Source organism: uncultured Lutibacter sp. (assembly GCF_947495725.1).
Taxonomy (GTDB): domain Bacteria; phylum Bacteroidota; class Bacteroidia; order Flavobacteriales; family Flavobacteriaceae; genus Lutibacter.
The window spans coordinates 1-115,343 of sequence record NZ_CANLZZ010000001.1; the positions used below are offsets into that span (position 1 = coordinate 1).

97 protein-coding genes and 1 riboswitch (1 of these 98 running past the window's edge) are annotated in these 115,343 nt (G+C 30.6%); of the genes, 43 read left to right on the top strand and 54 right to left on the bottom strand.

Translation table 11 applies throughout. The features are described 5' to 3' along the window. On the bottom strand, nucleotides 1-3,239 hold a 3,239-nt coding region (locus Q0776_RS00005; protein WP_298363282.1), incomplete at its 3' end, for a hypothetical protein. Between the two features lie 36 nt (nucleotides 3,240-3,275). Beyond that, on the bottom strand, nucleotides 3,276-3,833 hold the full coding sequence (locus Q0776_RS00010; RefSeq protein ID WP_298363284.1) for a hypothetical protein: 558 nt from the start codon (nucleotides 3,831-3,833) through the stop codon (nucleotides 3,276-3,278). 459 nt (nucleotides 3,834-4,292) lie between these two features. Here Q0776_RS00010 and lpdA point away from each other — a divergent pair, with 459 nt between their 5' ends. The 6 genes from lpdA to Q0776_RS00040 all read left to right on the top strand — a co-directional run bounded on the left by lpdA (nucleotide 4,293) and on the right by Q0776_RS00040 (nucleotide 12,062). Then, on the top strand, nucleotides 4,293-5,693 hold the full coding sequence (gene lpdA, locus Q0776_RS00015) for a dihydrolipoyl dehydrogenase (protein WP_298363285.1): 1,401 nt from the start codon (nucleotides 4,293-4,295) through the stop codon (nucleotides 5,691-5,693). A 63-nt stretch (nucleotides 5,694-5,756) separates the two neighbouring features. Beyond that, on the top strand, nucleotides 5,757-7,058 hold the full coding sequence (locus Q0776_RS00020; protein ID WP_298363286.1) for an anthranilate synthase component I family protein: 1,302 nt from the start codon (nucleotides 5,757-5,759) through the stop codon (nucleotides 7,056-7,058). A 13-nt stretch (nucleotides 7,059-7,071) separates the two neighbouring features. Continuing rightward, entirely contained in the window at nucleotides 7,072-8,430 is a 1,359-nt protein-coding gene (gene tilS, locus Q0776_RS00025; RefSeq protein ID WP_298363287.1) for a tRNA lysidine(34) synthetase TilS, read from the top strand. Nucleotides 8,431-8,486: 56 nt separating this feature from the next. Beyond that, nucleotides 8,487-8,861, top strand: a complete 375-nt coding sequence (locus tag Q0776_RS00030) for a hypothetical protein (RefSeq protein ID WP_298363289.1) — start codon at nucleotides 8,487-8,489, stop codon at nucleotides 8,859-8,861. A 93-nt stretch (nucleotides 8,862-8,954) separates the two neighbouring features. Further along, nucleotides 8,955-11,543 (top strand): phosphoenolpyruvate carboxylase, encoded by a 2,589-nt coding sequence (locus Q0776_RS00035; RefSeq protein ID WP_298363290.1) that lies wholly within the window; start codon nucleotides 8,955-8,957, stop codon nucleotides 11,541-11,543. A gap of 3 nt (nucleotides 11,544-11,546) precedes the next feature. After that, complete coding sequence (locus tag Q0776_RS00040) at nucleotides 11,547-12,062, top strand: DinB family protein (RefSeq protein WP_298363292.1); 516 nt, start codon at nucleotides 11,547-11,549, stop codon at nucleotides 12,060-12,062. On the opposite strand, the gene Q0776_RS00045 is transcribed toward Q0776_RS00040, so the two are convergent. Next, on the bottom strand, nucleotides 12,059-12,259 hold the full coding sequence (locus tag Q0776_RS00045; RefSeq protein ID WP_366138465.1) for a helix-turn-helix transcriptional regulator: 201 nt from the start codon (nucleotides 12,257-12,259) through the stop codon (nucleotides 12,059-12,061). The genes Q0776_RS00040 and Q0776_RS00045 overlap by 4 nt on opposite strands. A gap of 163 nt (nucleotides 12,260-12,422) precedes the next feature. On the opposite strand from Q0776_RS00045, the gene Q0776_RS00050 reads away from it, so the two are divergent. From Q0776_RS00050 to Q0776_RS00060, 3 genes are all read left to right on the top strand, one after another. Next, nucleotides 12,423-14,813 (top strand): penicillin acylase family protein, encoded by a 2,391-nt coding sequence (locus Q0776_RS00050; protein ID WP_298363297.1) that lies wholly within the window; start codon nucleotides 12,423-12,425, stop codon nucleotides 14,811-14,813. Further along, a complete protein-coding gene (locus Q0776_RS00055) occupies nucleotides 14,806-15,840 on the top strand; it encodes a LacI family DNA-binding transcriptional regulator (RefSeq protein ID WP_298363305.1) in 1,035 nt (344 codons plus the stop codon). The genes Q0776_RS00050 and Q0776_RS00055 overlap by 8 nt, the downstream gene beginning before the upstream one ends. Nucleotides 15,841-15,908: 68 nt before the next feature. Continuing rightward, nucleotides 15,909-17,429, top strand: coding sequence for a YifB family Mg chelatase-like AAA ATPase (locus Q0776_RS00060; protein WP_298363312.1), 1,521 nt, complete (start codon nucleotides 15,909-15,911; stop codon nucleotides 17,427-17,429). Between the two features lie 7 nt (nucleotides 17,430-17,436). Here the strand turns inward: Q0776_RS00060 and Q0776_RS00065 are convergent, their stop codons facing one another. From Q0776_RS00065 to ahcY, 3 genes are all read right to left on the bottom strand, one after another. Continuing rightward, nucleotides 17,437-18,276, bottom strand: a complete 840-nt coding sequence (locus Q0776_RS00065; protein WP_366138468.1) for a DMT family transporter — start codon at nucleotides 18,274-18,276, stop codon at nucleotides 17,437-17,439. Nucleotides 18,277-18,467: 191 nt separating this feature from the next. After that, complete coding sequence (locus Q0776_RS00070) at nucleotides 18,468-18,908, bottom strand: Hsp20/alpha crystallin family protein (protein ID WP_298363317.1); 441 nt, start codon at nucleotides 18,906-18,908, stop codon at nucleotides 18,468-18,470. A gap of 391 nt (nucleotides 18,909-19,299) precedes the next feature. Continuing rightward, entirely contained in the window at nucleotides 19,300-20,616 is a 1,317-nt protein-coding gene (ahcY, locus tag Q0776_RS00075; protein WP_298363319.1) for an adenosylhomocysteinase, read from the bottom strand. 85 nt (nucleotides 20,617-20,701) lie between these two features. On the opposite strand from ahcY, the gene Q0776_RS00080 reads away from it, so the two are divergent. The 5 genes from Q0776_RS00080 to arfB are packed head-to-tail and all read left to right on the top strand — an operon-like array spanning nucleotide 20,702 to nucleotide 23,604. Beyond that, the gene (locus Q0776_RS00080) at nucleotides 20,702-21,331 is read left to right on the top strand and encodes a 4'-phosphopantetheinyl transferase family protein (protein ID WP_298363327.1); all 630 of its coding nucleotides are present in this window, start codon (nucleotides 20,702-20,704) and stop codon (nucleotides 21,329-21,331) included. Beyond that, a complete protein-coding gene (locus Q0776_RS00085; RefSeq protein WP_298363331.1) occupies nucleotides 21,324-22,031 on the top strand; it encodes a geranylgeranylglyceryl/heptaprenylglyceryl phosphate synthase in 708 nt (235 codons plus the stop codon). The genes Q0776_RS00080 and Q0776_RS00085 overlap by 8 nt, the downstream gene beginning before the upstream one ends. Continuing rightward, complete coding sequence (gene pnuC, locus Q0776_RS00090) at nucleotides 22,032-22,661, top strand: nicotinamide riboside transporter PnuC (protein ID WP_298363333.1); 630 nt, start codon at nucleotides 22,032-22,034, stop codon at nucleotides 22,659-22,661. Next, nucleotides 22,625-23,200 carry an ATP-binding protein gene (locus Q0776_RS00095; protein WP_298363334.1) on the top strand — a complete coding sequence of 192 codons (576 nt, stop codon included), beginning with the start codon at nucleotides 22,625-22,627 and terminating at the stop codon, nucleotides 23,198-23,200. The genes pnuC and Q0776_RS00095 overlap by 37 nt, the downstream gene beginning before the upstream one ends. Nucleotides 23,201-23,202: 2 nt before the next feature. Next, complete coding sequence (arfB, locus tag Q0776_RS00100) at nucleotides 23,203-23,604, top strand: alternative ribosome rescue aminoacyl-tRNA hydrolase ArfB (RefSeq protein WP_298363335.1); 402 nt, start codon at nucleotides 23,203-23,205, stop codon at nucleotides 23,602-23,604. On the opposite strand, the gene Q0776_RS00105 is transcribed toward arfB, so the two are convergent. Next, nucleotides 23,605-24,204 carry a hypothetical protein gene (locus Q0776_RS00105; protein WP_298363336.1) on the bottom strand — a complete coding sequence of 200 codons (600 nt, stop codon included), beginning with the start codon at nucleotides 24,202-24,204 and terminating at the stop codon, nucleotides 23,605-23,607. 7 nt (nucleotides 24,205-24,211) lie between these two features. After that, a complete protein-coding gene (locus tag Q0776_RS00110; protein WP_298363338.1) occupies nucleotides 24,212-24,697 on the bottom strand; it encodes a sigma-70 family RNA polymerase sigma factor in 486 nt (161 codons plus the stop codon). 107 nt (nucleotides 24,698-24,804) lie between these two features. Continuing rightward, nucleotides 24,805-24,894: riboswitch (TPP riboswitch) on the top strand. A 69-nt stretch (nucleotides 24,895-24,963) separates the two neighbouring features. On the opposite strand from Q0776_RS00110, the gene Q0776_RS00115 reads away from it, so the two are divergent. Then, the gene (locus Q0776_RS00115) at nucleotides 24,964-27,339 is read left to right on the top strand and encodes a TonB-dependent receptor (RefSeq protein ID WP_298363339.1); all 2,376 of its coding nucleotides are present in this window, start codon (nucleotides 24,964-24,966) and stop codon (nucleotides 27,337-27,339) included. 58 nt (nucleotides 27,340-27,397) lie between these two features. Here the strand turns inward: Q0776_RS00115 and Q0776_RS00120 are convergent, their stop codons facing one another. The 18 genes from Q0776_RS00120 to Q0776_RS00205 all read right to left on the bottom strand — a co-directional run bounded on the left by Q0776_RS00120 (nucleotide 27,398) and on the right by Q0776_RS00205 (nucleotide 50,219). After that, nucleotides 27,398-28,708: an FAD/NAD(P)-binding oxidoreductase gene (locus Q0776_RS00120; protein WP_298363340.1), complete on the bottom strand. Its 1,311-nt coding sequence runs from the start codon at nucleotides 28,706-28,708 to the stop codon at nucleotides 27,398-27,400. Between the two features lie 112 nt (nucleotides 28,709-28,820). Continuing rightward, nucleotides 28,821-29,027, bottom strand: coding sequence for a DUF2892 domain-containing protein (locus Q0776_RS00125; protein WP_298363343.1), 207 nt, complete (start codon nucleotides 29,025-29,027; stop codon nucleotides 28,821-28,823). A 54-nt stretch (nucleotides 29,028-29,081) separates the two neighbouring features. Further along, complete coding sequence (locus Q0776_RS00130) at nucleotides 29,082-29,534, bottom strand: pyridoxamine 5'-phosphate oxidase family protein (RefSeq protein WP_298363344.1); 453 nt, start codon at nucleotides 29,532-29,534, stop codon at nucleotides 29,082-29,084. Nucleotides 29,535-29,766: 232 nt separating this feature from the next. Beyond that, a complete protein-coding gene (locus Q0776_RS00135) occupies nucleotides 29,767-31,224 on the bottom strand; it encodes an FAD-dependent oxidoreductase (RefSeq protein WP_298363345.1) in 1,458 nt (485 codons plus the stop codon). Between the two features lie 6 nt (nucleotides 31,225-31,230). Further along, entirely contained in the window at nucleotides 31,231-31,791 is a 561-nt protein-coding gene (locus tag Q0776_RS00140) for a DUF3365 domain-containing protein (protein ID WP_298363347.1), read from the bottom strand. Further along, nucleotides 31,788-32,201: a rhodanese-like domain-containing protein gene (locus tag Q0776_RS00145; protein WP_298363348.1), complete on the bottom strand. Its 414-nt coding sequence runs from the start codon at nucleotides 32,199-32,201 to the stop codon at nucleotides 31,788-31,790. The genes Q0776_RS00140 and Q0776_RS00145 overlap by 4 nt, the downstream gene beginning before the upstream one ends. 112 nt (nucleotides 32,202-32,313) lie before the next feature. Then, complete coding sequence (locus Q0776_RS00150; RefSeq protein WP_298363350.1) at nucleotides 32,314-33,729, bottom strand: MBL fold metallo-hydrolase; 1,416 nt, start codon at nucleotides 33,727-33,729, stop codon at nucleotides 32,314-32,316. Nucleotides 33,730-33,838: 109 nt separating this feature from the next. Continuing rightward, nucleotides 33,839-35,575 carry a solute carrier family 26 protein gene (locus Q0776_RS00155; RefSeq protein ID WP_298363351.1) on the bottom strand — a complete coding sequence of 579 codons (1,737 nt, stop codon included), beginning with the start codon at nucleotides 35,573-35,575 and terminating at the stop codon, nucleotides 33,839-33,841. A 4-nt stretch (nucleotides 35,576-35,579) separates the two neighbouring features. Beyond that, nucleotides 35,580-37,313: a SulP family inorganic anion transporter gene (locus Q0776_RS00160; RefSeq protein ID WP_298363352.1), complete on the bottom strand. Its 1,734-nt coding sequence runs from the start codon at nucleotides 37,311-37,313 to the stop codon at nucleotides 35,580-35,582. 76 nt (nucleotides 37,314-37,389) lie between these two features. Next, nucleotides 37,390-38,412 carry a Holliday junction branch migration DNA helicase RuvB gene (gene ruvB / locus Q0776_RS00165; RefSeq protein ID WP_298363356.1) on the bottom strand — a complete coding sequence of 341 codons (1,023 nt, stop codon included), beginning with the start codon at nucleotides 38,410-38,412 and terminating at the stop codon, nucleotides 37,390-37,392. Nucleotides 38,413-38,488: 76 nt separating this feature from the next. Beyond that, nucleotides 38,489-40,240: a cbb3-type cytochrome c oxidase subunit I gene (locus Q0776_RS00170; RefSeq protein WP_298363358.1), complete on the bottom strand. Its 1,752-nt coding sequence runs from the start codon at nucleotides 40,238-40,240 to the stop codon at nucleotides 38,489-38,491. A 32-nt stretch (nucleotides 40,241-40,272) separates the two neighbouring features. After that, on the bottom strand, nucleotides 40,273-41,280 hold the full coding sequence (locus Q0776_RS00175) for a cytochrome c oxidase subunit II (RefSeq protein WP_298363359.1): 1,008 nt from the start codon (nucleotides 41,278-41,280) through the stop codon (nucleotides 40,273-40,275). A 92-nt stretch (nucleotides 41,281-41,372) separates the two neighbouring features. Continuing rightward, the gene (locus tag Q0776_RS00180) at nucleotides 41,373-42,689 is read right to left on the bottom strand and encodes a quinol:cytochrome C oxidoreductase (RefSeq protein ID WP_298363361.1); all 1,317 of its coding nucleotides are present in this window, start codon (nucleotides 42,687-42,689) and stop codon (nucleotides 41,373-41,375) included. Between the two features lie 28 nt (nucleotides 42,690-42,717). Further along, nucleotides 42,718-43,272, bottom strand: coding sequence for a cytochrome c (locus Q0776_RS00185; protein ID WP_298363363.1), 555 nt, complete (start codon nucleotides 43,270-43,272; stop codon nucleotides 42,718-42,720). 8 nt (nucleotides 43,273-43,280) lie between these two features. Next, entirely contained in the window at nucleotides 43,281-43,802 is a 522-nt protein-coding gene (locus Q0776_RS00190) for a DUF3341 domain-containing protein (RefSeq protein ID WP_298363364.1), read from the bottom strand. Nucleotides 43,803-43,811: 9 nt separating this feature from the next. Beyond that, on the bottom strand, nucleotides 43,812-45,521 hold the full coding sequence (nrfD, locus tag Q0776_RS00195; protein WP_298363367.1) for an NrfD/PsrC family molybdoenzyme membrane anchor subunit: 1,710 nt from the start codon (nucleotides 45,519-45,521) through the stop codon (nucleotides 43,812-43,814). A 43-nt stretch (nucleotides 45,522-45,564) separates the two neighbouring features. Beyond that, on the bottom strand, nucleotides 45,565-48,618 hold the full coding sequence (locus Q0776_RS00200) for a TAT-variant-translocated molybdopterin oxidoreductase (protein WP_298363369.1): 3,054 nt from the start codon (nucleotides 48,616-48,618) through the stop codon (nucleotides 45,565-45,567). A 32-nt stretch (nucleotides 48,619-48,650) separates the two neighbouring features. Further along, on the bottom strand, nucleotides 48,651-50,219 hold the full coding sequence (locus Q0776_RS00205; RefSeq protein WP_298363372.1) for a c-type cytochrome: 1,569 nt from the start codon (nucleotides 50,217-50,219) through the stop codon (nucleotides 48,651-48,653). Between the two features lie 215 nt (nucleotides 50,220-50,434). Between Q0776_RS00205 and Q0776_RS00210 the strand changes: the two genes are divergently transcribed. After that, nucleotides 50,435-50,806, top strand: coding sequence for a hypothetical protein (locus Q0776_RS00210; protein ID WP_298363376.1), 372 nt, complete (start codon nucleotides 50,435-50,437; stop codon nucleotides 50,804-50,806). On the opposite strand, the gene dnaG is transcribed toward Q0776_RS00210, so the two are convergent. The 3 genes from dnaG to clpP all read right to left on the bottom strand — a co-directional run bounded on the left by dnaG (nucleotide 50,807) and on the right by clpP (nucleotide 54,923). Continuing rightward, nucleotides 50,807-52,843, bottom strand: coding sequence for a DNA primase (dnaG, locus tag Q0776_RS00215; protein WP_298363378.1), 2,037 nt, complete (start codon nucleotides 52,841-52,843; stop codon nucleotides 50,807-50,809). A gap of 163 nt (nucleotides 52,844-53,006) precedes the next feature. Beyond that, on the bottom strand, nucleotides 53,007-54,248 hold the full coding sequence (clpX, locus tag Q0776_RS00220) for an ATP-dependent Clp protease ATP-binding subunit ClpX (RefSeq protein WP_298363383.1): 1,242 nt from the start codon (nucleotides 54,246-54,248) through the stop codon (nucleotides 53,007-53,009). Nucleotides 54,249-54,263: 15 nt separating this feature from the next. Next, on the bottom strand, nucleotides 54,264-54,923 hold the full coding sequence (clpP, locus tag Q0776_RS00225) for an ATP-dependent Clp endopeptidase proteolytic subunit ClpP (protein ID WP_298363385.1): 660 nt from the start codon (nucleotides 54,921-54,923) through the stop codon (nucleotides 54,264-54,266). Between the two features lie 200 nt (nucleotides 54,924-55,123). Here clpP and Q0776_RS00230 point away from each other — a divergent pair, with 200 nt between their 5' ends. The 5 genes from Q0776_RS00230 (at nucleotide 55,124) to Q0776_RS00250 (ending at nucleotide 61,225) form a co-directional block, all read left to right on the top strand. Beyond that, nucleotides 55,124-55,630: a hypothetical protein gene (locus Q0776_RS00230; RefSeq protein ID WP_298363389.1), complete on the top strand. Its 507-nt coding sequence runs from the start codon at nucleotides 55,124-55,126 to the stop codon at nucleotides 55,628-55,630. Between the two features lie 109 nt (nucleotides 55,631-55,739). Then, complete coding sequence (locus Q0776_RS00235) at nucleotides 55,740-57,338, top strand: M1 family metallopeptidase (RefSeq protein WP_298363391.1); 1,599 nt, start codon at nucleotides 55,740-55,742, stop codon at nucleotides 57,336-57,338. Between the two features lie 96 nt (nucleotides 57,339-57,434). Beyond that, nucleotides 57,435-57,968, top strand: a complete 534-nt coding sequence (locus Q0776_RS00240; protein ID WP_298363393.1) for a class I SAM-dependent methyltransferase — start codon at nucleotides 57,435-57,437, stop codon at nucleotides 57,966-57,968. A 31-nt stretch (nucleotides 57,969-57,999) separates the two neighbouring features. Continuing rightward, nucleotides 58,000-59,328, top strand: coding sequence for a DEAD/DEAH box helicase (locus tag Q0776_RS00245; protein ID WP_298363395.1), 1,329 nt, complete (start codon nucleotides 58,000-58,002; stop codon nucleotides 59,326-59,328). A gap of 64 nt (nucleotides 59,329-59,392) precedes the next feature. After that, the gene (locus Q0776_RS00250; protein WP_298363397.1) at nucleotides 59,393-61,225 is read left to right on the top strand and encodes a pyruvate kinase; all 1,833 of its coding nucleotides are present in this window, start codon (nucleotides 59,393-59,395) and stop codon (nucleotides 61,223-61,225) included. Nucleotides 61,226-61,334: 109 nt separating this feature from the next. Here the strand turns inward: Q0776_RS00250 and Q0776_RS00255 are convergent, their stop codons facing one another. From Q0776_RS00255 to Q0776_RS00275, 5 genes are all read right to left on the bottom strand, one after another. Beyond that, a complete protein-coding gene (locus tag Q0776_RS00255; protein ID WP_298363399.1) occupies nucleotides 61,335-62,717 on the bottom strand; it encodes an OmpA family protein in 1,383 nt (460 codons plus the stop codon). Between the two features lie 274 nt (nucleotides 62,718-62,991). Next, complete coding sequence (tig, locus tag Q0776_RS00260) at nucleotides 62,992-64,314, bottom strand: trigger factor (RefSeq protein ID WP_298363402.1); 1,323 nt, start codon at nucleotides 64,312-64,314, stop codon at nucleotides 62,992-62,994. A gap of 89 nt (nucleotides 64,315-64,403) precedes the next feature. Beyond that, nucleotides 64,404-64,760 (bottom strand): phage holin family protein, encoded by a 357-nt coding sequence (locus Q0776_RS00265; protein ID WP_298363405.1) that lies wholly within the window; start codon nucleotides 64,758-64,760, stop codon nucleotides 64,404-64,406. A gap of 54 nt (nucleotides 64,761-64,814) precedes the next feature. After that, a complete protein-coding gene (locus Q0776_RS00270; RefSeq protein WP_298363407.1) occupies nucleotides 64,815-65,576 on the bottom strand; it encodes an alpha/beta fold hydrolase in 762 nt (253 codons plus the stop codon). An 8-nt stretch (nucleotides 65,577-65,584) separates the two neighbouring features. Next, a complete protein-coding gene (locus Q0776_RS00275; protein ID WP_298363408.1) occupies nucleotides 65,585-66,310 on the bottom strand; it encodes a pyridoxine 5'-phosphate synthase in 726 nt (241 codons plus the stop codon). A gap of 99 nt (nucleotides 66,311-66,409) precedes the next feature. On the opposite strand from Q0776_RS00275, the gene Q0776_RS00280 reads away from it, so the two are divergent. From Q0776_RS00280 to murI, 8 genes are all read left to right on the top strand, one after another. After that, nucleotides 66,410-67,069: a CBS domain-containing protein gene (locus Q0776_RS00280; RefSeq protein ID WP_298363409.1), complete on the top strand. Its 660-nt coding sequence runs from the start codon at nucleotides 66,410-66,412 to the stop codon at nucleotides 67,067-67,069. 2 nt (nucleotides 67,070-67,071) lie between these two features. Continuing rightward, a complete protein-coding gene (locus Q0776_RS00285; RefSeq protein WP_298363410.1) occupies nucleotides 67,072-67,953 on the top strand; it encodes an NAD kinase in 882 nt (293 codons plus the stop codon). A 130-nt stretch (nucleotides 67,954-68,083) separates the two neighbouring features. Beyond that, complete coding sequence (locus tag Q0776_RS00290) at nucleotides 68,084-68,764, top strand: DUF6089 family protein (RefSeq protein WP_298363413.1); 681 nt, start codon at nucleotides 68,084-68,086, stop codon at nucleotides 68,762-68,764. Beyond that, on the top strand, nucleotides 68,764-69,519 hold the full coding sequence (locus Q0776_RS00295) for an isoprenyl transferase (protein ID WP_298363414.1): 756 nt from the start codon (nucleotides 68,764-68,766) through the stop codon (nucleotides 69,517-69,519). Before Q0776_RS00290 ends, Q0776_RS00295 begins: the two co-directional genes overlap by 1 nt. After that, on the top strand, nucleotides 69,512-72,088 hold the full coding sequence (bamA, locus tag Q0776_RS00300; RefSeq protein WP_298363416.1) for an outer membrane protein assembly factor BamA: 2,577 nt from the start codon (nucleotides 69,512-69,514) through the stop codon (nucleotides 72,086-72,088). The genes Q0776_RS00295 and bamA overlap by 8 nt, the downstream gene beginning before the upstream one ends. 67 nt (nucleotides 72,089-72,155) lie before the next feature. Next, nucleotides 72,156-72,953 (top strand): OmpH family outer membrane protein, encoded by a 798-nt coding sequence (locus Q0776_RS00305; protein ID WP_298363418.1) that lies wholly within the window; start codon nucleotides 72,156-72,158, stop codon nucleotides 72,951-72,953. Nucleotides 72,954-72,972: 19 nt separating this feature from the next. Then, on the top strand, nucleotides 72,973-73,473 hold the full coding sequence (locus Q0776_RS00310; RefSeq protein WP_298363420.1) for an OmpH family outer membrane protein: 501 nt from the start codon (nucleotides 72,973-72,975) through the stop codon (nucleotides 73,471-73,473). A gap of 77 nt (nucleotides 73,474-73,550) precedes the next feature. Continuing rightward, nucleotides 73,551-74,339 carry a glutamate racemase gene (gene murI, locus Q0776_RS00315; RefSeq protein WP_298363422.1) on the top strand — a complete coding sequence of 263 codons (789 nt, stop codon included), beginning with the start codon at nucleotides 73,551-73,553 and terminating at the stop codon, nucleotides 74,337-74,339. A 16-nt stretch (nucleotides 74,340-74,355) separates the two neighbouring features. Here murI and Q0776_RS00320 read toward each other — a convergent pair whose 3' ends face one another. The 3 genes from Q0776_RS00320 to Q0776_RS00330 are packed head-to-tail and all read right to left on the bottom strand — an operon-like array spanning nucleotide 74,356 to nucleotide 77,798. Beyond that, nucleotides 74,356-74,868 (bottom strand): gamma carbonic anhydrase family protein, encoded by a 513-nt coding sequence (locus Q0776_RS00320; RefSeq protein WP_298363429.1) that lies wholly within the window; start codon nucleotides 74,866-74,868, stop codon nucleotides 74,356-74,358. Nucleotides 74,869-74,870: 2 nt separating this feature from the next. Beyond that, a complete protein-coding gene (locus Q0776_RS00325; protein WP_298363430.1) occupies nucleotides 74,871-75,611 on the bottom strand; it encodes a LytTR family DNA-binding domain-containing protein in 741 nt (246 codons plus the stop codon). Continuing rightward, nucleotides 75,612-77,798 (bottom strand): histidine kinase, encoded by a 2,187-nt coding sequence (locus tag Q0776_RS00330; protein WP_298363434.1) that lies wholly within the window; start codon nucleotides 77,796-77,798, stop codon nucleotides 75,612-75,614. It abuts the gene before it with no gap. Nucleotides 77,799-78,013: 215 nt separating this feature from the next. Here Q0776_RS00330 and Q0776_RS17775 point away from each other — a divergent pair, with 215 nt between their 5' ends. After that, nucleotides 78,014-78,604 carry a vWA domain-containing protein gene (locus Q0776_RS17775; RefSeq protein WP_366138488.1) on the top strand — a complete coding sequence of 197 codons (591 nt, stop codon included), beginning with the start codon at nucleotides 78,014-78,016 and terminating at the stop codon, nucleotides 78,602-78,604. 6 nt (nucleotides 78,605-78,610) lie between these two features. Further along, nucleotides 78,611-79,132 carry a hypothetical protein gene (locus Q0776_RS17780; protein WP_366138490.1) on the top strand — a complete coding sequence of 174 codons (522 nt, stop codon included), beginning with the start codon at nucleotides 78,611-78,613 and terminating at the stop codon, nucleotides 79,130-79,132. A gap of 29 nt (nucleotides 79,133-79,161) precedes the next feature. Here the strand turns inward: Q0776_RS17780 and Q0776_RS00340 are convergent, their stop codons facing one another. From Q0776_RS00340 to leuC, 5 genes are all read right to left on the bottom strand, one after another. Continuing rightward, entirely contained in the window at nucleotides 79,162-80,145 is a 984-nt protein-coding gene (locus Q0776_RS00340; protein ID WP_298363436.1) for a type IX secretion system membrane protein PorP/SprF, read from the bottom strand. A gap of 158 nt (nucleotides 80,146-80,303) precedes the next feature. Beyond that, nucleotides 80,304-81,359 (bottom strand): 3-isopropylmalate dehydrogenase, encoded by a 1,056-nt coding sequence (gene leuB, locus Q0776_RS00345; protein ID WP_298363443.1) that lies wholly within the window; start codon nucleotides 81,357-81,359, stop codon nucleotides 80,304-80,306. A gap of 101 nt (nucleotides 81,360-81,460) precedes the next feature. Then, a complete protein-coding gene (locus Q0776_RS00350) occupies nucleotides 81,461-82,981 on the bottom strand; it encodes an alpha-isopropylmalate synthase regulatory domain-containing protein (RefSeq protein ID WP_298363446.1) in 1,521 nt (506 codons plus the stop codon). Nucleotides 82,982-82,984: 3 nt separating this feature from the next. After that, on the bottom strand, nucleotides 82,985-83,581 hold the full coding sequence (leuD, locus tag Q0776_RS00355; RefSeq protein WP_298363448.1) for a 3-isopropylmalate dehydratase small subunit: 597 nt from the start codon (nucleotides 83,579-83,581) through the stop codon (nucleotides 82,985-82,987). A gap of 17 nt (nucleotides 83,582-83,598) precedes the next feature. Further along, nucleotides 83,599-84,993 carry a 3-isopropylmalate dehydratase large subunit gene (leuC, locus tag Q0776_RS00360; protein ID WP_298363450.1) on the bottom strand — a complete coding sequence of 465 codons (1,395 nt, stop codon included), beginning with the start codon at nucleotides 84,991-84,993 and terminating at the stop codon, nucleotides 83,599-83,601. 378 nt (nucleotides 84,994-85,371) lie between these two features. Here leuC and Q0776_RS00365 point away from each other — a divergent pair, with 378 nt between their 5' ends. Together Q0776_RS00365 and Q0776_RS00370 are read left to right on the top strand one after the other, a co-directional pair. Next, nucleotides 85,372-85,581, top strand: coding sequence for a hypothetical protein (locus Q0776_RS00365; protein WP_298363452.1), 210 nt, complete (start codon nucleotides 85,372-85,374; stop codon nucleotides 85,579-85,581). Between the two features lie 518 nt (nucleotides 85,582-86,099). Further along, nucleotides 86,100-86,249: a hypothetical protein gene (locus Q0776_RS00370; RefSeq protein ID WP_298363454.1), complete on the top strand. Its 150-nt coding sequence runs from the start codon at nucleotides 86,100-86,102 to the stop codon at nucleotides 86,247-86,249. A gap of 52 nt (nucleotides 86,250-86,301) precedes the next feature. Here Q0776_RS00370 and Q0776_RS00375 read toward each other — a convergent pair whose 3' ends face one another. Beyond that, on the bottom strand, nucleotides 86,302-88,038 hold the full coding sequence (locus Q0776_RS00375; RefSeq protein ID WP_298363456.1) for an ABC transporter ATP-binding protein: 1,737 nt from the start codon (nucleotides 88,036-88,038) through the stop codon (nucleotides 86,302-86,304). A 93-nt stretch (nucleotides 88,039-88,131) separates the two neighbouring features. Then, entirely contained in the window at nucleotides 88,132-89,211 is a 1,080-nt protein-coding gene (locus Q0776_RS00380) for a LacI family DNA-binding transcriptional regulator (protein ID WP_298363458.1), read from the bottom strand. Nucleotides 89,212-89,363: 152 nt separating this feature from the next. On the opposite strand from Q0776_RS00380, the gene Q0776_RS00385 reads away from it, so the two are divergent. From Q0776_RS00385 to Q0776_RS00430, 10 genes are all read left to right on the top strand, one after another. After that, complete coding sequence (locus tag Q0776_RS00385) at nucleotides 89,364-90,719, top strand: DUF1080 domain-containing protein (RefSeq protein WP_298363459.1); 1,356 nt, start codon at nucleotides 89,364-89,366, stop codon at nucleotides 90,717-90,719. A gap of 10 nt (nucleotides 90,720-90,729) precedes the next feature. Further along, nucleotides 90,730-92,058 (top strand): Gfo/Idh/MocA family oxidoreductase, encoded by a 1,329-nt coding sequence (locus tag Q0776_RS00390; protein ID WP_298363461.1) that lies wholly within the window; start codon nucleotides 90,730-90,732, stop codon nucleotides 92,056-92,058. A gap of 16 nt (nucleotides 92,059-92,074) precedes the next feature. Then, the gene (locus tag Q0776_RS00395) at nucleotides 92,075-93,262 is read left to right on the top strand and encodes a Gfo/Idh/MocA family oxidoreductase (protein ID WP_298363462.1); all 1,188 of its coding nucleotides are present in this window, start codon (nucleotides 92,075-92,077) and stop codon (nucleotides 93,260-93,262) included. A gap of 13 nt (nucleotides 93,263-93,275) precedes the next feature. Then, nucleotides 93,276-94,088, top strand: coding sequence for an SDR family oxidoreductase (locus tag Q0776_RS00400; protein WP_298363467.1), 813 nt, complete (start codon nucleotides 93,276-93,278; stop codon nucleotides 94,086-94,088). Nucleotides 94,089-94,100: 12 nt separating this feature from the next. After that, nucleotides 94,101-95,282 carry a mannonate dehydratase gene (gene uxuA / locus Q0776_RS00405; protein ID WP_298363475.1) on the top strand — a complete coding sequence of 394 codons (1,182 nt, stop codon included), beginning with the start codon at nucleotides 94,101-94,103 and terminating at the stop codon, nucleotides 95,280-95,282. After that, nucleotides 95,279-96,688, top strand: a complete 1,410-nt coding sequence (uxaC, locus tag Q0776_RS00410; protein ID WP_298363481.1) for a glucuronate isomerase — start codon at nucleotides 95,279-95,281, stop codon at nucleotides 96,686-96,688. The genes uxuA and uxaC overlap by 4 nt, the downstream gene beginning before the upstream one ends. Nucleotides 96,689-96,768: 80 nt before the next feature. Next, nucleotides 96,769-97,743, top strand: a complete 975-nt coding sequence (locus Q0776_RS00415; RefSeq protein ID WP_298363486.1) for a TRAP transporter substrate-binding protein — start codon at nucleotides 96,769-96,771, stop codon at nucleotides 97,741-97,743. A 2-nt stretch (nucleotides 97,744-97,745) separates the two neighbouring features. After that, complete coding sequence (locus tag Q0776_RS00420) at nucleotides 97,746-98,237, top strand: TRAP transporter small permease (protein WP_298363494.1); 492 nt, start codon at nucleotides 97,746-97,748, stop codon at nucleotides 98,235-98,237. 2 nt (nucleotides 98,238-98,239) lie between these two features. Further along, nucleotides 98,240-99,544, top strand: a complete 1,305-nt coding sequence (locus Q0776_RS00425; protein ID WP_298363495.1) for a TRAP transporter large permease — start codon at nucleotides 98,240-98,242, stop codon at nucleotides 99,542-99,544. Between the two features lie 148 nt (nucleotides 99,545-99,692). Continuing rightward, complete coding sequence (locus tag Q0776_RS00430; protein ID WP_298363498.1) at nucleotides 99,693-102,437, top strand: outer membrane beta-barrel protein; 2,745 nt, start codon at nucleotides 99,693-99,695, stop codon at nucleotides 102,435-102,437. Between the two features lie 168 nt (nucleotides 102,438-102,605). Here Q0776_RS00430 and Q0776_RS00435 read toward each other — a convergent pair whose 3' ends face one another. The 10 genes from Q0776_RS00435 to Q0776_RS00480 form a co-directional block, all read right to left on the bottom strand. Further along, on the bottom strand, nucleotides 102,606-103,814 hold the full coding sequence (locus tag Q0776_RS00435; RefSeq protein WP_298363500.1) for a family 43 glycosylhydrolase: 1,209 nt from the start codon (nucleotides 103,812-103,814) through the stop codon (nucleotides 102,606-102,608). A 22-nt stretch (nucleotides 103,815-103,836) separates the two neighbouring features. Continuing rightward, a complete protein-coding gene (locus Q0776_RS00440; protein WP_298363502.1) occupies nucleotides 103,837-104,850 on the bottom strand; it encodes an L-rhamnose/proton symporter RhaT in 1,014 nt (337 codons plus the stop codon). Nucleotides 104,851-104,885: 35 nt separating this feature from the next. Then, nucleotides 104,886-105,932 carry an aldose epimerase family protein gene (locus Q0776_RS00445; protein ID WP_298363503.1) on the bottom strand — a complete coding sequence of 349 codons (1,047 nt, stop codon included), beginning with the start codon at nucleotides 105,930-105,932 and terminating at the stop codon, nucleotides 104,886-104,888. A gap of 29 nt (nucleotides 105,933-105,961) precedes the next feature. After that, complete coding sequence (locus Q0776_RS00450) at nucleotides 105,962-107,056, bottom strand: mandelate racemase/muconate lactonizing enzyme family protein (RefSeq protein ID WP_298363508.1); 1,095 nt, start codon at nucleotides 107,054-107,056, stop codon at nucleotides 105,962-105,964. A gap of 77 nt (nucleotides 107,057-107,133) precedes the next feature. Then, nucleotides 107,134-108,588 (bottom strand): aldehyde dehydrogenase, encoded by a 1,455-nt coding sequence (aldA, locus tag Q0776_RS00455; RefSeq protein WP_298363513.1) that lies wholly within the window; start codon nucleotides 108,586-108,588, stop codon nucleotides 107,134-107,136. Between the two features lie 29 nt (nucleotides 108,589-108,617). Then, a complete protein-coding gene (locus Q0776_RS00460) occupies nucleotides 108,618-109,382 on the bottom strand; it encodes an SDR family NAD(P)-dependent oxidoreductase (protein WP_298365105.1) in 765 nt (254 codons plus the stop codon). Between the two features lie 93 nt (nucleotides 109,383-109,475). Next, nucleotides 109,476-110,492, bottom strand: a complete 1,017-nt coding sequence (locus Q0776_RS00465; protein WP_298363516.1) for an alcohol dehydrogenase catalytic domain-containing protein — start codon at nucleotides 110,490-110,492, stop codon at nucleotides 109,476-109,478. Between the two features lie 268 nt (nucleotides 110,493-110,760). Continuing rightward, the gene (locus Q0776_RS00470) at nucleotides 110,761-111,558 is read right to left on the bottom strand and encodes an IclR family transcriptional regulator (protein WP_298363518.1); all 798 of its coding nucleotides are present in this window, start codon (nucleotides 111,556-111,558) and stop codon (nucleotides 110,761-110,763) included. A gap of 72 nt (nucleotides 111,559-111,630) precedes the next feature. After that, a complete protein-coding gene (locus Q0776_RS00475) occupies nucleotides 111,631-114,180 on the bottom strand; it encodes a glycoside hydrolase family 2 TIM barrel-domain containing protein (RefSeq protein WP_298363520.1) in 2,550 nt (849 codons plus the stop codon). A 91-nt stretch (nucleotides 114,181-114,271) separates the two neighbouring features. After that, on the bottom strand, nucleotides 114,272-115,343 hold the 3' portion of the coding sequence (locus Q0776_RS00480; protein WP_298363529.1) for a T9SS type A sorting domain-containing protein. 1,565 nt of this gene lie beyond the right edge of the window; the window shows 1,072 of its 2,637 coding nt (coding positions 1,566-2,637); the start codon falls outside the window, past its right edge; its stop codon occupies nucleotides 114,272-114,274.

The window sequence follows — 115,343 nt, forward strand, 5'->3', positions numbered from 1 at the left end:
CCTCCCGTTGCTGTTAACTGTGCTGTTGTATTGGTACAGTTGATCGTTGCATCCGCACCTGCATTTGCTGTTGGAGCAGCTTCATCAACAGTGATTTTTACATCATCTGTATCTGTACATCCGTTTGCTGCTGTTACAGTAACGGTATATGTCGTTGTACTTGCTGGATCTGCAATAGGATTCGCAATGTTTGTAGCACTTAATCCTGTAGCTGGTGCCCAAGAATAAGAAACTCCTCCCGTTGCTGTTAACTGTGCTGTTGTATTGGTACAGTTGATCGTTGCATCCGCACCTGCATTTGCTGTTGGAGCTTGTAACATCGCTAAATTTGTAAAGCTTTCAGAAGCTCCTGAAACACACGCATCTGAATTAGTTGCTGTTACTGTATAAGCTGTACCTATGGTAGCTCCTGTTACTAATCCTGTTCCGTCAACACTTGGTCCTGTTGGAGTAAATGTATAAGTATATGACCCATCATAATCTGAAATCTTTGTAAATCCATCCTCAGAACAAGTAGGTGGGGTTATATTTAAAGTAGGCACATCAGGCGACGATTTAATAATAACATCTACTTTTGTTGCCTCACTTTCGCAATTACCAATCTTTTGAGTTACATAAACAGTCTCTGTACCTTCCTCAGTAATTGTTGGAGACCAAGTAGCATCAGTATCTATTGCAACTGTTAATTCTTGATCACTATACCAAGTAAATGTTGTTCCTGATGAACCCGTTGCTGTAACTGAAAAAATAGTATCACCCTCACAATACGTATCACCTGAAGCATTAGGTGCGGAGGGTTGTGATACAATATTAACTGTGAATTGGTAAAAACAACTTGTTTCTCCTGGAGGAAAACCATAATATGTAGTATTACCTATAATATTTCCTGGAATAGGATTTAGGGATGTATATTCTACTGTATTTGAATCTAAATTTGAATCACTATAAAATCTTGTTCCTGGAGGGAATTGAGCCTCAATATCTGAAACTGGAATTCCATCTGTATTCAGACAAAAATCAAACTTTCTAATAGGAGGTTCATTACCACAGTTTTCATCTATAAAATTTTGAGCATCTAAACCAATTACTAATGGTGTAGGAATTTCTACCCCTTGGCATTGACCAGATGTTATATGGCCTTGTATTAAAACTTGTGAAAAAGTATTTTGTGAAGTCTCTCCAACTCCAGAAATAACTCCATTTAATGAAATAGAACTTGAACAAGCACTTCGTAAAAGATCACAATCTTCAGATGCTTTGAGTTCAAAAAAAACTTCACCTAATAATGTATCTGTGTCGTCTGGAAGTGGCAAATAACCTATGTCCCAAATAATTGATCCGGTTGCACCTATATTAGGGTAATATTTTGGATCATCATTTGTAGTTTGCAAAGGATAATTGATAAAAGAACTAATACTCATATCCTTATAATTTGAGATGAAAGGTATAGGTATTACTATTTGCGTATCATTAATTGCTTCAGTTCCCTTATTTCTTATTTCTACTTTATATTTTATTAATTGACCCGGCTCTACTACTGCCCCTGTCGGAGGTAAACCATTAACAGAAACGCTTGTTACTATTCCTTCAGGTTCTGGAATATATGCATCAACTGCAAATGTTACATTAAAAATTATGTATGTATCTTGCGTTGAGCCGTATTTAAACTTTGTAGAAGTTTGGTTATTCCCAATAATTGATTTGTCGGCATTATCTAAATTAAAAATACTAATATCGACACCTGAATTATCTAACAAATTTGGGGTACGCAAATTACCACCCGTATTTATCGATGAATTAAAAAAGTTATCGCTTTCTCCTCTGGAATTATTCAAACGCTCAAAATCAGTTGAAAGACCTTTCTGAATTTCAAAATAATCTCCTGAAATTCCTCTATCTCCTTCACCTGCCATAACACCTAACTTAACATTAACATCTCCATATTGTACTGCATTAAAGCCCTCTACATCGAAATTATAGTTAACTGTAGTACTTCCCTGTACATATGCATGACCATCAAAAACCGTAATATCTCGCCATTTCATATGAGAATTTTCATACACAACCACCATTCCCCATCCGCCATAGTATCCAGTACCTCCACCATCTCCTTCAAGAAGAGCCATGTCTGCTACAAAATATTCTCCTAAACCACCTTTTGCTCCTTGAACATATTCTGTAATCTCTGCATATGCCGAATACATTCTACCATCTTGAGTTGTTGGAAAGTAAATATTTTTATTATCTGGATTATTTGGGTTCATTATAGAACTAGCACTTATTGTAGTATATTCATCTGCATTAGGTCCCTTTAACTTTACCTCTCGCTTGTTAAAACTCTTTGTTTTTTGAATTACTTCGGGTACAACTTCTAAATATGTAACATCAACATAAGCTCTATCAGTACCATCTCTTCTAAGCCTTGTTACTTCAAGTGTATAGTTTGAATCTGAAAAAATCTCATAAGAATCATTTAAATATACATTATCACCATTTATACTACTATAAGGAACTGGAGTTTCCGCAGCATCATTGATAGAGCTAGAAAGTGAATAAACCCATGTATTTCCATTTTTAGTCCCTCTATAGAAAAATTCAACTTTATCATCATCATTATTTGAAGACGTAAATGTGTAAATTTTTTCCCAATTATTATTGCTTGAAGAACTGCTTATATCTAACGTATAATTAGTATTATCAATATCATCTTCATCATAAACACTTTCATCTTCATCAGTAACTGTAATAGTTTGAAAATTACCAGTTGGAAAATCTTTTGTAACCTCAAAAACTTCAGATTCACCAGCTCTTCCTGTCCAATACAAACCGGCATAGACAATTGTTGAACATTCTGGTAAAATACCTTTTGACGCATCTTCATGTAAACTTAATGTTGAAGAAGAAGAATTCCAAGTATTGTCATCTTGATCAACATCCACATACTCCATATCCTCACTATTAGTAGGATAATTATCATTATCTGGATCTAAAGGATTATTTCCTTCTATATTGTAACCATCATAATCAACCAAAGTAAGATTTGTATTTCCTAACATGGTGAAATCTCCTTTTACGCTATAGATAGTTTTATTTGGAGAAAATTCTGAAGTTCTCGGCTTAAATGGAACTCTTTCCTGACTAAAACCGCTAAAACTTATATTAATAAATATGACTAATATTAAAACAAGTTTAATTGATTTTATATAACGATAAAAATTTGTAGTGTAAAAATTTTTCATATAATGCTCTTTTAAATTAACCTTTCCTATTATTATTTATGATTGGTCTACCATAGAATAAAAAATAGATATTTTTGGGTTTGCATTTAAAACGAATGTTTTAATTTGATTACTGGTACACTTGAAATAACATTTAACATAAATGTATTTTAATTTATTAACTCCTTTAAAACTTGATAAATCAATTGGGGTATTCAATTCTTTTTCATTTTTTAAATTGACCGTTATCAATTCTACTTTATTAAATAATTTATTGGATCTTTTTAAAACTTCTAAAGATTGAACATTGTTGGCTTTTAATCTATTTGGCTCAAAACTTTCTGATACTTTACTAATAGTATTATTATTTAAATAAACTGCAGGCTCATTTTTTTTAACTATTTTCAAAAATTTTTCAGAATTTGATGTTGATTTTTTCATCAATCCGCTTTTAGCCTTAGTCGTGCTTTTATTTATTTGAGAATCTTGACCTTGATCCAGCTCATAAACTACTATATCCTGTGCATTCAAATTAACAGCACATAAAAATAGAATACAAATAGCTGTAATTTTTACTCCAGATTTTAACACATCAATTAAAGTAATTTTTTTCATAATCTTTTTATTTAGTTAATATCAACGTTTGAAAAAAATCCAAACACTAATTCTAATTGACATCAACCCTCAAGACTAAAATATAGAGTCTAACTATCCTAATAATGTAAAAAAATACATTATATAATTCAATAAGGATATTAAATCCAACCTATAAGGCTTCTATTTAATGAGTTCTGTGGGGGTAGGGACATTTCTCAATTATTTACAAATATATAAACAATGAAACATATGTTATTGATTTTAAGGGAGTTTTTTACTAATTATTAACTAAATGAAGCAAAACAGCAATAAATGGTAAATTATATTAAATAAACTTCACAACCCCTATACAAACTAATTTTTAGTTTCAACCTCTTGTTTCTCAGAATCATATAAACTGTTATCATTATTTATATATTTAATAGTTTAAAACTATAAATTTTCTATTTTTGCTTTTCACTTACTTAAGTAAAATTTATGAATAAATACGATGTTGCCGTAATTGGCTCAGGCCCTGGCGGATATGTTGCAGCTATAAGATGCGCACAATTAGGATTAAAAACTGTTATTATTGAAAAATACAACACACTAGGTGGAACTTGTTTAAACGTAGGATGTATCCCTTCAAAAGCATTATTAGACTCATCACACCATTATTACGATGCAACCAAACATTTTGCTACTCATGGAATAGATGTAAAAGGTTTAGCTATAAACTTTGAGCAAATGATTAATCGTAAAAACGAAGTAGTTTCACAAACATCTGGCGGCATCAATTATTTAATGGATAAAAATAAAATTGACACTTTACAAGGAGTTGGAAGTTTTACCGATGCCACTCATATTAAAATAACTAAAGAAGATGGTTCTTCGGAAGAAATAGAAGCTGCAAAAACTATTATAGCTACTGGTTCAAAACCATCAACTTTACCATTTATTGAAATTGACAAAAAAAGAGTTATTACTTCTACTGAAGCTTTAAGTTTAAGTGAAATTCCAAAGCATTTAATTGTTATTGGAGGGGGAGTTATTGGTTTAGAGTTAGGTTCGGTTTACAGCCGTTTAGGCTCACAAGTTTCAGTAATTGAGTATATGCCAACCATTACTCCTGGAATGGACGCAATGCTTTCTAAAGAATTGCAAAAATCATTAAAAAAACAAGGAATTAAATTCTTTACAAGTCATAAAGTAACTTCGGTCGTAAATAATGGAGATGAAGTTGTTGTTACTGCCGATAATAAAAAAGGCGTTCCAACAGAATTTAAAGGAGATTACACTTTAATTTCAGTAGGAAGAAAACCTTATACAATAGGATTAGGATTAGAAAACGTAGGAATTAAAGTTACGGAACGTGGTCAAATAGAAACTAACGAACATTTACAAACAAATGTTTCTAACATTTATGCCATTGGCGATGTTGTAAAAGGTGCTATGTTAGCTCATAAAGCTGAAGAGGAAGGAACAATGGTTGCTGAAATAATTGCAGGTCAAAAACCACATATAGATTACAATCTAATTCCTGGCGTTGTATATACATGGCCCGAAGTTGCTTGTGTAGGTAAAACAGAAGAGCAATTAAAAGAAGCCGGAATTAAATACAACACTGGTTCTTTTGCGATGAGAGCTTTAGGTAGGGCTAGAGCAAGTATGGATATTGATGGACAAATAAAAGTATTGGCTGATGCTGAAACTGATGAAATTTTAGGTGTTCATATGATTGGAGCAAGAGCTGCAGATATGATAGCAGAAGCAGTAATTGCAATGGAATTTAGAGCTTCTAGTGAAGACATTGCACGATCATCTCACGCACACCCTACATTTACAGAAGCTTTTAAAGAAGCATGCTTAGATGTTAACAATAGAGCTATACATAGTTAAAATCAAAATATATTATACAAAAAAGTCCTTTCAATATGAAAGGACTTTTCTATTTTTGCTACAATGCAACGCACCAATAAAATAATTGAGGTTACAAGTATTTCTGAATTTAAATCTAAACTTTTAGAATGGGCTCAACAGTTTAAAATTGCTGTTTGGCTAGATAGCAACAACTACCAACAAAAACATTCAAATTTTGATGCAGTACTTGCCGTTGATTCATTTTCAAGAATAGAATCAACTTTTTTAAATGCATTTGATAAATTAAAAACATATCAAACTAACACCAACGATTATATATTCGGTTATTTAGGTTACGATTTAAAAAATGATGTTGAAAAGCTTGAATCTAACAATTTTGATGGTTTGCATTTTCCTGATTTGTACTTTTTTCAACCAAAAAAAATATTTTTTATAAAAGAAAACACCGTTGAAATTAAATATTTAAATGACTTTAGTTCTGAAATAAAAACTGATTTAAGTGATATAAATCAACCAGGAACCAACTACCAAAAACCAAGAACCAATCCAATCAAAATTAAACTACGTATTCATAAAGATGAGTATTTTCAGAAATTAAACTCGGTATTAAACCATATTCACCGTGGAGATATTTACGAAGTTAGTTTTTGTCAAGAGTTTTATTGCGAAAATTCAACCATAAACCCTTTAGAAATATATCAAAATTTAAATGAAATTTCTAAACCGCCATTTGCAACTTTTTTAAAGTTAAACGACAAATATTTACTTTCCGCATCACCAGAACGTTATTTAAAAAAGGATGGAGACACGGTAATTTCTCAACCAATTAAAGGAACTGAAAAAAGGGCAAACTCTATAGAAGAAGACATTGAATTAATTTCGGCGTTAGAAAAGAATCCAAAAGAACGAGCCGAAAATATTATGATTGTGGATTTGGTTAGAAACGATTTATCTCATTCTGCAGTAAAAGGCTCCGTAAAAGTAGACGAACTTTGTAAGGTATACACTTTTGAACAGGTGCATCAATTAATTTCAACTATTTCTTGTAAAATAAAACCAAACATTCATCCTGTAGACATTATTAAAGATACATTTCCAATGGGAAGTATGACTGGCGCCCCAAAAATTTCAGCAATGAAAATTATTGAAGAATTGGAAGAAACAAAACGAGGTTTATATTCTGGCGCTGTTGGTTATTTTTCACCAAAAGGCGATTTTGATTTTAACGTAATTATTAGAAGTATTTTATACAACGCTTCAAAAAGATATATTTCATATTCTGTTGGTGGAGCTATTACCGCAAAATCAATTCCCGAAAAAGAATATGAGGAATGTTTGCTTAAAGCAAAAGCCATGAAACAAGTTTTATTAAACTCTAAATAAGTATATTTACCCTATGCGAACAGTTGTTGAACAACATATAAATAAAAATTTATCATTTTTAATTGATAAAAAACTTTTGGTAGCAATTTCTGGCGGAATTGACAGTGTAGTTCTTACCCATATTTTATACAAATTAAATTTCGATATTACTTTAGCGCATTGCAATTTTTCTTTGCGTGGAAAAGAAAGCAACAAAGATGAAAAATTTGTGAAAGATTGGGGGAATGAATTAAAAATCCCTACATATACAATACAATTTGACACTGAAAGTTATGCTTCTGAAATGGGAATTTCAACCCAAATGGCCGCTCGAGAATTACGATATAACTATTTTAAACAACTTTTAGAAAAGCATAATTTAGATTACGTGGTAACAGCACATCAAAAAGATGATGTAATTGAAACTTTTTTAATTAATTTAACTAGAGGAACTGGCTTAGATGGATTAACTGGAATACCAGAAGTTAATGAAAATGTTGTACGCCCTTTGCTTCCATTTATTAGAAATGAAATATTGGTTTACGCCACTAGAAATAAATTACAATGGAGAGAAGATAGCACCAACTCTTCCATAAAATACGTGCGAAATAAAATTAGACATAAGGTTGTTCCTTTTTTAAAAGAATTAAACCCTAGTTTATTAGAAACTTTTACTAAAACCGTTGAAAACCTAAAGGGAAGCCAGCAAATAGTTAATGATTATATTAAAATTATTAAAGAACAATCTACTACTATTGTTAACAATGATATTCATATAAATATAGCTCAATTACAAAAATTAAATAATCCTAAAGTTTATTTTTACGAACTACTAAAAGATTACGGTTTTACACAATGGGACGATATTAATGATTTAATAAATGCCCAAAGTGGAAAACAAGTAGTAAGCAAATCGCATCGATTGTTAAAAGACAGAGAAGTTTTGATTTTATCTGAAATAAAAACAGTAGAAAAATCTGTTTATTTCGAAATACATGAGAATACTTCAAAAATTAAAACACCAATAAAATTAAAATTTAAAGCCGTAGATATTCCTTTTGACACCAAAAACCAAGCGAATAAAGTTTTTGAGGAAGTTATTTTAAATGATGACAATACAATTTCAATTGATTATGATAAACTAAAGTTTCCACTCATTATTAGAAAATGGGAAAAAGGAGACCTCTTCTATCCTATTGGACTTAAAGGAAAAAAGAAATTAAGCAAGTTTTTTAAAGATGAAAAATTTTCTATAATAGAAAAAGAAAATACTTGGATATTATGCTCAAATAACGAAATTGTTTGGGTAATTGGCCATCGTTTAGATGAACGCTTTAAAGTTTCTAAATACACTTCTAAAATTTTAAAAATAAAACACCCTTTAAAACAATAATTTTGTAAATAATTTGGTAATGTTTAACTTAGACGTATAAATAACCTTTTATTTAAATGAAATTCAATTCTTTTAATTTAATAATAATCTATACAATTTTCGCTCAAACAAGTGTGTTTTCGCAAGAAAAAAAAATAGAGCAAGAACATACAACTTTACCAATAAGCATTTACACCACAATAGAAAACTCGTCTAGTTTTAACACTATATCTTCTTTTAATAATTCATCAGACTTAAGCATTTATAGATTTGCTTCTTTTAATTATCATCTTTTAAAAAAAGGATATTTTTCAATTCCATTTAAAAAATTAAAAAAATCTAATGATTACGTTACAGAAACATACAAGAATATTTATAATAAACGAAATTTAGAAAAAAGCTTTTTTGATGTATCTAAACTTTATCTACCTTACATCCCTAAAAAATACTAGCATTCACAAAAAAAACGATTTCGTTAAATTTATTTACCAAAACCCGAATTTTTAAAGAAGCTTTTGTATTTTTCGCCTCAAGAACTAAAAAATATGCACAAACAACCAAAACTAACAAGATTTAACGAGAATGTATTGTCTAAATATCAAATTTACAATAGTATATTTATGACGCTTCCGTTTGATACAATTACTAAAACAGGAGTTTTATTACCTTTATTTCACGATGTTTGTAAAGAAGGATTTTCAAATAAAAAAAATCCAACTGAAATTGTTGAAGCTTTTTTTAAAACCTATCAAAAAAACCCTTCTGAAAAAGAAAAATTAAATTTACTTTTTAAGTTTATACAATACATTGAGCGTCAAGTTGTTTTGTTCGATGCTATTGAAGACGCAGCATTTCCAATTGTAAACAATATGGACGGTGTTGGAACATTAAGAAACAGTAAAGAAAAAGCCGCTCTAGAAAATAAAACAGATGCTTTAAGAAAGCATTTAGAAGATTTTAAAGTGCGCGTTGTTTTAACAGCACACCCAACACAATTTTATCCGGGTAATGTTTTAGGTATTATAAATGACTTAACAGAAGCAATTGAAAATAATGATTTGTTAGTTATAAATCAATTATTAGCGCAATTAGGAAAAACACCTTTTTTTAAGAAAGAAAAACCGTCTCCGTATGATGAAGCCGTAAACTTAATTTGGTATCTAGAAAATGTTTTTTACCATTCAGTTTCATCTGTTTACGACTATATTCAAAGCAATATTTTTAACGGACAACAAGTTGATAACGAAGTGATTGATTTAGGTTTTTGGCCTGGAGGAGATCGTGATGGAAATCCGTTTGTAACAACAGAAATTACATTAAATGTTGCCAAAAGATTAAAACAAACTATTTTAAAAAATTATTATAGAGACATTCGTAGACTAAAAAGAAGATTAACCTTTGATGGTGTTGAGCAAATAATCTCCGAATTAGAAGCTATTTTATTTAATAATAGTGTTAATCCAACAGAAAACACAATGATTCCTCTTAATGAATTTAAAGAAAAGCTTTATACCATTAGAGAAACGTTGATTTCGAAGCATCAATCTCTTTATATTGATGAAATAAATGAATTTATAAATAAAGTACACATTTTTGGTTATCATTTTGCCACCTTAGATATTAGACAAGACAGTAGAGTTCACCACAATGTTTTTTCTGAAATAGTAAAAACACTTCAAGAAAAAGGCAGTACTTTATTTCCTGAAAATTATTTAGACCTTTCTGAAAATGAACAAATTGACATTTTAGCAAAAGTTGAAGATAATGTTGATGTCTCCATTTTTAAAGATGAAATGGCTGTTAAAACTTTAGGTTCTATTAAAGCTGTAAAAACTATTCAACAAAACAATGGCGAAAAAGGTGCAAATAGATATATTATAAGTAATAATCAAACAGCAGTAAATGTTATGGAAACATTTGCAATGTTTAATTTATGTGGCTTTAAACACAATATTTCTGCAGATATTATTCCGCTTTTTGAAACTGTAGACGATTTAACCAATGCAGCTGGTGTAATGGAAAAATTATACAGTAACACAGTTTATATGAACCATCTAAAATCAAGAAAAAGTAAACAAACTATAATGCTTGGTTTTTCTGATGGAACAAAAGATGGTGGTTACTTAATGGCTAACTGGTCTATTTTTAAAGCAAAGGAAAATTTAACCAAAATATCTCGAGAATACGGCATTAAAGTTATTTTCTTTGATGGACGTGGTGGACCACCAGCGCGTGGAGGAGGAAAAACACATCAATTTTATGCTTCCTTAGGTCCAACTATTGAAGATGAAGAAATACAATTAACTGTTCAAGGACAAACTATTAGTTCTAATTTTGGAACTTTAGAGTCTTCTCAATATAATATTGAACAACTATTAGGTGCTGGTATTTCAAATGAGCTATTTAGCAATGCAAATCATATTATGACTAAGAGTGATAATAAAATAATGAATGATTTAGCACAAACTAGTTATAAAGCTTATTCTGATTTTAAAAATCACCCTAAGTTTATGCCATACTTAGAGCATATGAGTACATTAAAATATTATGCAAAAACCAATATTGGTAGTAGACCATCAAAACGTTCAAAATCTAGCTCGCTCGAATTCTCCGATTTAAGAGCAATACCATTTGTTGGTTCTTGGAGTCAATTAAAACAAAATGTACCAGGATTTTTTGGTGTTGGAACAGCATTAAAAAAATATGAAGATACTGGGGAATTTGATAAAATTAAAGCATTTTATAATGGGTCCGATTTCTTTAAAGCACTTATTGGAAACAGTATGATGGCACTTTCAAAATCGTTTTTCGAATTGACAGAATATATGGCTGACGATAAAGAATTTGGAGAATTTTGGAAAATTATTCACAATGAATATTTAACTACTAAAAGATTAATCTTAAAACTTTCTGATTACGATATTTTAATGCAAAGCAACCCAGTTGGGAAAGCTTCAATAGACATTAGAGAAAATATTGTGTTGCCACTATTAACAATTCAACAATTTGCATTACGTAAAATTCAAGAATTACAAAATGAGGAAACTATAAACCAAGAAGAGTTACAAGTATATGAAAAAATGGTAATGAGATCATTATTTGGAAATATAAATGCTAGTAGAAATTCGGCTTAAATAATGAATTCGGCACATTTAAATACAAGCGAATATGCTCCCTTTTACGGTGGATATATTCAGACAATTGGAGAAGTTGATTTGTTTGAAATTTTAAAATCCTCTGCTGAAGATTTGTTATCAACTTTGGAAAATTTACCTGAAAAAAAATTAGTGTTTCGGTATGCTGAAGGAAAATGGACAATAAAAGAATTAGTTCAGCACATTATTGATGCCGAACGGGTTTTAAGTTATAGAGCATTACGGTTTTCAAGAAATGACGCCACACACCTTGAAGGATTTGATGAAGATTGGTACGTAGCTAATTCTAGTGGAAACAATCGCGATTTAAAAGATCTTTTGGATGAGTTTTCCTATGTAAGAAATGGAACTATAGCTATGTTTAAAAGCTTTTCTCCTGAAATGTTTTCATTAACAGGCTCCGCTAATGGAAGTGACTTTTCGGTAAGAGCTTTAGGTTTTATAATTGCCGGTCATCAAACACATCATTTAAATATAATTAAGAAGAAATACATTTAATCTCCTCTATCCAAAAAGAAAATTTCATTAACTGGCTTTTTAAATAATTTTGATATTTTTAAAGCCAGAATAACTGATGGTGCATATTTATTTAACTCCATTGCATTTATCGTTTGTCTCGTAACCCCAATAAGCTCTGCTAATTCGGCTTGTGTAAAATTATGTATGGCACGCTCCACTTTAATATTATTTTTCATAATCGTTGATTTTATAACGCATTTAAATCCACTTAAAACTCCGGGATGCTATATTAATTAATCAAATGTATACTATTTTTTACTTTTAGTAAAATTATTCTTACTATTACCTTTTCGTAAAAATCATTACCTTTGCAGCACCAAAAAAAATCGTTTGTTTTTAATGCGAATTTTAAAAAAAATAGCACTTTTTATTTTTATTCTTGTAACTATAATTATAGTTGGAGGATGGGTTTATTATAACAATCTTAAACCTACCTATGAAGGTTCCATAAAACTATCAAATATTGAAACAGAAACAAATATTTATTTTGATGATTATGGAATTCCTCATGTTTATGCTAAAACTGAAAAAGACGCTATGGTGGCTCTTGGATATGTTCATGCACAAGACAGACTTTGGCAAATGGAATTAATGCGAAGAATAGCTCCTGGGAAATTATCTGAAATTTTTGGAAAAGATATGATAAATAACGACAAATTTTTTGTTAGCCTTGGTATTGAAGAAGCTTCAAAAAGAAGCATTTCTAAGTTAAACAAAAACAGTGAAGTTTATAAACTAGCCACAGCATATTTGTCCGGAGTAAACCAATTTGTAAAAAACGGAGCAACTCCAATTGAATTTACTTTAATTGGAATTAAAAAAGAACCGTACACATTAAATGATGTTTATAATATATTGGGTTATATGTCTTTCAGTTTTGCGATGGCTCATAAAACGGATCCATTATTAACTTTAATTAAAGACAAACTTGGAAATGAATATTTAAAAGAATTAAACATTGATATAAACCCAAATACAGTTTTAATAAAAAACTCCAAAGACGACATTGAGAACTTTGAAAATATTGTTGCAAGTGTTCATGATATTTTAAAAACATCTCCAATCCCTTCTTTTATAGGTAGCAATAGCTGGGTTATTTCTTCCAAAAAAACCTCTTCAGGTAAGGTTTTATTTGCAAATGATCCTCACATTGGGTTTTCACAACCAGCTGTTTGGTTTGAAGCTCATATTGCAACACCTAACTACGAAATGTATGGCTATCATATCGCAGGTGTTCCATTTCCTTTATTAGGCCATAATAGAAATTACGCTTACGGACTTACAATGTTTGAAAACGATGACATTAATTTTTACAAAGAAGAAAATTACCCCGAAAATAGTAAAAAATATAAGTCTCCTGAAGGATATTTAGACTATAAAATTACATCGAAAATAATTAAAGTAAAAGATGCTGATGATGTAACACTAGAAATTAAAAACTCGCGCCACGGACCAATAATGAACAATGTTATCAATCAAATTACCCAAGCAGAACCTATTTCAATGTGGTGGACATTTACGCAATTAGATGGCGAAATACTAAATGCACTTTATACAATATCGAGAGCAAAAAAAATGGCTGATGTAAAAAAAGGTGCAAGTTTAATACATGCTCCTGGTTTAAACATTATGTATGGTGATAAAGAAGGAAATATTGCTTGGTGGGCATCTGGCAAATTGGTTAAATACAATCCACATGTTAACACAAAATTTATTTTAAATGGTGTTTCTGGAAATGACGACCCAATTAAATATTTAGATTTTAGTCAAAATCCGATGGCCGAGAACCCAGAATGGAACTATGTTTATTCAGCTAATAACCAACCCGATACTATTGCTAATATTTTATATCCGGGTTATTATCTTCCAGAAGATAGAGCCAAAAGAATAGTTGAACTTATTAAACCAAAAAATGATTGGAACAAGCAAGATATGGCAACTATGATTAATGATGTTACCTCATCTGTTTCACCCAAAATTGTAAAAAACATTACAGCAACATTTGAAAACATTTCATTTTCAAAAAATGAAGAAATAGCTTTAGGAATTTTAAAAAAATGGGACGGCTCAAATTCTGAAAAAGAAATTGCACCTACAATTTATAACAAATTAGTATACTTATATTTAAAAAATACGTTTGAAGATGAATTAGGTTCTACAACTTTTAATCAGCTTCTGGACACACATTTAATGAAAAGAATTATCGCTGATCATTTAGAAAAAAATTCTTCTATTTGGTGGGATAATATACATACCGAAAAAATAAAAGAAACTAAAAAGGATATTCTTGTAAAATCATTTAAAGAAGCCATTACTTCACTCGAAAGTCAACTAGGGAATAATATAGACTCTTGGATTTGGGGCAAAGTACACACTGTAGAACATCCACATCCATTAGGAACCATAGCATCTTTAAAAAAATATTTTAATGTAGGGCCATTTTCAATGAAAGGCGCACGTGAAGTTATTGATAACCAAGGATATTTGTATGATGATACCGGACTCTATAAAATAACTGCTGGCCCATCTACTAGAAGAGTAATTGATTTTTCGGATATTGAAAATAGTATTAGTATCTTGCCAACTGGTCAATCTGGAAATCCATTTAGCAAACACTATAATAATCAAGCTGAAATGTATAACAAAGGAAATTTCAGAAAAATGAAATTAAATAAACAAGAAATAGTAAACAGTTCAACCAACCTAACTTTTATACCAAGCAATGACTAAAAGAATAACCATAAAGCAGATTGCACAAGCATTACATGTTTCAATTTCTACTGTCTCAAAAGCTTTAAATGACAGTTACGAAATTAGTGATGAAACGAAAAGCAAAATTCAGGAATATGCTAAATTACATAAGTATAAACCGAATACGCTTGCTTTAAGCTTACAAAATAAAAAAACAAAAACAATAGGTATTATAATTCCAAATATTTTAACCTACTATTTTGCACGTGTATTGCGAGGAATAGAAAAAGTCACAACAGAAAAAGGATACAATATAATTACCTGTATTACCAACGAATCGTATAAAAAAGAAGTTGACACAATGGAAATGCTTTCCAATGGAACTATTGATGGTTTTATTGCCTGTATTTCAGTTGAAACTTTAAAAATGGAAAACTTTGATCACTTCCATGATATTTTAGAAGAAGAAACACCAATTGTATTATACGATAGAGTTCACAAAGACATTAATTGTGATAAAGTTGTAACAGACAATGTTAAAAGCGCCTACAAAGCAACTCGATACTTAATGAAATCCGACTGTAGAAATATAGCGCTAATATCTATTTCTGAAGGTTTAAACATTAATAAATTTAGAGTGAAAGGCTACCTTAAAGCTCTGGAAAAATATGGAGTTGAACCAAATGAAGATCTAATAATTAGACAAGAAGGAGAAGAAAATTTAACTGAGCGTATTAATAAAATGCTCGACAATAATAAAGTTGATGGTATTTTTACTGTTGATGAAGTTTCTGGCGCATTAACCACCCAAGTTTTAAATAAAAGGGGTATAAAAATTCCTGAAGAAATTTCTATTGTTGGATTTACAAATGGTATCTTATCAAGATATGGTTCTCCACCATTAACAAGTGTTAACCGTTTTGCGCATACAACTGGTGAAGTTGCTGCAACTAGACTTATTGATAAGCTTGAAGGTAAAATTAAGTTTGACGATATAAAAACTGAAATTATTCGAACCGAACTTGTTGAAAGAGAGTCTACTAAAAATTTATTTATTAAGTTTTAGATAATTTATCATAACTATAGTTTATTAATTATTGCATTTTTTTCTATTTTTATAAAAAAAGAAAAAATATGCTAGTGAAAATTTATGGTAGCGCTGTCTTTGGCGTTGAAGCCACAACTATTACCGTTGAAGTAAACATAGATAAAGGAATTGGTTATCATTTAGTTGGGTTGCCCGATAATGCAATTAAGGAAAGTAGTTATCGAATTTCGGCTGCGTTAAACAATAATGGTTATAAACTTCCGGGTAAAAAAATTACCATAAATATGGCGCCTGCCGATTTAAGAAAAGAAGGATCGGCATATGACTTAACCCTTGCAATAGGTATTTTAGCAGCTTCAAATCAAATAAAGTCTGAAAATGTTGAAGAAGAACTTTCTTTAGATGGAAGCCTACAACCTATTAAAGGCGCACTACCTATTGCCATAAAAGCTAGAGAAGAAAATTTTAAAGGTTTTATACTTCCTAAACAAAATGCTAAAGAAGCAGCTATTGTAAATGACTTACAAGTTTTTGGTGTTGAAAATATTAAAGAAGTTATTGATTTTTTTGATGGAAAATGTGAACTAGAACCTACAATTATAGATACTCGGGCAGAATTCTATAAAAATTTAGATAATCCCGAGTTTGATTTTGCCGATGTAAAAGGGCAGGAATCTGTAAAACGAGCTATGGAAATTGCTGCTGCAGGTGGACATAACATTATTCTTGTAGGACCTCCAGGAAGTGGAAAAACTATGCTAAGTAAAAGGTTATCTTCTATTCTGCCTCCAATGACACTTCAAGAGGCTTTAGAAACCACAAAAATTCATTCTGTAGTTGGAAAAATTAAAGAAAATGGATTAATGTGTCAAAGACCATTTCGTTCACCTCATCATACAATATCAGATGTTGCCCTAGTTGGAGGTGGACAATATCCTCAACCTGGTGAAATTTCACTCTCACATAACGGTGTTTTATTTTTGGATGAATTACCAGAATTTAAAAGAACAGTACTTGAAGTTATGCGTCAACCATTAGAAGATAGAGAAGTTACTATTTCGAGAGCAAGGTTTACAGTAACTTACCCAAGTAGCTTTATGTTGGTAGCCAGTATGAATCCAAGTCCAAGTGGTTATTTTAATGATCCCGATGCTCCTATAACCTCATCACCAGCCGAAATGCAGCGTTATTTAAGTAAAATTTCTGGGCCATTATTAGATAGAATTGATATTCATATTGAAGTTAATCCAGTTCCTTTTGAAAAACTTTCAGAAGAGCAATTAGCTGAGTCTAGCACAACAATACGCGAAAGAGTAACTAAAGCACGAGAAAAACAATCTACTCGATTTAAGAAAATTGAAAATATACATTACAATGCTCAAATGAATGTTAAACAAATTAGGAAATTTTGTGAATTAAGTGAAGAAAGTAAAACACTATTAAAAAACGCTATGGAGCGTTTAAATTTATCTGCTAGAGCTTACGATCGAATTTTAAAGGTTAGTAGAACAATTAGTGATTTGGATAATTCAGAAGATATAAAATCAAATCACATTGCAGAAGCCATTCAGTATAGAAGTTTGGATAGAGAAGGTTGGCTAGGTTAAACTAAAATCAGCTTTTTTTCTTTAAATAAATATTATAAACCAATCCAACTAAAATTAAAAACACACCCAGTAAAGTCCATAAATTATAAACTTCTTGGAACCAAGTTGCACCAATAATAATCATAAAAACAACTTCCAAGTACTTTAAAGGAGCAATTACATTAGTTTCGTGAGATTGAAATGCTTTAGTCATGTATAACTGACCAATATATCCAAAAAAACCTAAACTTAATAATAGCAACCATTCTACTAAATTTGGGCTTCTCCAATTATTAATAGACATTAGTCCGCCAAACATAAAAGCCATAATCATAAAATAATTAATAATTACTAGTGAATTTTCTGTGTTTTTAATTTTCCGGATAATTACAAATATTAAGCCTAAAAAAACCGCAGATAACATAATTAAAAGTAACCCTATTGAATTTACATCTACACCAAACCCCTTAATTATTAAAACACCTGTAAACGCCACCAAAAACAAAAACCACTGAATAGGCTTTATTTTTTCTTTTAAAAAAATAAATGCAAAAATTGCTGCAAAAATTGGTGATGTATATCTTAATGAAACCGCCGTTCCAACGGCTAAATAATTTAATGATTGAAAAAAACATGTTAATGAAATTACACCTGCGGCACCTCTAATAAATAACAGTTTTTTATTATTACCTAAAAACGGAATTTTTTGCTTTATAATTAAAGGAATAGTAAAACATAAAGTACCTATTGACCTAAAAAAGACAATCTGATAGGCACTAAAATCATTTAAATATTTCACTACAGCATTCATAATTGCAAATGCAATCACACTAAAAATCATATAAAAAATTGCTGTAGAGCTTTTCATAAAAATATTTAATAATAGTAAATATTTTGCGAAAATAGCAATTTATAAAATTGATTCTCTTCAATAGTTTTTAAATATTTGAATTATGATCTGTTTTTATAACAAATTTTAAAAGATATAGAAAAAAAATACCAAAGCAAATAAGCTTTGGTATACAAGTATTTTTATAATACAAATTATTATTCTACAGATTAAGCAATCTCAATATGTTTTGGCTTTTTGCTTTTTACCTCTTCTTTTTTAGATAATGTAAATCTTAAAATACCATTATCATATTTAGCTTTTATCTTTTCATCAACAATATTTTCTGGAAGCTGTAAAGATCTTTCAAAAGAACTATAACTAAACTCTTTTCTAGTATACTTATCTTCTTTTTTTACATTTTCTTCTGATTTTTTTGCAGAAATATTTAAACATCCGTCATCAATTGTTACGTCAAAATCTTTTTTATTAAATCCTGGAGCTGATAACTCTATTTCAAACTCATCGGGCTTTTCAATTATATTCAACGCATGCTCATTTACTTTTCTTAACCACATTCTATCATCAAACAAATTATTGGTTTTAAAATCCCAAAAATCTGGAGAGAGTATGTCTTCAAATGGTCTTCTTTTAAATTTTACTAGTGACATAATTCTAAATTTTTAATTAAACATTTTTTTACTATGCAATACTAGTGCAATACCATAATAATCTAAATGACCCTCATCAATTCAAAAAATGAGAGTTCTCATTTTAATTGAAAATCTTGTTTCATTCTAAAGAACTAAAACTAATAGTTGTCAACTACTAAGTATAAAAATTGTCAATTATTTAAGAAAAATTGAATTAATAAAATTAAAAAAGGGGATTTTACCCCTAAAAGATTTAGTGATTACCCCCTCGATCAATCAATTAAATGGAGGTAATTTTACAATATGAAAAAGAAAGAATTAAATTGATTATTAGGGGAAATTGCACAAAAAAAACCACTCAAATAGAGTGGTTTTTTTTATTCCTAAGATTTTTTATACTATCACAATACTAATATCTATAATATTCTGGCTTAAATGGTCCTTCAACCTTAACACCTATATATTCTGCTTGGTCTTCGCGCAACGTTTCTAACTCAACTCCTATTTTATTTAAGTGTAAACGTGCTACTTTTTCATCTAAATGTTTTGGTAACATATATACTTTATTTTCATATGCATCACGATTATTCCAAAGCTCTAATTGCGCTAACGTTTGGTTTGTAAATGAGTTACTCATAACAAAACTTGGATGACCAGTTGCACAACCTAGATTTACTAAACGACCTTCAGCTAGTACAATAATTTCATTTTCCCCAATTGTATATTTATCTACTTGAGGTTTTATCTCCACTTTTGAAGAACCGTATTTACCGTTTAACCAAGCCATATCAATTTCGTTATCAAAATGACCAATGTTACAAACGATAGTTTTGTCTTTCATTGCTTCAAAATGCTTAGGCTGAACAATGTCTTTATTTCCTGTAGTTGTAATAACAATATCAGCTTTTCCAACAACTGTATCTAACCGTTTTACTTCAAAACCATCCATTGCAGCTTGTAAAGCACAAATTGGGTCAATTTCAGTTACAGTTACAATAGAACCAGCACCTCTAAAAGAAGCTGCTGTACCTTTACCTACATCTCCATAACCACAAACAACAACACGTTTACCTGCCAACATTAAATCGGTAGCTCTACGAATTGCATCTACAGCACTTTCTCTACATCCGTATTTATTATCAAACTTAGATTTTGTTACAGAATCGTTTACATTAATTGCAGGCATAGGTAATGTTCCAGCTTTCATACGATCGTATAAACGGTGAACTCCAGTAGTAGTTTCTTCACTTAAACCATTAATTCCGGCAGCTAATTCTGGATATTTATCCAAAACCATATTAGTTAAATCTCCACCATCATCTAAAATTAAGTTTAATGGTTTTTTATCCTCACCAAAAAATAATGTTTGTTCTATACACCAATCAAATTCTTCTTCATTCATACCTTTCCAGGCATATACTGAAACTCCTGCAGCAGCAATTGCGGCAGCAGCTTGATCTTGTGTAGAGAAAATATTACAAGAACTCCAAGTTACCTCAGCTCCTAAATCTACTAATGTTTCAATTAACACTGCTGTTTGAATAGTCATATGTAAACAACCAGCAATTCTTGCTCCGGCTAAAGGTTTTTGCCCTTTATACTCTTCTCTTAAACTCATTAAGCCCGGCATTTCTGCTTCAGCTAACTCAATTTCTTTTCGCCCCCAATCTGCAAGATTGATATCTTTTACCTTATATTTTACGTAAGTTGGTGTTTCTGTACTCATATTTATTAAATTTGTTGTTTATTTAAAACTGTTATAAATTAGTTTTAAAGTTTTGCAAAAGTACAAAATACCTTTGATATTATAAATGCCTTTATATAAAACAATTAATCCCAACAAACACACAGCCGTTTATGTGTGGAAAATTGAAGCTTCGTTTGACAAACTTTCGGAAGGAATTGACTTGACTGAAAGAAGTAAAAACCGGTTGGCCTCAATGAAAAGCGAAATACACAGAAGAGGTTTTATAAGTATTCGCCATTTATTATTAGAAGCGGGTTATACCGATTTTGATTTATTTTATAATGGGAATGGAAAACCGCATTTAAAAGATGGCAAAAACATTTCCATAACACACTCTTTTGAATACTCTGCAATAATTATTAGTAATGTTGAAGTGGGAATTGATATTGAAAAGAACCGTGATAAAATTAAAATTATACAAAACAAATTTGTAAATTTTGAACGTTGGTTTATTAGTAAAGAAGATGATTATATAGAACAACTAACTGTAATTTGGGGAGGAAAAGAAAGTTTGTATAAAATTTATCCCCACGGTGGTTTAACTTTTAAAAACGATATAGATATTGAATCTTTTAAAATGGCTGAAGGAAAAACCAGAGGACATATTAGGACTTACGATTGGGATAAATTTTACGACATTCATTTTGAGCTACTAAATGGTTTTACACTTGTTTATGCAATAGGAAATGAATAAATCAGTTTTAAAACACATTCAATCTTCAGTAAAAAAAGGCGAAAAATTATTGGCTATTTTACTTGACCCGGATAAAACCTCTATCGAAGATATTCCAAATACAGTTAAACGAATTGAAAAATTAAAGGCTAATTTTATTTTTGTTGGTGGAAGTTCCGTAAAGAATGGTTTAACGCATATTTTTGTTGAAACTCTAAAAAAAAGCAGTAAAATACCTGTAGTTTTATTTCCTGGGGACTTTTCTCAAGTTACTAATAAAGCAGATGCTTTACTTTTTCTCTCCTTACTCTCAGGTCGTAATCCAGAATTCTTAATTGAACAACAAATTAAAGCAGTTCCATATTTAAAAAACTCTAGCTTGGAAATTATACCTACCGGATATATTTTAATTGATGGTGGCACACAATCTTCGGTTTTAAAAGTTAGTAAAACAACTGCTATTTCTCAAAAAAACATAGAATTAGCTATAGCAACTGCTGTTGCGGGAATGTATAAAGGAAAACAATTAATTTATTTGGAGGCTGGAAGTGGAGCGAATTATCCAGTAAGTGAACAAATTATTAAAGCAGTAAAAAAAGAATTGAAAATCCCGTTAATTGTTGGTGGCGGAATTCGTTCTAAAGAACAACTAAAAAAAACATATTGTAGTGGTGCCGATTTAGTGGTAATTGGCACTGCTTTTGAACAAAATAAATTTTAAATGAGCGATATTTTCAACTTCTTTTTTGGACAATATTTTGAATATGAAACTATTGATATAGTATTAGAAATTATAGCGGTAGTTTTTGGATTTTTATCGGTTTGGTATTCAAAACAAAATAAAATTTTAGTTTTCCCAACAGGAATGATAAGCACCTCCATTTTTGTTTATTTACTTCTAAAATGGGGATTACTTGGCGATATGATGATAAATGGCTATTACTTTATTATGAGCGTTTATGGCTGGTACATTTGGACTAAAAAGATTGATGATATACACCACACCCCTATTTCTAGAACTACTTCGAAGGAAAAATTAATGAGCATTGGAATTTTTATTGCCACTATAATTTTTGTGTTTATTGTGTATAAATATTTTGATAAATGGACAAGCTGGGTAGCATATGTAGATACTATTACAACTGCAATTTTCTTTGTAGGAATGTGGTTAATGGCAAAAAGAAAAATTGAAAATTGGATTTATTGGATTGTTGGAGATATAATTTCTGTACCTTTATATTTCTATAAAGGATTTACATTTACAAGTCTGCAATATTTAGGATTTACATTAATAGCAATATTTGGATATTTAGCGTGGAAAAAGCACTTAAACAACAGCCAAGCAACTTAATAAAGGTTGTATTATTTGGTCCTGAAAGCACAGGTAAAACAACTATTTCAAGAAAATTAGCTCGTCATTATAATACCGTTTGGGTTCAAGAATATGCACGTGAGTATTTACAAAAAAAATGGAATAATAAGCGTAAATTATGTGATGGAAGTGATCAACTTCCTATTGCATATGGACAAATAAAATTGGAAAATGAATTAGTAAAAAAATCAGACAAAATCCAATTTTGTGATACTGATCTTTTAGAAACTGTTGTTTATTTTGAAAATTACTATGATAAAACAATTGATCCTATTTTAAAAAAAGCTGCCTTGGAAAATCATTATGATTTGTATCTTTTAACTTATATTGACACTCCTTGGGAAGCAGATGATATACGTGAAAACCCCGACCAAAGAAAAGAAATGTTTGAAACTTTTGAATTTGCCTTAAAAAAATATAATAAACCATATGTTTTATTAAAAGGAAGCCTAGAAACTCGATTAAAAATCGCTGTAAAAGAAATTGATAAATTACTAAAGAAAAAAGGATACCTATAAAATTGGAATCGGAAATTATCATACACGAATTACAATTTAAAGCTGTTAGAAGTAGCGGAGCTGGAGGGCAGCACGTTAACAAAGTTTCTTCGAAAGTAGAATTAAGTTTTAATATTAAAGCTTCTAATGGATTATCTTTGGAAGAAAAAGTTCTTATTCAAACAAAATTAGCCAACAAAATTTCTAAAGAAAAGGTCCTAACTTTATCTTGTTCGGAAAGTAGAAGTCAGCACAAAAATAAAGAGATAGTGATTAAACGTTTTTTTGAATTAATTAAAAAAAGTTTGAAAAAACCTAAAGTTCGTAAAGCAACCAAACCTACTAAATCTAGCATTCAAAAAAGATTAGATAAAAAGAAAAAACTAGCATTTAAAAAGGCTTTCCGAAGAAAGCCCGACTTATAGTTATAATGTTTCTAATTCCTTCAATAAATTTTCAGCACTTGTTGTTGCTCTTTTATATTTTTTAAAAACCCACCTTGAAATAACATATAAAAATACAAATCCAAAAGGAATATACCACAACCAAACTTTGGATTCTAAAAACAAATCTTTATTATTCATTAATTTTCCTGCAACAGGTAAACAAACCAAAACTAAGATAAAGCTTAAATAAAAACTTACTTTTTGAATTAAAACAAATTGCTTTTTACTTTTGGCAAACTTTTCTATAGATTGTTTGTAATTGTTATTTGACATATCTAATTTTTGCATTCCAAAAATTGACCTAAGCGATAAAATTGGTAAAATAATACAAAATAAGGCTGTAAATAAACCGCTCAGTTGCATATACCAAGTATCTAGTTTGCCAAAATTTATAAAAATATAAATTGCCCCAGCAAAACAAATTACTGTTCCAATAGTTTCTGGAATTGATATTAATTTTAATTTATTATTGTATTTTTCTTGTGTCATATCTATTATTAATTTATCTGTTAATATCTTTTGCTTTTTAATGTCTTTAGACATCTTATCCCATTGATTTTTTATTTCTTCTAAATCCATAATTTTGCTATTTTATAATTTGAGATTTTAACTTTTGTTTTATCCTATTTAATCGAGTTCCAACATTAGTTGGTGTAAATCCTGTTATTTCAGAAATTTCATTATAATTTTTTCCTTCCAAGAACAACAGAATAATTCCCTTCTCAATAGTATTAAGCAGTTTAATATGCCTATATAATAATTGAATTCTTTCATCCATTAAAGTATCTATATGGTCAATTTTATTTAACAAAACTTTTTCAAACTGTATTGTTTTGCCTTTCTTTTGTTCCTTTTTTAAATGAGTAATAGATGTATTAAGAGCTACTCTATATATCCAAGTACTTATTTTAGAATCTCCTTTAAAACTTCCAAAAGATTTCCATAATTGATAAACAATTTCTTGATATAAATCTTTCTGATGCTCCTTTGTATAAGCATATGTAAGGGTTATTTTAAAAATAATCCCTTCGTTTTCTTTTATAATTTTTATAAACTCTTGTTGATTTTGCATTTAAAAAATAATTATACTCTATTAGTACTGATAACCCTTATTTTATCACAAAATAATTTATTTTATTTTAATTTTGTTTGAATTCAAAATTATTAAGTAGCTTTGCAGCATCTCAAAAGGGGTGCCGAAAACGGCTGAGATCAAACCCATTGAACCTGAACAGGTAATGCTGTTAAGGGAAGTAAAGCGAAGAATTCGCTTGGGAAGTGTAATTTATTCAAAACATCGATTAATTACCTCTTTTTAAATCGTTTTATTTAAAAAAAATGAAACAATTTTTAAAACAGAACATTAAAAAAGTGAAGATTTTAGTAGCTTTTTTAATAATTGCAACTACTGCAAATGCACAAGAAACATTTACCATTTCGGGAAAAGTGGTAGATAAACAAGAAAGTATTCCAGGAGCAAGTATTATTGTAAAAGGAACAAAAAAAGGAACTTCGACCGACTTAAATGGTAATTTTACTTTAAAGCTTAGCAAAGGAAATTATATTTTGGTTGTTAGTGCCTTAAGCGAACCTAAAGAAGTACAAGTAAATCTTACTAAAAACACTTCGATAACCATAGATTTATCTGATAGTTTTTTAAAATTAGATGAAGTATTGGTTTCTGCCGTTCGTGTAAAACCTTCTTCACCAGTAACACATAGCAATGTTACTAAAGAAGATTTAGAAAAACGTAATTTAGGACAAGACATTCCTGTTTTGTTAAATTACCTACCTTCTGTAACAAGTTCATCCGATGCCGGAGCTGGTATTGGATATACTTATATTAGAGTAAGAGGTTCTGACGCTTCTAGAATTAATGTAACTTTAAACGGAATACCTTACAACGATACCGAAAGCCAAGGTACATTTTGGGTCAATTTGGGGGATTTCACCTCATCAACTCAAAGTATGCAATTACAACGTGGTGTAGGTACTTCAACAAATGGTTCTGGTGCTTTTGGGGCAAGTTTAAATTTATTAACTGATGCAATTTCTGATGAAGCTTACGGTGAAATTAGTAGTGCTATAGGCTCTTATAACACCTATAAAAATACTGTTAAATTTAGCACAGGTAAAATAAATGACCATATAGAAATTGCTGGACGTTTTTCTAAAATTGACTCAGATGGCTATGTTGACAGAGCATTTTCAGATTTAAAATCGTACTTTTTACAAGGATCGTACGTAGATGAAAATACCTTAATTAAGGCTATTACTTTTGGTAATAAAGAAAAAACTTACCAAGCTTGGTATGGCTTAACTGCTGAAGAATTAAAGGAAGACCGAAAACAAAACCCTTACACTTACGATAATGAAACTGATAACTACTGGCAAGACCATTATCAATTGCACTGGAATGAAACATTAAACGATAATTGGTCTACAAATCTGGGATTAAACTATACCAAAGGGAAAGGATATTTTGAGCAATATAAAGAAGGAAGCGCAGTTTCAAAATACAACAATATTGTTGAAGCTACCGGAACGGATTGGTACGGAAGTCCTGCAACTGATTTAATTGTAAGACGATGGTTAGATAATGATTTTTACGTTTTAAACTTTAATGCCAACTATAAAAATGAAGATTACGAAGTAATATCAGGAATTTCGGCGAGTAACTATAAAGGAGACCACTTTGGAGAAGTTATTTGGGCAAAACAATTGGCTGAAAATGCAAATATTAGAGATCAATATTATTTTAGTGACGCAACAAAAAATGAATTTAGTATTTATTCAAAAGCATCATTTAAAATAAATGAAAGCTTAAGCGCCTTGGTTGATATTCAAGGACGTTTTGTTAATTACAAAACCGATGGTTTAACTTCAGATAGAGACAATTTAAATATTGATAAATCATACAGTTTTTTCAATCCTAAAGTTGGTTTAACTTATAAAATAAATAACAATAACAGTATTTACACATCTCTTGCAAGAGCTAACAGAGAACCTAATAGAGACGATTTTAAAAATGGTCCAGATGTGCAAAATGAAACTTTAAACGATATTGAGTTAGGATGGAGATTAAAAAATGAAACTATTAGCTTAAATACTAATTTTTATTATATGTTATATAAAAATCAGTTAATTCAAACTGGAGGTTTAAATGATGTTGGTGAGTATTTAAGAGAAAACGTTGAAGATAGTTATCGTTTAGGACTTGAAATTGATGCAAATATTAAACTTTTAGAAAAGCTTTCCATAAGTCCAAACCTAACAATTAGCTCCAATAAAATTAAAAACTTTATTTTAGAAAGAGATGATACAAGTATAAACATTGGAACTACAAATATTGCATTCTCGCCAGATATAATTGCAGGAAATTCAATAAACTATCAACCTGCAAAAAATTTAAATATTAGCTTATTATCAAAATTTGTTGGAGAACAATATATGAGTAATACAGATACTGAAGCCTCAAAACTTGATAGCTATTTTACAAGTGACTTTAATTTAACTTATGAAATAAAGCCAAATTCAATATTTAAATCTATTGTGCTGTCGGCTCTTATTAATAATATATTTAATAAGGAATATGTAGATCGAGGATATACATATTTGGATTATTGGTCAACTCCGGGAAATTCTTTTGAAGTCCAAGGATACTATCCACAAGCAACAAGAAACTTTTTGGTTGGAGCAACTTTTAAGTTTTAAAAGGAAAATGTTATGAAAGAGAAAAGCCTGAGTGTTTTACATTCAGGCTTTTCTTTTTTTAAACTTCAATTCCTTTCATCATTTTATTCCAATATAAATAAGGAAGTCCATATTTCTTAAGCATCCATAAACGCCAATGTTCTTTAGAAGAATCGCTTAACAACATTGGAAATTGTTTCAATTTTGGATCTGGCATAAAATTCTTTTCATAATCAAATTCGGCCAATACCATTTTTCCATATCCGGTAATTAATGGACAAGATGTATATCCGTTGTATTCTCTTGAAGAAAGTGATTTCGATTCAATTAAATTTAAAATATTTGCTACAACAACAGGAGCCTGTTTTCTAATAGCTGCACCTGTTTTTGATGTTGGTAAATTAGAAACATCGCCTAAACTAAAAATATTGTTAAACTTTGTATGCTGCATTGTTTTAGAATCAACACTTACCCATCCGGTTTCGGCTGCCAAAGGAGAATTTCTAATGAAATCTGGAGCGCATTGAGGAGGAGCAAGATGCATCATATCAAAATGAATTCCATACCTATTTCCTTCTCTTGTAACTTTAACATCTTTATAATTATATTGAATATCCCTATCCAATGAGGCCTCATCTCCATCAGCAATTGTAACACAACCACCAGCTGTTAAATCTTTATCTATTTCATACCAAGCTATTTTTTTATCTGCATCAACTTTTACTAATTTATGAAAAAAGCGAACATTAATATCTTTTTTATCAACTACTGTCATTAAGGTATCAGCAATAATTTTAACTCCAAAAATAGATCCGCTAGGTAAAGCAAAAATAATATCAGTATTATCTCTAATACCTGTTTTTTTAAAATATTCTTCTGCTAAATACATTATTTTTTGTGGAGCACCTCCGCATTTTATAGGTGTTGTTGGCTGCGAAAATAATGCAGTACCACCTTTAAAATTTTTCAGTGTATCCCATGTATGTTTTGGATTGGTGTAATTGCTACATACAATACCTTTATCCATGGCTTCTTTTAATCCTTCAACCAATTCCGGAGCAATTTTAAGTCCTGGAACAACTACTAAATAATCATAGGTAAACTCATTTCCTGTTTTAGTAATTACCTTGTTTTTTTCTGGTTCAAAAGTTTCAGCAAATTCTTTAATCCATTTAACTCCTTTTGGAATTAATGAAGCCATAGGCTTAGCTGTTTTTTGAAAATTATATGTATTTGCACCAACCAAGGTCCAGGCTGGTTGATAATAATGTGTTTCTGATGGTTCAATAACACCAATTTTTAATAAAGGAGATTTCTTTTTTAACATTGAAGAAACCATTATACCTGCAGTTCCTCCTCCTATTACTAAAACTTGAAAATGTTTTGGCATTGGCTTTGAATTTAAAATTAGCAATTAATTTGATTGGGAAATTATTAAAAATAAAACTATTTTATGTGATTTTAGTCACGCAAAATAGTTCTATTTATTTGAACTCATATTATTACTTAACTTCACAAGTATTCATCCTAAAAATTGAATATAATGGACAACTACCAACAAGTGTTGTAATTAATAAAATTGCTGAAATTATATACAATAATGTCTGCACCCATGAAGTTTCAATTTCTGTTGAAAAAGCAAAATAACCAATAGCAACTCCCAAAATCATCCGTACAATTCGATCGGTACTTCCTAAATTTCTTCTCATTTTTTTAGTTTGTAATATTCTAATTGAAATTACGAAAAATCTTTTATTTTAAAACTAAAATCCATAAGTTATTTTTGCATCTCTTATTTGTTCAGCTTCTGTTGTTTCTGGAAAAAGAAAATACTTTGGAGCTATTATAGGTTTTATTTGTCCTATATAAATTATTGTAATTGAAGTAAAAGGAAATTTTCCTTTCGTCATTTTAATCAATATCTTTTCTCGTTCTAAATATTCAGAATCATTTTTATCAATTATGTTTGCCTTACCTTTTATCTGAAACCCCTTTTGGACAAGAATATCTATAAAACTAATGCATACATTATTTTGTTCTTCTATATTCTTTATGGTTTGAGGTGATGCAATATTTGCAATTATTATTTCATCCTTTCCAAAATAATTGAATATTTCTTTTGGAGAAACATTGGGAATATTGTTTGCTGACACAGTTGCAAGCCAACATAAAACGCTTTTATCAATACAATTTTTAATTTCTTTTGTTAATTCCATTTTCCTTAGATTAAATAAAACAATAAGAAATTATAATTGATTTTTATTGTTAATATTTACGAATGACCTTTTACAACAATTTTCATTACTTTCAAATTTAACTTAAAAAAATTAAAAATTTGAATTAGAAAACACGACCTCATAAATTTAACCATTCTTGTTGGTTCTGTACCATAAGACATATTACTATAAGGTATATTTTTATCTAAACTTTTATTCATAATAAAAAAAATTATTCTGGAATTAGCCACCAAAAAGGTTTTGCTTTTGCCTTGTAAATAAACATGTAGTGCATAAATAATTTCATCCAATGACCTGCAGTACCAACTACACCAACCGTATCATTTATATTTCTCCCCCACTTCGGATATTTTTCCCAATCTTGTACAATTGGATTAACTGTCATAACAGCAGCTTGTCCTTTTCTTATTCCGTAACCAGCAGAAACAATACAAGCAGCTCCCATTTTAGCCATAGAAGCTTCATGTGGATGATCTTTTTTTCCAGTTTTTATTTGATAAATAATATTCTGAGCTACTATTTTTCCAATTACACCTGAAGGCATTCCTGTTCGTGGAGGTGTTGGAAATATTTTTGTTCCATTTGGGCTTTGCATTGGTTTAGACATTGCATGTGGTGGTGCAAAAGCAATTCCTGCAGCATACATATTTTTATAATTTACACTTTGGTAAATTAAAGGCCAATCTTTTGCACTCCATTCTTCATAGGGCTTGGATGAATAATCAGCATCAACTTTCATCATTCCATTACCTGCAAATACTTCATTACTTATATTTCTTCCATCTTTTCCAAAAGCTTTCATTCCTGCACCAGCAAAACCGGGTATTAACATTGCAAAATCAAATTCTTTTGTTGCTAAATCACCATCTAATGTTTCGTAATAAACTAATCCTTTTTCCACCTTAGAAACGCCGGCTTGCTTAATCCAACGAATTCCATATTCTTTTAAAATGGATTCTGCAAAAATTTTGGTTGGTGTTATGTATCCATTTCGTTTAATATATGCACCTCCCATACCAAAATCACCTAATTCATATTCATTAGTAATCCACCATAAATCGGCTAAGTGATTTAGTTTTCTTTTATTTATTTCAAAAGCAATATTTAAAATATACTCAAATGCTGCTCCTTGGCAGGTTGCCATAGGATGTCCAGTTCCAACTAAAAAAGTTTGCTTTTCGCCGTTTTCCATTTTTTTGAAAGATTTTTGTAAATCTTCCCAGGCGTGGGCTGCGTGATTATAAGTACATACTGATTGTGTAAACTTTTTTGGACCTAAACCTTCAGTTGCTTCAAAATTTAATTTTGGACCAGTAGCATTTATTAAATAATCATAAGTTACTTTTTCTTCAACATCCTTTTTATCTTCAGTAACATATTTAATTTTTACAAAGCCTTTCTCATTTTCTGAATCTCCTTCGGGATGAATAGCAACAGCAAGGGCTTGTTTATAATTCACTCCCATTTTTTTATAAACTGGTTCTAACTTAAATTTTACTTGGTTTGGAGTCATTAATCCAACTCCAACCCATATATTAGAGGGCACCCATTGAAAATTACTATTTGGTGAAACCATAACAACTTCGTGTTCTTCCTTTAAGTATTTACTTAAATAGGATACTGCTGTATGTCCTGAAATTCCAGCTCCTAAAACAACAACTTTAGCCATAATTCACTAATTAAATGTTATACTCCAAACACCTCTAACATCCCCTTCACTATAACCTGTAGCAATATCAAAAGGGTAAATAGATTTTATAATTGAATCTGTTTTAACTGTCATTGTTTCATTAACTTTTCCATGACATGTTAAACATTTTGCTTGGACAATTATTGGTGCGTAAAAGTGTTTCTTATTTTCTAAATCGATTTCTACTATTGGTAGTAATTCCTCTCCATTCTCTTTTGATTGTTTATAAGCTTCTATTACCTCCAGTTCTCTTTCTTTAGGTTCTATTTTACAGCTTCTTAACTGATCTGAGGATCTTTTGACAATTGCATTGTGTTTTTTAGATAATTCATCTAGAATATTTAAGGCTTCATCCTTACAAAAAGGTATTGCTTTCGCTGGACCACCTGCTTTCATTTGAGTCATTAAATTTGTACTCAATTCATTAAATGATGCCTGGGCAATTTCATTTCCCTTTACCATGTATTCTTGTTTCTCCTTTTCAGAAAAACCTTTATTACATGAAATAAAACTTCCAAAAAATAAAATTAATAGTAACTGTTTCATTCTTTTACAATTGTTAATTTGTTTCTATACCAATTTGAAATACCACCTTGTAAATCATAGATTTGTGTAAAACCTAAATTAGCTATTTTTTTTGAAGCTGAAGAAGTTCTACTACCCGAACGGCAGTATATAAATATTGGTTTTGACACATCGTATTTTGCTATTTGTTCTAAAAAACTTTTATCGTATAAATTAATATTAATGGCACCTGCAATGTGTCCTTGTTCAAATTCACGCGGAGTTCTAATATCAATTAATGTATTATTTTGAATTTTATCTTTAAATTCTATTGGTGTAACAACGTTTATTATACCAGATTGAGTCACTGTTTTAGAAGGTTTAGGATTTTTACATCCAAAACTAATAACAGCTATAAAAAAGATGAATGTTTTTAATAAATTTATGTTCATGTTTTTGATTTTATACAAATGTAATTTTACAAAGATAAACTGTAGTAACCAATGTTACTAAACAAAAAAAGGGGAGCTAAATAACTCCCCTAACATTAAATAAAAAGAACATTTACAATAATGTAGTAGGACAAACGTAATCTGTTAATTTTACATCTGTATCCTTAATATCTTTAAATCCACCTCTTACATCTGTAACATTTTTAACTCCGTTTGCCTTAAATATAGACGCGGCAATTAGCGAACGATATCCGCTTGCACAATGTAAAAAGTATTCTTTATTTGGATTAATTTCTGCGAAATTTGTATGAATAAAATCTAATGGAAAATTTTCTACACCAACTACATGTTCCGATAGATATTCAGATTCTTTTCTTACATCAACAGGTGCATCCATTGTGCCTTTTTTTAATCTATTTGCAAATTCAATTGCAGAAATAGATCCAATTTTATCAACTTTGTGACCTGCAGCCAACCAAGAGTGAATTCCTCCTCTTAAATAACCCTGAACATTATCGTAACCTACACGTGAAAATCTTGTAACAACTTCATGTTCTCTACCTTCTTCGGCAATAAAAATTATTTTTTGGTTTATTTCTTTAATTAAAGCTCCAACCCAAGGTGCAAAACCACCTTCTACCCCAATATACCAAGCTCCAGGAACTGTTCCTTCTTCAGCGTATAGTTCTTTCGATCGAGTATCAACAACTAAAATATCATCCTGTTCACTTAATTCTTTAAAAGAATCTGCATCAATTGGAGTTGTTCCTTTTTTCAAAATTTCATCAATACTTGTATTAATGCCTTTATTCATTCTAACATTATTTCCAAAATACTGTGGTGCAGGTTTTAAACCTGTAGTTACTTCTTTAATAAATTCTTCTTTTGTCATATCAGCTCTAAGAGCATAGTTGGTTTTCTTTTGATTACCTAAAGTATCAAAAGTTTCTGAGCTCATATTTTTTCCACAAGCGGAACCAGCTCCATGATTAGGATATACAATAATATCATCTGGTAAAACCATTATTTTATTTCTCAAAGAATCGAATAAATGACCTGCTAAATCATCTTGTGTCATATCTGATTTTACTGCCAAATCTGGACGACCAACATCACCTATAAACAAACAATCGCCTGTAAAAACATAAGGTGTTTTTCCTTTCTCGTCAATTAATAAATATGAGGAAGATTCCATTGTATGCCCTGGAGTATGCAACAGTTGTAATGTAAGCTTTCCTATTTTAAATTTTTCGCCATCCGTACCTTGGTGAATTTCATAGTTTGGGCGCGCATTAGGCCCAAAAACAATAGTTGCACCAGTTTTTTTTGCTAGATCAACTTGACCAGAAACAAAATCGGCATGAAAGTGAGTTAAAAATACATACTTTATTTTTGCTCCATCCGCTTTTGCCATTTCAATATATGGTTCCGTTTCTCTTAAAGGATCAATAATTGCAGCTTCACCGTCAGAATGAATATAATAAGCCATTTCTGCTAAGCAGCCCGTAAACAATTGTTCTACTTTCATAATTATTTGATTTTAATTCGATTATACCTAATTGGAGTACTTCAAAGCTACAAGAAACTTTTCTTATATTTGTAACCCAGATTACATAATTAAAAAAATTAAGTTTTTTTTAATTATTGGTTTGTTTAATGTAATTTGAAAATTTGTAGTCGGTTTCCAAATTTTTCTTACGTTCATTATAGCTATCTACAGCTTCTTGGATACTCATAAAGCAATTGGTATATCCTATATTACTCATGATCCCGCTTTTTTCTAAAACGTCTCTAACTGGCCCCTTCATTCCACTAAAAACAATTTCAATATGTAGACTCTTATATCTTTTAATTAAATCTTTTAACATATACACTCCAGAGCTATCTATACTGTTAATGCTTTCACCATCAATTATTATTAGCTTTAATTTTTCTCCTTTTTGAGCAATAAACTCTTCCAATTTATCTTTAAAATAATTGACATTCGCAAAATAAATTTGAGCATCAAATCGTAATATTAATAATTCATCACTTGTTTTTAAAAGGCCTTCAAACCTGCTCACATTTCTATAAAAATGGGTGTCAGGAATTTGTCCAAGTATTGCTACATGTGGTTTAGTGCTTCTATATATTAGCATTGCTAAGGATAGGGTAATTCCAATAAAAATACCTTCTTTAATTCCAATTGTTGCTGTTACTATTAGAGTAATATTTAAGATAATTAATTCTCTTTTTGAATAATTTAATAACTGTCTTGGTACCGTAAAATCTAGTAACCCAAAAACAGCCACAACAATTATTGCACCTAAAACCGATTTAGGTAAATAATAAAATATTGGCGTTAAATACAGTAGCGTAAATCCAACTACTAAACCAGATATTATGGCCGCCAATGGTGTTTTAGCTCCAGCTTGGTTATTAACTGCTGTTCTAGACAATCCACCGGTTCCGGGATAGGTTTGAAAAAATGATCCTACAATATTTCCTAAACCAAGAGCTATTAATTCTTGATTAGGTTTTACTTTATAATTATCGTGTTTTAATTCAATGGCTTTAGCAACTGAAATAGCCTCTAAAAAACCAATAAAAGATAATGTTAATGCAATTGGAAATAAAGATTCCAGTGTTGACATTTCGAATTTAGGAATTATAAACTCTGGTAATCCTTTTGGAATTTCCCCCAATATTTGAACCCCATATTGATCTAATTTAAATAGTTTAACCACCAATATTCCTAAAACCACAACAATTAATGCCGCTGGTACTTTTGTGGTTAAACGTTTAAAAAAAACCAAAATAATTATTGAAATAACACCTATTCCAAATGTTAACCAATTTATTTCAGATATATGTTTGAAGGCATCCATAATTAAATTATGAATTCCATTATCTCTATCCATTTGAATACCCAGTAAATTTTTTAACTGATTAAGTCCAATAATTAATGCCGCTGCAGAAGTAAATCCACTTATTACCGGTCTAGATAAAAAATTTACTAAAAAGCCTAATTTAAAAAAACCAAAAGCAACTTGCAAAACTCCCATCATAAAAGCTAAAAGAATAGCGAACTCAATAAAATGCTGGGATCCAATCTCTGCTAAAGCTGCAACTCCAGAAGCTACAATTAACGAATCCATTGCTACAGGACCTACAGCTAATTGTCTTGATGTTCCAAAAATAGCATATACTATTTGAGGAATCATTGCAGTATACAACCCATAAATTGGCGGTAAGCCGGCTATCATAGCATATGCAATTCCTTGTGGAATTAGCATAATTCCAACCGTTAAACCGGCTCCCAAATCCCCCTTAAACCATTCTTTTTTATAGCTTGGAAGCCATTCAAGTATCGGAATATATTTTTTAAAATTCATTGTTTTAAACTTTACTACATTCGTTAAATATTCTTGTAGTACACCCTGCACAAATTTCTGGATCTAACTTTGGGTAAATTGTATCAATTGCGGTGTTTTTATCTTTAAAGAAATTTTCCGGACCTATTATTTTCATAAATCCTCCCTTCCTAAGAACATCTTGACTAATAATTTTTAATCCAACAAAATAAATATCTCCACCTCTCTTGCGCCATTTCAATGTTTCTTGCATTAACCATTCTGCACCAGCTAAATCAACAAAGTTTACTCCTGTAGAAATAATTAATAAATTTTTTCTTTTATCGTTTTCATATAAATCTGTAAAAAAATCGGAGATAACCTCAATGGCTCCAAAATAGATAGAACCATCAATTCTTATAATTTTTAACTGTTCACATTCTTTTGCTGAATCATCTCTTATTACATAAAGTAACTTACCATCTTTATTTTTACCGAATACAGCAATATGTGGTTTTGAAGTTCTTTCTAAATAGAAGAATAACGAAATTATTATTCCCGAAAACAATGCTGTTTCTAATTCAAAAAACAAAGTACCTAATAATGTTACTGCTAAAACTATAAATTCTCTTTTACTACTTCTTATAATTTGCTTTATGTGATGAACATCAATTAAACTATATCCAATCATTAGTATTATCCCTCCCATAGCTGGGATTGGTAAATATGATGCATATTCAGCAAAAAACAAAACAACTATCATTAATCCTATTGCGGCAACAATGGCTGAAAATGGTGTCTTTGCTCCAGCCTGGAAATTTACACTTGATCGTGTAAATGAACCCGAACTAACATATGAAGAGAAAAAACTTGAAATAATATTAGTTAGGCCTTGCCCAATAAATTCTTGGTTGTTGTCTAACTTTTGATGAGAGTGTAGCGCTATGGATCTTCCAATTGAAACAGCTTCAACTAAACCAAGTAAAGCCAATATTACTGCTCCAGAGCTCAACATTTTTACATTTTCAAAATTAAAATCGGGAATCATAAACGGAGGTAAATTTGATGGAACAAAACCAACGGTTTCAATACCAAGTTTTTCTCCACCTATTAAAAATGTTACCACACTTCCCAAAATCATTGCAATTAACATATGTAATTTTGAAAGTATCTTTATATATTTTTTAATAATTATTGCAACTAGCAAAGTTCCTAAAGCAACAGCTAAAACGTAAACATTAGTTTCTTCAATATGTTTAACAATATGCACTAAAATTTCATAAAACGAACTACCTAGTGGCACTTTAATACCAAAAACATGTTTTAATTGTTTCACAGCAATTAAAATACCCGCGCCAGCAGCGAAACCAATTACAACAGAATTTGAAACAAAATTCACCAGCTTACCCATTTTTGCTAACCCCATTAACAACTTTATAATTCCTGCCATAAATGAAATTAAAATTGCTAATGAAATATATGCTTGTAATTCGGTTTCAGGGCTTACATATTTACTAATAATTGCAAATACAACAATTGAACTTGTAGTTGTTGGTCCGGATATTAAATGATAAGATGATCCAAATAGAGCAGCAATTACTGGAGTTATCATTGCTGTATAAAAACCATATACTGGTGGTAATCCTGCAATCATAGCAAATGCAACTGCCATAGGTATCACTACTATTGTTCCGGTTAATCCAGCAATTAAATCGCTTTTCCAAGTTTGTTTAACTAGCGGAAGCCATTTTAAAAAAGGAAATATCTTATTTAAACTCATATGTTGAAATTTAGAGTTTTAATTTACACAAAAGTACGTTGATAAAATATTAGTATTGTGACACAAGTCACATTGTTTAAAATAATTCTCCTTGAGTTCTTCCTTTGGTTCTTCCCAAATGAGTATAAGCCAATTCCGTTACCTCTCTTCCTCGTGGAGTTCTCATAATAAAACCCTCTTGTATTAAAAATGGTTCATAAACTTCTTCAATAGTCTCAGAATTTTCGCCTACCGCTGTTGATAATGTGCTAATACCAACTGGTCCTCCTTTAAATTTATCGATAATAGTTGTTAATATTTTATTATCCATTTCATCTAAACCATGAGCGTCCACATTTAATGCTTTTAAAGCATATTTGGCTATTTCAATAGAAATTGATCCTGTGCCCTTAATTTGTGCAAAATCACGTACTCTTCTAAGAAGTGCATTGGCAATTCTTGGAGTTCCTCTACTTCTTCCTGCAATTTCAATAGCTGCTTCCATTGTAATAGGAACTTTTAAAATTAAAGCACTTCTTTGAACAATTGTTGTTAACAATTCACTACTATAATATTGCAGTCTACTACTAATTCCAAAACGGGCTCGCATAGGTGCTGTTAGCAATCCCGATCGTGTTGTTGCACCTATTAATGTAAAAGGCTCTAAATCTATTTGTACAGTACGAGCATTTGGTCCGGATTCAATCATAATATCAATCCGGTAATCTTCCATCGCAGAATATAGGTATTCCTCAACTATTGGACTTAACCTATGAATTTCATCAATAAACAAAACATCACGTTCACTTAAATTTGTAAGCAAACCAGCTAGATCTCCCGGTTTATCTAATACAGGACCAGATGTAATTTTTAATCCAACACCCAACTCATTAGATAAAATGTGTGCTAATGTTGTTTTACCTAAACCTGGAGGTCCATGAAACAAAGTATGATCTAAAGCTTCTTCTCTTTGGTTTGCAGCTTCAACAAATATTTTTAAATTTTCTAAAACCTGCTCCTGTCCAGTAAAATCATCAAAACTTAATGGTCTTAATTTTTTTTCAACATCGAATTCTTCCGATGTGAAATTTTCTTTATCAGGGTTTAAGTTTTCATTCATAAAAACAAAGATAGCAGAAATAAAAAACCTTTCTAAAAAATTAGAAAGGTTTTCAATATTATATTAAAATTGACATTTATGATTCTTCTTCTCCTTCTTTTAAAGGAGTTGTTTGACAAACAAAATCTTCTTCATAACCTGGCTTGCTATAATCATATGCCCAACGTTGAACAGCTGGAATTTCACCTGGCCAATTTCCATGAATATGTTCCACTGGTGTAGTCCATTCTAAAGTATTAGATCTCCATGGGTTTTGCTCTGCCTTTTTACCTTTATAAATACTAATAAAGAAATTAGCTAAGAAAATAATTTGTGCTGAACCACCTAAAATAGCAAATAAGGTTATTACAATATTTACATCTGCTACATCATCAAACAACGGGAATGCTGTATTAGAATAATATCTACGTGGTAATCCTGCCAAGCCAATAAAATGCATTGGAAAGAAAACTCCATACGCAGCAACAGCAGTAAGCCAGAAATGCCAATAACCTAATGTTTTATTCATCATTTTACCATACATTTTAGGAAACCAGTGATACACACCCGCAAACATTCCATAAATTGCAGATACCCCCATTACTAAATGGAAATGAGCTACTACAAAATATGTGTCGTGAACATTAATATCTAATGCACTATCCCCTAACACTAAACCTGTTAAACCTCCTGAAATAAATGTTGAGACCAATCCAATTGAAAACAGCATTGCAGGATTCATTTGTAAATTTCCTTTCCAGAGCGTTGTTATATAATTAAAAGCTTTTACAGCTGATGGAATTGCAATTAATAAAGTTGTAAATGTAAACACAGAACCTAAAAATGGATTCATTCCAGATACAAACATATGATGACCCCAAACTATTGTTGATAAAAACGCAATAGCTATAATTGAACCAATCATTGCTCTATATCCAAAAATTGGTTTTCTTGAATTTGTAGAAATAATTTCGGAAGTTATTCCTAAGGCTGGTAATAAAACAATATAAACCTCTGGATGCCCTAAAAACCAAAACAAGTGTTCAAATAATACAGGTGAACCACCTTGGTAATGTAAAACTTCTCCTTGAATAAAAATATCAGATAAATAAAACGATGTTCCAAAACTTCTATCAAAAATTAACAATAATGCTGCAGACAAAAGAACTGGAAACGAAACTACACCAATAATAGCAGTAATAAAGAAAGCCCAAATTGTTAAAGGCAATCTTGTCATTTTCATACCAACTGTTCTTAAATTTAAAACAGTTACAATATAATTTAATGCACCTAATAATGAAGAGGCTATAAATATAGCCATTGATACCAACCAAAGTGTCATTCCTAAACCTGAACCTGGAATTGCTTGTGGCAATGCACTAAGAGGTGGGTAAATTGTCCAACCTGCTGATGCGGGTCCTGCTTCAATAAACAAAGAAATAACCATTAATAAACTTGACAAAAAGAATAACCAATAGGAAACCATATTCAAAAACCCCGAAGCCATATCTCGTGCCCCAATTTGTAATGGTATTAATAGGTTACTAAATGTACCACTTAATCCTGCCGTTAATACAAAAAACACCATTATAGTACCATGTATTGTAACTAAAGCAAGATAAATATCTGGAGACATAACTCCTCCATCTTGATGATGCCCTAAAAAGGCCTCAATAATTGAAAATGACCTTTCAGGCCAAGCTATTTGCAAACGAAATAACATTGACATAAATACACCTATAATTCCCATGAAAATACCAGTAACTAAATACTGTTTAGAAATCATTTTATGATCAGTACTAAATATGTACTTGGTTACAAATGTTTCTTTATGATGATGATCTGACATATTATATTTTTTTAGTAAGGTAGTAGTTAATTTTATTGAACAACTTGCGCCATAGTTTTTTGACTATTTAACCAAGAATTAAATTGGGCTTCTTCTTCCACCACAATTTTCATTTGCATATTGTAGTGCGATGCACCACAAATTTTATTACACAATAATAAATAATCAAACTCATAAGGGTCTTCTCCTTTTTCAGCTCTTATTTCATTTATATTATCAACTTTCGCAATTGTCTTTTCATTTAACCTCATTTCTTCCGTGGTCATAGATGGTGTAAATGCAAATTGAGTTACCATTCCAGGAACACAATTCATTTGAGCTCTAAAGTGAGGCATATAAGCAGAGTGTAAAACATCTTGTGAACGAAACTTAAATATAACTTTACGTCCTTTTGGCAAATGCAATTCTCTAACAGGTATATCATCCAAAGCATTCTTATCTGACATATCAACACCCATCGTGTTAATACCCTTGATATTTCTAACATTAGCTAAACCTAGTTCATTGTCTTTTCCAGCATAACGTGCTTCCCACTGAAATTGTTTTGCATACACTTCAACAATTAATGGATTTTCAGCATCTGAAGAATCCATAACATCAATCCATACAGATAATCCATACAGTACCATACCCGCCAAAACTACTGCTGGTATTACTGTCCAAATTAGTTCTAATTTATGACTATCTGCATAAAATAACGCCTTTGTTCCTTTTACTCCTCTATATTTAAAAGCGAAATAAAACAATAAGAATTGGGTAATAGCTTGTACTACCAAAATCAAGACCATTGTTACCATATAAAGAGTGTCATACCTTTCACCTTCCAATGAAGCTGCATCAGGTAATAATAATGCTGAATATTTTACAAATGAAAATATCATTAACCCGTAAAAGAATACTCCAAAAACAGCAAATAAAATTCCTTGAATATTGTTATCTTTTTCAGTTGCAATAACACTTTTTAGTTTTAAGATACTAGCTACTTGCCATATGGCCACGGCAATAACTATTGCCAGTAAAATATAGAGTAATGCTGTCATTTTATGTTTTTAATTTTTTTAGTGGTGTCAAATATAAAAAAAATCCTGAATTTATAACAATTCAGGACTTTTTTCTAAATGTTTTTTAACTATTAATAGTGAAAATGCTCACTTTCCTTAATAAATGGATTTCCTTTTGCTAAAAGTGGTGCTTTTGTTAATGCTGTGAATACTACATATATAAATAATCCTAACACTAATAAAACAGAACTTATTTCTGAAATTCCAAAGAACCATTGGTCACCAACTGTCGCTGGCATAATCATAACAAAAATATCTACATAATGTCCAATTAAAATAATAATTCCTGTACAAACAATAAACCAATTTACACGTTTAAAATCACTATTCATTAACACTAGTAATGGAAATGCAAAATTCAATACTAACATTCCCAAAAATGGTATTTTATACTCACTAAATCGTGAAGCAAAATAGGTAACTTCTTCTGGAATGTTTGCGTACCAGATTAACATAAATTGTGAAAACCATAAATAAGTCCAAAAAATACTAAACCCAAACATAAACTTTGCTAAATCGTGTAAGTGACTATTATTTACAAATTCTAAATACCCTTTTCCTTTTAAATAAATAGATATTAATGCAATTGTAGTTACTGCAGAAACAATCATGCTTGCAAAAACATACCAACCAAATAATGTACTAAACCAATGCGGATCTAAAGACATAATCCAATCCCAAGACATCATAGACTCAGAAACCAAAAAGAATACTAAAAATGCTGCCGAACTTTTAAATAACTTGGTGTAATTACTGTTATCATTAGCCTTATCTTGTGCTAACGTTAATTTTCTTGCATATTGACGATAAACCACCCAACCTATAATATAAATTGCAGCTCTTAATAAAAAGAAAGGTACATTTAAATAACCTGATTTATTTTGAATTAATTCATCATGTGCAACTACATCAGCATCCATCCAAGTAAATAAATGATTCATATGTAGTGATGAAAGCACAAAAAATACAAATAATAAAACTGCTCCAACTGGTAAGTAGGCAGTAATTCCTTCCATAACTCTAAATAACACAACTGGCCAACCAGCTTGTGATGCATGTTGAATTGCATAAAAGGCCAATGTTGCTAATGAAATCATAAAAAAGAAAAACAATGCCACATATAATGCTGACCAAGGTTTGTTTTTTAAATAATGAAAAGCATGCTCTGCATGTGTATCATCAGAATGAGCAGTTTCATGTGATTCGCCATGATTAACATTATCGTGACTTGTCGCAACTTCGCCATGAGAATCATGACTCTCTTGCAACATAACTTTAACATCTTCTACTGAATTAGGTGTAGACAAAAAACCGTAAGCAACACCCAAAAGACCTACAATCATTAAGGCAAATGAAAATGTTTTTAATTTACTTGAAAAGGTATACATATTAATAAATTCTATCTTAGTAAAAGTGTTATTTTAATAATTCTGCTCTAAGCTGTTGAACATACATTGTAACTTGCCAACGTTCTTTAGCTGTTAATTGAGATGCATGAGATCCCATCATATTTCTTCCATGCATAATAACATAATGGATACTTCCTTCTGTTATATCTCTATCCTTATAATTTGGAACCCCTAAAAACTTATCTCTTTTCACTAAGGTTCCATCTCCGGCTCCAGTTTTTCCATGGCAAGACGCACAATAAATATTATACATTTTTTTTCCATTCTCCAAATTAGTTTCGTTAATCTCTAAAGGATTTTTCGAGTCTAATTTTGCAGCCTCATAACCTTCATTTGAATTATCATAATCATAAGGTACTTGACCTCTTGCAATGGTTCCTTCAACAGGTAATTGAGTTGTCATACCATTTGCATAGTTAGGATTTTGTCCATAAGTATCATATCCTACCGACTTATACATATCAGGCATGTATTGATAATTTGGCTTTGTTTTATCACCCCAACATGATGATAATGTAAAAATAAAAGCCAATGCTATTGTTATTTTTAAAATGTTTTTCATTTTAATTTTTACTTTTCAGTTACTTTAATTTCAACAGTTCCAGTATTCTCTAAAAATGAAATCAATGACGCTTCATTTCCATCAACTAATACTTCCATTACAAACATATCATCTGTTGTTCTAGGATCAGGATTTTCTGCTTTTTTAAATGGCCAAAGTCTACTTCTCATATAAAAAGTAATTACCATTAAATGGGCTGCAAAAAACACACTTAATTCAAACATAATTGGAACAAAAGCTGGCATATTTAAAAAGAAACTAAAACTAGGTTTCCCTCCAATATCCTGAGGCCATTGCTCAATCATCATATAATTCATCATCCAAATAGCAAATGAAAAACCAACACATCCGTACATAAAAGCCGTTATTGCAATTCTTGTACCTTTTAGCCCCATTGCTTTATCCAAACCATGAACCGGAAATGGTGTATAAACTTCTTCAATATGATGATTTGCTGCACGAACTTCTTTCACAGCATCCATTAGGACATCATCATCATTATACATTGCTTGTATTACTTTTGAGCTCATATTTACTCTTTATTTTTTTAAATTTTTAGCTTGACCTGCCCAATCGTCACGTTTTGCTCTCCCTTTAAATGAATCTAATAGAGAATCTAACAAATCATATTCTTTATCTGTCATCTTACTTACTTGGTCAAAACTATAAATACCAATATTATTTAATATTCCTTCTAATTTTGGCCCAACACCGCTAATTAATTTTAAATCATCGGCTGTTTGAGTTTCTTTATCGAAAATTCCTAAACTTCCTAGTAAATTATTTTTTTGATCTGAAGAATCATTTGAAACAACTGTTTCAACCTTAACCTTCTTAGCTACTTTAGCAGGAGCAGGATTTTTACCTCCAGCATCTCTATATAATTTATAATTTTCTCCTGAAGATTTCAAAATAGACTTAACCTCAGCCTGCGCAATTACTGGGAACGTTCTTGCGTACAATAAAAATAACACAAAAAAGAATCCAATTGTTCCAACATATATTCCAATATCCACAAATGTAGGTGAGAACATTGTCCAAGATGATGGTAAATAATCTCTATGTAAAGAGGTTACTATAATTACAAATCTCTCAAACCACATTCCAATATTTACAACAATTGATATAATGAATGAGAATGTAATACTTTGTCTTAACTTTTTCGACCACATAAATTGTGGAGAGAATACGTTACAACTCATCATTAATAAATAAGCCCACCAATAAGGACCGGTTGCTCTATTTAAAAAAGCATATTGTTCATATTCAACACCAGAATACCAAGCAATAAATAACTCAGTAATATAAGCACAACCTACAATAGAACCAGTAATCATAATTACTATGTTCATCAATTCAATATGTTGTTTTGTAATATAAGCTTCAAGATTTGAAACTTTTCTCATTATAATTAACAAAGTATTTACCATTGCAAATCCAGAGAATACCGCCCCTGCAACAAAATATGGAGGGAAAATAGTTGTATGCCAACCAGGAATAACTGATGTAGCAAAATCAAATGATACAATTGTATGTACAGAAAGAACTAATGGAGTTGCTAAACCAGCCAACACTAATGAAACTTCTTCAAAACGCTGCCAATCCTTCGCTCTACCAGTCCATCCAAAACTTAATAAACTATAAATTTTCTTTTGAAATGGTCTTACAGCTCTATCACGTAACATCGCAAAATCAGGTAATAAACCTGTCCACCAAAATACCAATGACACGGATAAATAAGTTGAAATTGCAAATACATCCCATAATAATGGAGAGTTAAAGTTAGTCCATAAAGTACCAAACTGATTTGGAATAGGTAACACAAAGTGAGCATTCCATACACGCCCCATATGTATTACTGGGAACAAACCTGCTTGAACAACTGAAAAAATGGTCATTGCTTCTGCAGAACGGTTTATACCCATTCTCCATTTTTGACGGAATAACAACAATACAGCAGAAATTAAAGTACCGGCGTGACCGATACCAACCCACCATACAAAATTTGTAATATCCCAGGCCCAACCTACGGTTTTATTTAAACCCCAAACTCCAATTCCTGTTCCTATAGTGTACATAATTGAACCTACACCCCAAAGGAATGCTAAAAGCGCAATTATAAAAACTGTCCACCATAATTTATTTGCTTTACCTTCAACTGGAGCTGCAACTTCAACAGTGATATCGTGATAGCTTTTATCTCCAATGATTAAAGGTCTTCTAATAGGTGCTTCGTAATGAGACGACATAATCTAATTTAATTATTATCTTTTATTAATATTTTTATGATTCTTAAGTGTTTCTAACCTTTACATGGTAAACTACATTAGGTTTTGTACCAATGTGTTCTAGTAAATGATAGGCTCTTTTATCTTCTGCTAAATGTGCTACAGTATCTTCTTTCTTGTTAATATCTCCAAAAACCATAGCTCCAGTTGAACAAGCTTTAGAACATGCTGTTTCAAACTCATTTGTATTAACAGGTCTTCCTTCTTTTTTAGCTTTTAAAATTGTTGCTTGTGTCATTTGGATACACATTGAACATTTTTCCATAACACCACGAGAACGAACAGTAACATCTGGATTCAATACCATTTTACCTAAATCGTCATTCATATTGTAATCAAATTCACTGTTGTTTGGGTAATTAAACCAGTTAAATCTTCTTACTTTATATGGGCAGTTATTTGCACAATAACGAGTACCTACACAACGGTTATACGCCATATGGTTTTGACCTTGACGTCCGTGTGAAGTTGCAGCAACTGGACAAACTGTTTCACAAGGTGCGTGATTACAATGTTGACACATCACTGGTTGGAAAGCTACAGATGGATTTTCTGAAGGATCTTCCAACTCGGCCATTGTATCTTTATATCCACTTACACCTGTTCCAGCTTCTTTCTTTTCATTATCACCAGCAAAATCTTCTTCATGTGAATAATATCTATCAATACGCAACCAGTGCATATCACGAGATTTTCTAATTTCTTGTTTACCTACTACTGGAACATTGTTCTCAGCATGACAGGCAACAACACAAGCACCACAACCGGTACAAGCATTTAAATCTATTGACAAATTAAAATGATGTCCAATTGATCTATCAAATGAATCCCATAAATCTACTGATGTAGCATCAACTTCATTATGATCTAAAGATACTTTTGGTACTTTATTCCATTCTTTGGAGTCAACTGTATTAAATTCATTTAAAGTTGTTTCCTTTATAATATCACCTCTACCCATTAAGGTATTGTGTAATTGCACACAAGCAAATTCATGTTCACCTGCAACAACTTTTAATGAAACTCCTGTTTGAGTGGTATTAAAATTGTTATAAAACTTGTAAGCATTATTTCCTGTTTGCATTTCAGGTTTAAGTCCTTGTTTACGACCATATCCTAAAGCTAATCCTAGCGAGCCCTTTGCTTGTCCTGGCTGAATTAATGCAGGTAATACTTCTGTTAAACCATTAATTGTAACTTCTACTAAACTTCCATTTAATGCCCCATTTGCAACGTGGTAATTTTCTACACCTATTACTTTGGCATCTGCCTTAGAAATAGTTAAATAGTTATCCCAAGAAGTTCTTGTTATAGGATCTGGCAACTCTTGTAACCAAGGATTATTTGCCATTTGCCCATCACCTAAACCAGTTTTAGTATATAATGAAACCTCAAAATCACTTCCTTCTACTTTTCCTAACTCAGTCCCAGCTTTGTTAATATCAATTTCATTAATAATCAACTCATCTTGTACAACTTGTTCAGCTAAAAATACACCATCGTGTAATGCTTGATTCCAAGATTTTCCAGCTAAAACATCTGTATTCCACAATTCTTTTAAGAAATCATAATAAGAAACAGTACTACCTGTCCATTTTAATAAAGCATCTTGGAACTGACGCGTATTAAATAAAGGCTTTATTGTTGGTTGCATTAAACTGTAGTAACCTTTTTTGATAACAACATCTCCCCAAGATTCCAAATAATGCGGTGTTGCTAATGCATATTGAACCGCATTTGCTGTTTCGTTATCTTGCATTGAAAATGCAACAGATAATTTAACTTTCTTCAACCCTTCAACAAAATCTGCTGAATTTGGTAATGTATAAACTGGATTTGAGTTATTGATAATTACAGCGCCAATTTTTCCAGCATTCATATCTGAAACTAATTGTGTAACCTCAGCATCATTCCCTTTTCTAACATTCTTTGTTGCAACAACATCAATTACTTCACTTGCAATATGATTATTTATTGCCAATGCTAATAATTGTGCGTTTTTATCTTGAATACCAGTAACAACAACTGCTTTTGAACCGGCAGCTTTTATTTCCCCGGCAACCTTATTCACTAAATCATTTAGCGGAGAAGCTTCTCTTGTACTAACACCTTTAACAACTGCTTGATATAATTTTATCAATGCTAAATTTTGTTCAGATGGTTTTACCATTAAACGTTTATCAGCATTTGCACCGGTTAAGGTCATGTTAGATTCAACTTGAATATGACGTGACATTTTTCCATTTTGAGGAACACGTCCTTTTGCGTATCCAGCATCAAAACCTCCACCTTGCCAATCTCCTAGAAAATCTGCTCCAATTGAAACAATAACTTTTGCTTTTTCTAAATTATAATCCGGCAAAGCTCTACTACCATACATTTCTTCAAACGCATCTAAAGCAGCAGATTCCGAAACAGCATCATAAGCTACATGTTGAACATTACCAAAAGCCTCACTAAATTGACCTACTAATTTCTTAGTAGATGGACTTGCACAAGTTGATGTTAATATTGCAATAGGTAATCCAGCTTCTTTAACTTCATTTAATTTTGAAACAATTTGGCTATCCGCATCTGCCCAAGAAATATCCGAACCATTAGCTTTTGGGCCTTTTAATCGAAAACTATCATACAATGATAACACTGAAGCTTGCACACGTGCATTTGTACTTCCGTTTGCTTCTTTATTTGGTTCAATTTTTATTGGACGTCCTTCTCTAACTTTTACTAAAATATTTGCAAAATCAAAACCATCAGCCATTGTAGTGGCATAATATTCCGCCACACCAGGAATAATATCATCTGGCTTAATAACATAAGGAATTGTTTTAACAACTGGACCTTCACAAGCAGCTAATGAAGCAGCTGCTGTTGTAAATCCAACATACTTTAAAAAGTCTCTACGTGTTGTTGAAGAAGCTTCTAAATTTTCTTTATCTCCTAAAAAATCATCAGTAGGAATTTCTTCAACAAACTCGTTTTGTTTTAACGTATCAACAATAGAGCTTTTTGTATTTAGCTCTTCAACACTTTTCCAGTATTTTTTGTTTGATGCCATTTTATATCTTATTATTTACTTCGTAATTACTATTAATAGTGACATTTTCCACATTCTAAACCTCCCATTTGAGCTTCAGTCACTTTCTCTACACCGTACTTTTTGGCTAATTGATCATGAATATTTTTATAATATCCATTTTCTGTCATATCAACTTCAGTTGTTCTATGACAGTCAATACACCAACCCATTGTTAGCGGAGAGAACTGGTACATATCATGCATTTCCTCTACTGGACCGTGACATTTCTGACAGTCTAATCCAGCAACAGTTACATGTTGTGAATGGTTATAGTAGGCAAAATCTGCTAGGTTGTGAATTCTAACCCACTCAATTGGCTTTTGCTCGTAACCTTCAATATATTTTACATTTTCTTTATCCCATCCAACTGCATCGTAAATTTTCTGAATTTCATTATCTAAATCTTCTTTTGAATAATCTCCAAATAATTCACCATTATATTCTGATATAGATTTATGACAGTTCATACAAACATTTGCCGTAGGAATTCCAGACGTTTTACTATGTTTAGCTGAAGAGTGACAGTATTGACAATCAATTTTATTATCACCAGCGTGGACTGCATGTGAAAACGCAATAGGTTGAATTGGCTGATAACCTTCATTTACATCGATCTGTAACAACCAACTAAATAACAACCAAGCTCCTGCTAATAATAAAAATATAATAGTTAAGAATCTTAAGAAAGGATTAAAAATCAAAGATTTTAACATACTTTCTGTATCTTCTTCTCCTTCTACAACCTTCTTATTGGTTGTTGCTGCAACTACTATAGATAGTAATAAAAAGACTAAAATTGTTATTAACAAGGATGGTAAAACACCTATTCCTGGATTCTCAAAAATCTTTTCATCTGCAGCTGAAGATGTTGAAGCCGCAGCAGGTTTAATGTCACCAACCGCCAAATACTTTAACAAATTATCGATATCTTCATCAGATAACTGAGGAAAAGGAGTCATTGCAGCTGGATTGCTTTCTTGAACTTCTTTTGCCAACTTATCACCTGAAGCAACTAAAGCATTATTATCTTTAATCCAAGCTTTTAACCAATCCGCCTCACGCTTATCCGTGATTTTCAATAGTTCTGGACCAATTAATTTACCTTCTAGCTTATGACAAGCAGCACAATTGGCTTTAAAAATTTGCTTCCCCATTTCTACACCTGGATCAACTTCAGCAACTGCTGCAGTTGTTTCTACTGATTTTGGCTCACCTTTTGTGTAGGCCAATATATCAATAATATCCTGATCAGATAAATGTGGATTAGCTGTCATTGGCAATTTGTTGTTTTCTTCAAAAACTTGAACTGCTAATTTGTCTCCTGATTTAATCATTCCTGGACTATCCTTAATCCAAGAAATTAACCATTCTTGTTCTCTTCTTTCCGTAATCCCTTTTAAGGCTGGACCTACTAATTTTTTATCTAACTTATGGCAAGCGGCACACGTACTTTTGAAGAGCTTCTCTCCATTAGCAACATCGCCCTCTTGAGCCGATAAATTAAGTGAAAATAATAAAAGGAAAGCAAGACTATTAATGACTAATCTTGATAATGGACTGTGTTGTTTCACACTTTTCATACTTAAAAAAAATCTTTTCTTTCTTGTTTGGTACAATATTTTCATGAAATAAAGAATGATTTATGTCATTTTTATTAATGATTTGACAAAAGTACTATTAATATATAAACCACAAAATGTAAAAATTACGTTAAAGTTAATTTATATTCATTCTAAATAAGAGAAGTGTAACTTTCTTTAATTTGAATATTTTAAATTTGAAAAAAATTAAGATTATGATGTTTATCCAAAAAAGAAGATATATTAATTTGTTATTTATTCTAGTTATAGGGATAGCAAGCAGTTATGGCCAAAATGACAATAATAAAGTTAATCAATTAATTACGCAAAAAAGAAATTTTAACAAAGAAAACAAGATAACAGTTGTTTATAAAATTCAATTGTATAACGGTACAGAAACTCAGGCATATAAAATTAAAAACAATTTTTTAAATGAGTTTCCACAATATAACACTCAAATTGTTTACAAATCTCCCGAATGGAAAACACAAGTTGGAAATTTTGAAACACGTTTAGAAGCCGATAGAGTATTATTAATAATAAAGGAAAAATTTTCTGGGGCAATTGTTTTAGAAGACACTATTTAACTACAAAACTCTATTTAATCTTTCGAATAGGCGTTGTCTAAGGGCTGTATAATTTACTATAGATTCGAGCACGTGATCCCTACTATTTTCTTCAGAAATATCGGTAAGCAAAGAATTGATTTTCTCTTGTATTAATATGCGTCGTAAATTATAAATGGCATCTAAAACCATTTTTGATAAATCACTTTCTTTACTTTTTACTTCAATATCTTTTCTACCCCAATCACTTAATACGTGTATTTCATCTTCCATTAAAATATTGGTAACCATATTTGAAATATTGGTATTTGAACTATTTACTAGAATGTCCACCGAAATGTTTTCTTCCTGATTTAATTGGTTTATAACATCGTAATATATTTGTTTAAAAGTTTCGTCTGTAAATTCAATTTCATCTTCTTGTAAATTCAAATAAATTTCCTTGGAAACAACATTTTGAAATTGTTCTTTTTTTAATTTCTTAAACTCATTTCCTTGTACTTCTCCTTCTTCAATATAATCAACAAAATCTACCTCTTTATTACCATAAAGCAGCAAAATTTTTATTATCTCTCTTTCATACTTTTTAAGCTCATTTACTTTTTCAACTTGCGATGTTTTTTGAAGTTGCATCATTTCAGGATACAATGCCTCAATTGGAGGTTCGTTTGGATCGGAACTATTTTTATTCTGATAACTTCTAATATTTTTAGCATTTTTTGATGCTTCTCTTTTAGATTTATTATCAATTTGAGCCAATTCGTTAAAAAGAACGCTTTCTGAAATATCCATTATTCTAGAACATTCCTGAATATAAACTTCTCGTTGAATTCTATCTGGTATTTTTGAAATACTAATTACAATATCTCTAATTAAACCTGCCTTTTTAACAGGGTCGTTTTGGGCCTCTTCCATTAAAAGAGAAACCTTAAAGTTTATAAAATCTTGACTATTATTTTCTAAATAATCTTTAAGCTCCTCGTTTGTTACTTTTTTTGAATAACTATCTGGGTCATCTCCATCAGGAAACATCAATACCCGAACATTCATTCCTTGTTCAAGAATTAAATCAATACCTCTAATTGATGCTCTAATACCAGCTGCATCTCCATCAAAAAGAATTGTTATATTTTTTGTTAGTCGATTAATTAATCTTATTTGATTTTCGGTAAGTGCCGTACCAGATGAAGCAACAACATTTTGTATTCCAGATTGATACAACGATATTACATCTGTATAGCCTTCAACTAAATAACAATTATCTTCACGAGCAATGGTTTGTTTTGCATAATGAATACCATACAAAACATTACTTTTATGGTAAATATCACTATCGGGCGAATTTAAATACTTAGCAGCCTTTTTATCGGTAATTAAAATTCGTCCTCCAAAACCAAGTACCCTTCCACTCATACTATGAATAGGAAACATAACTCGTCCCTTAAAACGATCAAACTTTTTAAATCCGCCTTCCGCTAAAACGTCTTGTTTTACAATTGATAAACCAGTAGACTCTAAATACTTTAAATTATAACCTTTATTTAAAGCTTCTGAAGTAAAAGCTTCCCATTCATTTAAAGAATAACCTAATTGAAACTTTTTAATGGTTTCTTCGGTATATCCTCTTTCTTTAAAATAACTTAGTCCAATTGCTTTACCTTGTTCATCTTCAAATAAATTCTTATGAAAATAATCGCGTGCAAACTCCGAAACCAAAAACATACTTTCTCTTTCATCTGCATGCTGTTTTTGTTCATCTGTTTGCTCTGTTTCTTCAATTTCAATATTGTATTTTTTTGCTAAATATCGAATTGCTTCTGGATAGGTATAATGTTCTTGTTCCATTAAAAATGAAACCGCATTTCCTCCTTTACCAGTACTAAAATCCTTCCAAATTTGTTTTACTGGAGACACCATAAATGAGGGCGTTCTTTCTTCAGAAAAAGGACTTAATCCTTTATAATTACTTCCCGATTTCTTTAACTGAACAAATTCACCAATAACCTCCTCTACACGAGCAGTTTCAAAAACTCTATCTATGGTTTCTCTGGAAATCAAATTTATTAAATTATATTTTTATTGAATTTTCTAAATTACAAAATTTAGATAAAAAAAGGAGCCATCTGAAAAGTATTATGAATCGTCATTCCGAATTTATTTCAGCTTAACGAAACCATCGCTTTTTAGACAGCTTCTTTTAAATTTTATTTATTTTTTATTACTAAGACACTGCTTTCAACTTTTTTAAGGTAGACTTGTTAATCTTATTTTCAGCATACTTTGCAGTAATTTTCAACTCAGATTCATCGCTGCCAGGAAGTTCAAACATAGCATCTGTTAATATTGCCTCACATAAAGAACGTAATCCCCGAGCACCTAATTTATACTCAACCGCCTTTTCAACAATATACATTAATGCTTTTTCATTTATGGAAAATTCAATACCGTCCATTTTAAATAATTTTTGGTATTGTTTAATAATTGAATTTTTTGGTTCGGTTAAAATTGCTCTTAAAGTATCTGCATCTAATGGATTCATATGCGTTAGCGCTGGTAAACGACCAATAATTTCCGGAATTAAACCAAATGACTTTAAATCACTTGGAATAATATATTGAAGCATGTTATCTGTATCAACTTTCGCTTCTTTTATTGATGCGCTATAACCAACAGCTTGTCTGTTTAATCGTTTTCCAATAATTTTATCTATTCCAGAAAATGCACCTCCTGCTATAAACAAAATGTTTTTTGTATTTACCTCAATAAATTTTTGATCAGGATGTTTTCTTCCTCCTTTTGGCGGAACATTAACTACCGAACCTTCTAATAACTTTAATAAAGCTTGTTGAACACCTTCACCAGAAACATCTCTTGTTATAGATGGGTTATCCCCTTTACGGGCAATTTTATCAATTTCATCAATAAAAACAATTCCTCTCTCGGCCTTAACTACGTCGTAATCTGCAGCTTGCAACAAACGTGTTAAAATGGTTTCAACATCTTCTCCAACATAACCAGCTTCGGTTAAAACAGTTGCATCTACAATACAAAATGGCACGTTAAGCATGCGTGCAATTGTACGTGCAATAAGTGTTTTTCCAGTTCCTGTTTCACCAACTAAAATAATATTACTTTTTTCAATCTCTATATCATCCTCGTCTTTTGTATCTGGCTGTAATAAACGTTTGTAATGATTATATACCGCTACTGACATAACACGTTTTGCCTGATCTTGACCAATCATATATTGATCTATAAATTCCTTTATTTCTTTTGGTTTTTTTAGCGTAATTTCTGTAGATAGTGAAGAAGTTGAATTTTCAGCTATTTCTTCCTGCACAATTCCATGTGCTTGCTCTATACATTTATCACAAATATGTGCATCTAAACCCGCTATTAATAAATCCGTTTCTGGTTTTTTTCTTCCACAAAACGAACATTCTAAAACTTCATCCTTCGCCATATACTCAATCTAAATTTACTTTCTTATTAAAATTTCATCAATCATACCGTACTTTTTTGCTTCTTCAGCTTTCATCCAGTAATCTCTATCTGAATCTGCATGAACTTTTTCCATTGTTTGCCCAGAATGTTTAGAAATTATTTGATATAGTTCGTCTTTCAACTTCATAATTTCACGAGCTGTAATTTCAATATCGCTAGCCTGTCCTTGAGCTCCACCCAATGGTTGGTGAATCATGACTCTTGAATGTGGTAACGCCGAACGTTTACCTTTTGTACCTGCACACATTAAAACTGCCCCCATAGAAGCCGCCATTCCCGTACAAATAGTCGCCACATCCGGTTTTATAAATTGCATTGTATCGTACATTCCTAAGCCTGCATAAACACTTCCTCCTGGAGAGTTAATGTAAATTGAGATATCTTTTGAGTTATCAACGCTTTCTAAAAACAGTAATTGCGCTTGTATAATATTAGCTACATAATCATCAATTGCAGTTCCTAAAAAAATAATTCTGTCCATCATTAAACGCGAAAACACATCCATTTGTGCAACATTTAATTGACGTTCTTCAATAATATATGGAGTAACACTACTAACCAATTTATCGTAATACATGCTACTAATTCCTTGTTGCTTTGTTGCAAACTTTTTAAACTCTTTTCCGTAATCCATTTTATAGGTTTTATAAAATTAAGGCTGTAAATATAAGGAGTATTTATGAATTATATAACTTATAAGCCGCAAGTATGATTTAGAATGATTTTATATAAGCTGTTTTTAACAAAATATTTTGTTTTTTACTATGCACGCATAGTATTATTAGGTATCTTTATTGTGATTTATAAACCAAATACTAAATTAAACATAGCGAAATGAAATCAAAATTTATATTATTATTGCTATTCACTATTACCTTCAGCATTTATGCTCAAGAATATGAAAACGGAACTATAGTTACGCAACACTATGACACTATATCTAATGTGAAAATTGAAAAATTAAGTGATTCTAAAAGCCTTTTACACCTTAACTATATTGATAAAAATGGAGAAGTGCAAAGTCCGGCAATAGAATCAATTAAATGTTATCAAAGAGGAACCGACACTTTTTGTAGAATTTATAATTCTGGCGAAATGGTGCTTGCAAAAAAAGTTGTTGATGGCGAAAAATTAAATCTTTACGAAAGATATTTAAATGGCGGAACAACGTTTTACATAGAAAAAGTGTACGACGAATTAATAAAAGTACCTTCTTCCAGTAAAAAATTTAAAAAGGTAATTGGATTATTTTTAAAAGATGCTCCAAAAATTTCTGAAAAAATAAATTCTAAAGAGTTAGAGGATATATTAGAAATAGTTAATCTATACAATAAAGGTTAATTATTTTGGTTTTAGTTGAAAAGGTCTGAAAGTTACATTACTTTCAGACCTTTTTTATTTTAAAACATGCCTAATTTAAGTATCTTTGAAATCCCAAAAATACTTCAAAATGAGATTTTTCTTAACAACTCTCCTATTATTAGGATTTTCAGCAATTGTATCTGCGCAATCTTACACACAACGCTTTAACACTTTAGATATTCAACATTATAAATTATCTATTGAAGTAAATGATACAACCAATATAATTAATGCAACTGCAGTAGTTTCTATTAAATTTAAAAAAATTGTTAATGATTTTGAGTTAGATTTAATTGCCATTGATTCTATAACTAAAATGGGAATGAAGGTAGACACCGTTTATCAAAATAAAATTTTAACAGATTTTAGCCAAACGGAAAATAAATTAAGAATAAAAACCAAACATGTTTTTCCAAAATTACCATATACATACACCATAAAATATAGTGGAATACCAAAAGATGGATTAATAATATCAGAAAACTTGTATGGTGACCGTACATTTTTTGGTGATAATTGGCCAAATAGAGCTCAAAACTGGTTTCCTTGTGTAGATCATCCATCTGACAAAGCCACAGTAGAATATATTATTAAAGCACCTAATTACTACCAAGTAATTGCAAACGGATTTGAAATTGAAGAAACCAATATTTCTAACAAATATAAACAGTATCATTATCAAACAACTGCTCCTTTACCTACAAAAGTAATGGTAATTGGGATCGCAAAATTTGCTGTTCAAAATATTGGTGAAACTCACAATATTCCTGTTTCTTCTTGGGTTTACCCTCAAACAAAGGATAAAGGATTTTATGATTATGCTATTGCAAAGGACATTTTAAGTTTCTTTATAGAAAATATTGGTGACTACCCTTTTTTAAAATTAGCTAATGTACAATCAAAAACTAGGTTTGGAGGTATGGAAAACGCGGGTAACATCTTTTATTTCGAAAAGTCGATAACTGGAGCGCAAGATCATAAAGATTTAATAGCTCATGAAATTGCCCATCAATGGTTTGGAAATTCAGTAACGGAAATAGATTGGAAACATATTTGGTTAAGTGAAGGTTTCGCAACTTATTTAACAGATTTATACATATTAAATTCTGATGGAGAAGAAGCGTTTTTACAACGATTAAAAGATGAACGCACAAAAGTTTTAAACTTTAGTAAACAGGAACTTACACCCGTTGTAAATCCGCATATTAAAGATTTAATGAATCTATTAAACCCTAATTCGTATCAAAAAGGTGCTTGGTGTTTACATATGCTTAAAAATGAAATTGGAACCGATAATTTTTGGAAAGGAATTAAAACTTTTTACAAATTTTATAAATTTCAAAATGCTTCAACAGACGATTTTAAACAAGTAATGGAACAAGTTTCAGGAAAAAATTTAGATATATTCTTTTCTCAATGGTTATATAAACCTGGACACCCAATATTAAAATCTACCTGGATTCATGGCGCATCAAAACTTAGAATTATAATTGAGCAATCCCAAAAAGTTGCTTTTCAATTTCCATTAGATTTAGAAATTGTATATTCTAATGGTTCTTCAGAAATAAAAACTATTAACGTAACCTCACAAAAAGATCCTTTTGTTATTCCAACCAAAGATTTGGATGTAAAAGAAATAAAATACGATCCAAATACTAACTTACTTTTTGAAATGGCAACTAAATAATTTATGAAATGTATACTTTGTAATTCAGCAACCAAACCATACTTTAAAACTAAAACTAAAAAATACTTTAAGTGTGAAAATTGCCAGGCTATAAGTATGGATTTTAAAAATTTTCCCACTAAGGAATATGAAATAAAAAGATATAGTGAACACAACAACGATGTAAATGATGTACGATATCAAAATTTTGTTAGTCCAATAGTTAACGAGGTTCTAAAAGACTTTACACCTAAAAATTTTGGTTTAGATTTTGGCTGCGGAACTGGACCTGTAATTACAAAACTGCTAAGAGACAAAGACTACCCTATTACAACTTATGACCCCTTTTTCCACAACAATTTAGAAGCTTTAAACAAAAGCTATAGCTTTATTGTTTGTTGCGAAGTAATTGAACATTTTCACAACCCCTTAAAAGAATTTAAATTATTAAAATCTCTGTTAAAACCAAACGGAAAGTTATATTGTATGACCGATCTATTTTCTGAAACAATTAATTTTAAGACTTGGTATTACAAAGATGACCATACGCATGTTATTTTTTACCATAAGAATACCATTAGATGGTTAAAGGAGTTTTTAGGTTTTTCAAAAGCAACTGTGAATAATAGGTTAATAATCTTCGAAGTATAATTTTAGCCTTATATTTGCAAAAACTAAAAAAATGACTTTTGCTGATTTAAATTTAAACCGCTTCTTACTTGATGCCTTGACAGAAATGGGGTTCGAAACACCTACTCCTATTCAAGCAAAAGCCTTTTCTATTATTATGAGCAGCAAAGATGTTGTTGGAATTGCTCAAACAGGAACTGGTAAAACTTATGCTTATTTATTGCCAATATTAAGAATGTTAACCTATTCCGAACAAAAACATCCTAGAGTTCTAATTGTAGTGCCAACACGTGAATTAGTTGTGCAAGTTCTTAGTGAAATTGAAAAATTAACACCCTATATAAATGTAAGATTTGCAGGTGTTTACGGAGGTACAAACCTTAATAAGCAAAAACAATTAGTTTATCAAGGTCAGGATATTTTAGTTGCTACTCCAGGAAGATTGTTAGATTTAGCTTTAGATGGTGTTTTAAAATTAAAACAAATTCAAAAACTGGTAATTGATGAGGTTGATGAGATGATGAATCTTGGGTTTAGATCTCAACTTATTACATTACTTGATTTATTGCCGAAAAAACGCCAGAACATTCTATTTTCGGCTACTTTAACAAGTGACGTAAACAATTTGTTAGACGATTTTTTTAAATCTCCTGTGAAAATTGAAGTTGCAAGCAGCGGAAGTCCGTTAGACACAATTAAACAATTTGCATATCCTGCCCCTAATTTTTACACCAAATTAAATCTCTTAGTTCATTTATTAAAAGATAAAGAAACATTTAATAAAGTTTTAATTTTTGTAAAAAATAAAAAACAAGCTAATATATTATTTGATGAATTAGATTTTATAATTCCTAATGAAACCGATGTAATTCATTCAAATAAAACACAAAATTACCGACTGCGTTCTGTAAAAAACTTTGAATTGGGATTTTTTAATGTTTTAATTGCTACAGATATTATTGCTCGTGGATTGGATTTAGCAAATGTAAGTCATGTAATTAACTTTGACATTCCAAATGAACCAGAAAATTATATTCACAGAATTGGTAGAACTGGAAGGGCCGAACAGGAAGGAATTGCAATTTCATTTTTTAACGAAGAAGAGGCCGAGTACTTGGGTGAAATCGAATTTTTAATGAACAAAGAAATTGATGTAATTGATTTACCTAAATCTATAGATATTTCTTCAAAATTGATTGATGAAGAAATGCCAAGAATTGAGCCTGAAAGAGTTGGTAAAAAAACGTTAGCTCAGCCAACCGGACCAGCTTTTCACGAAAAAAAAGAAAAAAATCAAAAGAAAAATCTTGGAGGCTCTTATCGTAGAGAAATTGCAAAAAAATACAAAAAGCCAAAAACTAGAGGGCAAAAAAGAAAATAATCAACCTGTTTATTTTTACTGTTTCTAAAGTAGAAATTATGTAAATTTGCCTTAATTTTTACTTATGCTTTTCCCTAAAGACAAACTACTGGAGATTCACAATTATATAGATTTGGTACACGCCAAATTATTGGAGTATGAATTGAAATATGAAACTCAAATAAACAATGTCCATCCAAATTATGCAAAAAGCGCAAAAAATTTAATCCATTATTTAGCTTTAAGAAGTTTTAATGTAGATGAATTTCAAAATAAATTATCTGCAATTGGATTGCCTAATTCTGGAGCGTCAGATTTAAGTATTCTTCATAATTTACTTAATTTTAAAACCATTGTAAATAGTTTATTAAAAATTGAAGAACCTATAACAACTAAATTGTTTTTAACGAATACTGAAGCAAAAAAACTGCTAAAAAACAATTCAAAAGTATTATTTGGCCCTAAAAAAAATAATAGGAAAACCAGCATTATGGTTACCCAACCCACAATTGCTTCTGAAAATAAGACATTTACAACTTCATTATTAAACTTAGGAATGAATTGCGCACGTGTTAATTGTGCACATGATGATAAAAAAGTTTGGAAAAAAATTATTACAAACATAAAAGAAGTTGAAGACGACTGTAAAATAATGATGGATTTAGGAGGTCCTAAATTACGAACTGGTAAAATGAAACCAGGACATAAGGTAGTTCGCATAAAACCTCAACGAAATACTTTAGGGCAAGTTACAGTTCCTGCAAAAATATGGCTTGCTCCTTTTGGAACCTTGCCTCCCGAAGGAGAAAAAGCGGATGCAATTATTCCTGTAAACAAAAAATGGCTAAAGAAAACTAAAAAAGGCTCTTATATTATTTTTAAAGATTCGAGAGATAAAAAATGTAAAATTAACATTGATGCCGTTAAAGGTAATGGTAGATGGGCATCAAGTTCAGACTCCGCTTTCGTTGCAACTGGAACATTATTAAATGTGTTTATAGAAAAAAAATCAGCTTCAGAAATACATAGTGTTCACGAAATTTTACCATTAGAAGAAGTTATATTTTTATTTGAAGGAGATTTATTGCGATTAGATAAAGATCCTATTTTAGGTGAACCAACTTTATATAATGAAGATGGAACAATTAAAGAAATTGCACATGTTAGTTGTACATTACCCAAAATATTTAATAACCTTAAAAAAAATGAACTCGTTTATTTTGATGATGGAAAAATTGAAGGTGTTATAAAAGAAATTAATTCTGATAATTTATTAATTGAAATTACAAACACTAAAAATAACGGAGGAAAATTAAAAGCAGACAAAGGAATTAACTTCCCTAATAGTAAATTAGGGATAAGTGGTTTAACCGATAAGGATAAGGAAGATTTAAAATTTGTATCTAAATATGCCGATGCTGTTAATTTTTCATTTGTAAATAACAAAAATGACGTTCAAGATTTATTAAATGAACTAAAAAAATTAAAGGCCAATATTGGAATTATTTTAAAAATTGAGACTCAAGAATCGTTTAAAAATTTACCAAGTATTTTACTAAAAGCAATGGAAAACTATCCCGTTGGAGTAATGATTGCTAGAGGAGATTTAGCAATAGAAACTGGCTGGAAAAATTTTGCTATTATTCAGGAAGAAATACTTCAATTATGTGAAGCAGCTCATTTACCAGATATATGGGCAACACAAGTACTTGAAAATTTAGCAAAAAAAGGAATTCCTACCCGTGCCGAAATAACTGATGCAGCAATGGCCCAGCGCGCAGAATGTGTTATGTTAAATAAAGGTCCATATATTGAAAAAGCAGTTAAAATGCTGGATAAAATATTACGTAGAATGGAAAAAATTCAAAAGAAAAAAAGAGCCATTTTACCAAAATTAGAATATTCGGAAGATCTTTAATTGTAGTTTACCTACTCAAAAACACTATAAAAGATAAAAATAACCCCCTAGAAAGCAATCAACTCTCTAAGGGGGTTTTTTAACCTAAATTCTATTTGAATATAATTTATTATTGAGCTATTTTAATCTCAACCCTTCTATTTAAAGCTCTACCATTTTTAGTGGAATTTGAGGCAATTGGCATACTTTCTCCGTAACCTTTTGCGTTAATATTAGTAGAAGAAATTCCTTTAGACACAAAGTAACTTTTAACTGAATTAGCTCTTTTATCAGATAATTTTTGATTAAAATTATCGTTTCCTTTACTGTCAGTATAACCAGAAATTTGAATTTTAGCTGTTGGATATTTTTTAAGTATTAAAACAGCTTCATCTAATTTTGAAATTGTTTCTGATTTAAAAGAATCTTTTGCTGTATCAAAATAAACAGTTTTAAACAAATCTTCTAGTTTCGATACTTCAGCTTTGGTAATAATTGGACATCCATTATTTGAAGCTGGTCCTGCTTCATTTATACAGTTGTCATTTTTATCTAAAACACCATCTTTGTCTGCATCTGGCCAAGGACAACCTTTATTTTCTTTTGGACCGGCTATTTGCGGACAATCATCTTCCTTATCAATTACGTTATCTCCATCTGTATCTGGACAACCACCATTAGCTTTAGTTCCTTTAATATTTGGACAATTATCAGCATTATCTGCAATACCATCTTCGTCAGTATCCGGGCACCCATTCAAAGTACTTAAACCAGCAATATTTGGACAACTATCTTTTGAATCTATTATTCCATCATTATCAGAATCAGGACAACCATTATACATTTCCAAACCAAAAACATCTGGGCAAGCATCGTCTTTATCAAAAACACCGTCACCATCAATATCGGCTCCTCCAAATCTAACAACAAACCCCAATGAATGCTGAAAATGTTGTGTATGTGGGCTTGAAGCAAAAGTGTGTTTATATTTAGATTCAATATTAAACCCTAAAGATTTATTTAACCATAAATTAAAACCTAAACCTCCGTTAAGTGATCCTTTTCCTACCTCATCTATGCTAATAAATCCAACACCTGTAGTTGCATATGGATCAAACCAAGATGTTTCTCCTAATAAATTATTAAGATCATATTTAACACCAGCATCAAAGGCATAATACAACAAATTATCGGCTTTAATGTCTCCAATTTTTTCAATTTTATTCACCGAACCCGCCAATTCTGCGGTAAATCCAGAAGTAATATATCTACTCACTGTTAATTTAGATATTGCCGGAATAACATTATAATGATCTCCCACGTTAAAAAACTCTGCATACCAACCGGCTGAATTACCTGAAGGAGTTATAATTCCTGCAGCATTTGTTGGGTAAAAATCCACAGCGTTAATACCAATTCCTATTGCCCAAGGATTATTTTCATCTTGAGCTACAACTTTGTTTAAACCACAAACTAAAAATACAGTTAAAATGGCAAGTTTAAATTTAATCATTATTAATTTACTTTGTTATGGTAATTTTAAAAGTATAATTACCATTGTTAAATATTTCTTTTTACACTCTATAATATTGAAACTAATTCAACATCATTTCTTTAGACACTTTTTAAAAAAAAGGTCACTAATTTCTCTTGAAATATTTAACATTAAAGAAGTTTAACAGTTAAATTCAATTACAATACTAAGTAAAATTGATTATTTTGATTTTTTTTAATAACAAAAAAGCCCCTGCAAATTGCAGAGGCTTTTTAATATATGATTATGAATCCTATTTGTAAACTTCTTTTACAAAATCTTCGTAGTTCATTTCTTTAACTTTAAAAGTAATTTTCTCTTTATAAAAAGCTAATAATTTTTGACTAATTAACTGCTCTTGTAAACGTTTAGCTTCATCTTGATTACTTAATACACGTTGTACAATATCATCCAATTCTTTTTCTTCTGGATTTAATTGTCCGTATTGTGCCATTTGAGCTTTTACAAAACCTTTAGTAAAGTCTTTCAATTCTTCAAAGTCAAGTTTAATATCGTTATCCTTTAATACTTTCCCTTCAATTAATTGGTAACGTAAACCTTTTTCTGATTTTTCAAATTCTTCTGCAGCTTGCTCAGGTGTTAATGGATTTTCACCTGCAACAGCTAACCATTTTTTTAAGAAATCAGCAGGTAAGTCAAATTTTGTATTTTCAACCAAATACTCAGTAACGGCATTTAATAATTGCTGATCTGCTTGAGTTTGAAATTGCTTTTCAGCATCTTCTTTTATTTTCTCTCTTAATTCTTCTTCAGATTTTACAACATCTGGACCAAAAACTTTATCGAATAATTCTTGATTTACTTCAGCAAGTTCTGTAACGTTAATTTCTTCAACAGTAAATGTTAATGGAATGTCTAAATCGTGAATTTCATCATGACTTACACCTAAAGCTCCCATTAGTTTGTGATCATCATCAAAAAGACCTTTTGATTTTAACTCAATTACATCTCCAACTTTTGCTCCAATAAATTTCTTTTGATTTACTTTTCCTTTAATAGAAACTAACTCAATTGTAGATTTTTTATCAATTCCTTTTTCTTCATTTGCAAAAGAACCAGCAATATTTACACCTTCTTCAACTACTTCTTTTGGTACAATTTTACCAAAACGTTTTTGAATATTTGCAACTTCTTTATCTAATAATTCTTTATCTGCTACAATATTATATTGCGTAATCTTCTTTTTAGCATCTAAGTTTACTTCAAACTCTGGAGCTAAACCTAATTCAAATTCGAAAGAATAATCCTCAGTCTCCCAAGAAAAATCATCTTGCATTCTAGGTAATGGATTTCCTAAAATATCCAATTTCTCCTCAACTAAATAATTGTTTAATGATTCTTGCAATAATTTGTTAACCTCATCAATCATTATTGATTTCCCATATTGTTTCTTTATCATTCCCATTGGAACAAAACCTTTTCTAAAACCTGGGATATCGGCTTTTTTACGGTAATCTTGTAAAATATTCTCTACCTTTTCTTGGTAATCAGCAGAAGAAATTTCAACCTTTACAACTGCATTTAATGCATCAACATTTTCTTTTGTAATATTCATTTTATGTTGTTTTTATCTTAAATCATTAAAAATTGGGTGCAAAAGTACTACTTTTTTAAACACCTTACAAACATTTAACATGTTCAATTTCAACTATTTTCTTTCTTTTCTTTTAAAAATGAATACAAAATAGATTGAAACAAGGATAACAGTAAACTAAATAGCAATGCTACCCAAAATCCAGAAACTGTAAAACCAGTAACAAAATAACCCGCCAACATTATTATTACTGCATTAATAACAAGTAAAAATAATCCTAATGTTACTATTGTAGCAGGTAATGTAAAAAATATAAGAAGCGGTTTTACTGTAACTCTTAATAAGCCTAATACAACGGCTACTATTAGTGCACTTTTATAACCTTCGGCAAGTGTAATTCCTGGTAAAAATTCGGCTAATACCACTACTGCAATTGCCGTTAATAAAATTTTTAAAATAATTTTCATAGTATAAAATTTATATGAGCTATAAATTTAACTATAATTGTGCCAATTCTAAAATCAGCTTAAAAAAGTGACAACTTCAGTAAAAAACTGTGCAGGATTCTCGGCATGTAGCCAATGTCCTGCATTTTTGACAGTTATAATTTTAGCATTTGAAAAATGAGCTTCAATTAAACCTTCGTCTTCATTTGTAATATAATTAGAGTTTTCACCTTTTAAAAACAAGGTTTCACCATCAAAGTTAGTAAATGATGGTAAGGCCTCACCAACTTCCGAATTATTATCCGTTAAACTTTGAAGATTAAACCTAAATGCTAATTGATTTTTTGTTTTTCTATATACATTTTTAAGCAAAAACTGCAATATTCCAGGTTCCTTAATATACACCTTTAAAATATCTTCAACTTTTTTTCTGGTGTCTTGGATGTCAAAATTTACAGCATTCAAAGCTGCTAATATATATTCGTGATGTGGTTTATAATACTTTGGGCTTATATCTGCAACTATTAATTTGTTAACCATTTCAGGATATGTTACTGCAAAAAGCATTGCAACCTTACCTCCCATAGAATGTCCTAATAAATTAACTTTTTCTAAATTGTGATAATTTATATAATTAAATAAATCATCCACCATTAACTCATAATCAAAATCATCGGAATGAAAACTTCGACCATGATTTCGTTGATCTAAAATATGCACCTCAAATCTTTCACTAAACTTATTTGCTAACGATTTCCAATTATCACTCATACCAAAATAACCATGTAATATAACCAAAGGACTTCCTTCTCCTTTAATAGTTGAATGTAGTATCATTTTTTCAATTACGATTTTATAATTTTCAACTTGTATTTATACATGTTTATTACATTTTCTAAACCTAGATAAAGTGATTCTGCAATTAAAGCATGGCCAATTGAAACCTCTAATAAGTTAGGGATATTTTCAGCAAAAAACTGAATATTATCTAAACTTAAATCGTGACCAGCATTTATTCCTAAACCCAATTCACCGGCTAAAACAGCTCCCTTTGCATATGGTTTAATAGCTTCTTTGTTCCCTAATGAATATTGCGTTGCGTAATCTTCGGTATATAATTCAATTCTATCTGCACCTGTGGTTGCGGCAGCTTCAATCATTTTTAAATCTGGATCAACAAATATTGAAGTTCGTATACCTTTAGATTTAAATTCAGAAATAACCTCTTGTAAAAATGTTTGGTTGGTGATAGTATCCCAACCAGCATTAGAAGTAACTGCATTAATTCCATCGGGCACTAAAGTAACTTGAGTTGGACAAACATCTAACACCAAATCCATAAATTTCTGAATTGGATTACCTTCTATATTAAACTCTGTAGTAACTATTTTTTTTAAATCATAAGCATCTTGATATCTTATATGACGCTCATCTGGTCTTGGATGAATTGTAATTCCTTCGGCTCCAAACTCCTGAATATCAGAAGACACTTTCACAACATTAGGAAAATCGGCTCCTCTAGAGTTTCTTAAAGTCGCAATTTTATTTACATTTACGCTTAATTTTGTCATAACTAAATTGTTATTTATTTAATTGAGTGCGCAAATTTACGAACTAAGAATATGTTTTTGGTTTTATTTTTGATTAATTTGTACTATAATAGAAAACTAATGGATTTAACCTCATACATATTAAAAGAATTTAAACCTCTTTCTTTGGAAACAAAAGTTTCTGAAGTGAAATCTCTTTTTAATGAGAATGAGTATTCACATTTTCCAATAATTCAAAACAATGTATTAATTGGATTAATTTCAGAAACTGATATTCAATCAATCGACGAGGAAAACAAAGAAATTGGTTACTTTCAATACTTATTTCAACTTTTTTACACAGAAGAAAGCAACAATTTATTAGATCTAATAAAGATTTTCGCATCGAACGAAACAAGTCTAGTTCCTGTTATAGACGAAAAAAAACAATATATTGGCTATTTTAATTTAATCGATATTTTACACGTATTAAACGAAACTCCATATTTAAATGAGGAAGGAATTGTATTATTACTTGAAAAAGAAATTAGCGAGTTTTCTTTTAGCCAGGTATGTCAAATTGTAGAAACAAATAATGGTAAAATTTTAGGTTTATTTACTTCCGAAATTGGAACAAGCACTTTAAAAATAACACTTAAATTTACCTCTCAAGATGTTAACGAAATTATTCAATCTTTTAGAAGATATGACTATACTATTTTATCTAATCACGAAGAAGATTTTTATTTAGAAGATTTAAAAGAACGTTCGGAATACTTACAAAAATACCTAAACATATAAGAATGAGAGTTGCCGTTTACTCACAATTTTACAAAAGTGTTGACAAACCATATATTATTGAATTATTTGAAGTTTTAAATAAAAATAACATTGAGGTTTTTGTTGAGCATAATTATTATTTAGAACTTAAAAAGAACATTAATCACCTTAATTACAGCACATTTAAATCGTATGAAGAGTTAGATAATTCTTTCGATTTCATGTTTACAATTGGAGGTGATGGTACAATTTTAAGAGCTGTTACTTATATTAGAGCCTCAAACATTCCAATTGTAGGTATTAACGCTGGGAGACTTGGTTTTTTAGCTACAATTCAAAAGGAAAACATTTTAAATGCCGTTGAATTACTACTAAAAAAAGAATACAAAATTAAAGAACGTACTTTATTAAGTGTTAGCACTTCTCCTAAAATTGAAAGCTTAGCCTCTCTTAATTTTGCGCTAAACGAAGTATCGGTAAGTAGAAAAAATACTGCCTCAATGATTACCATTCGAACATATTTAGATGATGAATTTTTAAATTCATATTGGTCGGACGGATTAATAATTTCAACTCCAACAGGATCTACTGGGTATTCATTAAGCTGCGGCGGTCCAATTATTACTCCACAAGCAAAAAGTTTTGTGCTTACCCCAATTGCTCCTCATAATTTAAATGCTCGACCATTAGTAATACCGGATAACACCAATATTAAATTTACCGTTAGTGGTAGAGAAAATAAGTTTTTCTTGTCTTTAGATTCTCGAATTACCACAATAAATAACCATACAGAAATCACTGTAAGTAAAGCCGATTTTAATTTAAAAATGGTTCAATTTAACGAACAAACCTTTCTGAAAACACTTAGAGAAAAATTACTTTGGGGTCAAGACACCAGAAACTAATACTTTTTTTAATCACTGTAATAGCATTTAATTATTACAATAATTTTGCGTAAAAACAGTTTATCAAAAAAGACTTTGATTAACTTCTAAAAGCAAATAGAATTAATTATATTTGCACGCTATTTTATATATGAAAAAAATATTTTTTTTTATCGCATTTATCTGTTTAACAACAACTTCCCATTCTCAAATTAATGAAATTGGAATTATTGTTGGTGGTAGTAATTACATTGGCGATGTTGGTTCCGAAACTTACATTAACCCAAATAGCCTTATGGGAGGTGTTATTTATAAATGGAACTTAAATCCAAGAATATCTCTTAGAGGAACATTTACCCTAACACAATTAGAGGCCGATGATACCGATTCATCTAACAATTATCGTTTTTCAAGAGGAATAAGTTTTAAAAACAATTTAAAGGAATTAGCTATTGGAATGGAGTTCAATTACTTCGAATACAACCTTGATGATTTTAGAAAAACTAGAACTCCCTATATTCTTGTAGAGTTAGCAGCATTTAATTACAGTACAATTGTTGATGGCACAGATCCATCTAACTATAAGTACGAATCGAAAACTTCGTATGCAATACCTTTTGGAGTTGGTTACAAATCATTGTTATTTGGTGATTTTGCTTTCGCAATTGAAGTTAGAGCTCGTTATACTTTTGTTGATGATATTGATAATAATAACCAAGATATACCTTCATTAAATTTTGGAAACCCTTCAAGTAATGATTGGTATGTTTTTAGCGGTCTGTCCTTAGTTTATTCATTTGGCAGACCTCCTTGTTACGCAACACCTTATTAATGGATATTTTAAAAGCTCAAATACTAAAAAACAAAATTCCGCAGCATATTGCCATAATTATGGACGGTAATGGCAGATGGGCAAAGCTTAAAAATAAACCAAGAGTTTATGGTCATAAAAATGGCGTAAACTCTGTTCGTGAAGCAATAGAAAGTTGCGGCGAACTTGGAATTAAATATTTAACTCTATATGCCTTTTCAACGGAAAACTGGAACCGACCAAAATTAGAAGTTAAAACACTAATGTCTTTATTAGTTTCTTCCTTAAAGAAAGAACTTAAAACACTTCAAAAAAACAATATAAAACTTCGAACCATAGGAAATCTAAACGACTTACCTAAAAGTGTCCAAAAAGAACTGATTGAAGTTATTGAAAAAACAAAAAACAACACCGCTTTAAACCTCACTTTAGCTTTAAGTTACGGGTCGAGAGATGAAATTGTTAATGTTATCAGAAATATATCAAAAAAAGTTGTTAATAATGATCTAGCCATAGAAGAAATTAACGAAAATATTATTAATAATCATTTATATACGTTTTCTTTGCCTGATGTTGATTATTTAATTCGCACTAGTGGCGAAAAGAGAATCAGCAATTTTTTATTATGGCAAATTGCATATGCCGAAATGTATTTTACAGATACTCTTTGGCCCGATTTTAAAAAAGAAAATCTGTTTAATGCAATTTTAGAATATCAAAATAGAGAAAGACGGTTTGGAAAAACCAGTGAACAAATTGAAAAAATAAATGAATAAATTTAGAATAGCCCTTTTACTTTTTGCTATTATTTTTAGTGCTAACTCGTTAAAAGCGCAGGAAAAACAAGAAAATAATAAAAAAAATGTTGACATTGAAGATACTGAAGTTAAGCAAGACTCTATTGAGGTTAAACAAGACACAATTGTTCCTACCAATTTAAAGTCTGTTTTTGTTAAAGAAAGTTCTTATGAATTAGGAGGAATGACCGTTAAAGGTCTAAAAAAGTTTGAGGAACAAACCGTAAAAGTTTTTAGTGGTTTAAAAGTTGGTCAGGAAATTAAAATCCCTGGAGACAAACTAACAAGTGCCATTAAAAAATTATATGAGACAAAGCAATTTAGTAACGTTGAAGTATATGTAGCTAAAATTGATGGGCCAGTTATATATTTGGAATTTGATGTTGAAGAACTTCCTCAACTTAATAACATAAAAATTACAGGTGTTAAAGAAAGCAAAGCTAAAGAACTTCAAAAAGATGCTGAGTTAAAAAAAGGAGCAATGGTTACCGATAACCTAGTTGTAACTACAAGCAACTATATTAAAAAGAAATATCAAGAAAAAGGATTCCTTAAAACCAAAGTAACCCTAGACACCAAAAAAGATACTTCCGAAGTAAATGCTGTTGATATGTTTGTTCATATTGACAAGGGGAATAAAGTGAAAATTAAAAATATAACTTTTGAAGGAAATGATGCCTTTAGTGGCAAAAAATTGCGAAAAGCAATGAAAAACACTAAAAAGAAAATGCCTGGGCGTTTTTGGAAAGGCTCTAAATATATTGAAGCTGATTTTAAAGAAGATTTAGAAAGTATTATTGATGCCTACAGTGAAAAAGGACATAGAGATGCCCAAATAGTTGATCACTCATTAACGTGGAATGATGACAACACATTAAATTTAAACCTAAAAGTAGAAGAAGGTAAAAAATACCTTTTTGGCGACATAAAATTTATTGGAAACAGTAAATATACCGATGAACAATTACAACGTGTATTAAGAATAGAAAAAGGAGACACTTATAATGGTAAGGTATTAAAAGAAAGAGTTACAGGTGATGGCTCTCCCGATTCTGAAGATATTGCTACTGTTTATCAAAACAACGGATATTTATTTTCTCGAGTTTTACCAGTTGAAACAAGAGTTAACAACGATTCTATAGATGTTGAAATAAGAATTTATGAAGATCAACAAACAAAAATTAGAAAAGTAACAGTAAACGGTAACGACCGAACGAATGACCACGTTGTATTTCGTGAAATTGCTACCAAACCTGGATATTTATATAGTAAAGCTGATATTATTAGAACAATTCGTGAAATTGGTCAATTAGGATTTTTCGATGCAGAAGCAATAACACCTGATATTAAACCTAATCACACAGATAAAACTGTTGATATTGATTACACCGTTGCTGAAAAAGGATCAAGTCAAATTGAATTACAAGGTGGATATGGTGGAGGATCCTTTATTGGAACACTTGGTTTAAGCTTCAATAACTTTTCAACAAGAAATATTTTTAATAAAAAAGCATACAAACCTCTTCCAATGGGAGATGGGCAAACACTTTCTTTAAGATTACAAAAAAGTAGATATTATACAACCTCAAGTTTTTCATTTACCGAGCCTTGGTTAGGAGGTAAAAAACCAAGATCACTTTCGTTTTCTGTTTATAATTCTAAACAATTTAGATACGACTATTATACAAACAACGTAGATAAAAGTCAACGATTAAATATTGTAGGTGCTTCCATAGGATTAGGACAACGTTTAAAATGGCCAGACAACTACTTTACGCTTTCACAAAGCATAAGTTACCAATTATACGATTTAAAAAATTATCCGATATCTACATTTTCATTCTCAACTGGAGAATCAAATAACTTGGCATACAACATAACTTTAGGAAGAAGTTCAGCCGGACCAAATCCAATTTTTCCAAAATCGGGATCTGATTTTAGTATTGGAGCAAAGGTTACCTTCCCATACTCATTATTTAATGATAAGGATTACGAAAATATTGAAGATCAAGATAAATATAGATGGTTAGAGTATTATAAAGCAAGTTTTAAAGGGAAATGGTATACTTCTTTATCAAATAAAGTGGTACTAATGTCAAATGCTGAATTTGGATTTTTAGGGCATTATAATAAAAAATTAGGTGACTCACCATTTGAGCGTTTCTTTGTAGGTGGAGATGGTATGGCACAATTTCAATTAGATGGTAGAGAAACCATTGCTTTAAGAGGTTACGAAAACGGAAGACTTTCATCAATTGCTGGAGGAACAATTTATAATAAATTTCAAATGGAACTTCGTTACCCAATTACTTTGAAACCTTCTGCCTCAATATATGCGTTAGGATTTTTAGAAGCTGGAAACTCTTATGATGGTTTTAGTAATTTTAATCCCTTTAAAATGAAAAGATCTGCCGGACTAGGTTTAAGAATATTTATGCCCGCCTTTGGATTATTGGGTATAGACTTTGCTCACGGGTTTGATCCTTTACCTGGCGAAACCACGAAATCGGGATGGCAAACTCACTTTATAATTGGGCAACAATTCTAAAGTAAATCTGTTATATTTGTAAATGAATATTTAAATTGGCACGATTTTTTCTAAATACATATTAGTTATGATAAAAAAAGTTTTCTTATTAACGTTTTTAATTGTTGGTATTTCATCAATTGCACAACGCTCACAAAGAATTGGCTATATTGATATGGAATATATTTTGGAAAACTTGCCCGAATACAATGAAGCTCAATCTCAAATTAATTCAAAAGCTTTAAATTGGCAAAAAAAGATTGAAAAACAACAAAAAGAAATTGATGATTTAAAATCTGAATTAAATATTGAAAGAGCTTTAATGACAAATGAATTAATTTTAGATAAAGAAGAAGATATTCAAATTAAAACTTTAGAAATAAAAAAATTACAAGATTCGTATTTTGGAGTTAATGGAGATTTATTTTTATTAAGACAACAATTGGTTCAGCCGATTCAAGATTTAGTTTACAATGCAATTCAAGACATAGCGGTTAAAAGAAAATATGATTTTGTTTTAGATAAATCTACAGATTTAGTTATGCTGTATACCAACAAACAATACGATATTAGCGAACTAGTTATTAAGAGTATTAGCCAAACTAAAAAAGTTGAAAAAGTTAAAGAAAAACAAAAAGGAAAAGAAATTGGCCCGGATATTGTAAATAACAATACCGATAACCAAGAATCTAAAGAGGTTACAAAAAAATTAGATGAAAGAGCTACAAAAAAAGCTCAATTACAGAAGAAAATTGAAGAACAAAGAGCTGCACAACTTAAAAAACGAGAGGAGCTCAAAAAAGCTATCGAAGCAAAACGTTTAAAAAGAATACAAGATATAGAAGACGCTAAAAAAGCAAAAGAAGAAAAAAACACGAATAATTAATTTAAATAACACGAATAAAATGAAACAGTTTAGAACATTATTATTAATTGCCATAGTTACTTTAGGGTTTAACTCTATTCAAGCCCAAACTAAAGTAGGACACATAAGTACTGATTTACTATTAAGCCTTATGCCAGAAACAAAAGCATTAAATGCTGATTTAGAAAAATTAAGTAAAACTTATGAAACTGAATTAAAAGCAGAAAATGATAAACTTGCAGCAAAATTAAAAAAATATGAAGCTGAAGTGGCGTCTCAAACAGATGAAGTAAATCAACAAAGACAAGTTGAGGTTCAACAAGATCAACAAAAATTATATCAATCATCTCAAATTGCTCAAGAAGATATCAGAAAAAAAAGAGATGAAAAATTAAAACCTATTTTAGAAAAAGCTAGAAAAGCAATTGAAGATGTTGCTAAAGAACAAGGTTTCACTTATGTATTAGATGCATCAAGTATTATTGTTGCAAATGGTACAGATTTACTACCTTCTGTAAAAACGAAGTTAGGTATTCAATAAAAATACAATTCTTATAAAAAAAATCCCGCAATAGCGGGATTTTTTTTACATTTAAAAGTTTTCAAAAATTAAAAAACGTGAATAATAAACCTATTGGACTTTTCGATTCTGGTATTGGAGGCACTTCAATTTGGAAAGAAGTTATTAAACTTTTACCAAATGAAAAAACTATTTATTTAGCCGATTCAAAAAATGCTCCTTATGGTAAAAAATCAATCGAAGAAATAATACAATTATCTGTAAAAAACACTGAATATTTGTTATCTAAAGGTTGTAAAATAATTATTGTTGCTTGTAATACAGCTACAACAAATGCCATTGATTATTTACGAAACAAATATACTGTACCTTTTATTGGAATAGAACCCGCCATAAAACCTGCAGCACTACAAAGTAAAACAGGAGCAATAGGAATTTTAGCTACAAAAGGAACCCTTTCGAGCAAATTGTTTGAAAAAACAGCTAATGAATATTCAAAAAATATTACTACAATAGAACAAGACGGAGATGGTTTAGTTAAATTAATTGAAGAAGGTAAATTAAATTCAGTAGAACTAAAGACCTTACTTAACAAGTATTTAAAACCTATGCTAAACTTTAATATTGACCATTTGGTTTTGGGTTGTACACATTACCCTTATTTAATTCCGCAAATAAAAAGCCTAATTGGTGAAGATGTGAAAATTATTGACTCTGGAGAAGCTGTTGCAAAACAAACTAAAGCTGTTTTAGAAAAAAACAACTTAATATCTTTTCCTCAAGATACTATTCAACACCAATTATATATTAATTCTAATAAAACAGTATTGCAAAATATTTTAAAAAACACACCTACAAATTATATAGTTACTGAACTACATTTTTAGGATAGCTTAGTGTAGTTTACTCTTTATACCAACCCGAATATTTTACATAATTATTAGCAATTCTATCAATTTCACCTGAAATTAATTCCTGACTAATATCTTTAACTTTTTTGGCTGGAACACCTGCATAAATAGCTCCAGATTCCACATGAGTACCTTTTGTAACAACAGCTCCAGCCGCAATAATTGAGTTGCTTTCAACAATGCAATCGTCCATAACAATTGATCCCATTCCAATTAAAACATTGTCTTGAATTGTACATCCATGCACCATTGCATTATGGCCTATTGAAACATTATTTCCTATATTAGTTGGATATTTTTGGTATGTAGCATGGATAACAGCACCATCTTGTACATTTACTTTATCGCCCATTTTTATGTAGTGTACATCTCCTCTAATTACGGCATTATACCAAATACTACATTGCTTACCCATTTCAACCTGACCAATAATTACACAATTTTCTGCTAAAAAGCAATCATCTCCAAATTTAGGCTTAACCCCATTTAATTCTTTTATAATCATCTTTATTTGTTTTTAAAAAAAGCTAATAATTCTCCTTTTTTGGATGAAGAAACAGATAGCTCTTTACCATTTGTAAGTGTTACGCTTCCACCCTTTCCTTTTTTATAATTTGTAACATAATTTATGTTTATTAAATAGGATTTGTGGATACGTGCAAAGCTACTTTCTTTTAAAATTTCTTCAAAATATTTAAGGGTTTTACTTACCAATTTTTTATGTTCATTTTGCAAAAAAATATGCGTGTAATTATCATCGGCCTTACAATACAAAATATGCTTAATTTCTATAACCTCAAATCCATCTTGTGTTGGAATGGTAATTTTTTTGTTTTCGGAATTGGTTTTTGGTATTAAAACCATGTTTTGCATATCGTTTTCTTTAGCTTTTATCTCTACAACATAGTCAACTGCCTTTATAAGTTCATCTATTGAAATAGGTTTTAGCAAATAATACGATGCGTGTTTATTTAAAGCTTCAATTGCATATTGATTGTATGCAGTAACAAAAATAGTTTCAAATGTATGGCTACCAACTTTTTCTAGCAAATCAAATGCATTACCATAAGGCATTTCCACATCTAAAAAAACCAAATCTAGCTGGTTACTTTTAATTAAAATCAACGCCTTTTCAATATTTTCCGCTTCCCCTAAAATGGTTACTTGCGGACAATATTTTGAAATATAATTTTTAAGTATTTCTCTACTTGTTTTTTCATCTTCAACAATTATAGCTTTCAATTCCATTTAATCTTTTTTTAGTGTTAACACCACTTTTGTTCCAGTGTTATTTGAATACAAATCTTCAATAAAAACATCCACTTTATCGCTATACATTTCGTTTAAAATAGCTACTCTTTTTTTAATATTTGCCATTCCTTTAGATTGTTGTTTTTGCTGATTTGCAGTTTTTAATTTTTTAGATTTTTTTCGTCCAATTCCATCATCTGAAATTTCTATACAAATACTTTCTTCATTTTTTTGAAAAAAAGCAACTTTTAAAAATCCTTTTTCCTCTTTATAACGCAATCCGTGCCATACAGCATTTTCAATATAAGGTTGTAATAACATTGGCGGAATTTGATACTCACTAACTTTTAGGTTATCATCAATCTCAACCTTATAATCAAACTTATCTTTAAAACGTGAATGCTCTAATTTTAAATACAATTCTAACAATTCTATTTCTTTTGAAAGTGGTATAAAATCTTCTTCAGAATTATTTAAAACATTACGCATTAATGTTGAAAAATCGGTTAAATATCTATTCGCCGTTCGTTCATCGTTTTGTGCAATAAAACTATTTACTGAATTTAGTGCATTAAAAATAAAGTGAGGATTCATTTGGCTCCGCAAGGATTTTAAAGCTAATAAATTATTGGCTAATCTGCGTTGTTTATTACTTTTATACATAAAATAAACTGCAGCCAACAACAATAATAAACCACCAATTAATGAGTAAATAATTAAACGTTGGCGTTTATAGTTTTCTATGGTTATTTGTTGTTCACTCTCGTATAATTTATTCTGACTTTCATATAACTCTCTATCTTTTTCTAAACTATTAATCCTGTTTTGTTTTTTAACAAGCATTTTATTAATAATTACTGCATCTTCAATTTCTTTTTCTTTCTTTTTATATAAAATATCAACCAAACTCACATACTCTTGATAGTTGCTCAACGCCTTTTTATAATCACCAACATTTTTATAAATTTCTGAAAGTTGTTCAACAGCTTCTTTTTTTGTTTCAATATCTGAAGCTTTAGCTGCATCATTTTTACTCTTTTCTAAATAATTAATTGCATTTGTAAACGATTTCTTTTTAGCATAAGCATTACCAATATCTAAATTTAGTTGTTGTACAGAAATTTCTTCTTCATCGTTTAATTCAGTATCAACTTTATTCAATTTAGCAGCTTCTAAATCTTGAAGTGTCTGTTTTTTTAATTCAATTTCCTTATCAAAATTTTGCTGATCCCTGTATTGATTTGCAACTGAATTTGTAATTGCTGCGCGTTTATTTAAAGTAGTCTTTTTTGAAACTTCAATAGTATTATTTAAATACACATTTGCTTCAGAAACTTTACCTTGTAATGTAGAAACCTCTGCTAATTTAGAATTTAATATTGTTACTTTTTCAGTGTAATTATTAGCTTTTGCAAAGGTTAACGCTTGGTTAAAATTAGTTTCTGAATTTACATAATCTTTCAGGTTTAAGTAATTATCTCCAATTGTTTCGTACACTTCAATTTTTTGTAAAGAAGTCTTCTTTTTATTTAAAATTGAATTTAAAATTGTGTTACTTTCGTTAAAGCCACCTTCAAAATTTAATGCTTTTGCTAATTTTAATTTTACCGATGTATCACTTTTGCTGCTAAGTGAAGTTTTATAATTACTAACCGCTAAATCATATTGTTTTAAATTAACATAAACATCACCTAAAACTTCGTATGCATTTGCAATATTTATTGAATTTCCTCTTTTTGAAGTTTGAGATTTCAACGCATTCTCTATAAACTCAATACTTTTAAACGGATCTCTTTTTTTATAAAACTGCGCAGAATCTAACTGAATTAAAAAATCATTTTCTGGTTCTTTACTTGTTTTTGAAATGTACCTGTTAGAATTATCTTCAATTTTATATTCCGAACTTCCATCATAAACATAACTATTAATAAGAAATCCATCTTTTCTTAATTCAATAACATCACCAATAGCTGCTTTAATTTTAAACTCACCATGAACATTTGTTATAGAAACAATGTTAGACCCTTGTACCCTAACCTCAATATCTTTTAAACGATTTCCGCTTTCGTCTGCAACAAAATCGGAATAATAATTTACCGACGAATATTTATTAGTTTTCTCCTGCGCATGCAATTGCGCAATCACTAAAATTAAAAATAATACTAAAATCGATTTTATTTTCATTCTATAAAATTGTTTTGTAAAACTACATACTTTAAAGCATTAAATAAAACGCTATTAGTCTAAAAACACTCAAAAACGGGTATTTAAACACCCTAAAATACTCTTTCACTCATTAAAAGGTATCAATTACTCACTTATAAATTATAGTTGCTCATTCTTAGTTTTTCAAGAAAAAAGTTGAACCTACTTTTACCTTGAATTTAAACCTGTATATTATGAAAACGCTTTTAAAATTATTAATCATCACACTAACTATCTCAACATTTGATTGTAATGCTAATAATCCAAAAGCAAAACAACAAATTAAAGTAGCATTATTATTAGATACTAGTAATAGTATGGACGGACTTATTAACCAAGCAAAAACACAACTTTGGGAAATTGTAAACGAACTTTCTTATGCAAAATGTGGAACCGATCAACCCGATTTACAAATTGCTTTATATGAGTATGGAAATGATGGTTTGGAAAAAGCTGATGGATTTATTAGGCAAGTTCTAAATTTTAGCAGCGACTTAGATGTAATTTCAGAAAAGTTATTCGCTTTAAACACTAACGGAGGAAGTGAATATTGCGGTGCTGTTATTCAAAATTCTTTAAAATATTTAGAATGGGGAAACAATAAAAATGATTTAAAACTAATATTTATTGCAGGAAACGAACCTTTTACTCAAAGAAAACTAAGTTACAAAGAAGCCGCTTCTTTAGCAAATGAAAAAGATGTTACTGTAAACACAATTTTCTGTGGAAATTATGAAAATGGTATTTCCGGAAAATGGCAAGAGGGAGCACATTTAACAAATTGAGAGTATATGACAATTGATCACAATAGGGAAATTGTTCATATTAAAACTCCATATGATAAAGTTATTATTGAATTAAATAATAAATTAAACAAAACTTATATTAGCTATGGATCTGAAGGTAAGAATAAACATAAATTACAATACACTCAAGATTCTAAATCCGAAGAATTAAATGAAGAAGTCGTTGTGAAAAGAGCGATTAGCAAAAGTAGTAGAATGTACAAAAATTCGAGTTGGGATTTAGTTGATGCTGTAAAAGAAAAAAAAGTAGATTATACCAAGTTAAACAAACAAAATTTACCAAAACAACTTCAGAATAAATCTACTTCTGAATTAAAAAAGTATGTTGAAACAAAACAAAAAGAACGAACTTATATTCAACAAAAAATACAGGAATTAAATAAATTAAGAAATCAATATGTGGCTAAAGAAAAATTAAAAAATAGGAATGCTAACAATTTAGAAAATGCATTGATTTCTGCAATAAAAAAACAAGCATTAAAAAAGAATTACAGTTGGAATAATTAAAAAACTATGGTATTGAAAGAGGTAACTAGTTAAAACATCCTATTGGTTTTACCACCTCTTTCATTCCAAAATCTTCTTGGACTAAAACAATTAAAATTAATTCCTAAAGTAATTTGATGATAACTTGCATCATCAAATAAAATTTCACCCGTTTGTTTAGTATATGTATAGGAAAACATATATTTCTCAAAATTAACACCTAAAATGGGTGTTAAATAACTAAGTTGTTGTCCGCTTTCGTTATCAAATCCTCTTCTAAAAGAAAAGGCTGCCCACAATTTAGCATTATCCAATTCTTTATAAACTTTAAAATTTAAATCGACAAATTTTTCACCTGTTCTTTCAATATATTGAACCATAATTGATGGCTCTAATTCTACTGTTGAACCATTACTATAATAATCAAAATAATATCCTAGTGATAGTAAATAGCGTCTTAGATTTAATGATTCGTAATCTTTGTTATACAAATTTCTAGCTGTAAGCATTAAATTCTTTACTGTAAAGTATCCGAAAAAATCCATATGATGATAAGCCATACTAAAATCGGCATTAAAGTAACTCGAACTTTGAACAATTTGAGAAATAACGGGATCTGGTATTTCAAAAGATGATTCATCTAATTTATTATTAACCATCATCATACCAATACCAAATGAAAGTTGCCTATATTCTTCAAACCTTCCTAAGTCTAAATGATAAGCATAAGTACCTTGAATTCCTTGTCTGCTATGATATCCATTTTTATCATTAAAAATAATTACTCCAAGGCCTGCTTTTTCACCAAATTTTGCGTGGTAATTAATTGTTTGCAAAGAGGGTGCATCTTCAACTCCGCTCCATTGATTTCGAGCTGTTAATCTAATTTTATTACAATCTCTAAAACCTGCAGCAGATGGATGTATCAAATGTACATTATCCGATAAATAATCGGAATAGATAGGTAGTGTTTCTTGTGCATCTGTAAATACTGAAACACTTAAAAAACAAAGAAAAACAATGAATTTTTTCATGTGAATAATTAACCAACCAAATATACTATAATTGTTTCTTATTTTACCAATTGAAAATATTATTAATATATTTTCGACTTAATACTTCAATAAAAGTAAAATAAAAAAAAGCCATTTTCAATTAAGAAAATGGCTTTTAAAATAATATTTTAAGTTGATTATACGTTTGCGGCTAACCAATCTCCTACTTCACTAGTTCCATAAGCTTTACCTCCATCAGCTAAATCTTCAGTAACAACACCTTCATTTAAGGCTTTGTTAACTGCTGCTCTAATTGCTTTTCCTTCTTCATGTAATCCAAAGTTTTCAAACATCATTGCCGCAGATAAAACCGTTGCCATTGGATTTGCAATATTTTTACCTGTTGCTTGTGGGTAAGAACCGTGAATTGGTTCAAATAAACCAATATCAGATCCTAAAGAAGCTGACGGCATTAATCCCATAGATCCAGAAATTACAGAAGCTTCATCTGTTAAAATATCACCAAATAAATTTTCAGTAATTAAAACATCGTAACTATTTGGCCATTGAACTAAGCGCATTGCAACAGCATCAACAAATTCATAAGAAACCTCAACTTCTGGGTAATCTTTTTCCATTGCTTGTACGGTTTCTCTCCATAAACGAGAAGTTTCTAATACATTTGCTTTGTCCACGCAACATAATCTTTTAGAACGTGTCATTGCTAATTCAAAACCTTTTTTAGCTAAACGTTGTACTTCTTCTCTTGTGTAAACACAGTTATCAAAAGCAGTTTCTCCTCCGTCTCTTCTACCTTTTTCACCAAAATAAATTCCACCAGTTAATTCTCTTAAGAAAACAAGATCGGTACCTTCAATACGCTCTCTTTTTAAAGGAGATTTATCTAATAATGAAGGAAAAGTAAATGTTGGACGAACGTTTGCAAATAATCCTAATGCTTTACGCATTTTTAACAACCCTTGCTCTGGACGAACTTTTGCAGAAGGATCATTATCAAAACGAGGGTGACCAATTGCTCCAAATAATACTGCATCAGAATTTTTACAAATTTCGTGTGTTTCATCTGGGTAAGGCTCTCCAACTGCATCAATTGCTGCAGCACCCGTTAAAGCTGGTTTCCAGCTAATTTCATGATTAAATTTAGTTGCAATTACGTCACAAACTTTTACAGCTTGATCTATCACTTCTGGTCCAATTCCATCTCCAGCTAAAAGTGCTATATTTAATTTCATTTTTTTAAGCTTTTGGCTGTTTATTGGTAATTTACAAATAAACAGCTATAATTTATATTAATTTAATTTGTATTAATGCTAATAGCAAAAGACTAAAAGCATTATCTAATATTTAACATTTTTTGAGTTGCCTTAATTGCCGATACAGTTTGATCGCAATCTAAACCACGCGTTATAAATTTATTAGTTTTACTTTGCCAAGTAATTATAGTTTCGCAAAGTGCAGCAGAAGTACTTCCAGGAGGAATCCGAACCGCATAATCTACCAAACTAGGCATAGTCATTTTTTTCTTTTTGTACAATTTTCTTAATGCATTCATAAAAGCATCAAATTGTCCATCGCCTTGTGCGTGTTCTTCGTACTTTACACCATCAATTTTAACAGCAACAGTTGTTGATGGTTTTAATCCTTTTGAATGTGTTAATACATAAGATTCTACAGTAATTCGTTCTTCATATAAATTGCTATCCAACACATCAGAAATAATGTATGGCAAATCTTCTTTTGTAACTAATTCTTTTTTATCTCCAAGTTCAATAATTCGCTCGGTAACTTTTAACAAATCAACCTGATCTAATTCTAAGCCAAGTTCTTGTAAGTTTTTCTCAATATTTGCTTTACCTGATGTTTTACCTAAAGCATATTTACGCTTTCTACCGAAACGTTCGGGCATTAAATTGTTGAAATAAAGATTCTTTTTATTATCACCATCTGCGTGAATTCCAGCCGTTTGCGTAAAAACATTATCACCAACAACAGGTTTATTAGACGGGATTCTAACTCCAGAAAAAGTTTCAATAATTTTACTTACCGAGTATAATGAAGTTTCTTTTACTTGAATTTCAATCTCATCTTTAAAGAAATCATTAATAACTGCCACAACACTTGCCATTGGTGCGTTACCAGCACGTTCACCCATTCCATTTACTGTTAAATGCAATCCGTGAGCACCAGCTCTTATAGATTCCATAACATTGGCTACACTTAAATCGTAATCGTTGTGTGCGTGAAAATCGAAATGTGTATTTGGATATTTAGCCGTTATTTGCGAAAAATAGTCAAACGTTTCATTATGTGTTAAAACACCTAAAGTATCTGGCAATAAAATTCTTTCCAAAGAAAGAGTATTTAAAAAATCTAAAAATTGAAAAACGTATTCTGGTGAATTATGCATTCCATTACTCCAATCCTCTAAATAAACATTGGTTTTAATTCCTGCACTTTGAGCTAATTCAACAACATGTTTTATTTCAGAAAAATGTTGTTCAGGAGTTTTTTTTAATTGATGAGTTAAATGATTTAGAGATCCTTTGGTTAACAAATTTTGAACTTTTGCACCAGCTTTATGCATCCAATCAATGGATTTTCCCCCATCAACAAAAGTTAACATTTCAACTCTATCTATATAACCATGTTCACTCGCCCATTTTGTAATGGCTTTAACTGCCTGAAATTCTCCTTCTGAAACTCTTGCAGATGCTACTTCAATTCTATCAACATTTAACTCTTCCAGTAACAATTTTGCTATGGTTAATTTTTCTGCTGAAGGAAATGATACTCCGGAGGTTTGTTCACCATCACGAAGTGTAGTATCCATTATTTCAATTTTTCTTTTAGCCATTTTTTAGAAAGGTCTTTTATCGGCAAACTCTTTTATTTCGTCTTTCATTTTAGTTAAATAGTCAATATCATCAAAACCATTTAACATATTTTCTTTTTTATACTCATTAATTTCAAATGATTCTTGCTCTCCAGAAACCAATAAAGTTATTGTTTGTTTTGGTAAGTCAATTTCAATTTCGGTATTTGGATCAGCTTCAATTGCTTTAAAAATTTTATCTAAAAATTCAGCACTTACCTGAACAGGTAATACACCAATATTTAAACAGTTTCCTCTAAAAATATCTGCGAAGAAACTAGAAACCACACATCGAAATCCGTAATCGTACACTGCCCAAGCTGCGTGCTCCCTTGATGAACCTGAACCGAAGTTTTTACCTCCAACTAATATTTTACCAGAGTAAATTGGATTGTTTAAAACAAATTGTTCTTTTGGAGTATTATCTGGATTGTATCTCCAATCTCTAAATAAGTTATCTCCAAAACCTTTACGCTCTGTTGCTTTTAAGAAACGAGCCGGTATTATTTGATCTGTATCTACGTTTTCAATTGGTAATGGAACCGCAGAACTTTTTAATATTTCGAATTTATCGTAAGCCATTTTGTTTAGTTTTAAGATTATAAAAGTGTTCTTGGATCAGTTACAACTCCAGTTACAGCTGTAGCAGCAGCAACTAGTGGACTTGCTAATAATGTTTTAGATCCTGGTCCTTGACGTCCTTCAAAGTTTCTGTTTGAAGTACTAACTGCAACTTTACCTGCAGGAACTTTATCATCGTTCATTGCTAAACAAGCTGAACAACCTGGCTCACGCAATACAAATCCAGCTTCGTGGAAAATATCAAGTAATCCTTCTTCTTTTATTTTTGCTTCAACAATATGTGAACCTGGTACTAACCAAGCTGTAATATTATCTGCTTTTTTTCTTCCTTTTACAATAGATGCAAATGCTCTAAAATCTTCAATTCTACCATTGGTACAACTTCCAATAAATACGTAATCTACGTGTTTACCAATCATTGCTTCACCTTCTGCAAAGCCCATATAGTCTAAAGACTTTTTGTAAGTAGATTCTCCACCTTCAACCTGATTAGCACTTGGAATATTGTTTGAAATACCTGTTCCCATACCCGGATTTGTTCCGTAAGTAATCATAGGTTCAATATCGGTAGCACTAAAAGTTAGCTCTTTATCAAATACTGCATCTTCATCTGTTGTAAGAGTTTCCCAGTACGCCATTGCTTTATCCCAGTCTGCACCTTTTGGAGCTAACGGACGACCTTTTACATACTCAAATGTTTTCTCATCAGGAGCAATAATACCTCCACGAGCACCCATTTCAATACTTAAATTACAAACTGTCATACGACCTTCCATAGACATTTGTTTAAATACATCTCCAGCGTATTCAACAAAATATCCAGTAGCACCAGATGTAGTTAATTTAGAAATAATAAATAATGCAACATCTTTTGGAGTAACACCTAAACCAAGTTCACCCGTAATGTTAATACGCATTTTCTTAGGTTTTGGTTGCATAATACATTGTGAAGTTAACACCATTTCAACTTCAGAAGTACCAATACCAAAAGCAATAGCACCAAAAGCACCGTGTGTAGAAGTATGTGAATCTCCACAAACAATTGTTGCTCCAGGCAATGTAATTCCATTTTCTGGTCCTACAACGTGAACAATACCATTATTTTGGTGACCTAATCCCCAATGAGATATTCCCCATTCTGCAGAATTTTCTTCCAAGGCCTTTAATTGATTAGCTGATAACGGATCTTCAACAGGTAAATGTTGGTTAATTGTTGGGGTATTATGATCGGCTGTAGCAAATGTACGACCCGGAAATAATACTGAATTGTTTCTTTCTTTTAATCCTAAAAAAGCTACAGGACTTGTAACTTCATGAATTAAATGTCTATCAATAAAAAACACATCTGGTCCGTCTTTAATTTTACGAACAACATGTGAATCCCAAACTTTGTCGAATAATGTAGAACTCATATTTTTTAATCTAAATTTTTATCTATACTAATAAGAGCCATTTAATTGGCTCTTATTTTTGAATTGGCAAATTTACAAAATAATGAGCATTTTTTGGAATTAAATATCAGAAACTCCTTAATTATTATAAGATTTAAATGTTTTTGTGAAATTATTTACACTTTAATTAAAAAAGTTAAAAAAATAAAGCAATTTTTAAACATACCTAACTATTCCAACCTTATCAATACCAATAATTAAATATATAAAACTAATAACATCTAAGTCAACTACCCCCGTAACTTGCTCTTACACATTATTTTACATATATTTGATTTACTCCTGCAAAAATTCAATATTGAAACCCCTAAAGATTACAAAACTAAAAAACATCAAATTATGAAATCACTACATGTATTACAAAATGAGCTTTTCAACAACTCAAGTTTAAAAACTGCACATACTTTAGCCTTAACTCCCAAAAAAAATAAATCATTAAACCTCAACTTTTTTGAATCATGTAAAATACATGTAACACAAAAAGAAATTAACTGTACATCGTTATTAATAATTGATGATTATGAAAAACCTTTAGGGTCAGTTCGGTAAATTATTAACAATGTCAACCTTGCTAAACTTGAATTTTCTAATGGCATAACAACACCTATAGAAAATGGTATTGACGCAGATGAATTAGGAAATATACTTTATACATTATTTGGAAAGGACAAACAGAAAATAAGAATAACTCTCTATTTAAGTGAGAGTACTAAGTTTTCTAAAGAATTACAGGAAGTAAAAGAAGGTTATACCAACATATTTGAAACTGCTAGCAAACTAAAGATAACTCACAAAATTTTTAATCGCAACATGGAGATTGAAATGAAAAAATCTAAATGTTTTTGCAAATCTTGGGGACTATGTGGAGCCGACGAAGGAAGAAAGTGCAATGGTCTAACTGGAACATGCTCAGGAAGATGTTTACCTAAATGATATAAAAAATATTTAGAAATTGGTTAAACTTTGAGCCAAAATGGACATAAGAAATTGCTATTGCATTTTTAAAAAAACTTTATTATTTTTATAGCTTACAAAATTATTAACATCTAATATTGATTTTTTACTAAATGGAGACAATTAAAAAGGATGAAAATAAATCATCTACATTTATTAAAGAATTTGCTTTGAAAAATTACAAAACATATGTAGCACATTACGAATCTAGAAAGTTGCAGCCAATGCCTTTTAATGATTTTTTAAAAAATTATACTTCGTAATTTATGCATATAATAACTTTTCGAAATGAGAAGTTTTTTATTTATTATTTTTTTAAATTCTACTTTGATAGGTATATAAATCGAAGTAGCGGCCTTTTTTTGCTAATAATTCTTGATGCTTACCTTTTTCAACAATATTTCCATCTTCAATAACTAATATTTGATCTGCTTGTTGAATAGTACTTAATCTATGAGCAATAACAAATGTTGTTCTATTTTTCATTAGCTCATGTAAACTTTTTTGAATAAAAGTTTCACTTTCATTATCTAAATTTGAAGTAGCCTCATCTAAAATTATTATTTTCGGATCTGCCAAAATAGCTCGAGCTATCGATATTCTTTGTCGTTGCCCGCCTGATAATTTCACTCCTCTTTCACCAATTACCGTATTTAGCCCTTTTTCAAATCTATCTGTAAACTCTTTAACATAAGCTCCTTCAGCAGCGGCTAACAGATCTTTATCCGATGCATCCGGCCTTGCAAATAAAATATTTTCTCTAATTGTACCTTCATATAAAAAATCATCTTGTAAAACAACTCCTAACCTACTTCTAAAACTACTTAAATTTATAGTCCCCAAATCTATTCCATCAACAAATACTTTTCCTTCAGAAGGGTTTAAAAATGAAGCTGCCAAACCAGCAATGGTAGATTTTCCAGAACCCGATGAACCAACCAAAGCTGTTACACTACCTTTTGGTGCTATAAACGAAATATTATGTAAAACCTCTTTACCTTTTTCATAACTAAACGTTACATTTTCAAAACGAATTTCACCTGTAATTTCATTAAGTTTTACCGTTCTAACTTCAGGGTTATCCTCTTCTGTCATATTCATAAGCTCCTGAGTTCTATCTAAGCCAGCCATTGCTTCAGTAAGCTGACTCCCAATATTGCTCATTTGTACAATTGGTGCAATCATAAAACCCAAAAACAGTGTAAATGAAACAAATTCACCATAAGTCATAGTGTTTTTCATTATAAAATAGCCCCCAATACCCATAATACCTGCAGATGCCAATCCTAATAAAAAAGTAGAAGAACTGGTCATTAAAGCAGTTGCTGTTAAACTTTTCTTCACGTTCAAAAACAATTTTTCAACACCTTTCTCAAATGTTTTGTTTTCTAATTCTTCGGCGTTAAATCCTTTAATTACTCTAACACCATTTAAGGTTTCGGTTAATCTCCCTGTTACCTCAGCATTAATTTTTCCACGTGCTCTAAAAATTGGACGTATATATCCAAAAGCTTTTAATGCAATTATAGCAAATATCGCCACAGGGACCAAAACAAAAAGCGTCATTAAAGCGTTGATTTTTATTAAAATAACTAAAGATATAATAGCTGTAATTGTTCCTCCAACTAATTGAACTAAACCTGTCCCTACTAAATTCCTTACTCCTTCAACATCTGTCATGACTCTAGAAACGAGAGCTCCTGACTTATTATTATCAAAAAAACTTATTGGTAAAGTCAGTAATTTTCTTTGCACTTTCGCTCTTAACAAAGAAATTAAATGTTGTGCCTCTACACTTAATAAACGTGTTAATGAAAAAGATGTGACGGCCTGAATTATAATTGCTGAACAAACAATTATTAAAAGTGTAATTAATGAATTTGTATCTTTTGATGGAATTACATCATCAATTAAATTTTTACTAGCATAGGGCAATACTAAACTAGATAAGCTTTTTGCCATTATTAAAACTAACCCTATAAAAATGATTTTTTTTCTCGGCCAAATAAATTCCTTAAATGCCCACCAAAATGAAACTTTTGTTTTACTCATAATGTAATATATGGACGAAAACTACGCCATTTAATTACAAAAGTCAATTAAATAAACATAAAAACTTTTTTACATAAATAAACCAACCTAACTTTAAATATTTGAAAGAGAATTAAACTCCCATTTATTACGTTGACTAAATTCCTCGTTTTCTTTAGTTACAATCTCAATTGGAAAAAATATTTTCTTTTGAGGAACTTTATTATGAATTAAATAATCTGCCATTTCATTAACAGCAGTATAACCTTGATTAAAAGATTTTTGAGAAATTAAAAAAGTAATTCTATTCTTTCTTAGTTGTTCAATATTTTGCTCGGTAGTATCAAACCCTATTAACCTAATATTAACTAGGTTTTGTTCAGAAATACAATTACTTATTGTTGCAATTCTACTAGATGGCACCAAAATTCCTTTTATAGATTTATCATCATTTAACAAGGTATTGATTGTTTTGCTAATTAAATTATCATCCTCTAAATCATCAAAATTTACATTTCTGATTTTAAATTTAATTTTATTCTTTTTAAAAAAATCTTCAAATCCTTTAATTCTTTTTTCTATTACAATATTATTGAACAAATTGGAATTTATTATTGAAACTAAATATGTAGAATTATCTCCTGTAGACAAATACATTAATTTTCCTGTTAAATAACCCGCCTTATAAGAATCTTGCCCTATAAATGAACAATTATTAAATCCTTCTGCTTCTAAATTTAAAAACATATATGGAATTCCCTTAGCTTCTAATTTCGAAACCATAAGTTTGGTTTCTTTTAAAAAAAATGGAGCTAAAATTACCGCTTTTGGATTTAACTTAATCAATAATTCAAATTGTTTCAAATACGAATCGCAATCAGACTGATTAAAGGAAAATAATTCAACTTCTACACCAAAACTTAACACCTCATCAGAGGCCTTGGAAATTCCCATTAACGGAGATTTCCAAAATAAATTTTCTTCTCTAAATTCTGGAATTAAAACAGCAACAGTATATTTTTTTTTCATTGCCAATGACCTAGCAATTACATTAATTTTAAAATTATTTTCTTTTAAAATCTTGTTTACCTTTACTTTTGTTTTTTCTGAAACACCTTGCCTATTGTGAATCACTCGATCAACCGTACCAACAGATACATTGGCTATTCTTGCAATATCTTTTATTGTTACCATAGTATTTATATTCAATACAAATATTAGAATATTTATAAAATATTTGTGAATGTATTAAATTTATTTATATTTTTGTGTACGCACACGAAAATATTTTATGACTTTACAAATCATTTCGTGTGCGAACACGTTAAAATAACTAAATAAGCATTATGAAATTCATTAAAATCACAACTGCACTATTTTTTGCGATAATTGTATCCTGTTCTTCCGTAGAAAAAAAATCGCCTTGGGTTAACCTATTAAAAGGAAATACTCTTGATGGATGGAATATTAAAGGTGGCAAAGCCATTTATGAAGTAAATGATGGAATTATAACCGGAACCACCGTACAAAATACTCCAAACACATTTTTAACTACTAATAAAATGTATAGCGACTTTATTCTAGAACTAGATTTCAAAGTTAACCCTCATATGAATTCTGGTATTCAAATTAGAAGTAATAGTATTCCAGAATTTAAAAACGGAAGAGTGCACGGTTATCAGGTTGAAATTGACCCCTCTGAACGCGCTTGGAGTGGAGGAATTTTCGATGAAGCCCGAAGAGGTTGGCTAAATGATTTAGAAGACAATATTCCAGCAAAAAAAGCATTTAAACAAAATGAATGGAATACATATAGAGTTGAGGCAATAGGCGATACATTAAAAACTTGGGTAAACGGAATTCCCGCAGCACATCTCGTAGATAATATGACAAAATCTGGTTTTATAGGACTACAGGTTCACAGTATAGGAAACGGAAAAGCAGGTTCACAAATTCAATGGAAAAATATTAGAATCATAGACAAAGATGTCCAAAAATATGCCACTAAAACTCCTATACCAGTAATGGTGAAAAGAAATGCATTAACCGAACAAGAAAAATCTGAAGGTTGGAAAATGCTTTGGGATGGAAAATCAACCAAAGGATGGAGAGGTGCAAAATTAAACAGATTCCCAAATAGTGGATGGCTAATTAAAAATGGTATTTTAACCGTATTACCATCTGGAGGGGCAGAATCTGCTGCTGGAGGAGATATTGTTACAACAGAATTATACAGTGATTTTGAATTAAAAGTAGATTTTAAACTTACACCAGGAGCTAATAGCGGAATTAAATATTATGTAGACACTGAAATTAACAAAGGACCAGGCTCATCAATTGGATTAGAATATCAAATTTTAGATGATGCCTTGCATCCTGATGCTAAAAAAGGAAACCACGAAGGTAGCAGAACAGTTTCTTCTTTGTACGATTTAATTAAAGCTGATGAAAATAAACCTGTAAAACCAATTGGTGAATGGAATACAGCTTATATAATATCCAAAAACAACCATGTAGAGCATTGGTTAAACGGAGTAAAAGTATTAGAATATGAACGTAAAAGTAAAGACTTTCTTAAACTTGTTTCAGAGAGTAAATATAAAAAATGGCCTGATTTTGGAATGCTAGAAAAAGGTCAATTATTATTACAAGACCACGGAGACAGAGTTTCATTTCGAAATATTAAAGTAAAAACATTATAAAATACCAATTATGACAACTAGAAGAGATTTTTTAAAGAAAACAGCTAAAGGTAGTGCAGGCTTAGCCGTTGGAAGTTTATTATTGCCAAATTTAGGATTTGGTAATATTTTAGGGGCTAACGAACGTTTAAATGTTGCTGTAATTGGTGTTCGAAGCCGAGCAAAATCTTTAATGCAAGCTATTGCAAAATATTCTGATGCAAAAATTATTTTTACATGTGATGTTGATGATAATATTATTGAAAAGAATAACGAGTGGATGGTTAAAACCATTGGTTACAAAGCTAAAGTTGAAAAAGATTTTAGAAAAATATTAGAAAATAAAGATGTGGACGCCGTTTTTATAGCAACTCCAGAGCACTGGCATGCACCAATGGCAATTGCAGCTTTACAAGCCGGAAAACACGTATATGTTGAAAAACCTTGTAGCCATAACTTATTTGAAAATGAATTACTCGTTGCGGCTCAAAAAAAATACAACAAAGTTGTTCAAATGGGTAATCAACAACGTTCTGCTGTTACAAGTCAGTTAGCAGTTCAAGAAATTAAAGATGGTATTATAGGTGAAGCTTATAAAGGTGAGGCATACTATTCAAACAACAGAGGTTCCATAGGTATTGGTAAAAAAGTTGCCGTACCAAGTACTTTAGATTGGGAATTATGGCAAGGCCCTGCTCCTAGAGAAGATTATAGGGATAACATTCACCCATATAACTGGCACTGGTTTAAAACTTGGGGAACCGGAGAAGTTCATAATAATGGAACACATGAAATAGATATTTGTCGTTGGGCTTTGGGCTTAGACATTCCTAAAAAAGTTACTTCTTTTGGTGGAAAATATACCTATAAAGATGACTGGGAATTTACAGACAACCAAGAAGTTGTTTATGAATATGATAATGATAAAATTATAAAATGGACAGGTCATAGCCGCGGAAAAATAATGCCTAATCAACCAGGTAGAGGTGCTACAATTTATGGAAGCAAAGGTTCTATTATGTTAAGCCGAAATAGCTACCAATTATTTGGTTTAGACGGAGAACTAATTAAAAAAGTTGATGAAAAAGAAAAAAGTGCTACACTTAATACCGCAGGAGCTGGAAGTTTAGATGTTAAACACATTGCAAACTTTTTTAATGCTATTCGAATAGGTGAAAAACAAAACTCACCAATTGCAGATGCTAGCATTAGTACTATGCTTTGTCACTTAGGAAATGTTTCTCAAGAAGTTAAAAGAACAATCCACATTGATACAAAAACAGGAAAAATATTTAACGATGACGAAGCAATGACTCATTGGAAAAGAGAATATGAAAATGGTTGGGAACCTACTTTATAATTAATAAAAATAGAAGATGGATAGAAGAGATTTTATAGTTAAAGGAGGTGCTGTTTCAGCAGCCTTGTTGGCTTCAACTTCAGTTTTGGGAAGTATTACAAAAATTTCTAAACCAAAAAGAATTGGAGTTATTGGTACTGGAGGAAGAGGATGTGGATTAATCTCCGTTACCAATGAAATAGAGGGGTTAAAAGTTGTTGCATGTTGCGACACTTTACCTTTTAGACTCGAAGAAGGATTGGCTAAATGTGATAAAAAAGCTAAGGGATATGTCAATTATAAAGACTTATTAGCCGACCCAAAAATAGATGCCGTAATCATCACTGCCCCATTTGGATTGCATTATCAAATGGCAGTAGATGCCATTGATGCGGGAAAACATGTGTATTGCGAAAAAACAACAGTTAAAGGTTATGATGCCGTCAAAAACTTGGTGAAAAAAGTAAAGAATTCAAATGTGATTTTCCAAACCGGTCATCAATATCATAGTTCTAGAATGTATACACATCTAGTTGATTTGATAAAAAACGGAAAAGTTGGAAAAATTGCTGCTTTTGAATGCCAATGGAATCGTTTTTCTAATTGGAGAAAACCTGTTCCAGACCCTAAATTAGAAAGAGATATTAACTGGAGACTTTATAAAAAACATTCAGGTGGATTACCCGCAGAATTATGCTCACATCAAATTGATTTCGTAAACTGGGTATTAAGTGCTACTCCAGATAAAGTTATGGGAATTGGAGGAATTGATTATTGGAAAGATGGGCGTGAAACTTTTGATAATGTTCATTTAATGTACAGTTATCCTGAAGGGGTAAAAGCGAAATTTACGTGTATTAACAGCAACAAAAGAGATGGTTATCAAATTAAAGTTATTGGAGATAAAGGAACTTTAATTATCAACCAAAAAAGAGCAATATTTTATCCTTCCGAAGTAAAAAAGAGCCTAATTAAGAAAGAAATTGATGGCTATTCTGGTGCAACCGTTCAAGGTGCTATGGGATATGGAGAACAAATAAAAGTGGAACATTTAGAACCAACAAAACAAGCTTTAATAGATTTTAGAGAAAGTTTATTAACAAATAAACAGCCAGCTTCAGATGTAATTACTGGTTGTAAAACTGCTATCTGCGTGCAAATGGGATTGGATGCAATGTATAATGAAGAAATTGTTCATTGGAAACCAGAATTTGATATAATATAACTAAAAGAAACAAATGGATAAATTTAATTTAAAAGGAAAAGTAGCAATTATTACTGGAGGAGCAGGTGTTCTTGGAGGTTGTATTGCCGATAGTTTAGCTAATTCAGGGGTGAAAATTGTAATTCTTGATAGAGATGAAACAATTATTAATAAAAAAATAGCAGCTATTAATAATAACGGTGGAGAAGCTATTGGTTTTATAACAAATGTTTTAGATAAAGCAACGCTTGAGCAAAATAGAGATGCAATTTTAAAACATTTTGGTAAAATAGATATTTTATTAAATGCTGCAGGTGGAAATATGCCAGGTGCTACTATTGGTCCAGATCAAACTATTTTTGATTTAAAAATGGACGATTTTAAAAAAGTTACCGATTTAAACTTAAACGGTACCGTATTACCATCTATGGTTTTTGGTGAAGTTATGTCAAAACAAAAAACTGGAACTATTGTAAATTATTCATCCATGACCGTTGAAAGAGCTATCACAAGAGTAGTTGGCTATTCGGCTTCAAAAGCTGCTATGGAAAACTTTACTCGTTGGATGGCGGTAGAAATGGCAACTAAATTTGGTGGAAATATTCGTGTAAACGCTATTGCTCCAGGATTTTTTATTGGAAATCAAAACAGAGCTTTATTAACAAACGAAGATGGATCTTACACCCAAAGAGGCGAAACAATTATAAATAATACACCAATGAAACGTTTTGGTGAAGCCGATGAATTAAATGGAGCAATTCATTTTTTATGCAGCGATGCTGCAAAGTTTATTACAGGTGTTATAATTCCTGTTGATGGTGGTTTTAGTGCTTTTAGTGGAGTATAAAAAATAAAGAAAATGGAACAAACTTGGAGATGGTACGGACCAAATGATCCGGTAAAATTAAATGATATTAAGCAAGCTGGCGCAACCGGAATTGTATCTGCATTGCATCAAATTCCAAATGGTGATATTTGGACTATTAAAGATATAGAAATTCGTAAGCAAACAATTGAAAATGCAGGGTTAAATTGGAGCGTTGTAGAAAGTATACCAGTCCATGAAAATATTAAAACCCGTTCAGGAAATTTTCAATCCTATATAGAAAACTATAAGAAAAGCATTGAGAATTTAGCGAGTTGTGGAATTCAAATAGTGTGCTATAATTTTATGCCAGTGTTAGACTGGACTAGAACTTCACTAGATTATGAAGTTGAGGACGGTTCCAAAGCTTTGCGTTTTGAAATAATTGCTTTTGCCGCTTTTGAATTGTATTTACTGAAAAGACCTGATGCAGAACTTTTATATTCTGGAGCACAACAAGTACGGGCTAAAAAATATATTGAAAGTCTTTCTGAAACAGAAAAAACTAAATTAGTTAACAATATTATAGCAGGGTTACCCGGAGCAGAAGAAGGATATTCGTTAGAACAATTTCAACAAATATTGGACACGTACGCTGAGATTGACGCACAAAAATTACGTGAGAACTTAGTGTTATTTTTAAAAGAAATAATTCCAGTTGCAGCTCAAAATGAAGTTTTAATGTGTATTCACCCTGATGATCCACCCATGCCAATTTTAGGATTGCCAAGAGTGGTAAGTACTGAAGAAGATTATGCTTATTTATTTGAAAATGTGCCAAATAGAGCCAATGGAATTACATTTTGCACAGGTTCTTTAGGTGTGAGAGCCGATAATAATTTGGTTCAAATATTTAAACGCTTTGCAGATAGAGTTCACTTTTTACATTTACGAAGTACTCAAAGAGATGAACAAGGTAATTTTCACGAAGCCAACCATTTAGAAGGTGATGTTGATATGTTTAACGTGGTTAAGGAGGTTTTAATTGAAGAAAAAAGAAGGATTTCAGAAGGAATGAAAGACGCTAAAATTCCAATGCGACCAGATCACGGCCACCAAATGTTAGATGATTTAACCAAAAGAACAAACCCTGGATATTCTGGAATTGGCAGATTAAGAGGATTGGCGGAATTAAGGGGGCTTGAATTAGGTATTTCTAAAAGTTTAAGTATATGAATTTCAGTAAAACGGCAACATTTATAAATGACAACTTTTTGTTAGATACTGATGTTGCAAAAGAATTGTATCATCAATATGCTGTGAAAATGCCAATTATTGATTATCACAATCATCTTTCTGCAAAACAATTGGCAGAAAACAAACCAATTGAAAATATTACGGATGCCTGGTTAGATGGAGATCATTATAAGTGGCGTGGAATGCGCGCTAATGGAATTGATGAAAAATACGTTACAGGTAATTCAACCAAAGAAGAAAAATTTGAAAAATGGTCAGAAACTGTTCCGTATACTATTGGCAATCCATTATTTCATTGGACACATTTAGAGTTACAACGTTATTTTGGAATTAACGAAGTTTTACAACCTTCAACTTCAAAAGCTATTTATAAACAAGCAAATCAAATCTTAGCAAAAAAAACACCTGCAAATTTATTGGAGGATATGAATGTTGAGGTTGTTTGTACTACTGATGACCCGACAGATGATTTGAAATATCATCAACAAATTGCTTCAGGTAATTTTAATATTAAAGTATTGCCAACCTTTAGGTCAGATGGATTGTTTTTAATAAACAGTGAAAACTTTAAAAATTATATTAATAAACTTGGTAAAAGTGCTTCTATTTTTATTTCCAACTTTGAGGAATTGTTAAAGGCAATTGATAATAGAATTGACTTTTTTCATAAAAATGGGTGTCGTTTATCAGATTATGGTGTTGAAGGAAACCTTTTTGTAGATAATTACACTGAAGAGGAAGTTTCAACCATTTTTAACAAATTTTTGAATAATAAATTATTATCAACTTCAGAAATTGGAAAGTATAAATCTTACATACTTCATTACTTAGGAAGAAAATATGACGAAAAAGGTTGGACACAACAATATCATTTAGGTGCAATTAGAAATAATAATAAAAGACTTCAAAATTTATTTGGAGCCGATGCTGGTTGTGATTCAATTGGAGATTTTTCAATGGCATCTTCACTCTCTAAATTTTTAAATCAATTAGATATTGAGGAAAAACTTGCAAAAACAATTACCTATAATTTAAACCCTGCCTATAACGAAGTTTTTGCTACAATGATGGGTAATTTCAATACAAATGAAATTGCAGGCAAAATGCAATATGGTGCAGCGTGGTGGTTTTTAGATCAAAAAGATGGAATAGAAAAACAATTAAATACACTTTCTAATTTAGGTTTATTAAGCCGATCTATTGGAATGTTAACCGATAGTAGAAGTTTCTTATCATTTCCTCGTCACGAATATTTCAGAAGAATATTATGTAACATTTTAGGTAAACAAATTGAAAAAGGAGAATTACCTAATGATATAAAATTCTTTGGTAAAATGGTTGAAAATATTTGTTACAATAACGCTAAACAATACTTCAATTTTTAGATAAGAGTTAATTAATACAATCGATTGTATTAATTTTGAATTTACTATATTTACAATCCTTTTTAAACAAACAAAAACTTATGAACTACAAATTAATTCTTATTTCCTTTCTCTTTATAGGAATAATATCCTGCAAAAAAGAAAGTGGCACAAAAGTTCTTTATTTAGGTCATTCTTTACCTCAAACACATCCTGTACATAAAGGTATTTTAGAATTTCAAAAGGCATTAGAAAAAAAATCTAATGGTACTTTAAAAGTTAAAATTTTTCCCGATGGACAGTTAGGGTCAGAACGTGAAGTGCTAGAATTATTACAAATTGGTAGTGTTGCAGCGACTAAAGTTAGTGCGGCAACCTTATCTAATTTTGTTCCAGAATACCATATTTTAGGAATTCCTTATTTATTTAAAGATAAAGAGCACCAGTTTGAAGTTTTAGAAGGAAAAATAGGTAAATCTATATTAGAAAAAGGATCTAAGTTTTGGTTAAGAGGTTTATGTTATTACGATGCTGGAAGTAGAAGTTTTTACACAAGTAATAAGGCCATAAGAACTCCAGACGATTTAAAGGGTTTAAAAATTAGAGTAATGAATAACCAGATGGCCATTAATATGGTAAATGCTTTAGGTGGATCAGCAACACCTTTATCATATGGCGAATTATATACTGCTATTCAGCAAGGTGTAGTAGATGGCGCAGAAAATAACCCACCGTCGTTTGTTTCATCAAATCATTATGAGATTAGTAAATATTACACTTTAGACCAACATTCATCTATACCCGATGTGCTTTTAATAGGTACCAAATATTGGGATAGTTTAACAGAACAAGAACAAGGTTGGGTGCAAGCAGCAGCGGATGAATCAGCACAGGCCGAAAAAATATTTTGGAATGAATCTGTTGAAGAATGTATGGCCATTGCCAAAAAAGCAGGTGTAGAAGTTATTATTCCGGATAAATCTTTATTTGCCGAAAAATCTCAATCTGTAGTTGAAGAATTTTTGAAGGAGTTTCCTGAAATGGCTTCAATTGTTAATGAAATTAAAAATAATTAATTATGAAAAAATCAGACCTTATTTTTAATAAAGTAAGCCTATTTCTTGAAAGGTTTATGATTGTGGTTTTTGCGCTTTTAGTGTTAGATGTCTTGTTTCAAGTGTTTTCAAGATATCTTTTAGGAACATCATTTACTTGGACAGAAGAGTTTGCAAGATTTGCCCTCATTTGGATGACCATTTTAGGTGCCGCCTATTTAAACGGAAAAAGAGAGCATTTATCTATGGATTTTTTATATGACAAATTAACTGAGAAAAACAAAAGAAAAGTTTCTATTCTTATAGAAGTATTAATATTTCTTTTCGCTCTTATAGTAATGGTTATAGGAGGTTTAAATTTAGTTTACACTACTTTGCATTTGGAACAACTTTCAGGAACATTACGAATTCCTCTAGGCTATGTTTATGCTATTTTACCTTTTAGTGGTTTTCTAATTATGTGCTTTTCTATTTATCATATTTCAAATATTAATCAAAACAAAATCAAACTATAATTATGAGTATAGAAGTTATAAGTATTATCGTTTTATTTGTTAGTTTTTTTACGCTTTTATTGCTTAAAGTACCCGTTGCATATAGCATTGGAATTGCTACTACATTAAGTTTACTTTTGAATATTGATAAATTACCTGGATTAACAACCATTGCTCAACGAATGACCACTGGTATAGATAGTTTTGCTTTATTAGCCATACCATTCTTTATTCTTGCGGGTGATATAATGAAGCGGGGAGGAATTGCCAATCGACTTATTAATTTTGCAAAATCCTTAGTGGCTAGCCTTCCTGGAGGTTTAGCCTATGTAAACATATTAGCATCAATGCTTTTTGGTGCAATTTCTGGATCTGCGGTTGCTGCGGCATCTGCAATTGGTTCAATAATGACCGACAGAATGGAAGAAGAAGGTTATCCACGTACCATTAGTGCTTCTGTAAATATTACAGCATCTACTACAGGATTGTTAATTCCACCAAGTAATATTTTAATTGTATATGCTTTAGCAAGTGGAGGAACAGCCTCTGTAGCCGCATTATTTATCGCAGGATATTTACCTGGAATTTTATTAGGATTTGCTATTATGGGTTATGTAGCATTTATAGCTATTAGCAAAGGATATTCAAAAGGGAAACGTTCAACATTATTTGAAATTTGGACATTCTTTAGAAAAGCATTTTTTAGTTTACTATTACTAGTAGTTGTGGTTGGTGGAATTGTAGCAGGTATCTTTACTGCTACCGAAGCTTCAGTAATTGCAGTTTTATATGCTGCGGTTCTATCCTTGATTTATGGAGATATGAAAACTAAAGATTTTCCATCTGTATTGTTATCAAGCGCAAAAACTACGGCTGTAGTAATGTTTTTAATTTGTACATCTATGGCAATGTCGTGGTTATTTTCTTTTGAAGGTATTCCTGAAATGATTAGTTCATTTTTATTGGAATCTTTAAACAATAAATTCGCCATATTTTTAGCCATTAATCTAATTTTATTAGTTGTTGGAACGTTTATGGATATGACACCTGCTGTATTAATATTTACTCCAATATTTTTACCAGTTGTAACTACCTTAGGTATGCACCCTGTACATTTTGGAATTGTAATAGTATTAAATTTATGTATTGGAATTTGTACCCCACCGGTAGGTACATTACTTTTTGTGGGTAGTGGTGTTGCCAAAATTTCAGTAACAAAAGTAATTAGACCATTGCTTCCATTTTTAGCAATTATGGTGATTGTGTTAATGTTAATTAGTTTTATCCCGGAAATATCAATGTTTTTACCTAATTTATTCGGTCTATAAGACATTTAGCCTAGCCAAATAAAGAAATATTTATATATATAAAGACTATACAGGGTAATTTAAAGTAATGATTATAGTTATATTTACTAACTATTATCAAAACACAAAATAAGTGTTTTTAGTGCAACTTTAAATTACCTTTTTTTAAATGATTTCATCTACTGTTTCGAAATATAAATTACCTTATATTTTCATTCTTTTTTGTTTATTTTTTCAGACAACTTTTTCTCAATCAAGTGTTATAAAAGGAATTGTTTTAGATGAATCAACTCTACCTCTAGAATTTACATCTGTTGCTTTATTAAAACTACAAGATTCTACAATGGTTACATTCACAGTAACCGATGAAAAAGGTCAATTTGAAATTTCTGACAGTCCACAAGGTGAATTTTTATTACAATTTTATATGAGTGGGTTTACCCCTCTTTATAAAAAAATAAATTTCAAAAATCAGTTAATTGATCTAAAAACTATTACCTTAAAATACAGCGTAGAACAACTAAATGAAGTAACAATTACTGCTGTTGTTCCTGTTCAAATTAAAAAAGATACGGTTGCTTATAATGCCGATTCTTTTAAAATTCATCACGATGATAATATTGAAGATTTATTAAAAAAACTTCCAGGAGTTGAATTAAATAGTGATGGAAGTATCATTTCACAAGGAAATGAAATCACAAAAATATTTGTAGATGGTAAAGAGTTTTTTAGCGGTGACCCTGCAATTGTATTAAAAAACTTATCGGCTGATGCAATTAGCAAAATTCAGGTTATAGATAAAAAAAGTGAACAAGCGGAATTAACTGGCGTTGAAGATGATGAAAAAAGTTATGTTATTAATTTAACTTTAAAAAAAGGAAAAAAAAGTAATGGTTTTGGAAAAGCTTCTGCTGGAATTGGATTAGATGAAAAATATTTTTCAAATTTAAACTACAACAAATTTTCGCCAAAACTACAAGTTTCTATTATTGGAAAATATAATAACATAAATATTACAGGATCAAATATTAAAGATTTCCTTTCTTCAAATGGTGGTTTAGCTGATGATTCGGATGACAATGAAGATCCTTCTTCATTTGAAAAAAACAAAAAGAATTTAAGTGGGAATTTAACAACTGGTGTTGGTGGATTTCATATTGGTTATGAGTTTAAACCCAAAGAGGTTCTTAATGCTGATTATTTTTACAATTATTTAGATAATACTGGAACGTCCTTTTCCAAAAGAACGTCCTTTTCTAGAGCTAAAAATTTCCAGTCGGAATCTGATGACGAAAATGATAAAAACACAAACAATCAGCACTTAAATTTTAACTACGAAAATAAAAGCAGTAAAACCAGTAGGTTCTTTATAAAAGGAAATTACACTTCAGATAAAACAGATAGCGAACTTGAAAGAAAAACATCTTATTTTAATGAAGACAAAGTACTAAATACTTCAAACAATATTAATTACCTAAGTAATAGAAAAAGAGATAATGGTAGCGTTAGAATGAATTATTATCAACTTTTAAATACTAACAAACGTAATTTTACAACCGGATTATCATTTAGTTCTTTAAATTCAAAAAATTTTAGAGATCAATTTAATGAAACTACAAATCACTCTAACAACAGAGTTACTGAAACAAAAATTTTAAAAGATGAATTAATTAAAAACAATTCTGTTAATTTTAATTTCACGTTTACCGAGCCTCTAGGAAACAACCACTTTTTAAAACTTCAAACTTTAGCTACAATTAAAAATGGTACTGAAGAAGCTGAACAAAAAAGAAATAAAAACGGCACAGAAGAAACTCCTTTTAACTATGTGATTGACAATAAAGAAGAACGTTTTTCTTCAAATTTAATTTACTCTTACAGCAACAGTGGTTTAAACTTAAATTTTGCCACAGGAATTCTTAATTTGTATAGAGATTTTGGACAAGTAGGAGAAGAAGAATTTAACCGACACCAAGCCTATTTTACACCCACAATGTCACTTAGATATAAACCAAAAAGAGGTCATAATTACTCGATGAGATTTAGGAGAAGTATTAGATCTCCACAAAATTATAGCAGCTCACCAGTAATTAATGATTTAAACCCTTATTACATTAGAAAAGGAAACCCATATTTAAATACCGAAAAAGTTGATGATTTAAATTTCAACATTTCAACGCATAAGTTTAAGTCCGCTCTTAGTATATATTCAAAAATAAACTTTCAAAGAATTAACGATGCAATTATTCCAAGTTTGGATATTTCTGATGATTTTATTCAAACAAGAAGTTTTGTAAATGAAGGCAAACAAGAGAAAGCTAGTGCAGAGTTTAATGTAAATAAAAGAGTAAAACCATTAGGCATTAGGTATAGTTTTAAAACTAAAGGAACTTATAAAACTGGAAAATCAATTATTGACAAAGCATTGAATGATGTAAAATCTAATGAATATTTAGTTGGTTTCTCTTTAGAAAACAACAATAAAAAGGCTTTTGATTTTAAAACTGGATTAGAAATAAGCTCAAATACTACAAATTTTTCAGTAGTTGAAAACTTGAATAGAGATTATGTAAAACAACACTATTTCTCTAAAATAGATTACGATTTTTCTAAAAAGTTAAATTTCAATACTCAGTTTGATTATTACTTGTATACAGATAGTAACTTTGAATCGAACCAAACTATACCTTTCTGGAATGCAAGCGTTTCATATGCTGTAACCAAAGGAAATAATGGTATTCTAAAACTTATTCTGATTGATATACTTGATGAAAACGTTGACATTGTAAGAAGAAGTACCATTAATTATTTTGAAGAAACTACTAATGAGACTTTAGGCAGATATTTTATTATAAGTTTTACTATGCGTTTAAATGCAAATGGCAAGAAAAAAGTAAAACGGTTTAAGGCTTAAATTAAATAACAAAAAAGCTGCCTAAGAAGAATTAAAACTCGTTATTCTGATCTTATTTTAGAATCTCATTACATTGATAATCAATTAATATGAGAACCTAAATCAATTACAGGTTAACGAAAAGTTTACTTTCTAGGCAGCCTTTTTGTTAATAGATAAATATCTTAATTATTCCGCATCTTCACCTTTAGCGGTATGATTTTTTAAGTTCCAAGTTTTAAAACCTCTTATATATTGCCAATCCCAAGATTTATACTCGTGTGTTAATCCCCAACGTAAAATTTCTGTAGGGTTTTTCTCATTATCAGCAGTACGGTTTAAACCAATTGCATGTGGAGCACCTTTTACAACACTCATAATTTCAAAATTGATACCATCTGGCGCCCACTGAACTGTGTTCTTTTCTGGTCCATCGGTTGTAATTAAAGCTGCAATTCCACCATTATAAGGCCAAACACATATCTCGTGACCACTATTACTAATTGGATTGTATGGTGATTTTACATAAGGTCCTTTTGGATTATCAGCAATAGCCACTCCATGTCTAATTTGACGACCTCCAAATGTAATTTGTTCACCCATTTGCTCACCTTTATAATATAAGTAAAACTTTCCTTTAAATGGAATAATACAAGGATCGTGAACTTTATGACTATCAAAATCACCTTTTTTAATCACCTTATGTCTGTTTTGTTCTTCACCTTTCCAAATTCCATTATCTGCTGGACTTAAAATTGGCTCTTCGCTTTTTGTCCAAGGACCATTAATGTTTTTTGACCAAGCTAAACCAACTTGATTTTTAACACGGACGTTATAAACACCACCAACTGTTTGATAACATAAATAATACATACCTTCATGTTCCATAATTTCTACTGTAAATACCGAACGATCATCATACGCACCTTTTTCACCTCGAGCAACAGCTAAACCTTCTTCTTTCCAAGTAATACCATCTTCTGATGTGGCATACCAAATATCACATCTATCCCAAGGAAAAACTTTATCTTTTTCAGTATCTCCACCAAATCCTTGTGATTCACCAGTACTTCTACTATACCAAACATAGTATTTTCCATCTTGTTTAATCATTGCACTAGGGTCTCTTCTTACAACACCTTCTTCATAAGCAAAATCACCTTTTAAATCATGAACACTATATTCAAAAAACCATTCATTTCCTAAATCGGTTGGCCATTTTAAGGCTCTCTTTGAAGCAGCACTTAAATAGTCTTTATTTGTAATACCCAAATAATCTTGCTGTTCATCTGTTACAACAATCTTTTCTTCCATTGTTTTCTCTTTTTTTTCATCACAATTACAAGAAGTTAAATTAACTCCAATTAATGCGATTAATACAACTATTATTTTTTTCATTTTTAATGTTTAATATTTATAATTAAGCTATACCATTTCCTACTGCAATAATTACAATTCCAATAATCATACAAGCTAAACTTAAGTATAAATAGTTTTTTGCTTTATTTGAAGCATCAATCCATTCTTTAGTAATAATACCACTAACAATTGCTGTTGCAACACAAGCTGTATTGAAAATAGCATAACCCACTGTATTCCCTATTTCACCAAGTTTAAAAGCTGCAAACGCAAACAATGCTGAAGCCGCATAATGGAAAATTGCCATTATTAAAATTAATATGAAATTTTTTCCAAATGCTGGTGTTTTAAAATCTCCCCAAGCTTTTTTAGACGATAATTGATACGCAAAATATGCTGCCATAACAATACCTCCACTAATAAAAATTGGAAACATTACTCCAACAGCAGTAACCCATTCTGCATTTCCTGCAGCTTGACAAGCTTCATGAATAAATGGTCTTCCTACAGCGTTTGCATAACTAAATCCTGTAGCCAATAAACCACCAATTACTGCAATAGAAATTCCAGTAACCATAGAGCCTTTTTCTTTTTTATTTTTACCTGCTGCTATTTCATCTATCTCTCGCGTAAATCCTGCCTGACCATTAAATAAAACACCTAACAGAACTACAAAAATACCTCCAAGAATTGTAAAGAACACATTGCCTTCTGGCAATCCTTCAACAACAAATGGTAAAATTGAGCCTACCAAAATTACAGTTCCAATAAATAATGAAAAACCTAATGATAAACCAATATGGTTTATGGCTTTTCCCCACATCATAACTCCAATACCCCATAAAACACTTGCTGCTGCCATTTTAATCAAAATATCTGTTGGTACGGCTGCAAAAACTCCACTAAAGTCATTTATTAAAAATACGGATGCAACAATTGGCACTAAGAACATAGTTAACATAAAAAATAGTCCCCAAGTATTCTCAAATTTAAAATCTTTTGTAAATTTTTCTGGTAAAGCATAAAGTCCCAACATAAGTCCGGCTCCAATTGCTAAAATAATTCCTTCAATCATAATTATATAAGTTTAAGTATTTGGTTAATTGTTTATTACCATCCAAATTTAAAGATGGTTGTACTTTTAAATTCTTCTCCTGCTTTTGTAATTGTTTTTGGTGAATTTTCAATATTTGGTCCATTTTGATAGCGATGTGTTTCACAACAAAAACCTCTATATTTTCCATATTGTTCTCCGTTTTCTCTTTTTATAGCATTGGAAGTATACTTACCTGTATATAACAACATACAAGGTTCGGTACTTGAAACGGTTAAAGAACGACCAGATGATTCAGATTTTATTTTTGCAACTTCTTGCAACTTAAAATCAGCATTATCAAATACATAAAAATGCTCAAAACCATCGCCCATTGCTTGGTGTACATCTCCTATTCTTTTTCCTACTGTTAAATCATCTGCTTTACCTTCAACATTTAAAATTTCACCCGTTCCAGCCCCTGTTTCATCCATTGCTTGTCTTTTTGAAGTGTTTACTTGTGCAATGTGATTTTCAACAGTTCCTGAAAAAGCATCTAAGTTAAAATAGGTATGGTTTGTTAAGGCTAACGGCGTATCCTTATCTGGAATTGCACTATAATCAATTCTTAATTCATTATTTTCTGTTAAAGAGAAAAATACCGAAACTTCAACATTTCCAGGATATCCTTCTTCTAAATCTCTACTTAATAAAGACATTTTTAATGAAGAAACACCCTCACAATTAACAATTTCTGCATTCCAAATTCTTTTATCAAAACCAACAACTCCACCATGTAAATTATTATCACCACAGTTATGTGCTAATTGATATTCTTTTCCGTTTAATGTGAATTTCGCATCTTTTATTTGAGAGCAATATCTACCAACAGTACTTCCAAAATATGGTGAATTTTCAACATAATCCTTTCCAAAATATCCTTCTAGTGTATCAAAACCACAAGCTATATTTTCTAATTCTCCTTCAGAATTTGGTACAACTATAGAAGTTACTGTTGCTCCATAATTTGTTATTTTTACCTCAACTCCGTTATTATTTTTTAATGTATAGATGTCAATTTTTTGGTCATTAAAGACTCCAAAATCTGTTTTATTTGTATTCATAAGATTGTATATTTGGTTAACTTCTTATTTTATTTTTCTTCGTAAGGACTTAATTTAGCCCAATCGAAAATTACACCTACACCAGGATAATCTGGAGCAACTGCTCTATAATTTTCAACAACTAAAGGTCTTGTTGTATATTCATCTATAGGAAAACTATGCACTTCCAACCAACCTGCATTTGGTTGAGAAGAAACTAAACTTACGTGTAATTCTTGCATTCCATGTGAACATGCTGGAATATTATGTTTAGCAGCTAATTTTGCTGCAGCTAACCAACCTGTTACACCTCCACAATTTGAAGCATCTGGCTGCACAAATGATAATTTTGCCTGATCCATTGCATATTCAAATTCGTGAATGGTATGTAAATTTTCACCCATTGCTAATGGAAAACCAGTTTTTTCAGCAATTTCTCCAAAACCTTTATAATTATCTGGAATAATTGGCTCTTCAAACCAAGTTATGTCATATTGTTTAAAACCTTCAATAGCTTTAATTGCTTTTTCAACGGTCATAGAATAATTAGCATCTACCATAAAAGTAACATCTGGACCAATATATTCTCTAACTGCTTTAATTCTATCTAAATCTTCTTGTAAATTTTCGCGTCCAATTTTAATTTTAACAGCTTTAAACCCTTTTTCAAGGTAACCTTTCATATTATTTAACAATTTCTCAATTGGAAACATTAAATCAATTCCACCACAATATGCTTTACATGTGTTATCTGCTCCACCAGCCACTTTCCATAAAGGCTGTCCTAATTTTTTACAACGAATATCCCATAAAGCAATATCAACTGCTGAAATTGCAAAAGAAGCTATACCTCCACGACCAACATAATGAATGTGCCATTCTAAAAAGTCGTAAATACCTTCAATATCAGTTCCGTCTTTTCCTAATAACACATTTGTAAAATCATGTTCTACCATTGCTTTTATAGCAAAACCACCTTTACCTCCAGTATATGTGTAACCTGTTCCTTCGCTTCCATCTTCTAAAGTTACAGTTACAGTTACCAACTCAAAATGATAATGATCTCCATGTTTTGCATCGGACATCACCTCTGGTAATGGAACTGTAAATAAACGAGTTTGTATTTTTGAAATTTTTGTACTCATATTTCTGTTCATTTTATAATACAAGAATGTTGAGTTATAAAATAAATTACAACCCAACACTCAATGCTAGTACTTAATTAAGCTTTATGTTTTATGTAGAAAGTTTTCTTTTCTAAATACTGTTCAAAACCATATTTTCCATCTTCACCTCCAGAACCAGATAATTTATATCCATTATGGAAACCTTGATGTTGTTCTCCATGTCCTCTATTAACATAGATTTCACCATATTCCAATTCATCATTACATTTCATAATGGTATTCATATCATTTGTAAAAACCATAGCGGCTAAACCATATTCGCAATCATTTGCATAACCAATAACTTCTTCAAAAGTTTTGAATTTTAAAACTGGTAAAATTGGACCGAATGATTCCTCATGAACAATTGTCATATCTTGAGTTACATTTGTAAGTACAGTTGGTTCAAACCAAAATCCTTTCTCAAATTCAGCTCCCGCTGGTCTTTTTCCTCCTGTTGCAACTGTTGCACCTTCTTCAATACTTACTGCTACTAAATGTTCCATATGCTTTAATTCTGAAGCATTTACCTTAGGTCCCATATCGGTATCTTCCAACATTGGATCTCCTACTTTTATAGCTTTTGTTTTTGCAATGAATTTTTCCATAAACACATCGTAGATGTCTTCGTGAATATACATTCGTTCGTTACAAGTACAAACCTGACCACAGTTATCGAAACGAGAATGCAAAGCAGAATCTACAGCTGCATCAATATCTGCATCAGCAAAAACAATAAATGGTGCTTTTCCTCCTAATTCTAATTGAACATGGGTTAAGTTTTTAGCTGCATTACGTGCAATTTGTTGACCAACCGGAGTAGAACCAGTCATTGTTACCATTTTACAAATTGGACTCTCAACTAATGCATTACCCATTGCTCTTCCAGGACCTGTTAATATATTAATAACACCTGCTGGAATTCCTACTTTGTTTGCTAAATTTCCTAGCTCTAAAGTTGCCAATGGTGTTTCAGAAGTTGGTTTAAGCACAATGGTATTTCCTGCAACTAAAGCTGGACCTAATTTACGTCCTGCCAATGCTAATGGGAAGTTCCAAGCAGTAATTGCAACTACCACTCCACGAGGAACTTTTTGAATCCAAATTTGTTCATTTGGATTATCCGAAGGAATAATATCTCCTTCGATTCTTCGTGCGCCTTCACAAGCATATCTTATAAATGAAGCCGTAACTGCAACCTCAAAACGAGCAACTTTTAAAAGTTTCCCTTGTTCCTTTGTTAACAATTGAGCTAAATACTCAGTATTCGCTTCAATTTCATCAGCCAATTTATATAATAAATCTGCTCTTGATCGGGCAGGTAATTTTTTCCATTCTTTTTGAGCCTTATCAGCAAATTCAAGGGTCTCTATTGCTTCTTCGGCGGTACCATTTTGAACACGAGCCACAACTTCTCCATTTGAAGGACTAATAATATCAATAGTTTCTCCTGAAGTTGATGTTTTCCATTCTCCGTTAATAAATAACTGATAATCTTTAATTTCTGACATTCTTTGATTTTTATTGATTAAAATTAGTATTATCTACCCATCCAACCACCGTCTACAAGAACGATAGCTCCGTGCATATATGCTGCTGCTTCTGAGGCTAAAAATACAGTTGGTCCTGCAAAATCTACTGCATCTCCCCAACGACCTGCTGGAATACGAGATAAAATAGATTCTGAACGCACTGGATCGTTTCTTAAAGCCTCTGTGTTATCAGTTGAAATATATCCTGGTGCAATTGCATTTACATTTACTCCTTTTCCTGCCCACTCATTAGCAAAAGCCATAGTCATTTGACCAATTGCTCCTTTACTTGCAGCATAACCAGGTACAGTAATACCTCCTTGGAATGTTAATAATGAAGCTGTGAAAATCACCTTTCCTGAACCTCTTGCAATCATATCTCTACCAAACTCACGAGTTAAAATAAATTGTGCGTTTTGGTTCACCTCGATTACTTTATCCCACATTTCATCTGGATGTTCTGCTGCTGGAGTTCTTAAAATAGTTCCTGCATTATTTACCAAAATATCAATTTGTGGATGGTCTTTTTTTACTTCTGCAATAAACGCGTATAATGCTTTTCTATCTGAAAAATCGCATTGATAAGCGCTAAAGTTTTTTCCTACTGCTTTTACTGCTTTTTCAACATCACTTCCTTCTTTCTCTAAAGACGCTGAAACACCAATAATGTTGGCACCAGCCTCAGCTAAACCAACAGCCATTGCCATTCCTATTCCTCGTTTACAACCTGTCACTAAAGCTGTTTTTCCTTCTAAACTAAATTTATCTAAAATACTCATTGTTATATATTTTTATTTGATTAAGCGTTAAATTGTGTAAAAGCTGAAATCTGTTAAATTCAGCTTTTACACAAATCAACAATTATATTATAAAGTACAATCCATTAATACTTTCATTCCGTCAGGGTTTTTGTCTATATTTTCAAAAACCTGCTGAATATTACTTAATGGTTGAACATCTGTAATCATTTCTTCGAAAGGCAATTCATTAGCTGTAATTAATTGAATAGATTTTTCATAATCTTCTTTTTCATAAACACGAGCACCTATTAATTTTAATTCTTTCCAGAAGAATTTAAATAAGTCAACTTCTTTCTTTTGTCCGTGAATTGCAACCATTAAAATTCTACCTCTAATTCCTGCAACTTCTGTCATTACATCTAATGCTGGCTGAACACCTGCAACTTCAAAAACAACATCGGCTAAACGACCTTCTGTTTTTTCTTTTACGTAAGCTACCAAATCAACTTTTATTGGATTTACAGCATCAAATCCTAAAGATTTAGCTTTTTCAATACGCGCTTCATTTACTTCAGAAATAATAACATTTGCACCTACTTCTTTAGCAACCATAGCTACTAATAATCCTATTGGACCACCACCTAAAACTACAGCTGTTTCACCAGCTACCAATCCGCTCATTCTAACATCATGAGTTGCCACTGATAACGGCTCAATTAAAGCTGCCAATTTTAAATCTGTATTTTCCTTTAATTTATGTAATGTAAAAGTTGGAACATTCCAATATTCTTGCATAGCACCTGGACTATCAATTCCAATAAATTTCAATTCTTCACAAATGTGATTGAATCCTTTATCTGATGGCTTTACCAAACGATCATCTAATGGACGAACTACAACTTTATCTCCAATAGCATAATCTGTAACACCTTCTCCAAGCGCATCAATAACACCTGACATTTCATGTCCGATAGTTTCTGGCATTTTAACACGCTTATCCATCATTCCATGATAAATATGCACATCTGTACCACAAACACCAACATATGCTACTTTAATTCTAACCTCGCCTTTTGCTGGTTGCTCAATTTCTTTTTCAAAAACTGTGAAGGTTTTATTTCCTTCGTATTGTGTTGCTTTCATTTTATATTATTTTGTTTCAAATAGTAAACTTGTTTCTTATTTGAAACAAATATACAAATTAATTTATTAAATAAACTACCTATTAATTCAAATTTTTTATCATTTTTTTTACACCTAACTAAAAGACCTTTAGATAACTACAATAAAATCGTCAACTCTCATTTACTTCAATCAAATCACATCTCTTTATTCTGAAAAATATTCAAAAAAAAATGTTTTTCTCCAACATATAATCATCAAAACACTAAAAACACCTTTAATTCAATAATTAAATAGCGCTATCTAAATATCCCAATTTATGCGAAATTTCTCTTGCGTACTTCGCTACTATTTTTCCTTTCATGTCAAATTCTTCGTGCGGCAACCTACCGTGAGGCGCTGTAATCCATACGGCAGCAACTGGAAAACCATATTCATTAAAAACTGGAGCGCCGATACAATGAATACCTTGTATGTCTTCTCCATTATCAACCGCATAACCCAACTCTCTCACTTTTGCAAGTTCATCCCTAAAAGCTTTCATTGAAACAATGGTGTTTTCGGTGAACTTTGCTAGACTTTTCCCTTTTAATATTTGATCTGCATTTTCTTTAGGTAAAAATGCCAAAATAGATTTTCCTCCAACGGAACTATGCAAATAAAATTGAGTACCCAATTCTACCGATAATTTCACAGGATAAGAAGAGGAAACTTGCTCTAAAATTGTTCCTTTATCACCCAAAATAACTCCCAACATCACGGATTCTTTTAATTCATCTCTCATTGCGCGCATAACATCAATAGACATTTCTACTAAGCTTTGTTCATTCATAGATGAAATACCAAGTGTAAGTAATTTTCTAGAAAGTGTTATTTTTTTTGTCGTTTCATTCTTTTGTAAATAGTTTTTTAGAATTAGCGTATTCACTATTCTAAAAGCACTTGATTTTGAAATATCTAATGATTGAATAATTTCAGACAGTGTTAATCCTTTTGTTTTTGTTGCCAACAATTCAATTATTAACAATCCACGCTCCAAATTTGGCACACTATATGTCGGTTTTATTTCTATTTTCTTGTTTTTCATATAATTCATTTGAACTAAAACAAAAGTAAAACTAAAATTGTTAAAGATATTATTCTTTTATCCACACCTTAATTATTCAATAGTAACAACAACACTTTGTTCTTCTAACCCGTCTCCTTTCGCCAAAATTTCAACCTTTCCCACCTTATTTTTTGCCTGAATTATTAATAATGTTCTACCATTATGAGTTGTATTAACATTTGTTTGAAATTTTTGTATGCTCTTTTTCCAACCGTTATCAACTCCTAATAATTTTGCATCACCTTTAATTTCGAAAGTAATTTCTTTATCGTCGGTTTTTACTGGGTTTCCATTTTCATCAACCAATTGAGCAACTATATGCGCAACATCATAATTATTAGCTTTAATGGTTTTCTCTTCGGCTATTAAAGATATTCCAGTTGATTTTCTTGCAGTATGTAATTCCGAAACAACTTCTTTTCCATCTTTTTTACCTTTCGCTATTAATTTACCATCAACAAATGGAACTCCCCATTTATATATATGATCATCAAAATCTACTAACTTTTTCACCCCTAAAGATTTATCATTCAAGAATAGTTCAATTTCTTCACAATTTGAATATAATTCAACTGAAATAACTTCACCCTCTTCATAATTCCAATGCTCATTAATATCGTACCATTCCCATAATTGTCTCTTCCATTTTTCTGGATCTTTTGGAGCTATTTTTCCGTTTGCATCAATTTTATTTAATGACTTTTCTATTTTTTGAGTAGCAAAATAAATATGAGGCTCATTAGACCACAATGTTTTCATCATATGATACGACCCTTTTGTAAAACCCGCTGTATTTAACAATCCTGAAGGTTGCACTCTTGTTGGCCAAGGCGCTCTAATTTCACCCATATAATCGAAACCTGTCCAAAGAAAAATTCCCGAAATATGTGGTCTTTCCAACACCGCTTTCCACTCGTGATATTGTGCTAAATTCTCTGTACCCATAATTGGTTTTTCTGGATAGTTTTTATGACCATAATCGTACAACACTCTTCTGTAACTATACCCTACAATATCTAACGCATCAGCATAACCAGACAAATGGCTGGCCGATGGCAAAATACAGTTTGCGGTTACAGGACGCGTAAGGTCTAATTCTTTTGTCCACTTAGATAATTTTTGAGCAGTTTCACCAATATCATATTTACCTCTTGGTAACGTTTCTAATTGTTTTTTAATTTCTTCAGTTGAATATGGCGGTTCCGCCCAAAAGTAGTTCCCACTCCAACTCATATTATTAAAAAATCCAGTTGCGGCAGCATTTCTTGGATAAGTCCATTCAATTTCATTTCCAATACTCCACTGAAAAACTGAAGGGTGATTTCTATGACTTAACACAACCGCCTGTAAATCTTTTTTAGCCCATTCTTGAAAATATTCTCCATAACCACGAGTAATATAATCGGTACTTTTAGATTCGTTTTGATTGTAACGTTTATCTTTTGGATTATCCCATTCATCAAAAAATTCATCTTGCACTAAAAAGCCCATTTCATCACATAAATCTAATAACTCATTTGAAGCTGGATTATGCGAAACGCGAATAGCATTTACACCACCATCTTTTAAAATTTGTAATCTTCTTTTTAATACTCCTTTTGGAATTGCAGTTCCAACCATACCGGCATCATGGTGAATACAAACTCCTTTTATTTTCATATTTTCTCCGTTTAAGAAGAAACCTTTATCCGTATCAAACTTTATACTTCTTATTCCAAAATTAGTAGTATAAGAATCTACTTCTTTACCATTTTTAATAATAGAAGTTACTGCTTTAAACATATTTGGAGTATCAACACTCCATAAAGAAGGATTTACAATATCTATATTTTGGCTAATTTTTTCTAATGAATTTGCCGTAATTTTAATTTCAGTATTTACTGAAGAAACAGCATTTCCATTTGCAGCTTCAATAACTGTTTTTACCATTACATTTTCATCCGAAGAAAAATCGTTTTTAACCGAAATAGCAATATTTACTGTTGCTTTCGCTTTAGATACTTGAGGAGTAGTAACAAATGTTCCCCATATTGGAATATGTAATTTATTGGTACTTATTAATTCTACATTTCTGTAAATTCCTGCTCCAGTATACCATCTACTATCTGCAAATCTGGTATGATCAATTTTCACAGAAATCACATTATTTTTTCCATCTTTATTTAAATATTTTGAAATATTAAAATAGAAAGGTGAATATCCATAAGGGTGAAAACCTAGTTTTGTTCCATTTATTGAAACTTCAGAATTGTTATAAACCCCATCAAATAGAACATAAGTTACTTTATTTTCATCAAAAGGAATATCGAATGTTTTTTTATAATAACCGTAACCTTTGCTTGGCAAATAACCAGTCCCAATTGCATCGTCTCCCAAAGATTGATCAAATTCATTTTCAACAGCCCAATCATGTGGTAAGTTCAATATTTTAAATTCGGACTGAGAAATATCATTAATACTAACATTTTCTTGAGATAATGAAAACTCCCAATTTAAATTAAAATCCGAATTTCTTTTAATTTCAGTTTCCTTATTTGCAGAGCAACTTGCTATTAAAAGAAAAGCCAATAAAAAAAAAGAAGCTTTTTTTATTTGTATCATTTTTTTATTTTTTAAAGGGACTTCCATTTTCCTTAACAAAAGTCCAATAATTAAAAAGTTTAAAGGAACACTATAATTTAAAATAATAGCATTATTGAATAATTAATTTAGATTGCAGCTTAATTTCGTTATGTTTTGATACGGTTACAAAATAAAAACCTGTTGGTATTTCAGAAACAAGAATATTGTTGTGTATTGCAATAACATTTTGTTTTTTTATCAAATTTCCCGTAGCCGCATAAATTGAAATTTCACCACCCACCAATTCTTTTGGAACAGAAAGTGTAACATTATTAATTGCCGGATTTGGATACACTAACATATCTTTTCCCATAAATAGTTTCTCGAAATAAACTCCTTGGCAATCTTTATTTGTAGAAATTGAAATTTCGTTAAACCCATAATCTAAAGGTAACTCAATTGTATTTTCATAAATAGTGTTAGTTAATCCATTTACTTTTACAAAATATTTATCATTTCCAGATAAGTTAATAGTAACTGTCCTATTGAACTTATTTACTTTTGATGAAACTATCAAATTATCTGGTTTCGTAATCTCTAAAGAAAATTCAATGTTATATTCTGGAAAATCTGGAATGGTAATTTCAATTTTATAAATTCCGGCCGCTAAACCTTCAACATTTAATTCTTTATTAAAATCGAAATTATTAGAATACCCAGTTGAAGTTATAAGTGCTTTGTAATTTAAATTTCTAACAGTTAATATTGAAATGCTTCCATTATTAGAATCCGGACAAGTTGTTCCTATTGTTTTAATTTGATAATTATTAGCAGGTATATCTGATGGTTTTACTTCTCTTATATTGTCACTAAATTCATAAACCTGCATAGTTACACTGCTTATGTGTCCGCCAGAGTCTGGAAATTCAATTTCAATGGTATTATTTGTCGACAACACATCATATGGCAGCGGAATTTCCAAAACCCCAAAAAATCGTTCTCTTTGAGCCTGATTGTAACCTCTCCAATTTTCAGGAACATCAATAGATGTATTATTTAATTTAACTTTAGGATGTAATATTTTTCCATGCTCTCGTCCAACTCCAATTCGAAGAACAGCTTCACCATAAGATGATTTTGAAACATTATTTATTTCAAAAGTACGCGCCTGATTTGCTTCAATAGATTTTAAATAATCAGTT

What these genes read in the sequence shown, in the direction of transcription:
- Q0776_RS00010 (WP_298363284.1), bottom strand. Translation starts at nt 3,833, where the DNA reads ATGAAAAAAATTACTTTAATTGATGTGTTAAAATCTGGAGTAAAAATT.
- lpdA (WP_298363285.1), top strand. Translation starts at nt 4,293, where the DNA reads ATGAATAAATACGATGTTGCCGTAATTGGCTCAGGCCCTGGCGGATAT.
- Q0776_RS00020 (WP_298363286.1), top strand. Translation starts at nt 5,757, where the DNA reads ATGCAACGCACCAATAAAATAATTGAGGTTACAAGTATTTCTGAATTT.
- tilS (WP_298363287.1), top strand. Translation starts at nt 7,072, where the DNA reads ATGCGAACAGTTGTTGAACAACATATAAATAAAAATTTATCATTTTTA.
- Q0776_RS00030 (WP_298363289.1), top strand. Translation starts at nt 8,487, where the DNA reads ATGAAATTCAATTCTTTTAATTTAATAATAATCTATACAATTTTCGCT.
- Q0776_RS00035 (WP_298363290.1), top strand. Translation starts at nt 8,955, where the DNA reads ATGCACAAACAACCAAAACTAACAAGATTTAACGAGAATGTATTGTCT.
- Q0776_RS00040 (WP_298363292.1), top strand. Translation starts at nt 11,547, where the DNA reads ATGAATTCGGCACATTTAAATACAAGCGAATATGCTCCCTTTTACGGT.
- Q0776_RS00045 (WP_366138465.1), bottom strand. Translation starts at nt 12,259, where the DNA reads ATGAAAAATAATATTAAAGTGGAGCGTGCCATACATAATTTTACACAA.
- Q0776_RS00050 (WP_298363297.1), top strand. Translation starts at nt 12,423, where the DNA reads ATGCGAATTTTAAAAAAAATAGCACTTTTTATTTTTATTCTTGTAACT.
- Q0776_RS00055 (WP_298363305.1), top strand. Translation starts at nt 14,806, where the DNA reads ATGACTAAAAGAATAACCATAAAGCAGATTGCACAAGCATTACATGTT.
- Q0776_RS00060 (WP_298363312.1), top strand. Translation starts at nt 15,909, where the DNA reads ATGCTAGTGAAAATTTATGGTAGCGCTGTCTTTGGCGTTGAAGCCACA.
- Q0776_RS00065 (WP_366138468.1), bottom strand. Translation starts at nt 18,276, where the DNA reads ATGAAAAGCTCTACAGCAATTTTTTATATGATTTTTAGTGTGATTGCA.
- Q0776_RS00070 (WP_298363317.1), bottom strand. Translation starts at nt 18,908, where the DNA reads ATGTCACTAGTAAAATTTAAAAGAAGACCATTTGAAGACATACTCTCT.
- ahcY (WP_298363319.1), bottom strand. Translation starts at nt 20,616, where the DNA reads ATGAGTACAGAAACACCAACTTACGTAAAATATAAGGTAAAAGATATC.
- Q0776_RS00080 (WP_298363327.1), top strand. Translation starts at nt 20,702, where the DNA reads ATGCCTTTATATAAAACAATTAATCCCAACAAACACACAGCCGTTTAT.
- Q0776_RS00085 (WP_298363331.1), top strand. Translation starts at nt 21,324, where the DNA reads ATGAATAAATCAGTTTTAAAACACATTCAATCTTCAGTAAAAAAAGGC.
- pnuC (WP_298363333.1), top strand. Translation starts at nt 22,032, where the DNA reads ATGAGCGATATTTTCAACTTCTTTTTTGGACAATATTTTGAATATGAA.
- Q0776_RS00105 (WP_298363336.1), bottom strand. Translation starts at nt 24,204, where the DNA reads ATGGATTTAGAAGAAATAAAAAATCAATGGGATAAGATGTCTAAAGAC.
- Q0776_RS00110 (WP_298363338.1), bottom strand. Translation starts at nt 24,697, where the DNA reads ATGCAAAATCAACAAGAGTTTATAAAAATTATAAAAGAAAACGAAGGG.
- Q0776_RS00115 (WP_298363339.1), top strand. Translation starts at nt 24,964, where the DNA reads ATGAAACAATTTTTAAAACAGAACATTAAAAAAGTGAAGATTTTAGTA.
- Q0776_RS00120 (WP_298363340.1), bottom strand. Translation starts at nt 28,708, where the DNA reads ATGCCAAAACATTTTCAAGTTTTAGTAATAGGAGGAGGAACTGCAGGT.
- Q0776_RS00125 (WP_298363343.1), bottom strand. Translation starts at nt 29,027, where the DNA reads ATGAGAAGAAATTTAGGAAGTACCGATCGAATTGTACGGATGATTTTG.
- Q0776_RS00130 (WP_298363344.1), bottom strand. Translation starts at nt 29,534, where the DNA reads ATGGAATTAACAAAAGAAATTAAAAATTGTATTGATAAAAGCGTTTTA.
- Q0776_RS00135 (WP_298363345.1), bottom strand. Translation starts at nt 31,224, where the DNA reads ATGGCTAAAGTTGTTGTTTTAGGAGCTGGAATTTCAGGACATACAGCA.
- Q0776_RS00140 (WP_298363347.1), bottom strand. Translation starts at nt 31,791, where the DNA reads ATGAAACAGTTACTATTAATTTTATTTTTTGGAAGTTTTATTTCATGT.
- Q0776_RS00145 (WP_298363348.1), bottom strand. Translation starts at nt 32,201, where the DNA reads ATGAACATAAATTTATTAAAAACATTCATCTTTTTTATAGCTGTTATT.
- Q0776_RS00150 (WP_298363350.1), bottom strand. Translation starts at nt 33,729, where the DNA reads ATGAAAGTAGAACAATTGTTTACGGGCTGCTTAGCAGAAATGGCTTAT.
- Q0776_RS00155 (WP_298363351.1), bottom strand. Translation starts at nt 35,575, where the DNA reads ATGAATTTTAAAAAATATATTCCGATACTTGAATGGCTTCCAAGCTAT.
- Q0776_RS00160 (WP_298363352.1), bottom strand. Translation starts at nt 37,313, where the DNA reads ATGAGTTTAAATAAGATATTTCCTTTTTTAAAATGGCTTCCGCTAGTT.
- ruvB (WP_298363356.1), bottom strand. Translation starts at nt 38,412, where the DNA reads ATGAATGAAAACTTAAACCCTGATAAAGAAAATTTCACATCGGAAGAA.
- Q0776_RS00170 (WP_298363358.1), bottom strand. Translation starts at nt 40,240, where the DNA reads ATGTCAGATCATCATCATAAAGAAACATTTGTAACCAAGTACATATTT.
- Q0776_RS00175 (WP_298363359.1), bottom strand. Translation starts at nt 41,280, where the DNA reads ATGACAGCATTACTCTATATTTTACTGGCAATAGTTATTGCCGTGGCC.
- Q0776_RS00180 (WP_298363361.1), bottom strand. Translation starts at nt 42,689, where the DNA reads ATGTATACCTTTTCAAGTAAATTAAAAACATTTTCATTTGCCTTAATG.
- Q0776_RS00185 (WP_298363363.1), bottom strand. Translation starts at nt 43,272, where the DNA reads ATGAAAAACATTTTAAAAATAACAATAGCATTGGCTTTTATTTTTACA.
- Q0776_RS00190 (WP_298363364.1), bottom strand. Translation starts at nt 43,802, where the DNA reads ATGAGCTCAAAAGTAATACAAGCAATGTATAATGATGATGATGTCCTA.
- nrfD (WP_298363367.1), bottom strand. Translation starts at nt 45,521, where the DNA reads ATGTCGTCTCATTACGAAGCACCTATTAGAAGACCTTTAATCATTGGA.
- Q0776_RS00200 (WP_298363369.1), bottom strand. Translation starts at nt 48,618, where the DNA reads ATGGCATCAAACAAAAAATACTGGAAAAGTGTTGAAGAGCTAAATACA.
- Q0776_RS00205 (WP_298363372.1), bottom strand. Translation starts at nt 50,219, where the DNA reads ATGAAAAGTGTGAAACAACACAGTCCATTATCAAGATTAGTCATTAAT.
- Q0776_RS00210 (WP_298363376.1), top strand. Translation starts at nt 50,435, where the DNA reads ATGATGTTTATCCAAAAAAGAAGATATATTAATTTGTTATTTATTCTA.
- clpX (WP_298363383.1), bottom strand. Translation starts at nt 54,248, where the DNA reads ATGGCGAAGGATGAAGTTTTAGAATGTTCGTTTTGTGGAAGAAAAAAA.
- clpP (WP_298363385.1), bottom strand. Translation starts at nt 54,923, where the DNA reads ATGGATTACGGAAAAGAGTTTAAAAAGTTTGCAACAAAGCAACAAGGA.
- Q0776_RS00230 (WP_298363389.1), top strand. Translation starts at nt 55,124, where the DNA reads ATGAAATCAAAATTTATATTATTATTGCTATTCACTATTACCTTCAGC.
- Q0776_RS00235 (WP_298363391.1), top strand. Translation starts at nt 55,740, where the DNA reads ATGAGATTTTTCTTAACAACTCTCCTATTATTAGGATTTTCAGCAATT.
- Q0776_RS00240 (WP_298363393.1), top strand. Translation starts at nt 57,435, where the DNA reads ATGGATTTTAAAAATTTTCCCACTAAGGAATATGAAATAAAAAGATAT.
- Q0776_RS00245 (WP_298363395.1), top strand. Translation starts at nt 58,000, where the DNA reads ATGACTTTTGCTGATTTAAATTTAAACCGCTTCTTACTTGATGCCTTG.
- Q0776_RS00250 (WP_298363397.1), top strand. Translation starts at nt 59,393, where the DNA reads ATGCTTTTCCCTAAAGACAAACTACTGGAGATTCACAATTATATAGAT.
- Q0776_RS00255 (WP_298363399.1), bottom strand. Translation starts at nt 62,717, where the DNA reads ATGATTAAATTTAAACTTGCCATTTTAACTGTATTTTTAGTTTGTGGT.
- tig (WP_298363402.1), bottom strand. Translation starts at nt 64,314, where the DNA reads ATGAATATTACAAAAGAAAATGTTGATGCATTAAATGCAGTTGTAAAG.
- Q0776_RS00265 (WP_298363405.1), bottom strand. Translation starts at nt 64,760, where the DNA reads ATGAAAATTATTTTAAAAATTTTATTAACGGCAATTGCAGTAGTGGTA.
- Q0776_RS00270 (WP_298363407.1), bottom strand. Translation starts at nt 65,576, where the DNA reads ATGATACTACATTCAACTATTAAAGGAGAAGGAAGTCCTTTGGTTATA.
- Q0776_RS00275 (WP_298363408.1), bottom strand. Translation starts at nt 66,310, where the DNA reads ATGACAAAATTAAGCGTAAATGTAAATAAAATTGCGACTTTAAGAAAC.
- Q0776_RS00280 (WP_298363409.1), top strand. Translation starts at nt 66,410, where the DNA reads ATGGATTTAACCTCATACATATTAAAAGAATTTAAACCTCTTTCTTTG.
- Q0776_RS00285 (WP_298363410.1), top strand. Translation starts at nt 67,072, where the DNA reads ATGAGAGTTGCCGTTTACTCACAATTTTACAAAAGTGTTGACAAACCA.
- Q0776_RS00290 (WP_298363413.1), top strand. Translation starts at nt 68,084, where the DNA reads ATGAAAAAAATATTTTTTTTTATCGCATTTATCTGTTTAACAACAACT.
- Q0776_RS00295 (WP_298363414.1), top strand. Translation starts at nt 68,764, where the DNA reads ATGGATATTTTAAAAGCTCAAATACTAAAAAACAAAATTCCGCAGCAT.
- bamA (WP_298363416.1), top strand. Translation starts at nt 69,512, where the DNA reads ATGAATAAATTTAGAATAGCCCTTTTACTTTTTGCTATTATTTTTAGT.
- Q0776_RS00305 (WP_298363418.1), top strand. Translation starts at nt 72,156, where the DNA reads ATGATAAAAAAAGTTTTCTTATTAACGTTTTTAATTGTTGGTATTTCA.
- Q0776_RS00310 (WP_298363420.1), top strand. Translation starts at nt 72,973, where the DNA reads ATGAAACAGTTTAGAACATTATTATTAATTGCCATAGTTACTTTAGGG.
- Q0776_RS00320 (WP_298363429.1), bottom strand. Translation starts at nt 74,868, where the DNA reads ATGATTATAAAAGAATTAAATGGGGTTAAGCCTAAATTTGGAGATGAT.
- Q0776_RS00325 (WP_298363430.1), bottom strand. Translation starts at nt 75,611, where the DNA reads ATGGAATTGAAAGCTATAATTGTTGAAGATGAAAAAACAAGTAGAGAA.
- Q0776_RS00330 (WP_298363434.1), bottom strand. Translation starts at nt 77,798, where the DNA reads ATGAAAATAAAATCGATTTTAGTATTATTTTTAATTTTAGTGATTGCG.
- Q0776_RS17775 (WP_366138488.1), top strand. Translation starts at nt 78,014, where the DNA reads ATGAAAACGCTTTTAAAATTATTAATCATCACACTAACTATCTCAACA.
- Q0776_RS17780 (WP_366138490.1), top strand. Translation starts at nt 78,611, where the DNA reads ATGACAATTGATCACAATAGGGAAATTGTTCATATTAAAACTCCATAT.
- Q0776_RS00340 (WP_298363436.1), bottom strand. Translation starts at nt 80,145, where the DNA reads ATGAAAAAATTCATTGTTTTTCTTTGTTTTTTAAGTGTTTCAGTATTT.
- leuB (WP_298363443.1), bottom strand. Translation starts at nt 81,359, where the DNA reads ATGAAATTAAATATAGCACTTTTAGCTGGAGATGGAATTGGACCAGAA.
- Q0776_RS00350 (WP_298363446.1), bottom strand. Translation starts at nt 82,981, where the DNA reads ATGGCTAAAAGAAAAATTGAAATAATGGATACTACACTTCGTGATGGT.
- leuD (WP_298363448.1), bottom strand. Translation starts at nt 83,581, where the DNA reads ATGGCTTACGATAAATTCGAAATATTAAAAAGTTCTGCGGTTCCATTA.
- leuC (WP_298363450.1), bottom strand. Translation starts at nt 84,993, where the DNA reads ATGAGTTCTACATTATTCGACAAAGTTTGGGATTCACATGTTGTTCGT.
- Q0776_RS00365 (WP_298363452.1), top strand. Translation starts at nt 85,372, where the DNA reads ATGAAATCACTACATGTATTACAAAATGAGCTTTTCAACAACTCAAGT.
- Q0776_RS00370 (WP_298363454.1), top strand. Translation starts at nt 86,100, where the DNA reads ATGGAGACAATTAAAAAGGATGAAAATAAATCATCTACATTTATTAAA.
- Q0776_RS00375 (WP_298363456.1), bottom strand. Translation starts at nt 88,038, where the DNA reads ATGAGTAAAACAAAAGTTTCATTTTGGTGGGCATTTAAGGAATTTATT.
- Q0776_RS00380 (WP_298363458.1), bottom strand. Translation starts at nt 89,211, where the DNA reads ATGGTAACAATAAAAGATATTGCAAGAATAGCCAATGTATCTGTTGGT.
- Q0776_RS00385 (WP_298363459.1), top strand. Translation starts at nt 89,364, where the DNA reads ATGAAATTCATTAAAATCACAACTGCACTATTTTTTGCGATAATTGTA.
- Q0776_RS00390 (WP_298363461.1), top strand. Translation starts at nt 90,730, where the DNA reads ATGACAACTAGAAGAGATTTTTTAAAGAAAACAGCTAAAGGTAGTGCA.
- Q0776_RS00395 (WP_298363462.1), top strand. Translation starts at nt 92,075, where the DNA reads ATGGATAGAAGAGATTTTATAGTTAAAGGAGGTGCTGTTTCAGCAGCC.
- Q0776_RS00400 (WP_298363467.1), top strand. Translation starts at nt 93,276, where the DNA reads ATGGATAAATTTAATTTAAAAGGAAAAGTAGCAATTATTACTGGAGGA.
- uxuA (WP_298363475.1), top strand. Translation starts at nt 94,101, where the DNA reads ATGGAACAAACTTGGAGATGGTACGGACCAAATGATCCGGTAAAATTA.
- uxaC (WP_298363481.1), top strand. Translation starts at nt 95,279, where the DNA reads ATGAATTTCAGTAAAACGGCAACATTTATAAATGACAACTTTTTGTTA.
- Q0776_RS00415 (WP_298363486.1), top strand. Translation starts at nt 96,769, where the DNA reads ATGAACTACAAATTAATTCTTATTTCCTTTCTCTTTATAGGAATAATA.
- Q0776_RS00420 (WP_298363494.1), top strand. Translation starts at nt 97,746, where the DNA reads ATGAAAAAATCAGACCTTATTTTTAATAAAGTAAGCCTATTTCTTGAA.
- Q0776_RS00425 (WP_298363495.1), top strand. Translation starts at nt 98,240, where the DNA reads ATGAGTATAGAAGTTATAAGTATTATCGTTTTATTTGTTAGTTTTTTT.
- Q0776_RS00430 (WP_298363498.1), top strand. Translation starts at nt 99,693, where the DNA reads ATGATTTCATCTACTGTTTCGAAATATAAATTACCTTATATTTTCATT.
- Q0776_RS00435 (WP_298363500.1), bottom strand. Translation starts at nt 103,814, where the DNA reads ATGAAAAAAATAATAGTTGTATTAATCGCATTAATTGGAGTTAATTTA.
- Q0776_RS00440 (WP_298363502.1), bottom strand. Translation starts at nt 104,850, where the DNA reads ATGATTGAAGGAATTATTTTAGCAATTGGAGCCGGACTTATGTTGGGA.
- Q0776_RS00445 (WP_298363503.1), bottom strand. Translation starts at nt 105,932, where the DNA reads ATGAATACAAATAAAACAGATTTTGGAGTCTTTAATGACCAAAAAATT.
- Q0776_RS00450 (WP_298363508.1), bottom strand. Translation starts at nt 107,056, where the DNA reads ATGAGTACAAAAATTTCAAAAATACAAACTCGTTTATTTACAGTTCCA.
- aldA (WP_298363513.1), bottom strand. Translation starts at nt 108,588, where the DNA reads ATGTCAGAAATTAAAGATTATCAGTTATTTATTAACGGAGAATGGAAA.
- Q0776_RS00465 (WP_298363516.1), bottom strand. Translation starts at nt 110,492, where the DNA reads ATGAAAGCAACACAATACGAAGGAAATAAAACCTTCACAGTTTTTGAA.
- Q0776_RS00470 (WP_298363518.1), bottom strand. Translation starts at nt 111,558, where the DNA reads ATGAAAAACAAGAAAATAGAAATAAAACCGACATATAGTGTGCCAAAT.
- Q0776_RS00475 (WP_298363520.1), bottom strand. Translation starts at nt 114,180, where the DNA reads ATGATACAAATAAAAAAAGCTTCTTTTTTTTTATTGGCTTTTCTTTTA.